This is a genomic window from Fluviicola chungangensis, assembly GCF_007558725.1.
Lineage (GTDB): Bacteria > Bacteroidota > Bacteroidia > Flavobacteriales_D > Crocinitomicaceae > Fluviicola > Fluviicola chungangensis.
The window spans coordinates 57672-173014 of the sequence record NZ_VLPL01000006.1; the positions used below are offsets into that span (position 1 = coordinate 57672).

Consider the following 115343-nt stretch of genomic DNA (forward strand, 5'->3'; position numbering starts at 1 on the left):
GACTGTAAATGCTGCAACAGGTGGTGCCGGCGGATATACTTACGACTGGACCCCGGGAACTCCAACAGGTGATGGAACTGTTTCAGTAACAGATCTTGCTGCAGGAACCTATACTGTAACAGTAACGGATGCGAACGCATGTACTGCTTCTCAATCATTCACTATTACCGAGCCAACTGCTATTTCGTTAACAGCTGCTTCTCAAACTAACGTTGCTTGTAACGGTGGTTCAACCGGTGCGGCAACTGTAAATGCTGCAACAGGCGGTGCCGGCGGATATACTTACGACTGGACTCCGGGAAATCCAACAGGTGACGGAACGACTGCTGTAACAGATCTTGCTGCGGGAACCTATACTGTAACAGTAACGGATGCAAATGCATGTACTGCTTCTCAGTCATTCACTATTACCGAGCCAACTGCTATTTCGTTAACAGCTGCTTCGCAAACTAACGTTGCTTGTAACGGTGGTTCAACCGGTGCGGCGACTGTAAATGCTGCAACAGGCGGTGCCGGCGGATATACTTACGACTGGACTCCGGGAAATCCAACAGGTGACGGAACGACTGCTGTAACAGATCTTGCTGCGGGAACCTATACTGTAACAGTAACGGATGCAAATGCATGTACTGCTTCTCAGTCATTCACTATTACCGAGCCAACCGCTATTTCCATAACAACAGATTCTCAAACAGACGTATCTTGTAATGGTTCTACTGATGGAGCAGCTTCCATCAACGCACCTGTAGGCGGTACTCCTGGTTACACATACGACTGGGCTCCGGGAACTCCAACCGGTGACGGAACGGCTTCTGTAACAGATCTTGCTGCAGGAACCTATACTGTGACTGTAACAGATGCAAACGGATGTACGGCTGACCAAACATTTACGATTACACAACCGGCAGCAATCACGAATTCGTTTAGTGCATCAGATTGTGACAGCTATACCTGGAACTCACAGACATATACCACAAGTGGTACTTATACACAAGTATTAACAAGTGCTTTGGGATGTGACAGTACGGTAACATTGAATTTGACTTTGAACTTTTCCACTTCAGAGACTCTTAATGTAACAGCGTGTGAAAGTTATACACTAAACAGTCAAACTTACACTACCAGCGGAACTTTCACGCAGACATTGAGTAATGCTTTGGGTTGCGACAGTACTATTACTCTTAATTTGATCATCAATACTGCTGATGCTGATACAACTGTTGTAACGGCATGTGATTCTCTGGTTTGGAATGGTCAAACATTCACTACCAGCGGTTTCTATACCATGTCATTCACGAACATGAATGGTTGTGACAGTATTGAAAACCTGGATCTGACAATTGTTCCGTCTCCAGTAGCAGGAATTACTTCATTAGATGTAATTACTTTACAGGCTTCGGGAACAGGAACGTATCAATGGATCACATGTGCCGGACAGGAACTGACAGGTGAAACAAACGCCACTTTTACAGCAACTTCCAATGGATCTTATGCTGTAGTAGTTTCAAACGGTTCATGCAGCGATACATCTGACTGTGTGGTGATCAGCCATGTCGGATTGAATGAATACAAGGGTTCATTTGGGGTTACTCTAACACCGAACCCAACACAGAACAATGTGAAAGTCACTTTTACAGGTTCGAATGAAGCATCCATTATCATCTACGATGCAAAAGGAAAAGTTGTGATGTCTGTTGACCATGCTCAAACAGGAGAAGTGCTTTCAGTTGAAGCCTTCGAAAGAGGAGTTTACCTAGTTCACATCGTAACTAATTCAGGTAGTCATACCGAACGATTAGTGAAACAATAATTCACAAAAAATACGGAAAGCGGCGGTTTATCTATTGAACCGCCGCTTTTATTTTACATTTTTTTCTACCTCGCACTCCTATTTTTAATTCAATACATAGGTACAGAGGACAAATAAACTTATTTTAGCCGGGCTATGACAAAAAAGAAATCTTCCCCCGTTAAACAATCCCCGAATAAAGTAACTCCCTTACCATCTGCCGACCTTTCCCGGTTGATGCAACGCAGACTTTTCTGGATGTTGTCCATTGCTGCATTTATCCTATTCGGATCTACCATTCAATATGGGTTTGTATTGGATGATTTAGCAGTGATTGAAAATAATCGCTTTGTGCAGGATGGTTTCGGTGGAATTCCCGATTTACTCTCAACTTTTTATTGGAAAGGATTTTGGAATGCCAATGCAGGATTGTACCGCCCATTATCCATGGTGATGTTTGCCATTGAATGGGCCATTTCCCCTAATAATCCTGCAATCCATCATTTTGTCAATGTGTTGCTTTATGCATTGACTATCGGATTACTTTTTAAACTCCTGCTGAAATTACTTCCCGGTTATTCTGTCTGGGTCTCATTTTCCATCGCCCTTATCTTTATGGTCCACCCGAGTCATACGGAAGTGGTTGCCAATATAAAAAGCCGGGATGAAATCCTTTGTTTCCTTTTTTTCCTACTTACTTTTCTGAGCTTGTTGAACATCCGGGATGGAAAACGAACGGACCTTATCAAACCGGCTGTTTTATTCCTTGCCTGTTTGCTATCCAAAGAAGCGGGGATCATGTACTTACCCGTTTTGGGACTTTATTTTTGGATGCTTCGAAAAGAATCAGTTGGTTCCACCTTCAAAAAACTGCTTCCTCTGCTCCTTATTTCGGGTGCCTGGTTGATTTTACACCAGCTGGTTATTCATTCCGACCCTACTCCACCGATTCAGTATTCTTATCATGACAACTCCCTTGTTGCCTGTGAGAATGGCTCACGTGTTGCTACCGGGATAGGAATTTTAGGCCGCTATTTATTGGAAAGCATCGCTCCATTCAAACTAAGCTATGATTACTCTTACAATCAGCTTCCATGTTTGAGCTTTACTTCACTTCCGGTTATTGGTACTTTGTTGGCAGTAATCTTCTGTGCGCTGGTAGTTATCAAAACCCACAGATCACGGCCTGAGATCGCTTTTGGAATTCTCTTTTTCTTTATTACCATTGCCCTGGTGACGAATATCTTTTCACTGATCGGAACTACGTACGCCAATCGGTTGATTTATACTCCTTCTTTGGGAATCATTATTTCGGTTGTTATTGGAGTATTTACCTTATTTAAATCCCAACAAACCGAAAAATGGCAGTCGACTGCCTTTCTTATTTCAACTTTGGCAGCAATTCTATTTAGCATCCAAACAATTCAGCGCAACAAAGCCTGGGAATCGAACAGCACGCTTTTCACTGCGGATCTTCAAAATAGTCCGAACAGTGCCCGGGTCCAATTCAATTACGGAGTTTTGAAAATGAATACGGAGCAATCAGACTCTTCAGCCATGCGGCAACAATGGCAACTTGCTGCTTCCAGTTTCAAAAAAGCCATTTCCCTTGATTCACTGGATGCGAATTCCTATACAAATTTAGGCGTTGTCTGCTACCGACTGAATGAATTGGATCAATCCGTGAGGTACACCCAAAAAGCAATTACTCTCAATCCGGATGACCCTTCGCTCTACGGCAACCTGGGCGATGCTTACTTCGCACTGAAAGAGTACGAAAAAGCGGCAAACACATTCAAACAGGTCATCGGTTGGAAAGATGCTACAATCGGTCATTACAAACGATACGGAATTTCCCTGTTTAGCCTGAAACGCTATCCTGAATCGGTTGCTGTATTCAAGAAAGGAATCCAAAAATTCCCCAATGACACTGAAATGGCTTCGAACCTGGGAAGTGCATACGGTGCCGCGGCCAATTACAATGAGGCCGGCCGGGTATTTGAAGGGATTTATAGCAGAGATTCTTTGAATGTGAATGCTTTGAGACTCCTGATCTTGTCTTATGAACAGGCAGGGAACAGGGAAAAAGTGGCTCAATACAGCGGCCTTCTAAAATGAGAGATTTTCTTTGTTGATCCTAAAGTTTGAACTTCAATTCATGTGAATACCCGTTAAAAAAGGGGACTCAGTTTAGAGCGCAAAGATTTACATCTTACCTGTGTTAAATACATAATTTTCCTCGGTTTAAGTCTCTTTTTTATTTGATTCGTTTCTATTATCTTCGAAGAAATCGGTCATTATGAATACCATTTCTTATTTTGAAATTCAATCTTCTGATCCAAACAGGGACAAAGCATTCTATGGATCATTATTCGGATGGAAATTTGTAAAGGAAGAATTCGTACCTATCGAATACTATCGCATAGAAACGAACAATATGTATGGCGGTCTATTGAAACGCCCGACCCAAATCCCGCCAGCGGAATATGGAACGAATGCTTTTACTTGTTCCATTGAAGTGAGCAGTTTTGACGAAACAGCAGCTTTGATCTTAAAATTGGGAGGTCGGGTGGCTTTACCCAAATTTGCAATTCCGGGAAGATGCTGGCAAGGATACTTTATTGATTTGGATAATAATACGTTTGGGATTTTTGAAGTGGATGAACAAGCAAAGTAAAAGAAGAGGAACTAACTAAATTCCCCTCCTCGCTTTGTTTATCTGCACTCAAAAAATGAATGGTGATTTAGCTGGCGATTAATTTCAACAATCGCAAATGCATCTGGATCAAAGTCAGATTTTGCAGTGCGATTTTTGTGGTGTTGGATGCCAGATCAATTGAACTGATTTCAAACACCAAATCTTTTTGCCCGGGATAAGCAGTTCTCAATCTTCCATTGATCTGTTCTGTCAGCTTACACACATCATCCCATTTATGCTGAATATTTGCATTCAAAATACGCGACATTGCTTCTTCTTTCGGTAATCTGGCAAAGGCTTCATCTTCCGGCATCGCATCGTATTCCTGCTTTGTCAATTTAGCAGAGCTTCGAATAATCATGGATTTCAGACTGATGATTTCCTCGTTTAGTTTCATGACCTGTCTCTGCAATGCTTTTACATCCTCCCGATTCACTGATATAACCTTTGATTGATCCATCTTTTGAACTTCTTCATTCAGCAAACGGTAAGCCTGTCTGGAAGATTCTTCCACCCTGGTAGAATATCCCAGATTATACATTGCGAATAACAATCCTCCACATCCCATCATTAAGACGGAGTTAACAGTGGCATTGAAACGCAGTTCCGGTCTTCTAACCCGTGTAAAGAAATACAAGGGAACATAAACAAAGGTAAATGAAACCAAACCCGAAAGCATGAGTATATTCGCCCCTGGCCAATGCATCATTTTAAATAGAAAACCCAATGAGGCAACGATTCCCACTAAAAATCCGAAACTTAAAACGAGTTTATCTGTTTTGGATCCCTCATCCCTGAATTTAAGGGCAATCATCAGCGGAAGAAAGATTAAGCTGAAAATAGCGATTCCCAATACAAAGCTAACTCCGGCACCAGGCCAGTGCATGACTTTAAAAACGGATCCCAAAAGGGTGAAAACGGCCGCTAAAAGGCCCGAAATATTTACTGTTTTTTTCATGGCGTAAAAATGTTTGAAGGTTAATAACAATTCTGTTTCCTCCTGAATTTCACGCAAGTTGTCGTTGAAAAATCGAGGCAAGAGCCTTTGAAAGAACTGGTCAAAGTTGTCTGTTTCAGACATTTCATTCTCGATAATACAGCACATGTGATCCAGTAGGTTCCATTGCAGATCTTCAATAGTAACCCCACGTGCTTCAATTTCACGAAGAATAAAATCAACTTGCTCGTCCGAAACTTTAACCATTTCCAGTTCTTGGCTCTAAATCCAACAGAAACTTCATGGTATTCATGAAATCCACCAACTCGTTTACTTTCTCTTTGGCTGTCGACTGTCCTTTTTCAGTGAGCGTATAGTATTTGCGTACCCTCTTACCGATGAAGACTTCTTCCGTTTGCAATTCGCCTTGTGACTCAAGCGCATGCAAGGTTGGATAAAGTGCTCCCTCGGTAATCTGAATTTTCTCACCGGTGAGATCTTTGACACGTTGGGTAATTTCATAACCGTACATTCTGCCGTTGTCCTTGAGCAGATTGAGAACGATTGTTTTAAGCGTACCTTTTAAAAGTTCTGATGAATACATAGGACAAATATACATAAGAATTTTATGTATACAAATTTTTACCTAAGAAAATTAGGTATTAATTCTGTTATTTATATTAATCCATTATAAATCAATTGATTAAAAATCAAACAGCAGATATAAAAACATGTGCTCCTCTATTGTATCAAATCAACTTTTTTCTTAAATTAAATAAGAAAGTATTATTTATGGGAGCAAAAAAGAAACACATCTTCACGTATGAGACGAACCGGAATGCAGAATTGGGATTGGTGATTTCAGCATCAGCACGCATAGAAATTTTGGAATATCTGGATAATCACCAGATCATGAATATCCCGATGCTGGAACAATTTATACGGTTGCACAAAAAGACCTTGAACCATCATGTAAATCTGATAGAGCGAAGCGGATTGATAAAAGGTTTTTATTTGGGGAATACTTATTTCTGGTCAAAAAATGAAGATCTGCTTGAAGAATGGGATAAAATTCGTTGGGCTTTTACCACCCGTGGATAAGTGCAAGATTATCCACCACTTACCTAGGTAATTATCTAAATAGGTTATTTTAATGCAAGGACTAGCGCATTTCCTGAATATTTTCCTTATCGAAACTAGAATCAACCGGCTCCCACAATTCGATGCGGTTACCTTCCGGATCTAAAATGTGGACAAATTTACCGTATTCATACGTTTCTATGTCGTCACAAATCACTGTTCCTATTGTTTGAAGATGCACCAGCAAACTTTCGATTCCTTCTACCCGGAAATTGATCATTGCACGTTGGCTTTCCATTCCGAAATAATCGGATGTTTCAGGAAATACTCCGAGTTGTAAATACGCTCTTGGATCTGAGTTTCCATTAAACGAAAACAACACCCCGTAGTCATTCGGATTGAGTCCCAACGCTTCCTTATACCAGGTTATCATGGCTTTTTCGTCTTTAAACTTAAAGAAAATACCTCCGATTCCGATTGCTCTTCCCATTTGATCAAAATTTAGTGTTAAAGATGAGAAATTAAACTTCAATTCCAAACAGGTATTTCGAAATAAGCTACTTTTAGCACATGTCTAAGGAAGCTATTGTTATTGGCTCGGGAATTGCAGGGATCGCCTCAGCAATCCGATTAACAAAAAAAGGATATGCTGTTTCTGTCTTTGAAGCAAATTCCTACGCGGGTGGAAAACTCACCAGTATTCAATTGGGAAACTACCGTTTTGATGCCGGGCCTTCCCTCTTTACGCTTCCGCATTTAGTGGATGAATTGTTCACGTTATGTGGCAAAAATCCAAGGGATTATTTCGCTTATCAGCAACTCGACATACTTTGTCATTATTTCTATGAGGACGGAACGATTCTGCACGCCTTTTCGGACCAATCCAAATTTTTAAATGAGATCGAATCCAAACTCAATGTTGATTCAATGCCTTTGAAAAAATACCTGGAGCACAGTGCGTATCTATTTGAACGGACACGTCATTCATTTCTTGAAAAATCGCTGCATCAGTTCAGCACCTATCTTTCTTTGGATATCCTGAAAACAGTTTCTTCCATCCGGAAGCTGAATTTATTCGACAGCATGCACGAGGTGAACAATAAACGTTTGAACCATCCGAAGCTTATCCAGTTGTTTGATCGTTTTGCAACCTATAACGGATCCAGCCCATACAAAGCTCCGGGAGTCCTGAGCAGTATCCCACATTTGGAATTCGGTGTCGGATCCTATTTTCCAATAGAAGGAATGCATCACATTTTAACTGCCTGCATGACACTGGCTGAAGAAATCGGGGTCCGGTTCCATTTCAACGAACGGGTTAAAAACATTCAAACTGTCAATCGAAAAATCAAAGGAATAGAAACTGGAAAAGGTTTTTATCCGGCCGACCTGATCATCAGTAATTGCGATGTAAAACAAAGTTATAACCAACTAATTCCTGAGCACAAGTCTCCAAAAAAAACAATGAATCAGGAACCGAGCAGTTCAGCTCTTATTTTTTATTGGGGAATAAACAGATCCTTTCCTGAGTTGGATGTCCATAACATTCTGTTCAGTAACGACTACAAAAAGGAATTCGAAGCCATCTTCGAAGAAAATACTGTCAGTGAAGATCCCACCGTTTACATTCATGTTTCTTCCAAGGTCGTTACCGGAGATGCTCCTGAAGGAAAAGAAAATTGGTTCGTCATGATCAATGTTCCGGCAAATCAGGGGCAAGATTGGGAAAAACTTCGGACGTGCGTACGTAAAACCATCATTAAAAAGATGAATCGTATCCTGAAAACAGATATAGAATCCTTGATAGAAGAAGAAGATTATTTGGACCCGGTTCGTATATCAGATCGCACCAACAGCTTTGCAGGTGCTCTTTACGGAGCAAGTTCAAACAACCGGATGGCCGCCTTTTTTCGTCATCCGAATTTTTCCAAAATAAACGGACTCTATTTCGCCGGAGGAAGTGTTCATCCCGGTGGAGGAATTCCGCTTTGCCTGCTTTCCGCTAAAATTGCAACAGACTTAATCCCTAGCCTTTAATTACAAACAACGGAGACACCTTCGAAATCATCTTATTATTTGCGGACGATGCCTTCATTAATCAATCATCGACAAAAAAAGTAACCGCAAAGACAGAAAATTAAGATACCTTATTGCATTTCTTGTCAAATAACTTACATTTTCCGTGATATTAATAATCATATCAATGGTTTGTAAAATTATAAGGCACTCGAAAAGAGTTTACAATCCCATATGCAAGTCTTGCTTGTTTGACTAATTCAATTACTTGTAGGGTAGTTTCAAAACTTTTAGGATTAACACACATTGCGAACTCTTCCCTTTTGCCATTGGTATTTGAGTTTCGATCAACCCAAGTCAAAAAACAATCTGGTATATCTCCATTCTTTACATCATTTAGAAACTTAGGTTTCATTCGTTCGACAAACCAATTATAATCAACTGAATGTAAAAGAAAAGCCAACAGTCAAGTTGAAAAAAGATAAAAAGTCTGTTCCCCTGAAAAACCACATTTAGTGAAGATCCTTTCAAATTCAAGTACATCTAAGAAATCTTGCTTTATGGAAAGTCTTGATAAACTATCATCAAGTGCTTCATTTTTTTTGATAAAAATGCTCTGTATTTTTGATTTTATCTGAGAATTCTTTGACCAAGTAAGCTGGAGAATCAAAACCTTTGCTTCTAAGTTTGAGATTGTTGTCATGGCCTTGTTGATTCAATCTTTTCTTTTTCGTTAAAGGATTCGCCCATTTTAGCCCAATTAAATCCATCAATTTTTTATTAAAAAATGTAGGAGCACAAATTCGATGTGACCATGCAACTTCCATTGCAATTGATGTATTGTTAAGTTTATGATAGCAAAATGCCCTTAAATTTAAACTACCGTATTTTTTTTCTACTTTTTAAATGCTGTCAATGCCGCTTTGTATTTGGAAGCATCTACCCCCCAATTGATAGACAACATTACAATCTTTCCTATAATCAATTGTTAATTATTTAACAGTTGAATTCTTTGTTTTTACTCCTTTAAAAAATTCCGGATCAGCAAATTCACCGTGTCAGGCTGATCAAAACTTAAAAAGTGTCCTGCATTTTCAATTGTTCCGGTTTGGACATTTGGGAGCCATTTCTTCGCTTTATCCAAACACCGCTGATTGTTTATGATATCCTTATCTCCAATCAATACCAATACAGGCATACTTAATGTTTCCACAGATTTTCTGGAATAAGGTGTCATCTGAAAAATGCAGGAAGAAATAGCATCTTTCTCCGTACCCAGGTAATATTGATCAAAGTATGTTTTATTTATTTTGACACTTCGAACGGATAATCCCGACAGGATTTGACCCAATTTATCTTTGTCAGGAGAAATCGAATACGTGATATTGCTTAGCAAGGCGGAACTCGGCGGGATCCATGTAAATGTTTGAGCCGGGCTGAGCAATACCAGTTTCTTTATTTTTTCGGGTTTATTTAAAGTAACTGCCACGGCAAGCCAGCCACCACGCGAGCATCCCACTAAATAAACGGACTTCAGTCCAAGTTTTGAAAATACCTCATCGTACCAGTCTGCAATCTGCTTTTTATTTAACCGTTTGGTATTGCAGGTAGATTTTCCGGGCTCCAGCAAAAAATCAATCGCATACACACAATAATTTTTGGCCAGGGTTTTCATATTCGGATACCACATGGTAGAACTGGCATTCATCCCATGCAGTAGCACCACCGGCGGATTTTCCGATTTCCCGCAGATCAATACGTGTGCATTCCCGAATTGGGTGGGGACATCTTTCTCCCTGACCGGCAATTCAAATAATGAAAGCGTTTTGTTGTAGGCATTGATGTATTCACTGAGCGAATCATCATAAATGAATTCATCATCCTGCTCTGAACCTGAGATTTCATTCGTTTCTTCAGCATTTTTCCGTTTTCCTTTTATCGCATCTTTTTCATTTTTTTCTGACTTTTCATTTACTTGCCGACTACCATCCGAACAAAAAAAGAGAAGCGGTGTCAATAAGAACAAGGTGATCACAAATCCTACTGTGCGCATCATAAAAGCAACTATTTTTGTCTAATTTACCCGAAAAAAATGTGAACGCAATGGATAACAACAATCAAAAAGCAGTTGATTTATTCAACAAAATGGCAGATTCCTATCAGAAGCGTTTCTTCTCCGTAGACTGTTACAGCGAATCACTGAATAGTTTTCTTGCTTATTTAAGTGACCATTCGTCTGTTCTGGATGTGGCTTGCGGTCCCGGAAATATTAGCCATTTTTTACTGAAACAAAAACCCGGTTTAAAATTGCTGGGAATCGATTTGGCCCCCAATATGATTAATCTGGCGCGAATAAATAATCCAACGGCACAATTCCGGGTTTATGATGCCATGGAGATCGATCGGCTTGACTCCTCTTTTGATGCTATCATTATCGGATTTCTGTTTCCCTATCTTTCCGCCGAACAGGTAGAACTGTTTTTAATTAAAACATACGAAAAACTCTCCGATAACGGTATCGTCTATCTCAGCACCATGGAAGATCTATACGAAAATTCCCGATTAAAGGCATCAAGTACCGGGGAAGAATTAATGATGCATTATTACGAGGAAACATTCCTGGTTCGGTTACTGGAACAAATCGGTTTTCAAATCCTGTCCAAACACACACAACCCTTTGTTATTTCTGAAACTGAAACAGATACGGATCTGATCATTATTGCTCAAAAGAAAGGATTCTTTAAAAAAGAAGAGCCGGTATCAATGATCCCGGCCCAACAAAGGTTTAGTTAACGAAAAGCGCAATGCTTTTATTTATTCGTATGTAGCGTAGGAAGCACTTTTTGACAAATCAATTTCATTTCGGATGACATCTTCAAGCGTTTCTCTTTTCCGGATCAACTGAGGAACCCCGTCCTTAATATAAACCTCCGCAGGTCTCAATCGTGAATTGTACTGGTTACTCATGCTGAAGCCATAAGCTCCGGCGTTGTAAATTCCCAGGACATCCCCAACTTTCGCTTCTGAGATCGGGCGATCATACCCAAAGGTATCTGTTTCACAAATGTAACCCACAACAGAATACAATTTTTTTTGTCCTTCCGGGTTGGAAATATTCTCAATGCGATGATACGCATTGTAGAACATGGGCCGGATCAGATGGTTTTGTCCGCTGTTCACTCCTAAAAAAACGGTTGATGTGGTTTGCTTTACCACGTTAACGGAAACCAGTAATACTCCACTCTCACTTACCAGGAATTTTCCGGGTTCGAACCACAATTCCAGTTCCCGGCCATATTCCTTGCAGAAATGTTGAAAGGACTCCCCTATTTTAGTCCCGATTTCTTCAATTGGCGTTACAAAGTCACCTTCCTGGTAAGCTACTTTGAATCCCGATCCGAAGTCCATAAACTGCAATTCCGGAAAATACCCCGCCGCATGGTATAATAAATCAGCGCCCTGCAAAAAGACATCTGCATCTACAATATCACTTCCCGTATGCATGTGCAAACCAATAATATGCAGTTTATAATGTTCAACGATCCGTTGAATGTGTCTTAGCTGGTGAATCGAAATCCCAAATTTGGAATCAATGTGTCCAACAGAAATATTTGCGTGACCACCTGCCAATATGTGCGGATTGATTCGGATACACACCGGAACACTTGCTCCGTAAACCATCCCGAAATGTTCCAGCACACTCAGGTTGTCAATATTGATCATCACACCTAAAGCTACGGCTTCTTCTATTTCGGAGAATGCAACACCATTGGGTGTATACATAATTTCATTTGCCTCAAACCCTGCTCTCAATCCTAACAAAACTTCTTCTATTGAAACAGCATCCAGTCCGGCACCCTGTTCCTTCAATGTTTTCAGCACATTGATATTGCTCAATGCCTTCATTGCATAATGCAGTTTTACTTCTTGCGGACCAAAGGCCTTTTTCAAACGATTATACTGTGAAATAATTTTTGTTTCATCATACACGTAAACCGGCGTTCCAAATTCACCGGCCACAGATTCCAAGAGTCTTGAGTTCATTTTATTATTACTTTTCAGAGGTCAAAAGTAGAAACAAATATTTATTTCACAAAATTTTTGTTTTAACACAATTTGTTTGAAATAAAACATTTTGCTTTTGAACGGATGAGCTATCCATGTGTATTACCCTAAAACCAATTCTATGAAAAAACACTTTTTAAACTTGTTACTGGTTCTTTTTCCACTTGCTATTTTTGCGCAAAGCATACAGGAGCAGGTGCTTAAAACCGATATTAAGAAAGTCAAATTATTTCTTACTGCCGGTGAGATGACACATGAAACCCAGGTGAAACTTATCAAAGGGAGAAACAAAATTATCTTTTCGGGAATTTCGGCATTTGCTGATCCAAGAACCATCCAATTTACCGGTTCCGGCTCGTTTCGTCTGGTTTCTATTTCAACAGAAATGGATTTTTTGGCAGCGGAACAATGGAATCCCAGAATCAGAGTCCTGGCAGATTCTCTTGAAGATTTAAAGGACAGGCATCAGATGAACGTGGATTTATTAAGTTCATACCAGGCTGAACTGGGGATATTGAATACCAATAAGGACTTAAAAGGTAAAAACACCTTAACGATCGATCAAATCAAGGCTGCTGGGGAATATTACCGTACACGTACTTTTGAGATCAATAAAACCATTACCAAAGTAAGGAAGGAACAAGAGGTACTATCTTCTAAAATAAACGATACCCGTTTTCAATTAACCGAATTGAACTATCTAGAAAATCAACGCAGTAACCAGGTAATCGTGCTGATTGATGTGGACAACAGCACCGATATTTCCGGCACATTGAAGTACCTGGTTTCCGATTGTGGTTGGGCAGCCACTTACGACCTTTCCGCCACAGATTTAAATCAGCCGATTAACCTGAAATACAAGGCCCAGGTTTACAACAATACCGGAAACGACTGGAAAAACGTACACTTAACTTTAAGTACTTCTGATCCGCTTTTGAGTGCTGCCTCACCGGTTCTGAATCCCTTTTATATCCGCTATGGTGAACAAGTTGAATACAGCAAAAAATCCTATGTTCAACCCATGCAACAAAAAACAGAATACCGTACCGAGATCATGAATGAGATTAACATGGCAAATCAGCGCGCCTATGACAATTATGTGTTAGATCAAAAGGTCAGTGAAAATGCGGACTATTTTTCTTCGAGCAGATCAGGTTCCAAAAATGAAGGAAAAAAGGTAAGTACCGTTGCGATGAAACAAATCGAGATTTCCGATTTGAATGCAGAATTCGTTATCGCACATCCGTTCTCCTGCCCCACAGATGCAAAACCTTATATCGTAGAGATTAAAGAGATCAACATGCCTGCAACGTTTACACATGTCTCCGTTCCGAAATTGGATCAGGGATCTTTCTTACTGGCAAATATTGTCGGATGGCAGGATCTGGATCTGATTCCCGGTCCTACGAACGTTTATTTTGCAGGAAACTACGTAGGAGTCAGCGAAATCAACACCAATAACGTTGATGATACTTTGAGCTTATCTTTTGGACGCGATTCCAAAATACAGGTATTGCGCAAACTTAAATCAGAAATGAGCACGAAGAAAATATCCGGAAGTACGAAAAAAGACACGTATTTCTACGATATCCAGGTCCGCAATAACAGAACCGTACCTGTAAAAATCAACGTATTCGATCAGATTCCGCTTTCCAGTTCCGGTGAAATTACGGTTACGGTAGAAACTATCGGCACCGGCAAAAAGAATGATCTTACCGGAGAAGTTACCTATATGATTATCCTTCAGCCGGGAGAAACAGCCAATCTGGAAATCGGTTATTCGGTCAAATACCCGAAAAACGCAAAAGTCACAACGAAGACTTTCCGGACCATTAGCTGTCCAAGCTTCTAAAGAAAAAGCTCTCGGTTTCGGCTGAGAGTTTTTTTTACCCCTAGACGAATTAATGAATCAAAGCTAAATTTTTAGTAAATAATTTGTTAAAAAATTAGGAATTCACTATATCGTTTTAGTATGTTTGCGCTAAACTATTGATTATGAAGCAAACTATCCTACTACTGATTTTTAGTGGATTGTCATTTATCCGTGCATTTGCATGTACCGGTGGAACTGCATCCGGTTCATTGACACCAACAGCAGCTTATCAGACTTTTGCGACACAAAACGGCCGATACTATACCGTAAATGTGGTCCAATGCAACCAATACGAATTTACTTTCTGTACCGGAGGAGGCGCTTCTGGAATAGACACACAACTCACACTGCTGGATGCCACGGGCGCAACTCAAATTGTTTATGCAGATGATATTTGCGGAACAAATGCATCCATCAACTGGACTGCTACCTTTACGGGAACAATCCGGATCCTGGTGTCTAAATACAACTGTGTACACGACTTAACTTCCAATGTAACTTTGGCTTACAAAATGGTAGCAAATACAGGAAACTATTGTTTGAACGGAAATGCAAGTTATCAGACCATCGGTGGACAAAGTTGTATTGAGTTAACCCCGGAAACATCCAATCAAACAGGATGTGCATGGAACAACACGGTGATTGACTTCAATCAACCTTTTAATCTTTCCCTGAATTATTACTTCGGGAATAATATCAATGGGGCGGATGGAACAACTTTCACCTTTCAGCCGAACCCAACAGCTTGCGGAACTGCAGGAGGACAATTGGGAGCCGGAAATATTCCCAATTCCCTGGTCGTGGAATTTGATACATACGACAACGACAATCCCGCGCACGTTTACGATATGCTGGCAGATCACATTGCCGTTGAGATTGACGGAAACCTGCAAGGTCCGGGAGCCCCGTATTGTGGACCAGTGCCAGCTTTTGCATCATTGGCAAACCTGGATGACGGTGCTGTTCATACCATTATGATTTCCTGGGACCCTGTTACTTTGAACCTTCAAATTTATGTGGACGGGAATTTGCGTTTAACCTGTAACGGGAATTTTGTGACTTCCGTGTTCGGAGGAGACAATACGGTATATTGGGGTGCTACAGCCGCAACAGGAGGTTTGAACAACCAACAATACTTCTGTCCTTCAACGGTAGTTCTTCCGGTAGAACTCAGTGCTTTTAAGACCAGTTGTGATAATGGGTACAACCGTATTTTCTGGAGAGCTGAAACGGAGAGCCGCCTGGATCATTATGTCATGGACTATACGTTCGACGGACAATTATTTTATCCGCTTGCAACGTTTCAGGCCAGCGGAAGTTCAGACGTTCCTTTGGAATATACTTATATAGACGAGCGCAAATGGGAAAAACAGATTTATTACCGTCTGACTTCTGTGGATATCGACGGAAAATTGGAATACAGTGACTTGATATCTGCTTTCAACTGTTCCGTTGATTCCAAAAAACTGATCACAAGTCTTTCCTCTGAAGAAGGAATTGTATCCATTCATTTCGCAGATAAATCCGTTTACTACCAGATTTTTGATTTAAACGGAAAAGCGATTACAGAAGTTTTAACGAACGAATCTAAGGCTGAAAACCAATTAATCACCTCTGTATCACAAGGGATTTACATCCTGAAATCTTGGAATAAACAGGAGACTATTTTTGAAAATCAACGTTTTTTTATCGATAAATAGAATTCGTTCATACTGTTATTCGCCGGCGTTCACCCCTTTTTTTTTTAACACTTGCCGAATAATTTAAATGAACTAGTAAATTAATTTGGAAGTAGTTAAGCCCTTAGATATATTTGTTAAAGAAGAAATTCTAACACATCTCTTACCGATATGAAGCCGCAGAGTTTGTCTGCGGTTTTTTTGTGTCCATAGAAAGTTTAAAAAAGTTTAACCGATAAAAAAGGCTCAAACAACTTTTGAACCTATCGAACTTCTTTAAACATTTAAACATGTTTAGTGTGACCCCCGTTCAATAAACGAACATTCCATCATCAAATGCTTCCGGTTTTCGGTAGATTCTTTCAATCGATCCATCAACCTTTCGACCGTCTCTTTCCCTATCCCGTTCACAGGTTGACTCAAAGCAGTAACCGGAGGAGCAAAGTAAGAGAAAGCTTCAGAGTCATCAAACGAAATAATACGCACTTTTTTCGGAATCTCTACTTTCAAAATATTCAGTGCATTGATTGCATGCAGAGCCACCTTATTGTTTAAAGCAACAAACGAATCCACTCCATCGTCGATCATTTGCTTGATTTTTTCTACACTTTCTTTTTGATTTTCACTCAAAGAAGCCAGCTCATACGGAATCGATTGTTTTTCACATGCCGATTTTGTTCCATCTATACGCAATTGGATGGTCATTACATCGGATCTTTTCGGATGCAGGATTCCGACTTTTTTAGGTTTTACCGAGAATTTTTTAACCAGCATTGCAGATTCCATGTAATTATCAACCCCTACAAAATCTGCAAATTCATCTCCGATCCGGTCAACCCAAACAACCGGAATCGGTGTTTCGTCCAAAACAGGTTTCAATGCGGGAATTCCATTGCAAGGAGCAATGATCAGGGCATCCACCGAACGCAAAATCAAATCGCGGATCAGTTTCAGTTCCATGGTGCTGTCGTCGTTTGTGGAAACTATAAACAAGCTATATCCTTTTTCGTATAAAGACTCCTGAATCGCTTTACTTAACTCCGAATAGAAGGGATTGGAAATATCGGCCAAGACCAAACCGATAGTTTGTGTTTTCCCTTCTCTCAATCCTTTAGCAAAATAGTTCGGAACATAGTTCAGTTCTTTTGCCTTATCCAAGATTAGCTTCTGCGTTGTCTCACTGATGTTGAATTGTTTTCCTTTGCCATTCAATACGAATGAGACAGTAGATTTTGAAACATTTAAACTTTCGGCAATATCCGCAAGTGATGTTCTTTTTGATTTCATTCCTAAAACGTTAGTTTCTTTGGTCTTTTCCCCACGACATTTTGTTGCGAATCGTATCCAAGAAATTAGTGTCCTCTAATTTAATTACATTAATCATATATTCGGCCTTTCTGATCAAAACTTCTTCGTTCTGTTTGATACTTTTAGCGTTACCGTCCAATGAAATCAAGTAATTGCGTTCCCGTCCCTCTATTCTTAATTTAATCGGCATGTTGTCGGGAACTACCACCGGCCGAACATTCAGGTTGTGCGGTGCAATTGGAGTAATAATATGGACTTGGCACCCCGGTGTAACGATGGGTCCGCCACAACTTAAATTATAGGCTGTGGAACCGGTCGGTGTAGCCACAATTAAACCGTCGGCCCAATAAGAATTCAAGTATTTGTCTTCCAGAAAAGTATCCACCGTTATCATCGATGAAGTATCTTTTTTTAAGAGCGTTACTTCATTCATTGCCACGTTATCCGAACCGTAAATTCCTCTTTCCGTATCTACCCGTAGCAAAGACCTTTTTTGAAAATCATATCTTTTTTGACGGACCAATTCCAAAGCGTCCTCAAAAAATTCGTCGCCGATATTGGCAAGGAATCCAAGTCTTCCGGTATTAATTCCAAGAATGGGAACGCCTGAATCGCGGATGTACGCAACAGTTCTCAAAAAAGTTCCATCTCCCCCAATACTAAAGGCCAGATCAATTCCCTGGTGAAAATCTTCGTGACTTGAAAACACTTCTGTTTCTTTAAAAATCCCGGTCTTTTTAACCAACTGATGCTTTAATTCTTTTTCAAGGATAAGCTTCCAGCCAAAGCGTTCGGTTACAGCTGCGAAACGCATAAAAATCGGAATCGTAGCTTTATTGACTTTCTTACTATAAACTGCAACCAGCATCTTAAATGTTTAAATAATTCATCAACGCATCGTACCTGAATTGCATATCATCCTGATCTGTTGAACGCTGAAAACTTGCTTTCACGATCATATCATGCCGTTCAAAAGAGCGAATGATACGGGATAAATCCACTTCCGATATCTTCAGTGTAACTTCTATCCTGGTAGTATCCCCTGAAGACATAATGAATGAAGAAAGGATTTTCGCATTTTCACTTTCTACAATTTGAGCGATCTGTGCGAGAGAATAATCAACCCGGTTCATTTCCAGGATAACTATTCCACCGACCTCTTTAATACTGGCAGTATTCGCGATCAGGGTCATCAATTGATGAACGCTGGTGCATCCCAGGTATTGCTCATTGACATCCAGGACCGGTAAAACGGAAATGCGGTGTTCCGCCATTTTGCCCAATACCTCATATATGTGAGCATTTTCAGAAACGTAAGGTCTCGGAAGGTGATCGAACAGCACATCCAGGGACAATTCCAGGTCTTTTTTATCTAAAATATCGTTTTCGGAAATCAGCCCTACAAAATTGCCATTTTTCAATACTGGAAGATGCGAAACTTTGAACTCTTCCATCCAAATCAATGCCTTCTCCCCTGAATCTGTATGAATTAACGGGGGAATCTCGTCTGTAATTACTTCTTTTGCTGTCATGTTATGCGCCAAAGTAGTAAAAAGGTAGCTATGAGCGAAACCTTTGCGGAAATTTAATCTGTATAAACCATCCTTTCAAACCTTTTACCCAGACATCACGGTTCTATGCGATTGCCGTATTTTTTTCTCAGATGCTTGGTTTTAAGGTCTTCTTCTTTCCAACGAATATGCTGTCCGAAAGTTCCCCTTAATCGCTGCCATTTGGACTGTCTGTTAACTATTGAAACAAAATTGGCACGCTTGGCAGAACTGGGATCGATGGTAGGTTCACTTAAATCCTGCTTCATCAACGTATCTTTAATAATGGGCAAAAGGTCCACCGGGAAGTCAAACTTCTTAATAAATTTTCGCATCCCGTTTAATTGAAAGGGATCCGTAGCCAAAGCAATCTTATGAAATCCCTGTTTTTTGGCAACCCGATAAGAATAATAAATATTTTCTGTTGTATGTTCGGCTCGTGGATCAGTAAAGATGTGTTGTTTCGGAATCCCCAGAGCTTCCCCGTAAAGCGCCATAACCTTCGCTTCTTCGTATTCCGTATACACTGCAGACCCGGAAAAAATAATGTTTTTGGTATATCCTTTCCGATACAGGTAAACTCCCCAATGCACCCGATTTCTCATCGTTTCGCTCCAATGCTTTCCATCGTACGGAACTCCCGGAACAATGATCGCATCATAAGGAGCCTTTTTCAAATACTTTTGATTGGTCTTTTCCGCTGACGGGGAAAAAAGAAAACAGCCGCTTAGCAGCATGGTCAGCGACAAATAAGTGATTATTGAAACTGCTTTCATAGGTCAATGATACGGTTTTTAGTGAAAAAATTTTCACAGAAAACGTTAAATCGGAAAACGAAACTTTCCATAACTTTAACATCCCTAAGAGTTAAATCCTATTTATCTTTGCCCATTCACAAAGGCAAAGAGCGTCGCCCCAAGCGTCGCCGTTCAAAGAAAGGAAAAGTTATGACAAAATTAAGCGTAAACATCAACAAAATTGCTACGATCCGTAATGCACGAGGTGGAAACACCCCAAATGTAGTCCAGGTAGCGATTGACTGTGAGCGCTTTGGAGCTGCAGGAATTACAGTACATCCCAGACCCGATGAAAGACACATCACGGGAAAAGATGTCGTGGATCTATCGAAAGTGGTAACCACCGAATTCAATATTGAAGGTTATCCGGATCAGCGGTTCATGGAAATGATCGAATCCATTCGTCCTGCACAGGCCACCCTGGTACCTGATCCACCGCATGTATTAACGAGCAATGCAGGCTGGGATACCAAAGAGCATTTGGAAGTCCTCCAGGATATTATTCGACGCATCAAATCCTGGGGAGTACGTACGTCTATTTTTGTCGACACTGACTTACAGAACATTGAGTATGCCATTAAAACAGGAACCGACCGTATTGAATTGTATACCGGTCCTTATGCAGAAGTTTTTCCTGAAAATCCGGAACAGGCAGTTGAACCGTTTGTTATTGCTGCGAACCGAGCTTTGGAATTGGGTCTGGAACTGAACGCCGGACACGATTTAAACCAGGAAAATCTGCGTTTTTTCAAACAGCATATTCCACAATTAGCCGAAGTATCCATTGGTCATGCATTGATTTCAGATTCAATCTATTTGGGATTGGAGAATGCAATTCAGCGATACAACTACTTGCTGAGAGATTAATCTAACAGCAACAATCAAGGAAGTGTGAAAAATAATTACCCGGGTAAGTGGTGGATAATCTTGCACTTATCCCCAAAGAGGAAAAAGGAAACTAAAATCGATCTTCCAGTATCTTCTGAATGTAGCCCATAATCTGCTTTTTTTGCTTCCTGGAACCCTCGTCGTTCATTTCGTTGTGGGTAATCTTTTTCAATTGAAAAATCCGAATGCCATAACGTTCACAATCTTCCTTCGAAGGAATCACCAGCGTGTCTGCTACTTTATCCGTCGACCTTAAACTTGAAAATTGTGGCTTTGAGACAACTGGTAACGGCATCCTCAAATGGTCCAGTGTAATGACTTTGCGAATTAGTTCCGGATGGTCTCTTGCGGCCAAAACGCTCATATCTCCCCCATTCGAATGACCAATTAGGTCTATTGAACTAATTTTTAGATTCGGATGTTTCTTCTTAAAATCCTGCAATACAAACAACATGTTTTCTTCTCCTCTGATCCAAAACGGCATGCGAACAATCTGCATGATCCCTTCCTTTGGAATTAACGGATCACCCAATAATTCATGCTGGATACTCAGTGTCCAAAAACCTGCCTTGGCAAGTCTTTTTGTCAAATAAGAATAATTCAAATAATTACGTGAATAATTAGAGCCGTATCCGTGGCTGAAAATCACCAGGCGAATAGAATCTTTTAAGGGCTGTTTCGACTCCAGGAAATACAGTGCGTAAGGAACCACGCGATTCCGCACACTATCCAGCACTTCATATTTTTCTATCCCGATTTTAGTTGAAACGACCTCATATTCGGATGACATGGAAGCAAAAGCAACTATAACAAGAGCAAAAATTCCTGCCAGTACAAAATAAAACCGATTCTTCTTCCGCTTCATGGCTTACTTTGAAACAAGTGAAAAATTCACTCCGTCAACAATAACGGTATGTACTTTTTCTTCGGAATCCGTAATGGTATAACTGACTTTTTTGCCTCCTGTATTCGGAACTTCTTTCATTTCAGACCAAAAATTACTCAGGCAACTTTCCACATCTTCCATGTGGTAATCCAATAAATTTCCTTTTGGATCAAAATTCAGGAGCAGATAGCCGATTTCCATTCCGGCTCCGCACATTCCATTCGGATTAGCGGTAGAATTCATCTCGTATTTCAGCAATACTTTAGAACCAACAGCATCAGTCCTGGACGCGAATATAGAATAACCGTAAGCATAAGGGCCGAATTGACTCAGGGCAATGTGTTTTTTTTCATTCTTCGGCAAGGGAAGTACCAAAAACTCCTCGCGCTTGTCCAGATCAATATTGCTTGTATTCAAACGGACACCCAGCGTTTTCTTATCGTTTTTCCAGGTTCCCGAATAACTGTATTCAGAATAAGCCAGTTCAAACTTTTCAGTATACCCGGAACGATTGATCAGTTCATCCGTTGTTTCCCATGGATTGGCAGCCGTCGAAGTCATGTGCTTGATGCTGTCGATACGCAATGGATCAGCAAATGAATACAGGGTAATTCCATCACCATAGTAAATTCCAACCAATGGAATTTTCTTTTGGACATGGTCGTAATAATACCAACCTGAAACAGAGAAACTCAACCAGTTTTCAGGAGAATATTCTTCGAATTTCAAATAAGCCGTAATGGAATACTTATCATCGATCTGACCATGTAAGACCTGATCTGAAATCGTAAATTCCTCCATATAAATCCCGGTTTGCTGTGCTTTTATGGAAAAGAATAGCGAGATCCATATAAAACTTGTGATGAGTTTTTTCATTTGATGCGCGTATTTTGAGTAGTGATAATTTGTTCGTGAAGAATACCCACGGAATCTGTATTTTGAATAGAAACAGCCGATTTTTCAGCGATTAAGCAGGTTGGCGTGGATCTGTTTTTTTGTGTCGTCGTAAAGCTGGACCTGGCAATATTGATCGGTAGAATCGGTTTTTCGTCCTGGGAAAAACTCATTGAGCTTCCCCAAACAGCAAAAAAACACAAAATAGCAGATGACTTACTCATTTAACCAGGCTTCAAGATCGAAATTAATATAAATCCGCAATATCCGAACCGGAAGTACAGGCCAAAAAAAATCCGGCATTGATAGTCTGCCGGATTTCCCATTGGTGTTAGTTAATTTAAATCACTCCATGAACGGTAGCTTCGTCTTCTCCTTCGAGGTTTATTTTCTTTCTTGTCAATTTCACTTGCAACCTGTCTACTACATAGTACATAATTGGTACTACAATAATAGTCAAGAACATTGAACTTGTCAACCCTCCGATCAAAATCCACGCCAATCCGTTTTTCCATTCTGCTCCTGAACCTGTTGCTGTTGCAATTGGAATCATCCCGATGACCATGGCGATCGTCGTCATCAATATCGGTCTCATTCGTTCGCGAACTGCTTCCAGCAGTGCACTATAAGTAGAACGGCCTTCCGACTTCAGGTGATTGGTAAAGTCGACGATCAGGATCGCATTCTTGGCCACGAGTCCGAGGAGCATCAACATACCGAGCATGGTAAAGATCCCCATGTTGGACTGTGTGAGGTTCAGCGCCAGGATTGCACCGATCAGTGAAACCAGGATCGAAAACAATACAACGAACGGATAAACAAAATTGTCATAAAGCGCAACCATGATCAGGTATACCAGGATCAACCCGATTCCCATTGCCATACCCAATGCTCCCATCGATTCTTTCTGACGCTTTACTTCACCACCCCAAAGGAAACGCACATTTTTGTCGAGCGGTTCTTTTTTCAGGTAAGCCGTAATGGAATCAGCAACCGTTCCGGCAGCAGTCCCGAGAACATAGGATCTCAAAGTGGTATTCGAAATGCGGTTTTTACGTTCCAATTGACCGTATCCGTTTTCAATGGAAACGTCTGCAAATTCACTTAAACGTACTTGTTTTCCATCATTGGTCATAAAAGTCATTTCATTGATGTTGTCCACATTGCTTCTGTCGTATTTATCCAGCATGATACGGATATCGTATTCTTCGCCTTTGACATCAAAACGGGCATCATCATTACCGGTCAAACCGTTTTGCAATTGCATTCCAACACTTGCAATCGGCAAGCCCAGCTGTCCCATTTTCTCTCGATCCAGTTCAATACGCACTTCCGGAGAGAACTCATCGGTAGAAATACTTGGGTCTTTCGCTCCGGGGATACTCAAAATCTTTGTTTTCAATCTGCGCGCTTCTTTCATTAGCAGATCCGGATCATCCGAAGAAAGGAAAATTTCAATCGGTGCTTCTTCCGAATCCACCATTCCCATATTCAGCGCTTTCACCTCAACACCCGGGTACTTGTTCTGAATTTTCTTCCGTATTTCATTCATGTAATTGATCGTCGGATATTTTTTCTGCATATCCTTTTTCATTTTTACAGTGATCTCGGACCTGTTTTCCTGTCCGAATGAAGCCGCACCCATTCCGGAGGAAGGTCCACCCACGTTCGCAAAAACAATATCCACCACATCCTTTTGTGCCAGGATCATCTGCTCAATTTCAAGCGTTGTCGCATTATTCTCTTCAAACGTCGTACTCTTATCGTATTTCAATTTGATCATGAATTTTCCCTGATCACCTTGAGCAACGAATTCCTGTCCGACAATTCCAAGTCCCATGGACGCCATACTGGCGAAGAAAATAACCAGTACACCAAGTCCCATAATAATTTTGTGTTTCAGGGACCAGGCAACCAATTTCACATACCCTTCCGTGAATGACTTGATCATGCTCTCAAACCAGATCAGGAAGAGCTGGAACGGATTCTTCGGATTCAGTTTCACTTCTTTCGCCAATCTTGAAGCCAGCCATGGAGTCAGCGTAAAACACACCAATAAGGACATCAACGTGGATACCACCACTACCACAGAGAACTGACGTAAAATGTCAGAAATTGTTCCTTCAATGAATACTACCGGTGAGAACACCACCACGTCCACCAGGGTAATTGCCAATGCAGTAAACCCGATTTCGTTCCGTCCGTCCAAAGCTGCTTTTCTTCTTCCTTTACCCATTTGCAAGTGGCGGTAAATGTTTTCCAGTACCACAATGGAGTCATCCACGAGAATACCGATTACCAAAGACATCGCCAGCAGGGTCATCAGGTTTAAGGTGTAACCCAACAGGTACATCGCAATAAATGTAGAAATCAAAGACGCCGGAATGGCAATCAATACGATCAAAGCGTTTCTAAAGCTGTGAAGGAAAAGCATCATTACTGCTGCCACTAATAATACAGCCAGTTCCAAATCATGCAATACCGCATCTACTGATTCAATGGTCGGAATCGATGTATCCGTTGCAACTGTAAATTTGATTCCTTCCTTTTTGTATTTCTCTTCTATTTCTTTGAATTTTTGCTTTGTCAGGTTTGCCATGTCAACTGCATTCGCATCACTTTGCTTCTTAATCCGAAGTCCGATACCATTCAAACCGTTCAAACGGCTGACAGTTACCACATCTTCCGATCCGTCAGTAACATCCGCAACATCTCCCAAACGAACGGAAGAGGTTCCGTCTGTATATATGATCAGGTTCTTTAAGTCATCCACTGTTTGGAATTTTCCTGCCAAACGCACGGTCATTTGTTCCGTTTCGTTTTTCAATTTACCTGTCGGGAACTCCACGTTCGCAGCGGCAACAATCTGGTTCACCTGTGCTAAAGACAAACCGTACATTTTCAGACGGTCTTTGTCTACATCCACGCGAAATGCACGTTTTTCCCCTCCGATCACCTGCACTTCAGCAACCCCTTTGGTTTGCTTAATTTGCGGAAGTAACTGCTTATCCATTAGCTCCATGAACTCGCGATCATCCATGTTTTTGGCAATCGCACTCACCTGGAGTACCGGTGATGCATTCGGTTCAATTTTAGCAATGGTAGGAGCTTTTGCTCCTTCCGGCAATTCATTCAGAATATTGTTGATTTTCCGTTGTGCATCTTCCAGGGCAACATCAATGTCTGCAGAAGGCTTGAATTCCAACATCACGATAGAAGCATTGTCCATCGAAAAAGTCGTTACTTCCGAAATATTCTCCAATCCGCTCAAAGCATCTTCCAGGGGTTTTGCAACCTGTGTTTCCACAGTTGCCGGAGAAGCTCCCGGGTAAAGTGTCGTTACCGTAAGGATTGGCGGAGAGAAATCCGGCAACAGCTCGTAACTTAGTTGATTATAACTTATCAGACCACCACCAATCAGAATTGTAAAAATTACAATAATGAAGGACGGTCTCTTAATGGATAGTTCCGTTAATGTCATGACCTTAGTTTATTTATTTGGTTTTGATCTTTGTCTTGTCCTGAAGGTTCACCTGTCCTTTTACTACGATGATGTCTCCTTTTTTGATTCCACTGATTACTTCGATGTAATCCCCGTCTGAAGTTCCTGCATTGAAGGTTGTCAAATAAGCTATGTTATTTCGAACAACATACACTTGTGGATTTTTGGATGATCCCACCAGGGCAACACGCGGCACAGATAGTCTCGTAACACTTTCATTGTTTTTCAAACGAACGGAACCGTACATTCCCGCCATTAATTCTCTTTTCGGATTTGGAACCGTAATTTGGACCTTAAAGTTGTGTGCCCGGTCTGCCACTACAGAAATATTGGTGATCTTTCCCGGAAAATCCCGGTCTCCGTAAATATCTGCTCTAACAGAAACAGCTTGTCCCAATTTGAATTTCAAAACATCTCTTTCCGGAACATTCACTGTTAGTTTCAAACTGGAAATATCGGTCAACTCAAACAAGGGAGTTCCCTGTCCGACAAACGATCCCAAATCGATCATTTTCCTGGTCACAACACCCGAATAAGGTGCCACGATTGAAGTGCTTTTAATCTGTTTCTGGATCTGCTTCTTTTGCAATTCACCGGAGCGAACACCCAATTTTGTCTTCTCTACCTGGACTCCTGAAACCGCGTTTTCCTTTTCAAGATTGGAATAACGTCTGTCATCGTTTTTTTGACCTTCCAGTCCCACCTCGGCATTTTGAAGCTGCAACTGCAACATTTCATCATCCACTTTTGCCAGTAATTGCCCTTGTTTTACCTGATCCCCTTCTTCGAATCTGATACTGACTAATTTCCCGTTTGCATCCGATCCGATCGTATTTTGGCGGGATGGCTCAAACGTTCCCAAAAAAGAAAGTGAACTTTCAAATGAATGGATCGTAGGGCTTGCTGTCTTTACCAACACCGCAGCATTTACGTCATTGATGAAAATCTTCGCCTTCACTTCTTTTTGGTTAGATTTTAATTTAAACACAATAAGTCCTACCAAAACTACTGCTACAACGACTATAGTGATAACTCTTTTCATTTCTATTTAAGTTAATCTGATTATTATTTAACGTTTCCTATGTTTTTTAAATACTCTAGTTCTGCCTGACGTAATTGAACGTATGCCAACACAACATTTGTCTGAGCTTGCTGTAAATCCGTACTCGCTTTGACAAGATCGTTGGAATCAACTGTTCCCTCGTTATATCGAAGTTCCGTTTGTTTGTAGACACTTTGTGAAAGTTTCAGTTGTTCCTGAGCAATCCCAAGTGAATTAACCTGAATTTCGATCTGACGTTTTGCATTTTCAGTCTGCATATGCAATTGCTGGTTCAATAATTCCTCCTGGTTTTCCAGTTTCATATGTGTCACCTTGGTCACCTTTTGCTTGTAATATTTTTCCATCCCGTCGAATAAAGTCCAATCCAGTCGGATTCCTAAAAATGCAGAAGGAATTCCCTGGCGCACTTTATCTTCCGGCTTCATGTTATAGGTATAATTGTAACCTGCATAGAAAGAAAGTGAAGGCAAATAAGCCATGTTGTTCCCTTTTTTCTCCGCTTCATTCATACGGATTTGAGCTCCTACCAACTCCAGTTCAGGATAGTTGATCGTATTTCCATCCACCAGGATCGATTTTTCCACCAAATCATCCGACGCCAATGTGATTTTTTGATCTTCCGGAATTCCAATCAGGATTTTCAATAACATTTCCAATTGGTCCTTATTCGCAAGAAGTGTCTGCTTGGCATTTACCGAATTCAAGCGGTTGATCCGCAACTTATCCACTTCTGTTTGAACAACCATTTTCTGCTTCTCCATCGCCTCCATATTACCGATCAGGCGCTCAATATTTACCAGGTTCGAATCCACAAAATCAATCTGCTTATTAACTGCCTGAAGGTTGAAGAAGGTACTGGCAACCTGCGTTTTGCTGTCGCGTTCAGTGATTCTTTGCTGAATCTCTACCAACTCTTGCTGAATTTTCAAAGCACTAATCCCGTAATTCACTTGCGGATTAAACAGGATCTGTTGCAATTGGACTGTGTTACTAAACACATACGGAACCCCAAACTTTACCGCTTGATACGTTCCCGGAGCTCCTCCGAAAATTTCTGCCGGTAACAACTGGCCCGGGATAATCGCATTATACTTATAATCACCTGTAGCAGTGATTTTCGGATAACGCGCAGTTAAATAGGAGGAAACCTGGCTTTTATTCACTGCTACGTCCAACCGGGAGTTAACAATGGATAAATTGGCCGTATCCGCCATTCTCAAACATGTTTCAAGGTCCAGTACCTGAGCCGAAGCACCGCTTCCAGCTCCTAAAACCACGAGTACACCTAAAAAAACTTTTCTCATATTAAATCGTTGTTTAAATGAAGTGTTTAACTATTTGTTTTTGGGATAAATAAATATCCTATTAGCATTTCCGTAACATATTGTTTTTGGAGCGTTAAACGCTCCTGATATTCCTCTTCCGATAAACTGTTGAGGTATTTCATCAACGGTTTTGCCATGAAGGGATAGTGACAATTGGACATGATCATTAACATCAGGTTCGTCAGGTCGATTTTACGAATAATTCCCTTTTCCTGTGCTTCCAGCAATTCTTCAAAAACTCCCGTACTGGCTATCTTATCAAGTATTCCGGCATGATCAAACTCGCATTTATCTCCTCTTGAAAGTTCGGACAAAATAAAACGCGGAATATCCGGATGCATCGTCAGGAATTCAAACTCCCGTTCGATGAATATCCGCATTTTAGATTCCAAACTCAGATCCTTTCTGAAAACCTCTACCGTTGAAAGCATAAAGTCTTCCATGGCAGTCTCGAAAATAAGTTTAAACAGTTGTTTTTTAGAACAGAAATAGTAGTTTACAAGCGCCACATTCATTCCCGCAGCTTTCGCAATTTCACGGGAGGTACAGCCGTCAAATCCTTTAGCGATAAAGACATGCTTTGCAGCTTCACGGATCTTCTCTTCTGTAGATAGTTCTTTGCTCATATTTTTAAAATCGCGACAAATTTAAACATCATTTTTAAACAACCGTTTAAATTCTTTTGATTTAATTGTCTGAATAATTTAAAACCTCAGTAAAATCAAGCGTTTTAAGTTAAATAAACTATTAAACAGGGCAAATTTCGGTACGGAACGTTTACCATCCCATCAAAAATCGGCGAATGGTAACTACAACACCGTGAATGGTGGAAACAGTTAAATAAGGTGAAAGAAAACGAGTATAGCTTATGTGTTCAAAAGCTTGAATTATTCAAAGATTGAACAGTATTTCCCCGAAATTCCTTGAACTTTTAAACGCTTTGGGCAAGATTACTCCGAAGGCTCATCCAGGAACACGTCGGAACGTTTATTATTGAAATAAAGTGAGATGGCAAAACCTACAAAGATTGATTGTGTAGGAGCTTTTAAATCCTTTTCAGTATATCCTCCCGAAGAAGTAGAACCGATCCTGCTGCCTGTAAATTGATAACCGGTAAAATTATACCCTACGATCCAGCGATAAGCCACTGCTTCATCTGAAGCCAATACAATTGAAAACACCGGTTCTACATAAGCAGCAACCACGTTTTGCTTTCCATAAGCTTTCGTTCCTGAAGTGGTAAACCAATGCTGAGCAATTCCGCCCCGAACACCCAATTCAAGGCCCAAACGCGGTCCCACCCAACTTGTCCAGCCCAATTCCACATCTCCGCCAAGAACATGCATTCCTCCGGTCATGGAATAGACTTTTTGATGATTTGAAACCGAATCATTGCTGACTCCCGGTTCAAAAGGAATCCGGAATTGGTTCACTTTGTAATACATATACTTGGGTCCGAAAGCTACATACCAATGTTTAAAGGGTTTGTATTGAATTTTTGGATGCGCATAAATTAACCCGTTCAGGTAATTCTTGAACATTTTATTTCCCATTCCGGCAGGCAACATCAACTCACCAGTTATATTCCACTTGTCATTTTCAATTTGAGCGTTGGAATAGTTCACTGAATTCAAAATGAACAACAATACCAGAATTTTTTTCATGAATTCCCCATTTTAAGCTTAAATCTACAAAAGTATTTCCACACTTAACACAGAAATTGATCAAACACTGCCGGAAATTGAACATACCTTATACTTTTGTGAAATGATCAAAGGGATTAGCTACATCATTCTTTCCGGAATGGCATTTTTCATTATTAACTTTTTTGTCAAGTTGCTCGGAAATCCGGATAATGAGATCATACCCCATCTTCAAAAATACCCGGCACACGAATTGGTGTTTTTCAGAAGCCTGGTGTCATTTGCAATCAGCGCGGCAATTATTAAATATCGCGGACTTCCGCTTTTGGGAAACAACAGGCGCTGGCTGCTTCTGAGAGGAACTGCAGGAATGCTGGCACTGACTATTTTCTTCTTTACCTTACACAAATTACCTTTAGCGATTGCTTCAACCCTGCAATACCTCTCTCCTATTTTCACCGTATTGATTGCTTCACGCCTGTTCCGGGAACGAGTGAGTAATATCCAGTATTTTAGCAGCCTGATCGCCTTTTCGGGTGTTGTATTCATTGGCTTCAACGGGATAACTGGTGGTTTCAACAGTCAAAAAACGGACCTGTTCTGGATGGGAATGGGAATTCTTTCCGCTGTTCTCTCCGGGGTTGCTTACAACGCCATCTCCAAGTTGAAAGAGACCGAAGAAACCATCAATATCGTGATTTACTTCCCTATGCTTGCTCTTCCTCTGACCGGAATTTGGTGCTTATTTGATTTTACGGTTCCAAGAGGCGTTGAATGGCTTATTTTACTCATCATTGGTGTCTTTACGCAAATAGCTCAAGTTTGTATGACAAGGGCATTCTTATCCGCCAACACAGCCATTATCGCACCTTTTCAATACATCGGTGCAATTTATGCATTAATCTCCGGTTGGTTCGTGTTCAATGAAAAACTGGAAACAGCTTCCATTATCGGCGTTTGCCTCGTCGTTTTCGGAGTGATTTTCGGAACGATCTTTCGCGCCGGAAAAAAACTACGAAAAGATCCGGAATTAGCTCTGGAGCCCGAAACGGAAGTTCTTTCTTAAAATTCGTGAAACTTCCGTAAAACAATCACTTTTATACGTATTTTCGAACCATGTTGTCTACCATACAAAAAGACCAGCTGGCTCAATTCGGCAATTTGGAATTGCTTGCAAAACAGGTCGTAGAGGGATTTATTACCGGAATGCACAAAAGTCCGTTCCATGGATTTTCTGTGGAATTTGCTGAACACCGTTTGTACAATCCCGGGGAATCTACCCGGCACATCGACTGGAAATTGTATGGTCGCTCGGAGAAAATGTTTACCAAGAAATACGAAGAAGAAACCAACCTGCGCTGCCAAATGGTGATCGATGTATCTTCTTCCATGTATTACAGCGGAAAAAACGAACTTTCCAAACTCGAATTTTCGGTTCTTGCCGCAGCATCCTTATCCGAACTGTTAAAAAGACAGCGAGATGCCGTGGGACTTTCCTTATTCCATAATCGCTTGTTTCTGCATACTCCGGCAAAATCTTCCGGCGCTCATCACCGTTTCTTATTACATGAAATGGAAAAACAACTGCACGAATATCAGACAATTGATTCCAAACTTACGGAAACCATTTCCTGCCTGCACGATGTCGCTGAATTATGCCACAAGAGAAGTTTGATCGTTATTTTCACCGATTTATTGGATGATCCTTCCCGGTTGGATGAATTCATGCAGAGCATTCAGCACATGAAACACAACAAACATGAAGTGGTTTTGTTCCACGTCATGGATAAAGCTACGGAAATCGATTTTGAACTTGGGCACAACCCGATCAACCTGATCGATATGGAAACGGGAGAAAAAATGAAATTGCAGCCGGCTGAGATCAAAGAAAAGTACACCACGGAAATCAACCGTTATTTCAACGAAGTAAATCTGAAATGCACCCAGTACAATGTCGACTTTTATGCCATTGACATCAAAGACCCGATACAGGACGTTCTCGTAAAGTATTTATTGAAACGGCAAAAGCTCTATTAATTGAAAATGCAAAAATGGATCATTAATAACCTAATGGACTACTAATTTGGGGTTAGACCCCGTCTCAAATCTTATCCATTTTTCAATTGTCAATTTTCAATTATTCACGGTTGATGCGCTTTATCCAGCAGATCCAGGATGGATTTCACCGGACTGAATGTCTGGCTTGGAATTTCCACAAAAACAGTATTCCACTTCGCCATTGAGCCATTCCAAAGCCCCGGCAATTCAACAAAATGAATCGATTGTCCGTTGTGTGATTTACTTACTTTGAAATAAGCATGTTCATCCTTGTATGCCTGTAGATCGATTTTTGAACCGTCACTGTTTTTTCCCTGGCAAACCATGATCACCGGATTAAAATGGGAAGACTGGATCATTACGCGTACCTGGTCGCTTTTGGGATTAATCTGTGCTTTTTCGACGATCTGTTTGGTGATTTCACCGTTATTCTCCACCCAAAACGGTCCTCCTCCGGGCTGTCCTTCATTTTGGACCATCCCGCAAATCCGAAGCGGACGTTTCAATAATTCCAGTTTTTCCGCTTGTGACAAACTGTTAGCCGATTCATGGAACAGTTGATATTCCTCGTTGAAATCATTCCAGGCTTTTTCCGAAAAATGAGCCTTTAACTTCTCTATTTTACCCTGAACTTCCAGGAATAAGCCCCCAAGCATGCGCTGTGTTTCAATTGCAATTTCGGAGTGGTTGTAATGTTGAATGTTGTCTATGTTCTTAATAAAGATCAAATCGGCATCTACCTGAGCGAAATTTTCCAGCAGGGCTCCGTGTCCCGCCGGCCTGGTCAGCAAATCACCCTCCGGATTAAGGATGGGCTGGTAATTGTCATCAAAAGCAACAGCATTTGTTTCGATATTCTGAACCGAGAAATCCACATCAAACTTTTTAGAAGTCATTCCTTCCAAAAATTCCAATTGACGCTGAATGTATTCCTGGAACTTAGACTGGATCGTAAAATGAAACGAACAGGCATTTTGATTCAATAATTGTCCCTGAACCACGTGTTCCTGGATCGGACACAGTAAAAAAGGCCCGTTTTTATGAAAAGGGATCAACCCTTTCGGAAGATGTGCCAGTCCATAACCTTTGTTATTTAAAATGAAGGATACAAACGCATCCAGGTCCATGCTCCTGTTTCTTAAAGCTCTCTGAATAGCGGTTGGAAATTGATAGAAAAATGCAAAATCTTCAATATGCGTTAAAAAACGCTCCACATACCCGCTGTTGCTTTCATTGGGATTATCCAAAAATTCAAACAAAAAGTGGAACATCCTGGAACCGGAACCCGATGCGGGAATAAACACAGCGATTTTCTTGTCCGACTGATAAAACGAATTGGCCAGACCGGCAATTTTCTCATCGCTCAATGCAATAATCCCTTCCCGAATTCTACAGGCAGAAACCAGGTTTAAAGCCGGTTGTGGAGCCCGCAAGCGTTCCAATTGCAATTCTATTGTAGTTTTTAGCATAAGCATGCTTCCTGTAGCGTTTTTTCGTTTCTTTGCGTCATGCAAAATTCCAAATCAATTTTCGGATTTTTACTCAAGTCCAAAGGACGACATGGCATTCATTCTCCCTTTGTATTCGACTTTGTTGACAATTGTTTAACGACAAAAGTGGATAAAAATTTTCTCACTGCACGAAAAAAGTGGTTACAAAAAGTCAAAAAAAGCACAGAACAATTTAAAATAACCGATTTGGGAGCGGGTTCCAAACAAATGGGAAAAACGCGCTCCGTAGCCGATTTGGCAAAAAATGCAAGCAGCAACGGATTGTATGGAGAAATTTTATGGAGAATCGCACATCACTACAAGCCTATGCTCATGCTGGAGCTGGGTACTTCCATCGGGACCGGATCCATTCATTTGAAAGCGGGAAACCCTTCCGGCCATGTAATTACCGTGGAAGGCTGCGACGCCATTTTATCCCGGGCCTCCCAACAGCTTGACGCCTGGAACCTTTCCGGGATCACCACTATTTGCAGCTCTTTTGACGATTTCGTAAAACTTCCCGGGATCGGCAAATATGATCTGATCTTCCTCGATGGCAATCATTCCGGAAAAGCAACTTTGAAATACATCGATGCCTTATTTGATCAGACACACAGCAATACCGCTTTTATCCTCGATGATATTCGCTGGAGTAAAGACATGTGGGATTCCTGGAAATACCTGGCTTCAGATCCGCGCTTTCATGTTTCCATTGACCTGGGAAGAATGGGCATTCTTTGGAGAAGGGAAGAACAGACAAAAGAGCAGTTTACCATCCGTCCGAAAATCTTCAAGACCAAATTATTTTAAAGCCCCTCAATACGGCTCATTTTCTTGGAAATGAAAACCCATCGTTCATTATATGCCCTGAATGGTATTTTATCTTGTGATCTAATTCAGAGAACGCTTTTTATTGATCCAAACAATTAATACCTTTAAGGGAACTACCAAACATGACAATATGGAAAACTATTCAAACGGAGACGCCTCCAAGTGTCCTTTTACAGGCGCAACAAATGGAAATGGCAAAGATGGAAAGATCATCAGGAACAACAACTGGTGGCCAAACCAATTAAGACTGAATGTACTGCGACAGCATGATTCCAAATCCAACCCACTGGGTACTTCTTTCAATTATACAAAAGCATTCAACAGCCTGGATTTACAAGCTGTAAAAGCGGATCTTCGTCACTTAATGACCGATTCCCAGGATTGGTGGCCTGCAGATTTCGGGCATTACGGACCATTGTTCATTCGCTTAGCATGGCACAGCGCAGGAACTTATCGTATCGGGGATGGACGAGGTGGTGCGGGTTCAGGACAACAACGTTTTGCTCCGCTGAATAGCTGGCCGGATAACGCCAACCTGGATAAAGCACGCAGGCTATTGTGGCCAATCAAACAAAAATATGGTCAGAAATTGTCCTGGGCTGACCTGTTGATTCTTTCCGGGAACGTTGCATTGGAATCCATGGGTTTTAAAACCTTTGGCTTTGCAGGCGGCCGTCCGGATGTTTGGGAACCGGACCAGGATGTTTACTGGGGTTCTGAAAAAACGTGGTTAAGCGATGACGGACGCTATTCCGGAGAACGAAACCTGGAAAATCCCCTGGCAGCAGTTCAAATGGGGTTAATTTACGTAAACCCGGAAGGACCCGGGGGAAATCCGGATCCGATTGCAGCTGCCAAAGATATTCGTGAAACCTTTGCACGTATGGCCATGAATGACGAAGAAACTGTTGCGCTGATTGCCGGAGGACACACTTTTGGAAAAGCACACGGAGCCGGAAGTCCTGATCTGGTAGGACCCGAACCGGAAGGCGCGGGAATCGAAGAACAGGGACTGGGCTGGACAAATAAGTTCGGCACCGGAATGGGAGGTGACACCACAACCGGAGGACCGGAAGTTACCTGGTCGCAAACACCAACAAGGTGGAGCAATCATTTCTTTGAAAATTTATTCGGAAACGAATGGGAATTGACCAAAAGCCCGGCCGGCGCTCATCAATGGGTTGCTAAAAATGCAGACAAAACCATTCCGGACGCTCATGATCCATCTAAAAAACACTTGCCAACGATGCTCACAACCGATCTTTCATTGCGGTTTGATCCTGTTTATGAGAAAATATCCAGACGCTTTTATGAGAACCCCGACCAATTCGCAGATGCTTTTGCCCGCGCCTGGTTCAAACTTACACACCGGGACATGGGGCCGATTGCCCGCTATTTGGGTCCGGAAGTCCCAAAAGAAGAATTGATTTGGCAGGATCCTATTCCAAAAGTCGACCATAAACTCGTTGACGAAAAAGAGGTGAAATCATTGAAAGAAACGATTCTACAATCAGGAATCCCGTTGACGCAATTCATTGCTGCAGCCTGGGCATCTGCTTCCACATTCCGTGGATCAGATAAACGTGGAGGTGCAAACGGTGCACGTATCCGGTTAGCACCTCAAAAATTCTGGGAGGTGAATAATCCGGCTCAACTAACATCAGTACTTGAGAAACTGGAAGAAATTCAACGGAATTTTAATCGCATTCAAACGGATGGTAAAAAGATCTCATTGGCGGACTTAATCGTATTGGCTGGTTGTGCGGGAATAGAAAAGGCAGCAGAAAAAGCCGGACATTCCATAACAGTTCCATTTACCCCGGGACGTATGGATGCTACCCAGGAGCAAACAGATGTAGACTCTTTTTCTGCAATGGAACCATTTGCGGATGGTTTCCGAAACTATCAGAAAGCAAAATCCGTCATTTCTACCGAGGAGCTTTTGGTAGATAAAGCCCAGTTGTTGAATTTAAGCGCCCCGGAAATGACTGTACTGCTTGGTGGAATGCGTGTGCTGGACACTAACTTCAACGGAACGAAACACGGCGTTTTCACCAAACGACCGGGAGCACTGACAAATGATTTCTTCCTGAATTTGCTGGATACAAATACAGCATGGAAAGCAACAGATGATCACCAGGAATTGTTTGCGGGGCGTGACCGCAAAACCGGGGAGTCGAAATGGACGGCCACCCGCGCAGATTTGATCTTTGGATCCAACTCAGAATTAAGGGCACTTGCGGAAGTTTATGGAAGTTCTGATGCCTCGGATAAATTTGTTACTGATTTCGTGGCGGCATGGACCAAAGTGATGAATGCGGATCGATTTGATTTATAAAAAACAGTAGGCGTGCGATTAATCGCACGCCTACTGTTTTAATTGTTTTAAGATTTTTCTACAGATCCCATCGTAATCACATAGCGAAGAATCTTTTCCTGTCCCGCTTCATCAATGTGATGCCCTTCCTTGCTGTTTACTTTTTTAACCATTCGGGGCACAATCTCTTTCCATTCTGATTCAGGCTCAGAAGCCGGCTTTTTCAACTTATGGCATAAATTGCAATTCGATTCAAATAATTGTTTTCCCTGGTACAACTCATCCAGGGTCATTCCCGGGAATTTGGACTGCATTCTGTCAACGTCTCCCTGAGTAGGCATGGCTTCTACTTTCGGCGATGAATTTTTTGCTGTTCCGCAGGCAACCAGGATCACAACCCCAACCATTGCCAATAGACTTTTTTTCTTCATATTATTTTGATAAATGTGTGTTCTTTTCAGGAGATCATTCCAGGCTGTTTTATACGCATCGCCTACCTCAAAAGGACCGAATTGTAAAAAACAAGACAAGTAACGTAATTAATCTCATGGTCTTTGTTTTCGTTCAACCAAATATAATTAAAATCTTCCGTGGTAAATAGCTTATGGATACGAATAAGTGAAATATCATTAACTTTAGATTATGAAAGTCTATACAAAAAAAGGAGATAGCGGAACAACCGGTTTAATTGGAGGAACACGGCTTCCCAAACACCATATTCGCATTGAAAGTTACGGAACTGTTGATGAGTTGAACAGTTACATCGGTTTGCTTCGCGACCTGATCAACGAAGAATCCAAATCAGCTGTTCTGATCGAAATTCAGGACCGCCTGTTCACAATCGGTTCTCATTTAGCAGCCGACCCGGTAAAATCCAAAATGACCCTACCGGAATTATTTGAAAGTGACGTGACCTTTCTGGAAAATCAGATTGACGAAATGGATGCCACCTTGCCTCCGATGAAGTTTTTTGTACTTCCCGGTGGAAATGCGGTTGTTTCCCAATGCCACATCGCCCGGTGTATTTGCAGAAGGGCCGAAAGATTAGTGGCACACCTGAGCGAATCAGAAACGGTAGAACCGATTATCAGTGCCTATATGAACCGATTGAGCGACTACCTGTTTGTCCTTTCCAGAAAACTGGCTCATGAACTAAATGCTAAGGAAACCCCATGGAAACCACGAACAAGCTGATTTTCAAAAAATTAAAAAACTAAAAAAAACTTTTTTTTTAATCCTGTGTAAAACACTTGCATTTTTTTAGAATAAGGTTATTTTTGCGCAAATAAACAACAATATTACTAAGACATGTACTGGACATTAGAACTAGCATCCTACTTAGAAGACGCTCCCTGGCCTGCAACAAAAGACGAGTTAATTGACTATGCAATTAGAGCAGGTGCACCTTTAGAAGTAGTTGAAAATCTGCAAGATTTGGAAGATGAGGGTGACGTATATGAAAGCATTGAAGAAATTTGGCCGGATTACCCGTCTAAAGATGACTTCCTGTTTAATGAAGATGAATACTGATTCATAATGAATTCTTATCCTTACGGATAATAGATAAGGTTCTCATTTCTGAGAACCTTTTTTTGTTTCTAAATTCAACTAAAAAAAACGCTGATTTTCCTTTAGTTATCCATATTAACCAATATTTAACACCGGAAAATTTGGCTATGTTTTAACTCTAAGTTAGTTTTACACCATGAAAAGTTTGCTTATTGGATTTTTTCAGCTCTTGTGTGTCCTCCAGGTTTTTGGTGTGAACCAGCTGAATGCTCATCCTTCAGAACCGGCAAACTCCGCTTTCAATTTTCATTATCATCATTCGGAGCACACTAAATTTATCGTTAAACACCATAAATCAAGTGCCACCATTGATTCCAATTCTTCTATTCCGGTAGAAGATACGGAATTGATTTTTGAAAACATCGAAGAAGAAGCGGAAGACTTTTCTTCCGAAAAACACCTGTATAATAATCTGTTCTTTGCTGGTATCCCGGTAGATCAATCGCTCGATTACCTCTACGGAAATGCCAAAAACAGCGCTATATTCTGTGAACAGTTGTCTTTTATTACAGCAAATAAAAGACATGTCGTTTTTCAAGTTTTCAGAATATAGAATCCGGCGGACAATGATTCATTGTCTCAGCACCCAATTTTCCTTACCGATTGATTTGATGCTAATTAAAACAATCTTATCTTAGGAAAACTATCGCTGGATCGAAACATCCAAAACACAATTTTTTACAACAAAAAAAACAATTCGTTTTAAAAACACGATTATTATGAAGAGAGTTCTCATTCTCATGAGCTTGATTGTTGCAGTATGCAGTACAAGTTGCGGTCCCAAAACCGAAGAAAAGGAAGTGCCAAACAAATTACTGGTGACAAGTCCTTTAATGAAAGACACGACAATCATACAAGATTATGTATGCCAGATACGCGCCATTCAGCATATTGAAATCAGAGCGCTGGAAAAAGGTTACCTGCAAAAGATCTACGTAGATGAAGGGCAATTAGTGAAAAAAGGGCAAATGATGTTCCAGATTATGCCGATGATGTATGAAGCAGAAATGCAAAAAGCACAGGCTGAAGCTGATTTCGCAAAAACAGAATACCTGAATGCCAAATTGTTGGCTGACAGCAATGTGATTTCCAAAAATCAATTAGCTCTTGTGAAAGCAAAATACGATAAAGCAAAAGCTGAATTATCTTTATCACGAGTGCGTTTAGGTTTTACGGAAATCAAAGCACCGTTTGACGGGATTATGGACCGTTTCCAGGTTCGATTGGGAAGTTTGGTTGACGAAGGCGATTTGCTGACAACACTTTCCGACAACAGCCGGTTATGGGTCTATTTTAACGTTCCGGAAGCTCAGTACCTGAACTTCAAAACTGTTTCCCAAAGTGACAACATGAAAAATGTGCGCCTGCTGATGGCAAACAACGAAATCTATGAATATCCGGGAGTTGTAGAAACAATCGAAGCGGATTTCAATAACGAGACCGGTAACATTGCCTTCCGTGCTACTTTCCCGAATCCAAAAAAACTATTGAGACACGGTGAAACAGGAAGTATCCAAATGGTTGTCCCTTTAAAGCACGCTTTGATCATTCCTCAAAAAGCAACGTTCGAAATCTTGGAGAAAAAATATGTTTTTGTTGTGGATAAAGACAACGTGGTGCATTCGAGAGAAATCGTTATTCGTTCTGAAATGCCGGACTTATATGTCTTGAAAAGCGGTGTGAAAACAGATGAACGCATTCTTCTTGAAGGAATCCGCAAAGTAAGAGAGGGAGATAAAATCACTTACAAATACCAGGAACCGAATTCAGTAATTTCCAACCTGAAAGTTTATACGGAGTAACACCCATTTTAATCCGATCAGATTATGTTTAACAAATTCATACATCGACCTGTTTTAGCTATCGTGCTATCATTGGTCATCATCTTCATGGGTGTACTTGCCATCAGTGGATTATCCACTTCACAGTTCCCTGAGATTGCACCACCCACAGTTATTGTACGAGCCTCTTATCCGGGAGCAAGTGCGAAAGTATTGACCGAATCCGTTCTGATTCCGTTGGAACAAGCCGTAAATGGTGTTCCCGGAATGAAATACATGACTTCCGATGCAACGAGTGCCGGGGAAGCGAATATTCAAATCGTGTTCAACTTAGGGACCGATCCCGATCAGGCTCTCGTTCAGGTAAACACCCGCATCGCACAGGTATTGAATCGTTTACCGGTTCTTGTTCAGCGGGAAGGGGTTATCGTAAACCGCATCATGCCAAGTATGTTGATGTACGTCAACTTATACAGTAAGGATCCAAACGCCGATATGAAATTTATTTTCAACGTTGCCGGGGTAAACATGATTCCTGAATTGCAGCGTATCAATGGAATTGGTCAGGCAAGTATCCTGGGAAGCCGCCAGTACGCCATGCGTGTTTGGTTGAAACCGGATCGTATGCGGGCTTACAATGTTTCTGCAGAAGAAGTCCTGGAAGCCTTGAGTTCTCAAAGTGTGATCGGTTCTCCCGGAAGGATCGGACGAAGTGACGGTAAACGTGCAGAAGCGCTGGAATATGTATTGACTTATAAAGGCCGGTTCAACGAAGCAGACGAATACAAAAATGTGATTATACGTTCCAATCCGGATGGAGAGATACTCCGACTGAAAGATGTTGCCAATGTAGAACTCGGTAGTGAGTACTACGATATCTACTCCAACAAGGACGAATATCCTTCTGCGGCGATTGTATTGAAACAAACTTACGGAAGTAATGCGACAGAAGTAATTGGGCGTGTAAAAGAGAAATTGGAAGAATTGAAAAAGACTTCCTTCCCTCCGGGAATGGAATACGAGATCAGTTATGACGTTTCGAACTTCCTGGATGCGTCCGTTGAAAAAGTAATCCACACGTTGGGGGAAGCATTCATCCTTGTGGCATTAGTGGTATTCTTATTTCTAGGCGACTTCCGTTCGACCCTTATTCCAACAATTGCCGTACCGGTCTCCCTGGTCGGGGCATTCATTTTCATGCAAATGTTCGGTTTGACGATCAACCTGATCACTTTATTCGCATTGGTATTGGCAATCGGTATTGTTGTGGATGACGCTATCGTCGTCGTCGAGGCCGTCCATGCCAAGATGGAAGAAGAACACCTCTCCCCTTATCAGGCGGTCAAAAAAGTATTGAAAGAAATCAGCGGAGCCGTAATCGCTATTACCTTATTGATGACCGCCGTATTCGTTCCGGTTGCCTTCATGACTGGTCCGGTAGGGATTTTCTATCGACAGTTCGCGATTACTATGGCAACTTCAATCGTTCTTTCGGGATTAGTAGCGTTGACTTTGACTCCTGTCCTTTGTGCCATGCTATTGAAAAACAATCACGGAAAACCAAGACGGAGAACACCTATCAATCGTTTCCTGGATTGGTTCAATCGCGGATTTGAAAAACTGACCGGAAGATATGTCGGGCTTTTAAATAAGATCGTAAACAGAAGACTCATTACTGCTGTTATCCTGATTGCATTTGGTATTGGAATCTTCGGATTGAGTGAAAAATTACCTTCCGGTTTCATCCCGAGTGAAGACCAGGGAATGATTTATGCAATTATTCAGACACCTCCGGGATCAACCCTGGAAAGAACCAACGATATTGCACGGAAACTTCAGGCAATTGCCGAGAAAGTAGAAGGAATCAAATCCGTTTCTGCTTTGGCCGGTTACGAGGTATTAACAGAAGGTCGGGGTTCCAATGCAGGGACCTGTTTGATCAACCTCGAACCATGGGAAGAACGAAAGCACAATGTACAGGAAATTATTTACGAACTGGAAGAGAAAGCTAAAGTCATTCCGGGTGCGACGATTGAGTTTTTCGACCCTCCGGCAGTTCCCGGTTATGGTGCTGCAGGTGGTTTCACCCTTCAATTGTTGGACAAGACCAACACGGGAGACTACAAGGAACTGGAGCGCGTAAACACGGAATTCATGAATACCTTACGCAAACGGAAAGAGATTACCGGTTTGTTTACCTTCTATAGTGCGAACTATCCGCAATACGAACTTCAGATCAATAACGATCTGGCCATGCAAAAAGGAGTTTCCATCGGAAATGCGATGAATACACTCTCCATTTTGATTGGTAGTACTTACGAGCTTGGTTTCATTAAGTATCAGCGCTTCTTTAAAGTATTCGTTCAGGCATCGCCGGAATACCGTAGATTACCTGAAGATATCATGAAGTTATATGTGAAGAATGACCGTGGCGAAATGGTTCCGTTCTCCTCCTTCATGAAGATCGTGAAATCTCAGGGAGCGAATGAGATCAACCGTTACAACATGTATACAACAGCATCCATTCGTGGTTCTGCGGCAAAAGGATACAGTTCGGGTGAAGCTATTAAAGCTGCACAGGAAGTTGCCAAATCGACCTTGCCGAGAGGTTACGACATCGACTGGGGAGGACTTTCCAAAGATGAAGTAATGCGTGGAAATGAAGCATTATATATTTTCATTGTCGTATTGATCTTCGTATACTTTGTATTGGCAGCTCAATATGAAAGTTTCATCATTCCACTGGCAGTAATTTTCTCACTCCCTGCCGGAGTATTCGGATCATTCTTCCTGTTGCAAATAATGGGACTGGAGAATAACATTTACGCACAGGTCGGATTAGTCATGCTTGTCGGGCTCCTTGGAAAGAATGCCGTTTTGATCGTGGAATTTGCCATGCAGAAACATCACGATGGTGCAACGGTACTGGCAGCGGCTATTGAAGGTGCAAAAGTACGTTTCCGTCCGATCCTGATGACTTCCTTTGCATTCATTGCCGGATTGCTGCCGCTTGTTGTGGCAACCGGTCCGGGAGCTATCGGAAACAGGACAATCGGCGCCTGTGCACTCGGAGGAATGCTTTTCGGAACTATTTTCGGAGTAATCATTATTCCGGGTCTGTACTATATTTTCGGTACGCTTGCAGAAGGTCGCAGACTGATCAAAAACGAAGACGACAGTTCTCTGACAGAAGACTTCGTTCATGCAATAGACAATTTCCCAACAACAGATGAAACTGAAGACAATGCGCACTAAAAATAACATCGGGATTTGGGTCATATCAGCCTCCATGGCATTGACCATTACAGCTTGCAAGAGCTTGAAAATGAATCCCAAGATAGAAAACAAATACACCCCGGAAGCTTATCAAAGTTCGAAGGATTCCACCAATTCGGCAGACATCAAATGGAAAACTTTTTTCCATGACCAATACCTGGTTGCACTGATTGATACGGCCCTGAAAAACAATCAGGAGTTGAACATCACCATCCAGGAGATCGCAGTTGCCCAATCAGAGGTCAGAGCAAGAAAAGGGGAATTTTTACCTTCTGCGGGAGTGAAAGTTGGGGCCGGGGTAGAAAAGGTCGGTGAATATACCCGTAACGGGGCAGTTGAAAAAAACTTGCCGATCCGGGACGGAAAAGCCTTCCCTGATCCGCTCGGTGACCTGCAATTAGGTCTGAATGCGTCCTGGGAAGTCGATATCTGGCGCAAATTGCGCAACGCAAGAGACGCTGCATCTTCCCGTTACCTGGGAACCATCGAAGGGAAAAATTTCATGGTGACCAACCTGGTGGCCGAGATTTCCGAATCCTACTATGAGTTGATGGCGCTCGACAACAAGCTGGAGATTTTAAAGCAAAACTTAGAAATCCAGAAAAATGCGCTTGAAATCGTGAAACTTCAGAAAATCGCGGGTGAAGTAACTGAATTAGCTGTGAAAAAGTTTGAGGCCGAAGTTTACAAAAACCAAAGTCATTTATTCTACCTGCAACAGCAAATTATCGAAGCAGAAAATCGCATCAACTACCTGGTTGGACGTTTCCCTCAGCCTGTATTACGCAATTCGGCTACATTCCAGCAAATGGTGCCGGATACCATTTACAATGGGATTCCTTCTCAATTGCTGCAGAACCGTCCGGATATTCGTCAGGCTGAATTGGACCTGGCTGCATCCAAACTGGATATCAAAGTGGCGAGAGCAAACTTCTACCCTTCCCTGCGCATTACTGCAGGAGTTGGTTACCAGGCATTCAATGTCAAGTATCTGATCACGTCACCACAATCCCTGCTGTATAATATCGCAGGCGACCTGGTAGCTCCGTTGATCAACAGGAATGCTCTAAAAGCAAAATACGCTTCGGCAAATGCAAAACAAATTCAAGCTGTATACAAGTATGAACAAACGATCCTGAATGCGTACATTGAAGTAACCAATCGGGTGACCAAGGTTCAAAACCTGAAAAACAGTTATGAACTGAAGCAGAAACAAGTCGATGCCATGAATCAGTCTATTACAATATCGACGAATCTCTTCAAATCTGCCAAAGCAGATTACATGGAAGTCTTAATGACACAACGCGATGCAATTGAAGCGAAATTCGACCTGATTGAGATCAAACAGGAACAGCTTTCAAACATGGTCAGTGTTTACCAGGCATTGGGAGGTGGTTGGAGGTAATCTGACAATGTGAAAAATAATTTACGAAAAAGCATCAGTTTGTGACTGGTGCTTTTTTTATTCCCCCTTCTTGTCGTATTAAGAGGATATAAAAAGGAATCCGCTTCTGGTAAAAGATTCGCTGACAACTTTGAATGCATTTTAGAACTATTTCGGATAAAAAACTCCTTTATTAATCAATTTCATTACCTTTGTATCACAACAATAAGAGCAATGTTTTCAAAAACCTGTGAATACGGAATAAAAGCAACGCTGCACATCGCGTATCAATCTCAGCTGAATAACCGGATCAGCTTAAAGGATATTGCAAAAGCAATAGATTCACCTGAAGCTTTCACAGCCAAAATTTTACAAATTCTTTCCAAAAACGGAATCCTGAAATCAACGAAGGGTCCGACAGGAGGATTTGAGATCGAAAAAGAAAACAGGGAAATGATCAAATTGAGCGATATCGTCTTCGCTATAGACGGAAATGAACTCTACAAAGGATGTGGTCTTGGTCTGAAAGAATGTAACAGCTTAAAACCATGTCCCCTGCACGATAAATTTATGAGCATCCGGGATGATTTGAAACAAATGCTCGAAACAACAAGCATTGAAGAACTTGCAAACGGATTAAACAGTGGTTTATCTTTTCTGAAACGTTGAAAAAAAATTAAATCAATAAAAGATAAAAAGGTCTTAATATCTTATAAATTATTAAAAACAACTGATATGAAAGCTTCTGAAACTTCAAAAACCAATTTGAATTGGTTTCAAAAACAAATTGCAAGTTTTGAAAGATCCCGGTTCGGGGCAATGGCAGCTTTATTGACTGCTCAAAGCTGTTTTGGTTCCGTTGCGGCTATGTACTCACTCAAAACCCAAAGCTATGTACTCCTGGCAATTTGTGCCAACATTACCATGGCTTCAAATGGTGCATTTATCGCCCAGGTTTCCGCTAAATGGTGCCTGATCCTCTTCTATTTAAGCGTAATCCTCAACCTGGGAATTCTAATCATCAACTTCTTTATCCGATGAAATCAGCACAAAAACACGACATCCTGGAACTCGAAGACATTCAATTGCTCGTTGATTCCTTCTATTCCAAAGTAAGGGAAAATAAACTCTTGAATCCCATTTTTCTTGACAAAATCAGTGACGAACAATGGCCTGCACACCTGGATAAGATGTACCGGTTCTGGCAAACGCTTTTACTCGGGGAAATTACTTATCAGGGCAATCCGCTCATGCATCATCTCCAATTAGCACTTACTGATGAACATTTCGAGGAATGGCTCCGGCTGTTCCGTGAAACCACGAATCAGCACTTCACAGGAGAAAAAGCAGCTGAAGCAACTAGGCGGGCTGAAAAGATCAGGTGGGTCTTCCAAACAAAGATTAAGCAGTTCGGATTAGGCAATTAATAATCACTCATTAAACAACGACTTATGGACCAAAAAACCATTCTTGAAAAATTAGAAGAAAAATATGTAGAGCAGGGAGAAAACCCGGAAACATACCTAAAAGGACTGTTTTACAGCAAACCTCTATCCTATTGGGACTATATAGAGGTAGAAACCCTTAATTCTCTTCAAAAACCGAGGACAAATTTCAAAGACGAAGAGATTTTCATCATGTATCACCAGGTTACCGAACTGTTTTTTAAAATGATGATCCATGAACTCAAGCAGATGATTCATGAAGATTTGCCCGAAAAAAACCTCCTGGATAAATTGAATCGGTTGATTAAGTATGCCGAGATCCTCATCAACTCATTTGATGTCATGAAACACGGAATGGATTACGATAATTACAACCAGTTCCGTAGTTCCTTAACTCCGGCAAGTGGTTTCCAATCTTTCCAGTTCAGAGCAATCGAGCTTTATTGCACACGCATCGGAAACCTGCTATCCGAAAAAAACGGGTCCATCGCTCCTGAAATCAATGAAGCAGTTTTTGAGCGGTTGTATTGGAAACAGGCTGGTAAAAAACCGGGAGCAAACAGGAAATCTCAAACTCTTTTGCTCTTTGAAGAAAAATACCAGGAAGACCTGATCTTGCTTGCCCGAAAAGTTCAGGGAAAAACCCTCGAAGAAAAATTACTTGCAATTCCTGATCCGTCCGATGCACTGGTTCATGCAGCAAAACAATTTGATTTTTTATACAATTTCAAATGGCCGAATGTGCATTTAGAGACCGCTGCACATTACCTGGACAGTAAAGGAGAAAACCAGGCCGCTACGGGAGGAAGCGAATGGAAAAAGTATCTAAACCCGATCTTTCAGCAGCGCCGTTTTTTTCCGTCTTTCTGGAAAAATGATTCGATGGAAAACTGGAAAACCAAGGAGCAGATCAACAGATGATTAAGGAGGAAAACTGGAACGCTCAATTGGCGCAATTAACATTGGAACATCAAAACAGCTTGCTGGTATGCTGGAAGATTCGTACCGGTATCCGAAAAGGGATTGAGCTTTCACGTATCAAAGCGTACCTGGATTGGTTTTTTGAAACTCAATTCCTGCCGCATCTCCAAAAAGAAGAGCAATTGATGATCCGTATCCTGGGAGAATCTGACCAGATGGTTACCAAATCACTCGCCCAGCACAGGCGATTGAAACGATTATTTTTAAAGGAAACGGAGTTAATAAAACAATTGAATTCGATTGAAGAAGAGCTGGAAACAAACATCCGGTTTGAAGAAAACAAGGTGTTTAAAGAATTGAAAAGAAATCCGGACCTTTTCTCCCCGGATTTGGTTTATTACGAGGATGAATGGGAGTCAATCCCCGAAGAATGGGAAGACAAGTTCTGGAAGTAGCCTGACCTTGAACTCATCGATGACACAAATGAATCAACTGTCAAAATGATTATTACCGGAAATATATCAATTAACGAAATACTGACTAAAAACGAAGAGCTAAATCAGGTTTTTCAAACGTTCGGGATTGATTGCAAGGCCGAAGGTTCTGAAACACTTTTTGAGGTGTGTGAAGTTCGGAGCATCGATTTTTCTGTATTAAAAGAATGTTTGGAGATCGTTGATCAGGCCCTTTATTAATCCTATTTCAAAAAAAAGACCCAATCCCGAATGAATTGAGTCTTTTACAGCTTTTAGTTTTTACACATTAAATCTGAAATGCATAATGTCTCCATCCTGCACAATGTATTCTTTTCCTTCCACTTTAAATTTCCCGGCTTCCTTTACCGCAGCTTCAGAACCTAAAGTAGTATAGTCGTCGTATTTCATAACCTCTGCCCGGATAAATCCTTTTTCAAAATCCGTATGAATAACTCCGGCAGCCTGAGGAGCTGTTGCACCGATAGGCACAGTCCATGCACGCACTTCCTTCACTCCTGCCGTGAAATAAGTTTGCAAATTCAACAAGGAATAAGCTGAACGGATCAACCGGTTTACTCCCGGTTCCTCCAACCCAAGTTCCTCCAAGAACATCTGACGTTCTTCGTAAGTTTCCAATTCGGAGATATCTGCTTCGATCTTTGCGCCAACAATCAGAATCTGCGCATTTTCATCCTTCACTGCCTCACGAACTGCTTCAACATGCGCATTTCCCGTTTTAACAGCAGATTCCTCCACGTTGCAGACATACATCACCGGCTTGGAAGTAATCAATTGGAATTTTTGAACGATTTCCGCTTCTCTTTCATCAAAATTCATGGATCGAACAGATTTCCCTTGCTCCAAAGTTGCTTTGATAGCAAGTGCCAGGTCATTTTCTTTCACCACTTCTTTATCTCCCGACTTTAATGAACGGGCCAAAGACTGGATGCGTTTCTCTATCGATTCCAGGTCCTTCAATTGCAATTCGATATCGATGATTTCTTTATCACTCACCGGGTCTACTCGTCCGTCAACATGGATAATATTCCCATCTTCAAAGCAACGCAACACGTGTAAAATAGCATCTGTTTCACGGATATTTGCCAGGAATTGATTACCCAAACCTTCTCCTTTGGAAGCTCCTTTCACTAAGCCCGCGATATCCACGATTTCCATAGTAGTTGGAACCACTCGCTCCGGATTTACCATGGATTCCAATTTCTCCAAACGCGGATCCGGAACAGAAATAGTTCCTACATTCGGTTCGATCGTACAGAAAGGAAAATTCGCAGATTGCGCTTTAGCGTTAGATAAACAATTAAACAAAGTTGACTTACCCACATTCGGCAAACCAACAATTCCGCATTTCAATGCCATAAAAAAAATTTTTGCAAAGATACTTTATAATTGCGAATTCAGAATTGAGAATTGAGAATTAAAGTTCCGGCCTATTTCCCCTTATCCCATAATTCGGCATTTGTAATTCGTAATTCGGCATTCATTTATTAATTTCGCAAAGCATCAAACAAAACACAGGCATGTTATTCCGTACCCTATTTTTTATTTCAATTCTGTTCAGCTTAAGCCCAGCTTTCAGCCAAAACGACTCTACCATGATCCGTAAGCTATTTGACGAAGCCCTGATTCGTGGAAAGTCTTACGATGATCTGCGTTCCTTGTGCAAGGGAATCGGTGCACGGCTTTCCGGTTCAACTCAGGCACAAATGGCCGTTGAATGGGGAAAACGAAAAATGGAAACCTATGGTTTTGATAAAATATACCTGCAACCTGTTATGGTCCCGCATTGGGAACGAGGGAACAAAGAAGTTGCCTGGATCCAAAGCAGTTCGGGAGAAGTGGTTCCGATAGACATTTTGGCTTTAGGTGGTTCGATCGGAACAAATGGGATGTTAAAAGCCGAAGTCGTTGAATTCAAATCATTGGATGACTTAAAGAAAGCTTCAAAAGCAAGTGTGCAAGGGAAAATCGTGTTTTTGAACCAAGCCATGAACCCTGCAGATATCGTGACATTTACAGCTTACGGTGGTTGTTACGGCATTCGCGGACACGGAGCAGTGGAAGGAGCAAAATTGGGAGCTGTCGGAGTGGTAATCCGTTCACTGGCTTTGCCGGAAGACCATTTCCCGCATACCGGTTCCATGTACTACGAAGAAGGAATTTCCAAAATTCCTGCCGGAGCACTTTCCACCATTTCTTCCAATGAATTGTCAAAAGCACTCGAAAAAGGAAAAGTGACCCTGATTATGGAAATGGATTGCCGCGATTTTCCCGATGAACCCTCTTTCAATGTGATGGGAGAATTGACCGGAAGCGAAAAACCCAACGAAATCATCACCATCGGTGGACATTTGGATTCCTGGGATGCCGGCGAAGGAGCACACGACGACGGTGCCGGGATCGTTCACTGCCTGGAAGCTTTACGTATTCTGAAAACAACAGGCATTAAACCGAAACATACGATCCGAGTTGTTTTCTTCATGAACGAAGAGAACGGGAACAAAGGCGGACACGCGTATGCAACCTGGGCAAAAAAAGAGAACCAAAAACAAATTGCGGCGGTGGAAAGTGATCGTGGTGGATTCAGCCCGGATGGTTTTGAATGCGACGGAAACCCATCATACGTCCAATTGATCAAAGGATTTGCATCCTTATTAAAACCATACGATCTCCACCATTTTGAAGCCGGTTACGGTGGTGTCGACATCAGCCCGTTAAAATCAGCTTATGAAGGAATTCCATTATTCGGTTTTGTTCCCGATTCACAGCGGTATTTCGATTTTCACCACGCAGCAAGCGATGTGTTCGAAAGGGTGAACAAACGCGAACTCGAATTGGGTTGTGCCAGCATGGCGGCTTTCGTATATTTACTGGATAAATCGTTAGAATGATGAGCGAACAGGACCCGTTTACCGGCAGACCGAATCCGGAATTTTCTCCGGCTTATGCCAAATATTATTTTGACCGCACCATCGGTCAGGATCATTTGATACATGCATTGGAAAAAGATTTGAATGAAACCGCCGCTTTTATCGCCGGGCTCCCCCCATCAAAAGCCGATTTTCAATATGCAGATGAAAAATGGACATTGAAAGGTGTCATCCTTCATTTTATTGAAACCGAACGCATTTTCCAGTATCGGGCACTGCGCTTTTCCCGAAAAGACAAAACTCCTTTGGATGGGTTTGATGAGGGCTGGTATGCACAGCACAACAATACCGATCAGCGTTCGCTCGAGGACCTGAGGTCGGAATTCATAGATGTTCGCAAGGCAAGTATCTCCCTGTTCAAAGGAATGACAACTGCTATGCTCGATTCAATCGGAACCGCAAACCACTCTCCGAATACTCCGCGAAATCTCGGCTGGATCATGGTAGGACATGTCATTCACCACTGTAACATCATCAAAGAGCGTTATCTGGTAGACACAGACGAAGCGTTTTAAACAATAAAACAGTAGGGGCGCGATTAATCGCGCCCCTACTGTTTTCAAATCCCCCTGTTCATTTCTTGGTTAATTAATTTCATCACAAATTGGTAATATGAGTCAGAATACTACTAAATTTGCACTCTCAACTGTTAATCACAGTATTTACGTGATTAATGGAAAATGAACAAGTATGGCAGATATTTTTGATAAAATTGAACGTAATCGTGGACCTATCGGACAGTATTCCAAAGGAGTTCATGGTTATTTCACCTTTCCGAAGTTAGAAGGTGAATTAGGCAACAAAATGATTTTCCGTGGAAAAGAGTGTTTGGTTTGGTCTCTAAACAACTACCTGGGATTGGCAAATCATCCGGAAGTTCGTGAAGCAGATGCGCAAGCGGCGGCACAATACGGACTTGCTTACCCGATGGGAGCACGTATGATGACCGGTCAGACAAGTGAGCACGAAAAGCTGGAAAATGAGTTAGCTGAATTCATGGGAAAAGAGGATTGTATTCTTTTGAACTTTGGATACCAGGGAATGGTTTCTGCAATCGACTGTTTGGTTGATCGCAGTGATATCATTGTTTATGACTCGGAAGCACATGCTTGTATCCTGGATGGGATGCGTTTACATACCGGTAAGCGTTTCGTTTTCCAGCACAACGATATGGAAAGCTTTGATAAGCAAATGAGAAATGCAAGCCGTTTGGCTGAACAAACAGGTGGCGGTATTTTGGTGATCACGGAAGGTGTTTTCGGAATGGCAGGTGACCAGGGGAAATTGAAAGAAATCATTGAATTCCGTAAATCCGGGAAATATGATTTCCGTTTGTTTGTTGATGACGCGCATGGATTCGGAACATTGGGTAAAACGGGACAAGGTGCCGGTGAAGCTCAAGGAGTTCAGGATGAAATCGACGTGTTGTTCGGAACATTTGCAAAATCCATGTCATCAATCGGCGGATTTATTTGTGCGAAGGAATCGATCATTGAATTCTTCCGTTACAACATGCGTTCCCAAATGTTTGCAAAAGCATTGCCTATCACTATCACGATCGGTGCACGCAAACGACTGGAATTATTGCGTACCCGCCCTGAATTGAAAGACAAATTGTGGGAAATTGCCGATGCACTTCAATCCGGATTTAAAAATGCAGGATTTGATATCGGTGATTCGAACTCCCCGGTTACCCCGGTTTTCATGAAAGGAAACCTCGCAGAAGCTACGAATTTGACATTCGACTTGCGTGAAAATTACAATATCTTCTGTTCGATCGTAATTTACCCGGTAGTTCCTAAAGATGTGATTATGTTGCGTATCATCCCGACTGCAGCACATACTTTGGAAGACGTCAATTACACGATTGAAACATTCAAGAAGTTAAAAGATAAGTTAGATGCCGGAGCTTACAAAGCGGATGAATTGGCAGCTGTTGAAGTAGACAGAAAAAAGTAAGAGAAAGCACTGCTTTCGAAGACTGAGTATAGCAATGACAAATTGCTATATTACGAAGGAACATATTCGTGCAAAATGTCTGCAGCAACTGACAACACTAAAATGAAACCCTGATAGTTAACTGTCAGGGTTTTTGTTTGCCTTTAGCCAATCTTCGATAAAGGAATTACTAAAAATTCGGCAGTGAATCGCGGAGGAGAATCAAAGAATCAGTATATTCACTCATCAAAAATTAAACTATGCTTAAGCTGCTCAACAGTGTTTTCTTTCCGAAATTCACCAATGAAAATAATTTCGAAGATGAGACCCGGTTCATACTGGCTTATCGGATGTCTTTGTTTTTGACTCTGGCGATCGGAATACTCAGCATTGTCCTGTTTATTTATTTCAGTACAACGGTTGCTTCTATTACATTGTTGGCCTTCTTCTCCGTTTTAGTTACAACAATTTACATCTTCAGAACCGGAAAATTCAAACTACCAACGATCATTTTCAATATAATCGGTGCTTTTTGCTGCACCGTAACCTTGTTCTTTGTTCACAACCAGCCGCATTTTTTGGATGGTTTTTGGATGACGATCAATATCCTGTTCGCTTTCATCGTATTGGGAGCGCGCTGGGGACTGGTATTCACTCTGTTTCATACAACCTGTCAATCGATTTACTTCTACTATTTCCTGGACCAGCAGATGGAAATTATGCGCAACCTGAGTCATGAACAACTCATTGCAACCGTCATTAACTGCATCTTGTGTTTTGCTATTCTCGGATATCTGGGTTGGGAAAACATCCGAACAAATGAGGTGGGAAGAAAAAAATTAAATGAAGCACAAGATGTTCTGCAAGTGCAATACAACATTATTTCCAAACAAAATGAAGAAAAAACGGTGATGCTGAAAGAGATCCATCACCGGGTGAAAAATAACCTCCAGATCATCACCAGTTTGTTGCGGCTTCAATCCCGAGAACTGGAAAACCCGGAAGCAATCGCCAAATTCAAGGATGCAACCCATCGTGTCATCGCCATGTCGATGATCCACGAAAAGATGTACCAGAGTGATCACCTTTCCACCCTTCATTTACGGGAATACTTACACGATCTTTCTTCCGACCTGGTTTCATCCTATCAATCCGGTTACCCGGTAAATCTAAAGATCGATTGCGACATCGATTCCATCGGCTTAAGGTCCATCGTTCCGATTGCCCTGATCCTGAATGAATTAATTTCCAACTCGCTGAAATATGCCTTCGACGATTACGACAATTGCCTGATCTCCATTTCTTTTATGCATCACCAGGGGAAAAAATGTAAATTGATCTACAAAGACAGCGGAACCTGGAAAGCTCCGTCGCGGCAGGGATCTTTCGGCTTAGACCTCATCGAATCCTTAACCGACCAATTGGAAGGAACCATGGAATTGAAAACCTATCCGGAAACCATTTTTGATATTACATTCAGTCCGCAGGAAGACCAATAAGTAGTTACACTTCTCCCCTTGAGGGGAGACAGAGAGGGGTGACCATCCCCCTTAATCCCCCTTCAAAGAGGGAAAATTGATTCAAATGCTTATTTTCGTAAAAACGCAAAAATGGAGAAAGAACAATTAATAGAATTGGCTTCCCAATTAAGTCATCCATCCGGAGAAAAAGGCAGTGAAATTGCTCAAATGATGAATGAAACCAATATCGGGATGACTAAAAATGCCATTGCGAACCTGAACCTGGCCTCCAATGATTCCGTTTTGGAACTGGGACATGGAAATGCCGGACATTTGGAGTTTCTTTTTTCTCAATGTCAAAGTATTGACTACACCGGTTTAGAGATCTCCACCTTAATGAACAGTGAGGCACAAGAAAAAAATCAATCTTTCATAAACGCCCAAAAGGCATCATTCGTGTTGTACGAAGGAGGAAAAATGCCATTCAAAAAAGATCAGTTCGACAAATGTTTTACTGTAAATACGCTCTACTTTTGGGAAAGTCCCCTGGAAGTGCTTTCAGAATTTTCCCGGATTTTAAAGCCAAAGGCATTGTTCTCATTGACTTTTGCCCACAGAAGCTTCATGGAAACCTTACCCTTTACCCCTTTTGGTTTTACACTTTACAACCCGGATGAAGTACTGAAACTGATTGAACAAAGTTCATTTATTTTGAATCAGGAAGACTCACAGGTAGAAACGGTAATGACCAAGACCGGGGATTCTGTGGAACGGCAATTCTCAACCTTCGTGCTGAACAACAATAAATAAATTAGGTACACACGATCTTTTTCAATGATCCATTTTCAATTTTTTCAATATGAAAGAACACACATACGAATCAACTGTCATCTGGACGGGAAACAAAGGCAACGGAACATCCGATTACGCAGCATACGGAAGAGAATTCACTCTGCAGATACCGGATAAAGTCGATTTGCTTTGTTCGGCTGATGTACCCTTTCGGGGTGACAAAACAAAACACAACCCGGAAGACTTCTTTTTGGCATCCCTTTCCAGCTGCCACATGCTTTGGTATCTTCACCTGTGCGCAGATGCAGGAATACAGGTAATCGAATACCGGGACGAACCCGTTGGTAAAATGGTCCAGGACCCAAATGGTGGAAGATTTACTTCGGTTACTCTCAGACCGAAAGTGGTCATCACCGATGCCTCCCAAATCGAATTGGCGAACAGCCTACATCACGAAGCAAACAAACAATGCTTTATAGCGAATTCCTGCAATTTCAAGGTTACTCACCTACCAACTTGTGTTACGAAAGACCTTTGATGATAAGCTGTAAATCTATTTTTGACGTAATAACACAATAGTACATCTGCCTATTGAAATACTGAAAATCCGGCATGCAAAAAAAGAAAAAAAGTCTTAATTCCATTCGAAAAGTCCGTTACGTTCTCTACAAGGAAACACTCGTCGATCTCAAAGAACACTTCTGGACCTTCATTGGTTCCTTTTTCGGTATCGGGTTAATTGCCTTTACTCAATCACTTTCCTTGGACAAAATATCCAACATCTTCCTCATCGGGTCTTTTGGGGCAAGCAGTGTTTTGATCTATGGAGCTATTCAAAGTCCGCTCGCTCAACCCAGGAATCTGGTAGGAGGACATGTTATTTCTGCTTTTGTCGGGGTTTGCATTTTCAAATTGATTCCTGATCCAATCTGGATTTCAGCTCCCCTGGCCGTCAGTTTTTCCATTATTGCCATGCAAATGACTAAAACGCTGCATCCTCCCGGAGGTGCTACCGCTTTAATTGCTGTTATCGGAACTGAAAAAGTTAAAGCCCTGGGATTTATATACGTTTTATCTCCGGTCTTATCAGGAGTCCTGATCCTGCTTTTGGTGGCACTCATTGCCAATAACCTGACAAAAAACCGAACGTATCCAACCAACAGCCGATTGACCAAATACATTAAACCCCGAAAAATTCGTTTAAGAGATGTCACTAACAGAAAGAATTTGTAAGAAAGGACATCACTATTTTAAAAGTTCGGATTGTCCTACCTGCCCGATTTGTGAGGCAGAACGAAAATCGGAAGTCGGCATTTTTGCCGCTCTTTCTGCTCCGGCAAGAAGAGCTTTGGAGAATAACAGGATCACTTCCCTGGAAGATTTGGCTCAATACAGTGAAAAAGAAATTCTATCATTCCATGGAATGGGAAAAGCCTCACTTCCGGTATTGAGAAAGTTATTATCCGATCATGGAGTTTCTTTCAAAGATTAATTGAGTTATATTTATCTGCGAACAGACAACAGGATGCAAGGTCCTCTAAACTTTAGGTCAATTCAAGTCTTAATATCCTAAAATCCTGTAGTCTTGATATCTTGATGTCCTAATATTCAAAATATGAAAACTTTCACTAGCGTGGATGAATACATTCGGGAGTTCGAAGAAGAAACGCAGGAGCGTCTTACCGAAATAAGAAAACTAATCCTGGACATTGCTCCCGAAGCAGCAGAATCCATTTCATACGGAATGCCTGCCTATAAACTCAATGGAAAACCCTTGGTTTATTTCGGAGGATACAAATCACATATCGGGTTTTATGCTACTCCCACAGGTCACAAAGCTTTTGAGAAAGAACTCTCGAAATACAAGCAGGGAAAAGGTTCGGTACAATTTCCATTAGATGAGCCACTTCCCAAAAAACTGATCCGGGAAATCATTCTGTTTCGTTTAATGGAGAATCGCGAGAAATATGGAAAGAAGAAATAGACAATCTATTCCCGTACGGAATTAGTAATTTCACAAAAAACAATTCATGAAACAACTTCTTTTCCTTTGTACCTTATTTGTTGTTACAAACTCATTCAGTCAGTTCACTCACGCCGATTCGTTGCGCGGTACTTACGGCCCGGGTCGTAATTGGTGGGATTTACGGCACTATGATCTGAGCGTCACATTCGATATCAGTAAGAAGGAAATTCACGGGAAGAATATCATTACTTTCTCAATGATTGGAAAAGGCCCGGATGAATTGGCTATTACAAGTACGCTGCAATTGGATTTACAAGAACCGATGATTATCGACAGTGTATTGATTAACAACAACTGGGTAGATCCTTCGAAAATCAAAAAGGATGGAGCGGCTTATTTTATTCCATTCATGTCACATGACGGATCTGAAAAAGAAGAAAACCAACTTGTTGTCTATTTCCATGGAAAACCGCGAGTAGCAAAACGCGCTCCTTGGGATGGAGGAATTGTGTGGACGAAGGATCACAATGGAAAACCCTGGGTTTCTGTAGCTTGTCAGGGGCAAGGGGCAAGTGTTTGGTTCCCGTGCAAAGATTCCCAATACGATGAACCGGACCAGGGAGTTACCATGCATTATACCTGCCCGTCTGATTTGGTTTGCGTCAGCAACGGAAGCTTTATCGGCAAAGAAATTAAAAACCTAGGTCAATCAATCTATTCATGGAAAGTCAGTAACCCGATCAACAATTACTGCATGATCCCTTACATTGGGGATTACGTGAACATACATGAACATTTTGCGGGGGAAAAAGGAAACCTGGAACTGGACTATTGGGTATTGAGAGGAAACGAAGAGAAAGCTAAAAAACAATTCCAGGATGCTCCCAGAACATTAAAAGCACTGGAATACTGGTTTGGTCCCTACCCTTTCTATGAAGATGGCTATAAATTAGTCGAAGCACCATATTTGGGAATGGAACACCAAAGTGCCGTTGCTTACGGAAATGAATTCAAAAACGGATATTTGGGTTCCGACCTGAGTAATACCGGAGTGGGATTAAAGTGGGACTTCATCATCGTGCACGAAAGCGGACACGAATGGTACGGAAACAACATCACTTCGAAAGACATTGCCGATATGTGGATCCACGAAGGATTTACCTGCTACAGTGAGACCTTGTTTACGGACTATTGGTTTGGAAAAAGCGATGCAGACAAGTACTGCCAGGGATTGCGAAAAAACATTCTGAACGACCAGCCTATTATCGGACCATACGGAGTAAATACCGAAGGAAGCGGTGATATGTATTACAAAGGGGCAAACATGTTACATACAATTCGTACCATCTATGGAAACGATTCGCTGTTCCGCATGATGTTGCGCAAAATGAATGCTACCTTTTACCATGAAACGGTTACAACTCAACAAATCGAACAGTTTATGTCGGCGGAACTGGGAATGGATTTGTCAAAAGTATTCGATCAATACCTGCGCGAGAAGAATCCTCCGACGCTGCAAGTGAAATACGGTAAAAAGAAGGTGAAATTCCGTTGGGTGAATTGCATTGAAGGTTTCGACATGCCGATCATAAACGGGAAACAAAAACTGGCTTGCACTTCCAAATGGGGATCGTATGCAATTGGGCATGATTATTCATTTGAGCTAAATCCCAATCTCTATATTTTGAAGAAAGAAAAGAAGTAATTCGGTAAAATGAGTAAATTCGTATTCCCATCTAAACAGTATGAAATACATTTATCACTTTATCATCGTCTTTTTTCCGACAATTTCTTTCAGCCAGTTAATTCTGGGAGGAAATGATCCCCAGGATTTAGTCACACATGCGCTTTCCGGATCCGGAGTTAGCATTTCCAATATTCAATACACCGGTTCTCCGGATGCCATAGCATATTTTTCATCGAGCAATATTACAGATATGCCTTACAGTTCTGGTTTTTTAATGACCACCGGATCAAAATACTACGCTCAGGGACCCAATAATTCAACTAATGCAGGTATTGACAATCAAACTCCCGGGTTCGCTCTTTTTAATAGTGTGTTCAATGCAACTTCCTATAACGCTTCCGTTATTGAATTTGATCTTGTTCCGAGTGGAAATACACTGCATATAAACTATATATTTGGTTCGGAGGAGTATAGTGGTCCCACTATTACCCCTGTCTACGCCTTCAACGATGCATTCGGGATATTCATTTCCGGTCCCGGAATAACCGGTACACAAAATATGGCCCGTTTACCGAATACCAGTCCTGTTTCAACCAGAACACTCAATCCTTCAGCAAACAGTCAATACTTTGTTTACAATGGAAGTGGATCTGAAGGACCTTACAACAGTTCTGACCAATACCTGCAATACAACGGGTTAAGTATTCCGTTAACGGCTTCCTCATCCAATCTCACCCCCGGTTCTTCCTACCACATAATCATGGTCGTTGCAGATGCCGGAAACGCCATGCATGATTCGGGTGTCTTCCTTGAGGAAGGAGGAGTTACAGCAAGCATCGACGAAACCACATTGGACCATTTTGTCAGTATTCTTTACAATTCATCCAAGCAGGAGGCAACCATTCAAATCTCAGAATACGAGGACCATTTGACTTATTCCATTGTCGATCTTTCCGGAAAAATCTGGGAGCAATCCAAAATCAGTGAAACTACGCTTATTGATCTGAGCGATTACTCATCAGGAATGTATTTGATCCGTGTGGAGGGAAATAACGGTCAAATCACCAAAAAAGTGATTCGCTGATTACTTTTGGTTTTCACCTTTAGCGTGTCATTTTGTTAATTAATTCTCGAAAGTTGCTTCCGAACACCTTCCTGATTTTGGTACTTTTGTAGAAATTTGCAAGCATGTTAACGCTCGATCCGAAAGAACTTCCCGTACCAAAACTCCATGGTTATCTCCTTGGAGCTATTGGACCACGTCCCATCGCATTTGCTTCAACAATCGATGAAAACGGGGTAAACAACTTGTCTCCATTTAGTTTTTTCAACGTGTTTTCTGCTGCTCCACCCATTTTGATTTTTTCTCCGGCAAGAAACGGGAGAACGAATACCACAAAAGATACCTACAACAATGTCAAAAAAATACCGGAAGTGGTTATTAACATTGTGAACATGGATATTCTTCACCAAATGAGTTTAAGCAGTTCTCCTTACGGACCGGAAGTGGATGAATTCGTGAAATCCGGATTAACTCCTGTGAAATCAGACACCGTCAGACCTATGCGTGTTTTGGAAGCTCCTGTTCAGTTTGAATGCAAAGTACTGGAAGTAAAGGAGCTCGGTGATCAGGGTGGTGCCGGTAACCTGGTAATCTGTGAAGTGACTAAAATTCACATACATGAAGAAATCCTTGCGGAAGATGGTACCATCGATCAAAAAAAGATCAACCTGGTAGCCCGAATGGGAGGAAACTGGTATTGCCATGCGAATGAAGCATCCATGTTTGAAGTTACCAAGCCCATCACGACTGTCGGGATCGGTTTTGACCAGATTCCGGAGGATATCCGGGTAAGTCCTGTCCTTTCAGGAAACGATTTGGCACAGCTTGCCGGCATTACTGAAATCCCCAATGAAACTGACGTAAACGAGTATAAATTATTGGAATTAAGTGATTTATTCCTAACTTTAGAAGACGAACCGGCGAAATTGGAACTCGCTTTACACGAACGTGCAAAAGAATTAATTAATAACAACGATATTGAAGGAGCCTGGATGACCTTGCTCTCTTTTAACGATTAAAATAGTAAATACCCGTAGAAATATGTTTAAAATATCCGGAATCTTAAAGGTTAAGAATGATACTGTTCAAGTATCGGAAAAATTTTCAAAAAGAGAATTTGTTTTAACTGATAATGCAAGTATGTATCCACAGGATATCTTGTTTCAACTGACACAAGATAAGTGTAGTTTAATTGATGGATTCAACACCCAGGAACAAATTGAAGTGTCTTTCAACTTAAGAGGCCGTGAGTGGACAAGTCCCCAGGGGGAAGTGAAATACTTCAATACTTTAGAAGCCTGGAGAATTGAAAAAGTTGGAAATCCTTCCATGGGTGGAGGAATCCCGGCAGGAGGACCTACAGCAATGAATTTAGATCCGATTGCAACTCCAAGTGCTTCTACAGCACCAAGTGACGATGACGATTTACCATTCTAAATAATCCCAAGCCCCGGTCATTAACACCGGGGCTTCTTATATCCTCAACTCATGAAACCTGAAACGCAGCGTAAATTAACCGGAAACCTGACACTCATACGAATTATTTTCGGGGCCTTCCTGTTTGGAATCGTCAGTTTTCTTACGGTTATGAGTATTATCGTCGTTCCGGGAAGCCAACAAGCAAACATCAACGAACTGTTGCAACTGATCGCACCTATTATCATGGTCATTGCTGTCTCAACCAGTATTTTTCTGCGTAAATCCATGCTCTCGAAGGTGCACAACGAAACAAATCCATTGAGCCTCATCAAAGCCTATACATCTTCCAAAATTATTCAAATAGGTTTGGTGGACGCGTCGATTATTTTTGCCATTGTTTGCTACGTACTCACAACAAACACTTTTTTCATTGCTTTAGCTGGTATCGGGATTCTTTATTTTATATCGTTATTTCCACTTCAGAAGAAAGTAATTCAACAACTTAAGTTAGATCAACCCATCGAATTCTGATTCAATTTGGGAAGCTTTTTTCCAAATTGGAAATTTCATCCTGATCCGAAGGAGGTATAATAACGCGTTGCTAGCCCTTTACTTCTCTTGCAACCGTCTGTTTTTCAATGATTTAAATTCTGTTTAACTTATTTTATAAAGTTCAAACCGGGCACTGGTATCATTTTTCCCAAACCGGTTCACAGAATTTTAAAAAAATAAGTACCATGAAAAAGTTCATCATCGCAGCGATCGCACTTACAACAACCGTGTTCGCAAATGCTCAGGCAGAAACAACAGTTGCCAAAGCTCAAACGGAAGTGGCAGATGCAAACAATCCGGATCGAGTAAAAATCAAACTGGAAGAATTACCGGCGGCCATAAGAAAAGCATTAACGGAAGACGCTTTCCAGGGATGGACTGCTAAATCAGCATATGTTGTAAAAGCGGAAAAACCTTATTACGAAGTCGAATTGACTAACACAAAAGCTGAATTAAATGTCGTGAAGTTTAATGAAGACGGAACAGTGATCAAAAAATAAGCTGTACTCATCATTAACAATGAACGGTCTTGTAGGTACCTGAAGTTTTATGTACCTACAAGATTTTTTCCCGTTTCATAGCCTACCTTCCCTTCCACTCGGGTTGAGAGACCATCAGATAAGCCACCAGGGCGACCAAATAAACAGGATAAAACAATTCGAACAAACCCAAACCGATCAAATCAAACGATGTCGGTTTCTTTTTATCCATTTTCACCAGCATAAAATCCATTCCGTATTTGAAAACGATGATTAAGCCGGTCAGCCAATAAACTCCTGCAAAAAAAGTAATGATCAGGAGAAGGAAATAATAAACATGCAGTCCGACAGCCCAAATTCCTAAGAAATTGTTTAGAGAATCCGCAACATGACTTGTTTTTCCCAGCCAGCGAACACGTTGCTCCATCACTTCCGAAATAGTCTCCGGAGTTTCCGTTTCTACCTTTAAGGCTTCATTTTCTACTATCTCTACCCGTTTCCCGAATGTACGAAAGGCACGTAAAGTATAAATATCATCTCCACTCAAAATGTGATCGTGATCATCAATATCGTCTACCTGGTCAAAACTGGAAACATGGATCAGCAAATTTGCGCCGCTGCAGTTTACGGGTCTTGCCCATCCTGCAATTCCTTTGTTCAAAAGCGTCGTAAAAAGATATTCCAGTGTGAAGAACGATTGCCACCATTTTTTTCCTGTCATTTCAACCGGTAAAATGATCAGTTCAGCCTCGGGAAGGAGCAGCATCGATTTCATGTAATCTTTTCCAAAAGATACATCCGCGTCCATTGTTAAGCAATATTCCGTTCGTACATGGTCCATTCCAAAGCGAATCGCACGCTTTTTGCCCCTTTGTTCTTCCGGTAAATGCAACAAACGGATTGGGAATGAATCCATTTCTTTAAACAGATCGATATAGGAATCTGAGGAATGGTCATTGACAAAAATCCATTGTGCCGGCTGATAACGCTGTGAATAAATACAATCCAGAAATACCTGGAGATTGTCTGCTTCATTTCGAAAAGGAACAACAACCGATATTTCATCAATTGCCATCATCTTTTTTGAATTTCGGCTAACGCGTAATCGATTCACGCCAAACAGGAGTGTTAATATCGAAAGAATGTAGAGAAGTACCCAGGAACCAATCAACCACATAACTTAATTTTTTCTTTTCGGTAACCAAATAAAACTACTCATAAATGCGGGTAAGGCGATATTTATCAGGTAAATAAAAATACTGCACACAATCACATCCGGAACAGAAACACTGGTTTTTGCAAAAACGAATAACGCGGCTGTTTCCCGGATCAGCACCTTCCCAGACCACAAAGACGGAACAAAGGACGTAAAAAGATAAATCAGCCAGATTTGTGTGATCAGGAACCAAAAATCCCCGTAACCGAACGTCACAAATAAAAGCGCATATTGCACACTAAAAACCAGGAAACGAATGGATGAATATGCCAAAAATGGCCATTTGAGGTTTTGATAGCGTCCCCGGATACTTTGCAGTCTGCGGACAAAAAGGTACCTGCTTCGGTTCTTCGGAAGCAGGTAATCGCCAAAAAAGTAAATCAGCAAAATTACCAGCGCTGCTCCGCTTGCAGAGATCCACAGGGAATTCGTTCGACCATATTTCAAAAACACTGCAAACAAACCGAAAAGCAATGTTGGAACGAGTTGACTTAAATTGGCAAGTGCTGTTGAAAAAACAATGTAGATTGTCTGTCTCTTTTGAAAGTAAATCAATCTTCCGAGAAAATTTCCCCAGCCGTTTGGCGACATGAAACCGGAAGCTACTCCTGCCCAAAATGCATTTTTTACCAGTTTCGTTTCCACATTCAACGGATCTGTAATGATCTTCCATTTCAGGAATTCCATCCATAAATTGGGAATAAGCAATGTGAAAGCCAGAATCAATGCCCACCAATGTGCGACTTCCAATCCCCTGGCATGCTCCCAATCCACGTTTTTCAACTGAAAATACAAGGTCCAGATTACTGCTGTAAACACCAATAATTTGAATAATGTCATTAAACCAGCCCGTTTTTTAGTAGCTTTAACTTTCTCTTTCATTTGCATGGCCGAAGATAAAATAATTTTAGGGATTGACCCCGGAACAACTGTACTTGGATACGGATTAATCCACATTCAAGGCACGAAAATTGACATGCTCAACTTCGGTATTATCCAGTTGAACAAACTCGATAATCAACCGGATAAATTAAAACGCATTTTTGATCGTATCGATGGACTTATGGAAGAATACAAACCGGATGAAATGGCTATCGAAGCTCCTTTCTTTGGCAAAAACGTTCAATCCATGTTAAAACTTGGCAGAGCACAAGGCGTAGCAATCGCAGCTTCGCTAAGACGGAATATTCCTTATGAAGAATACACTCCGAAACGGATCAAACAAGCCATTACCGGAAACGGAAACGCATCGAAAGAACAGGTTGCTGCCATGCTTCAAACCTTGCTCCGTTTTGATGAACTTCCCAAATACCTGGATGCGACAGATGGATTGGCTGCGGCAGTTTGTCATCATTTTTCCAAAGGAGTGGGTGAAAACAACAAGACCAAAGGAAGCAGCTGGAACAGTTTTTTGAGTAAAAATCCCGAACGAAAAATAAGATGAAAAACCTGGTTGTGATTGTTTTTTTCCTTGCTTCCTTTTCTCCTTTGAGTAAAGCGCAGGAAGTATTCGAATGGTATGAGGGAAGTTGCCTTTCAATAGCAGTAATCGACTCGTCAAAAGCAAATTATCAGCAAGTACAGAACGCCCATTATACCTTGGTCCAGTCATCCGAATTAAGTCAGCCGTTTCTTGCTTATCAGCCAAAAGACACAGCCTATTTAAAAATCAAAAGTATTCGGTTTGAATGCCACAATTTTGTAACGGAATTAGAGCAAATGGAATATCCGAAGGGCGATTATTGGGCCAATCTCAAAAAAATGAGACTGGAAAATATCCGGGAACAATGCCTGCTTCGTGAGAAAGCTGTTATTGCATTAAATCAACCGAAAGCATTAAAGGGAACTCCTTATTGCAAAGAGTGTTCGTATTACGTAAATGCTTTGGAAAAAGGTGGAAAAACCCTCCTAAACGCCTGGAAAGAACTTCACGAAAAGGAAGTTGCCGGGGCGCTTGATCCGGATCCGATTAACAAAGCCTTCGAGCAGCACTGGAACGCTCCGGACAAGGAACTGTGGGCTAGAATTGAAGTACTGAGATATGGCTGGTGGAATTGTATCCTGGAAAATCAAACAGCCTGGTTCAATGAGAACCAATATCACCGGGAATTCAAAAAATTGATGACCTCTATTCAATTAGAATGCCACTAAGTTTTCTTTTGCAGCTCGATCGATTCTTTCTGCAGGTTTTCCATTACCTTATCCAACATGAGTTTGTATTCTTCATGCATACTGGTATAATACATGAATGAATCCTCATATTGTTTCTCGGTAATGTGTTTCGATTTCAGGTAATCCCTTCCGGAAGCAGTCATTACTTTATAATACCGGTTTACGGTAGAATAAGTTGTTTGAATATGTCCTTCCAGGATCAGCATGTCCGTCATCAGGGTAATCATCTGATCCTTGGGAATTAAGTTCTCAGGCTTTTCCAAACCATGCAATTCACTATCACAGGACTGCAATAAAATAAAAAGACATATTCCAAGTATTTTTTTCATCGGTTAAACAACATGCGTTCGCCTCCTTTTTCTCCTGTCAGTTTCCCATTTTCGTAAACCAAAACACCGTTCACAAACGTTTTTTCCACAGAGGAAGAAAAAGTGGTTCCTTCAAATGGCGACCATCCGCATTGGTAAAGCAGCGAATCTTTTGTGACAGTCGATTTTTTGTTGAGATCTACTAAAACGAGGTCTGCAAAATAACCTTCCCGCAAAAAACCCCGGTCTTTTACCTGGAAACAAACAGCAACAGCATGTGCCATTTTTTCAACTACCCGTACCAACGGAATTTTTCCGTTTGCAGATGCATCCAGCATTGCCAGCAAAGCGTGCTGAACCAATGGTCCTCCCGAAGGTGCCTGCAAATATGGCTGTTGTTTTTCTTCGATCGTATGAGGTGCGTGATCTGTCGCAATCACATCAATGCGGTTATCCAATAACGCTTTCCAGATCTGGTCTCTGTCTGCTGCTGTTTTTACAGCCGGATTCCACTTGATCCAGGTTCCTTTGCTTTCGTAGTCTGCATCCGAGAACCATAAATGATGTATACAAGCCTCAGCGGTAATGCGTTTTTGTTCCAAAGGAATATCATTGCGAAATAATTCCGTTTCGATTCCAGTGGAGATATGCAGGATATGTAATCGTGTGTTGTTCTTTTTTGCCAGTTCAACCGCTTTGGAAGAGGATAGATAACAGGCTTCCGCACTTCGGATCAAAGGGTGAGCAGACATCGGAATAGCTTCCCCGTATTTCTCTTTGTATTCTTCCAGGTTCTTTCTGATCGTTGTTTCATCTTCGCAATGTGTAGCTATCAGCATGGGTACATTTGCGAACAGGTGTTCCAACGTATTGGTATTATCAACCAGCATGTTTCCTGTAGAAGATCCCATAAATATCTTGACACCGCAAACATCCTGAATGTTTGTTTTCATCACCTCATCATAGTTATCGTTCGAAGCTCCCATGAAAAAAGAGTAGTTCGCCGGAGAAACCTCTGCTGCACGCAGGTATTTTGCTTCAAGTAATTCTTGTGTCAGGGTATTCGGAACGGTATTCGGCATTTCCATGAAAGAAGTAATTCCTCCTGCAACTGCCGCCCTGGATTCAGACTGGATATTCGCTTTATGCGTTAGTCCCGGCTCCCGGAAATGTACTTGGTCATCAATACAACCCGGGAGTAAGTGCAATCCTTCACAATTGATCTCTTTCACTGATCCGTCAACCGAAATAGAGGGTGCAATTTTGGAAATCCGCTTTCCGTCAATTAACACATCTCCGATAAATTCCCGGCCCTCATTTACCAGTGTTGCACCTTTCAGTAAAATCTTTGTCATTACACCTTTAAATTTCTCATTTTCCAAACTCCAAAGAAAGCTTCTTTGAAAATACTTGAAGACATCTTTGATTCTCCGAATTGACGGTCAATAAACGTAATCGGAACTTCAATTATTTTAAATCCTTTTCTTTTCGCCGCATACTTCATCTCAATCTGAAAAGCGTATCCTTTGAAATGAATATTGTCCAAATCAATAGCTCTAAGTACCTTATTGGAATAACACATAAATCCGGCAGTCGTATCCGAGATCCCGATAAACAAGATCATCCGAACATAAACAGAAGCAAAATAGGACATCAATATGCGGCCCATCGGCCAATTTTGTACCTTTCCTCCTTTTGTATACCGCGAACCGATACTTACATCGGCTCCGTTTTTTGTACACGCTTCCAGCAACCGGGGTAAATCCAGCGGATTGTGTGAAAAATCGCAATCCATTTCAAAAATGTATTCGTAGTCCTGTTTGAGGGACCATTTAAACCCATGGATATACGCTGTTCCGAGTCCCAATTTCCCCTGTCTTTCTTCCAGAAAAATGCGCTGGGGAAATTGTTGCATCAAATCACGAATAATGGCGGCCGTACCATCGGGAGAATTGTCATCCACAAACAGAATATCGATTGCAACAGGCAAGCTCATGACTGCCTGGGCCATACGCTCAACATTCTCTTTTTCATTATACGTCGGGATAATTACAACTGCTCGCGTCACGTGGGTTCAATTTCAGGTGATAAAAATAGTCAAATTCCGCTTCCTTCAACGAATTTATAGAGTTTCTAACATATTTTAGAATTCCGGAAACCAAAATTTTTATGCCTGATTTAATCGGTTAAACTATTCCAGTCAGATGAATACATTCCATTGACACTTCAATTGATATTCATTACATTTAAAGGAATGTCCCACACTGACTCCCAATATTATTTATCTTTGATACAGATGAAATGGGGTTCCAAAATAACGTTTTTAGTATTTTCACTTTGCCTGAATCAGGGATTATTTGCTCAAACATTTCGGAACATCACCCTGCTAGATCAATGGCACCAGGACAGTTTGATCTCCAATTCTTCGAAAGTCCGCTATTCCGATTGCTTTGGTTTTGTGCAAAACGGAAACGAATATGCGGTCATAGGATCAACGGAAGGAACACATGTTTTCCTTGTCAATAACCAAAACAAACTTGTCCCGAAAGGTTTCATCAAGGGGCGTTATTCAAGTACTTTTGTACAGCACCGGGAATATGCTGTTTTTCAACATTACCTGTATGCTGTTTGTGATGAAGGTGTAAGCAGTTTGCAAATTATCGACTTGCAATACCTTCCCGACTCCGTTCACCTGGCAAAGGAAGACTCGCTCCAATTCGGTCGCGTTCACAATATTTTTATTGATCCTGTCCAGGAAAAATTCTATTCCTGCATTCACCGAAGTACGGTCAATACCCAATTGATTGATGCGCCGATGAAAATTTTTTCACTCGCCGATCCACTGAACCTCCAAGAACTGTGGAGCGGACCAAATGATGTCAATGAAGTACACGATATCTATGTCAGAAACGGAACAGCGATCCTGAATTGCGGTTATGACGGGCTGAAAGTTTACAATTTCACCAATACAGCTTTTCCGACATACCTGGATTCCAAATCCATTTATACCGACCAGGGATACAATCACCAGGGCTGGCTAACTCCCGATGGAACGCGCTACCTGTTTGCAGATGAAACCAATGGCAAACGTGTTAAAAATTGCGATTTCAACGGCTCTTTGATAAGCATTAAAAATTACTTCGGGACTAATTATGAAAACGGATCCGTTCCGCATAACATCAAAGCAACCAATGAGTTCGCCTTTGTGGCTTATTACAACGAAGGCCTCCGTATTTTTGACTTGCGTTACACCGTTCCGCTGGAAATTGCCCATTACGATACCTATCCGGATGATAATCCATATAAAATGAATGGCAATTGGGGAATTTTTGCTGATCTTCCCTCGCAGCGGTTGCTTGTTTCTGACAGGCAATACGGATTGTTTTTATTGAATTTTGACCGAAAAAAAATGCTCAAATCATTTCCTCTTACCAGCGAAATCGATTTATTCCCCAACCCGGTTTCCAGTTCGGAATCCATTTTTATGACCATCCCGATCGAAACGGTAAAGGCCGAATGGAAAATTTATGATCTGAGCGGGAAGCAAGTTTCGAATGGAATTAGTGCACATTTCAATTATGTGGAAATTCCTGTTCATTTTTCTGCAGGAACATATCAGATAAAAATCGATCTTTATAATGGCGCAGATGAATCGCAGGAGATTATCCGAAAAATAGTAGTTATTTAAATAAACAGAACATATGAACTTAAAACACGTAATTATCCCCGCAGTATCTATCGCGCTTTTCATTTTCGGCGCTTGTGGAGGACCGGCAAAAAAAGATTATTCGAAAGAAGTGGATGAAGGTACTTTTGACGGTAATAAGTATACCAGTCAGGCATTGGGTTGGACCATGGAATTCCCGGATAACTGGATCATCACCTCCAAATCGAGTTTGGAATCTTTGGACGAACGAAGCAAGGCTTCCGTTGACGATACGACTTCCGACATGTCCGGAATCAAACGTACACTTGCTTTTCAAAAGAATTTTGAGAATAATTTCCAGTCGAGCTGGGAGGATTTTTCAGGAGATGAAGCTTCTTACAAACGCATTGTTGCCAATAATCACCAAATGATCTACAACAATTACCTGGAACGCAGAATGTATACCGACACCGTAGCGGGCAAACTAACCATTAGCGGGGTTACATTTGATACCTTCGAAGTTTCTATCAATGATCGTGAAGCAAAAGTTTTCGCCACTCAGCTATTGATGAATGCATTGGTAAAGGGAAAATTCATGACCGTTACTATTTCTTACAACAACGAAGCCGACAAGAAGAAAATGCTGGATTTGTTTAAGAAGTCGACGTTTAAATAATTCAGAAAAGATATGTCCTGTACTGACGCGGCAGAAGTAGTGAGACATGGACACGCATTCAATCCTCTGTTTCTGATATAGCCTCAAAAATCAAATCGTTTTCAAAACCTTTTGATTGAACATACCGAAGGATTTTCGCCTTCTTTTTCCAGGGATCTTTCTCAGCAGAAAGGTCCCTTTGTTTTTTAGTGATTTCGTGTTTCAGTATCTTGTAATATTCATCCGGATCAATAGTTTCAAAAGCCAGCCGAATAATCCTTTCCGGGATTTGTTTCAGTTTCAACCCTTGGCGGATCTTAATTCTTCCCCAATGTTTGATACGCAGTTTCCCCGATACATAGGATTCGGCAAAACGGCCTTCATCCAGGAACTTATTCTCGATTAAATAAGCCAGTAACTGATCTGTTTGCTCTGAACTTAATCCCCAGGAAAATAATTTGTTTTTCACTTCGAAATGACTTCTGTCCTGGTAAGCACAATAAGATTCTATCTTGTGCTTCGCTTCCAGAAACGAAAAATTGCTCCCCATTTTTAGAGAGCAATTTCGTTATTATCTTTATCCAGGAAATTGTATTCCAGTAAGTGATATGCAGTTACCCCACGCACATCGACCCATTTTTTATATTTAAAGAACCACTTCCATTGTTTCGAAATGAATCCTTTTTTGAAGTAGGCTTCCAAATACGGATGAACCAAAAGCGAAACTTTTTTCTCCTTCTTATCTCCTAAAAGGAAATTTAAATTCATTTCAATTTCTTCCGCAAAGAGTATAGATGCTTGTACTTCCCCTGTTCCGTTACAAGTCGGACAGGTTTCAGAAGTATTGATATCTGTTTCCGGTCGCACACGCTGACGGGTAATTTCCACAACACCAAATTTGGAAGGAGGAAGAATATTGTGTTTCGCTCTGTCTGAGCGCATAAACTCTTTCAGTTTCTCAAATAAGTCCTTGTTGTTTTCCTTATCGTGCATATCAATGAAATCGATACAAACGATTCCACCCATATCGCGCAATTGCAGCAAACGGGCAATTTCTTCCGCAGCTTCAATATTGGTAGCCAATGCATTGGACTCTTGTCCGTCTGCACCTTTCCGGTTTCCGCTGTTTACATCGATTACGTGCATTGCTTCCGTATGTTCTATGATCAGGTAACCACCGGAAGGCAGCGGAACCTTTTTACCGAACATCGTTTTAATCTGCTTATTGACTCCGAAACGCTCAAAAATATTGAGTTTTCCGTCATATAATTTCAAGATTTTCTCACGACCAGGAGCAATTCCGCTGATGTATTCCTTTAGCTCCGACATCAGCTTTTCATCGCTCACATGAATATTCGAGAAATCAGCATTCAATAAATCACGAAGAATGGATGAAGTTTTGTCAATTTCACCTAAAACACGACGGGGCGGAGTTGCCTGCTTCAAATTGGCATGCATATTTTTCCACTTCTCCATCAGGTTTCGGAGATCCTGATCAATTGCTTCGACCTTTTTGTTTTCAGCAACAGTACGAATAATCACACCAAAATTCTTTGGTTTGATATCGTCCATTAAATGACGCAAACGATCGCGCTCTTCCTGACTTTTAATTTTTTGGGAGATCGAAATTTTTTCCGAAAACGGCACTAAAACCAAATACCGGCCCGCAAGTGTCAATTCTGCACTTAAACGCGGTCCTTTGCTTGATATCGGTTCTTTTGCAACCTGGACCAAAATTGGTGATGTAGTGGATACAATTTCGGTAATTTTTCCATCTTTTGGAATGTCTTTTTCCGGCTTAAAGTAAAGCAGGTCAGCGACATTCTGCTTCCCTTGCAGAGTATCTTTGGTAAATTTATTCAACGATTGAAATTGCGGTCCCAGATCGAGGTAATGCAAGAATGCATCCTTCTCATATCCGACATCCACAAAAGCCGCATTCAAGCTGGGAACTACTTTTCTGACTTTTCCGAGGTATATATCACCTACGGCAAAATCGGTACTTCCCTGCTCCTGATGCAGCTCAATCAATTTCCCATCGCGCAAGAGAGCAAGCCAAACACCACCATCACGGGTGTCAACAACTAGTTCTAAACTCACGAACGTATAATTAGAAAGTAACTAAAACAGAAAAACTTAGTAAGCAAAATAACTTACTAAGCTCTTCCAACTATCTTTAAGAAGATTCTTATTTCTTCTTTTTATGACGATTTTTTCTTAGTCTTTTCTTACGCTTGTGCGTCGCCATTTTATGTCTTTTTCTTTTCTTACCGCTTGGCATAGCAATATTATTTTATGGTTATTAATTCAATTATTTCAATTTCAACAGCTTTTAAAAAAAGCACTCCTGCGTCAAACAGGAGTGCAAAGATATTAAAATAAGTTTTGCTACAAACTAGTTGTAGTAAAAAAGATGGAATTATTTCACAATTACCTTGTTCTTCACCTCCTCAACAAACGTTTTAGCCGGTTTGAATGAAGGAATATTATGAGCCGGGATAATAATCGTTGTGTTTTTTGAAATATTGCGCCCTGTTTTCTCTGCTCTCTCTTTCACAATGAAGCTACCAAAACCTCTTAAATAAACGTTCTGACCTTTCGTCAAAGAAGTTTTAATAGAAGTCATAAAAGCTTCAACAGCTTTCTGTGCTTCATTTCTTTCCAATCCTGTTTCCTCTGCAATCTCAGCAACGATATCTGCCTTTGTCATCTTATTATAAATTAAAGTTTTTCAACAATGTGATTTTCAGGTGCAAAAGTAGTCAGCAAAAGCGTTTATTTTTGCTTTATTTTTAAAAATGTTCAATTTTTTCCCTAAATGGCTGATTTTGTTCTACTAATAAGCGATTGGTACAGACTAAATGCGCGTGAGCTCCCATGGAGAAACACAAAAAACCCCTATTTCATCTGGTTATCGGAGGTCATTTTGCAACAAACGAGGGTCGATCAGGGAATGAATTACTACCTAAAATTCATCGAAAATTATCCCATTTTGAACCAACTTGCAAACGCAGATGAAGCATCCGTTCTAAAACTTTGGCAAGGATTGGGATATTATTCCCGAGCACGGAATTTACACCAAACAGCTCGCCAGGTCCGGGATGAATTTGGCGGAGAATTCCCTCAGACCTATGCTGAGATTATCCGCTTGAAAGGAATCGGCCCGTATACCGCCGCTGCCATTTCTTCTTTTGCATTCGATTTACCCCATGCAGTGGTAGATGGAAATGTATACCGTATTTTGAGCCGTTATTACGGTATTGACGAACCAATCGATACCGGAAAAGGCAAAAAGATATTCCAGGAATTGGCAGATTCACTAATTCCGACAAGTGATCCGGCCTTGTTCAATCAGGCGATCATGGAATTCGGAGCCATCCAGTGCACACCCAATAATCCTGATTGCGAATCCTGTGTCCTAAACCAAAGTTGTGGAAGTGCATTCAACCCTGAACTGATCAAAAAGCTTCCGGTAAAGAAAGGGAAAACAAAAGTCCGCAAACGCTATTTCCATTATTTGCATATTGAAAAAGAGCTGGAGATCGCCCTGGACCAACGGACCGGTAAAGATGTGTGGGAAAAATTATACGAATTCCCACTCATTGAAAGTGACAATGATTCGGTTCCTTCCGAATTCAAAGACTCCGCAACGCTTTGCTATCAAACCAAGCACATCTTAAGTCATCAGCATATTTATGCTTATTTCTATAAAACCGAAAAATCGGAAATCGAAGGGCTGGACCTCACATTCGTTGATAAAAACCAACTTGCCGATTACCCGATTCACCGTTTAATGGAGAAATACCTTGAGTCTGATTCCTAAGTAAAAAGTGAGAATGGGAAAATTGAAAAATGAAAACTACTCAACTTTTAAATTTTACATTTTCAATTCATTTAAGAATTCGTAATTTTATATTTATAAAGTTTGAAATTATGTCTGGCAGTGTAAACAAGGTTATTTTGATCGGGAATCTGGGGAAAGATCCGGAAGTAAGACGCTTGGAAAACGGAACGGTGGTTGCAAGTTTCCCGATAGCAACATCTGAAACGTATGTAGACAGAACAACCGGAGAACGCAAGGACAATACCGATTGGCACAATATTGTTGCCTGGAGGGGATTGGCTGAAGTCGTTGAAAAGTACGTGCGCAAGGGCATCAAAGTATATATAGAAGGAAAACTAAAAACCCGTTCCTGGACCGATCAAAGCGGGACAACGCGTTACACAACAGAAGTGGTAGCGGATGAACTCACTATTCTCACTCCCAGGGGAGATCAGGAAAAACCGATGGGAACCGCAACTCCTCCGTATCCTGCAGAAGAACCGCAAAATCCAAGTCCGATGAATTTGGATATCAGTCCCAACGATGATTTACCATTTTAAACATGGATAGCATACCCGGATTAAGTTCAGATAGTATTCATGCCGGATTCAATGTATCTGACCATATTATTTCACTGATCGTTATTTTCATTCTAATTGCCTGCTCAGCATTAATCTCCGCATCCGAAGTTGCTTTTTTTGCATTGGGGCCTACAGAAAAGAAAAACCTGGGAGAAGAGCAATCGAGAAGTTCTCAGGCAATTTTAAAACTGCTTTCAAAACCAAAAGATTTACTGGCTGCTATCCTGATCACAAACAATTTTGTAAATGTTTGTATCGTTATCCTTTCAACGGAAGTCATTGACCAGTTTTTCCCGGATTCGAACAAGCCGAATACCATCCGGTTCTTAATCGAAGTTGTCGGGATTACTACTTTTTTGCTTTTGCTTGGTGAAGTTGCCCCTAAATTATACGCTTCCAGAAACCCATTGTCTACGGCTCGTTTCATGGCTAACCCGATTACAATCATCAATATCCTTCCTCCTTTCTCCTGGCTGCGCTGGCTTTTGGTTAACGGAACAAACATGATCAACCGCAGAGCAAAGAAACGAGGCATCAATTTATCTGCCGATGACCTGGAACACGCATTGGCCCTGACGAAGGAAGACACCGACAACGAAGACGAACACCGCATCCTGGAAGGAATCATCAAATTCGGGAACACAGAGGTGAAACAAATCATGAAATCCCGGCTGGATATTGTAACCATTTCCAACGAAGCGAGTTTTCAAGAAGTATTGGATGTTGTTCTGGATGCCGGTTATTCGCGCATTCCGATTCATGAAACGACCTTTGACAATGTAACCGGAATTTTATACATCAAGGATTTACTCCCTTTCATTAACACGGAGTCATTTGATTGGAAGTCACTCCTGAGGAAACCGTATTTCATACCCGAAAACAAAAAGATCGATGATTTGCTCAAGGAATTCCAGGATATGAAAATGCACATGGCCATCGTTGTAGATGAGTATGGCGGGGCAAACGGATTAGTAACATTGGAAGATGTACTGGAAGAAATTGTTGGAGATATTACCGATGAATTTGATGACGATGATCTGATTTATACCAAGATCGATGATTCAACTTACTTATTTGAGGGCAGAACCTCCCTGGTTGATTTCTACAAAGTTCTGGATATCGACGGGAGGGATTTCGAGCAAATAAAAGGAGAATCCGATACGATTGGCGGATTTATTATTGAACAAGCCGGCAGGATTCTAAGAAATAACGAATACATTCGCTGCGGAAGCATTAAACTGGTCGTTGAAAGTTCCGACAAACGAAGAATAAAAATGATTAAAACAATTCAGGAAAATGAATAAGATTATTGGTTTAGCTTGTTTACTTGTACTTCTGATAAGCAGTTGTGGTGATGATTTATTAATCCCAAAACCACCGACTTATCTAAGAACCGATTTCCCGAAACATGAATACGTAAAAATAAACGATGCCACTACTTATTCTTTCGAACTGTCAAAAGCCTATTTTGCCAAACCATTGACTTATAAAGGAGAGCTGACCAATCACAAAGAAATCAACCTCGGGCCTTTAAATGGAATTCTATACCTGAATTATTACCCGGTACCAAACAGGGATACGCTGGTTAGATACATCAATTTATCCAACGATAAAGTGGACGAGCATCAAATCAAAGCAACTAAGATCAAAGATCAAAATTTTGTTTTCCCAGACAAAAAAGTCTATGGAACGCTCTTTGAATTTGAAGGGAATGTAGCTACGAATTTCCAGTTTTACCTTACTGATTCTGCTTCACATTTCATCCGGGGTGAAGTTTTGATGAACTGCAGACCGAATTACGATTCGCTTCGCCCGTCATTGAATTACTTAAAAGTCGATTTGCTCCATTTGATCGAGACACTTGAATGGAAGAAAAAATAAGTAGGTGCGTGATTAATCGCATCTCCAGTTTATTTCAAACCAAATTCGGAATTCATCATCGGGAATTTGTAATTGATTAGTATAGAATCTATAAGAATCATTATTTTTATAGGAAACTATACTCTATTATGAAAACAACTCTCCTATTATTTTCATTCCTGATCTCGTATTGGGGATTCTCACAGGAATATTCCAGGGCGAAAATCCTGACAGATTCTGATGGCCTTCAAGTCCTTGCCGAACTTGGAATAGGTATCGACCATGGTGTTGTAAAACGCGGTACTTTTTTTATTTCCGATTTCTCCAAAGATGAAATAAAGCGCGTGCGCGAAGCAGGTTTTGAAGTCGAAATCCTTATCCCGGACGTCAAAGCATATTACGTGAGCCAAAACATCAACCTGGACAAGGATTCTCCTTCAACAGAAAAGAACACATCATGCTCACAAACATTTACACCGGCAGTTCCTTCCAATTTCAATTTGGGAACAATGGGTGGGTTTTATACTTACCAGGAATTCATTGATGAAATTGATGCCATGGCAGCCCAGTATCCAAACCTGATTTCCGTAAAAGACACCATCAGTAACTTTTTAAGCATTGAGAACAGGCCCATTTACTGGATCCGACTAAGTGATAATCCAAATTCGGATGAAGCAGAACCGGAGGTTCTTTACACTGCTGTTCATCATGCCCGAGAACCAAACTCGCTATCCGAAGTGATTTTCTACATGTGGTATTTACTTGAAAACTACGACACCAGTGACGAAATCAAATATTTAGTTGATAATACAGAAATGTATTTCGTTCCAATGCTCAATCCGGACGGATATATCTACAATGAAACAACGGATCCGAATGGTGGCGGCATGTGGCGAAAAAACCGCAGACACAATAGTGGCGGAAGTTATGGTGTGGATTTAAATCGCAATTACTCCTACGGCTGGGGAACAACCGGAACAACCACTACTCAAAGTAACGAAACATATTGCGGAACTGCTCCTTTTTCCGAACCGGAAACCCAGGCAATGAAATGGTTTTGCGAAAACAGGGATTTTCAATATGCCTTTAATGCACACACTTATGCAAATGATATTCTTCATCCGATCGGAACAACAACTGCAGAATTTGCAGTAGACCACAATTACTTCCAGGCATTTACACATCACATGGTCCAATACAATGGCTATGCGAATTTGAAGTCATCCGCTCTTTATCCTGCATCCGGGGATTCTGACGACTACATGTACAAAGTCGATACGGTTGTGAAACCTAAAATTTTCGCAATGACACCGGAAGTCAGTAATACCAGCGGAGGTTTTTGGCCGGCAGTCAATGAAATTACCGGTATTTGCCAGGATATGGTTTTCCCCAACCTCATCTTATCTCATTTAACGCACCGGTATTTGGAGGTAAAAGACTTGGATCCCGGAATGATTGGCGCTACAACCGGCAACTTTAGCCACAGTGCTTATCGCCTGGGACTTGAAAACGGACCGGTAACTGTCAGCATCACACCAATCACCGGAATTCAATCTGTCGGTTCTCCCAGTATTCACAACCTGGCGATCATGGGTAGCGAAAACAGTGGGATTTCTTATGTCTTGAATCCTTCTATCCAATTTGGAGATGAAATCAAATATGTCTTGAACACCGAATACGTCGGTTGGACGAAACACGACACCATCGTAAAAACCTTTGGCAGCATTACTTCTCAGTTTATCGACGAAGCCAACAGTGCTGCAAACTGGACAGGAAGTTGGGCTACAACGAGTTCAACTTACGTTTCTCCCAGCACTTCATTTACGGATTCTCCAAGTGGAAATTACTCAAACAATGTCACCCGAACGTACCAGTTTAACAATATCATTGACCTGACCCATGTAACAGCAGCAATGATCCGATTCTATGCAAAATGGGACATTGAGGCTGATTATGATTATTGTCAGTTCCAGGTTTCCAATGACAATGGAGCTACCTGGACAGGTCAATGCGGAAATTACACTGTTTCCGGTAACAGTGCAAACGGCTCAGTTCAGCCTAACAATCAACCCGTTTACGAAGGAACTGAGACAAACTGGGTATTGGAGGAAATCAATTTAAGTGATTATATTGGAGACAGTATCCGTGTTCGTTTTATCTTAAAATCGGATCCGGGAACTGTTGGAGACGGGTTTTACTTTGACGATTTCGAAGTTTTATATAACATTGATTATACAGGTCTTGCGGAAAATGAGAAAGCCTTATTCCACATGGTACCAAATCCGGCGAGTTCTTACACAAATATCATTTTCGACCAGGCAGTTCAAAACGGAACTATTGAAATTGTAAACATGAACGGGGAAACGGTCTCTACTCAGACAGTAGAGAGTCCAAAGGTTGAAATTCGTACGGATAAATTGTCAGTTGGGGTTTATTATGTGCGTTATAAGGGATCTGCTGAGCAAAAGTCCCCGATTAAATTGGTTGTGATTCATTAATTTGTCATGTCGGGTTTCCCTGCTTTTCCGGGAAGTATCGAGACAGAGAAATTTGGCTTCCTGCCCTTTTCGATAAACCGGCATAACCGGCACTCGAAGTGAAAGGAAAATTAAAGACACAAAAAAGGCTTTCCATCCAGGAAAGCCTTTTTTTCACATGTTATGCGAAGAATGATTTATTGATCAATCCATTTGTCATCTTTCATTTCACCAAGAATTACTACGTCTTTTGTACGTGAATAATCCTCAGCTGCAAGAAGCATTTGCTCTCTAGTATCTCTTCTAATTCGTATACCTTGTGATCCCGAATTTCTTACTTCAATGTAAAAACCATCTCGCAATCTTGCTGGTTTTGTTGGAGGTCTACCCATTTGTTTGTGTTTTTCTTCGTCTAATATAATAATACATTAAACGCTTCGATTAAAATTATATTTTTTTAGGAATCCAGTAAATCTGATTCCACTTTTTGTTTGTATAGGACCCCTTGTCTTTTAAACCTGTTCGACTGGATAATTCCTACAATGGAAAAAGCCATGATCACGGGTGTAAAAAAGAAAAAACCTATACCTACTTCGTCAAAACTCAAGCTCGACGGAGAGCTCAGCATGACTAAATCCCAGAGTAAAAATAGTGCCGATAAAGACAAGCCAATGATTGACAAAACCCTATTTGTAACTCGTTTAATTTTGATTAATCCGAGTAAAAATGCCACAATAAAAAATAAAAAGAAAAACAGACTGATTAAGCCAGCCTCTTCTGTTTCGCCCGATCCTGAGCCATAGTAGCCGCTATACCAATTCATATATCTGGCTGAAGCAACTGAATCAATGTAGTAGAGTACAATGATGCTGAATAGTACGCTAAGGACCAAACTTGAAATGTAAAAAGCTTTATTCATCCTCAAATTTGGCGCGAATATATAACTTTATTTCGAGATTCCTAAAAAAAGGAGCTGATTATCACTAAAATAGAACCGGATTAGTGATCCTGAATCTCATAAAAAGTTCCGTTTTCGTTCATTTGCATTGTTATGAGATCCCAACACAGGAACAAGACCATCAAACGATCGATATGTGACTTCTGTAAATTCGATAACCGGTAAATTTTGCTAAGGGTAATTCCGGGATTATGAGAAATAATCGACAGCAATTGAGTTTCTTCTTCTCCTATTTTCTCAGGCTTTTTTTGATGAAAACGCTCGTGTTTCCAAACGTTCAAAAGTATTTTGTTCGCTAACAAGGTATGATCTTTTCTTCTGACATAAGCCTTCCACTTTCCTTCTTCATCCAATGCCATAACCGGCTTGTTGACCGCTTTTTCAATGGAAATTTCAAGCACCAATTTCATATCCTCCTGCCAAACACGCGATTGGAATTCCAGTTTCGGTTTGGAATACATATCCACTGCAGCTTCGATCATATGAATTTCTTCCGTTGGATCAACTCCGGCAATTTTTCCGTTATCCTTTACCCCTATCAGAAGCCTTCCTCCTTCTGTATTTGCAAAAGCGACAAGTGTTCGGGCAATCTTTTTGGAATCATCAATCCGAAATTTGAAATCCTGTTGTTGGTGTTCCCCTTCTTTGATCAACTGTTTTACCGACTGCATGAACGTAAAAATAACAAGAAAAAAGCGATTCAGCTGATTGAGTGGTCTACTAAGAATTCCAAATTTCCCAAGCCTTATTTGCCTGTTCTTTCAGCATGGAAAATCCATTCAAAATTGTTGCATTGTGCAAACGGGACTCTTTCAAAAACCTGGTTTCCTCCGGGTTATAAATCAGATCAACACACAAATGCTTTTCCGTTAAATATTCAAATGGAAAAGGTACGCAATCATTCACATTCGGGAAAGTTCCTACAGGCGTGCAGTTCACAATGATTTTGCAGGCACGCAGCATGTGCTCGTTAATGTCTGTGTAGGCAAATTCCTTTTCTTCTTTTGGATTGCGGGAAACCCAAAGAACATCCAGTCCAATCCTTTTTAAAACGTATGCAACGGCTTTTGAAGCCCCGCCTGTTCCAAGAATCAGTGCGCGCTCATGTTCATTGGTGAGGAATGGTTTGATCATTTGATGAAAACCAAATGCATCGGTATTGTATCCTGTTTTCTCTCCTTCTCCGGATATCTGAACACAATTCACTGCACCAATCGCTTTTGCTTCTTCGCTCAACGAATCAAGGAATGGAATAATCTGCTCCTTATAAGGAATGGTTACCGACAATCCTTTTAGGTCAGGTATGCTAAAAACAAGATTAACTTCCTCTATTTCAGACAGCTCGAAGTTTTCAAAGGTGTGATTCAAACCTTCTTTTTGAAATTTCTCTTCGAAATACTGCTTCGAAAAAGAATGTCCCAAACTTTTCCCTACCAATCCGAATTTAGACATCTTTCTTTCCCATTTTGGAACGAATGAAGCTGATAATCATCGGAAGGACCGAGATAAATATAATTCCCAGGCACACTTTTTCAATGTTATCTTTGATCCACTCGATGCTTCCCAGGAAGTAACCCGCCAATGACAATCCAAAGATCCAAAGGAATCCACCGATGACATCGAACAGGAAGAATTTACGGTAATTCATTTTTCCAATTCCAGCTGCAAAAGGAGTGAATGTCCGGACAAAAGGAACAAAACGGGCCATAATGATTGCCTTTACGCCGTTCTTCTCGAAAAAAGCCTCCGTTTTCTCCAGGTAAACAGGTTTTACCAATTGTCTTCCTTTGATCTTCCAGTTAAACACATTGAGTCCGATGTTTCTGCCGATCCAGTAATTGACGTTGTCTCCAAGAACAGCTGCTATGACCAGCAGTCCTAACAGTAAAGTAATATTTAATTCTCCCGAGGCAGCAAAAAGTCCAGCTGTAAATAATAAAGAGTCTCCGGGTAAAAACGGCATAATCACCAACCCGGTTTCCACAAAGATCACGAGGAAAAGAATAATATAAATGTAGTTTTCGTAGGTTTTAACGAAGTCACCAAAATGCTCCAGATCAAATAACTGGTGGAAAAATTCTAACATAGATACAATTAATACATTTCATAAGTCGGTTCGAACGTTTCGAACCAGCCTGTTATTCCTCCTTCAAGAATAGCAACATGCTGAAAACCATGTGCGCATTCCAATAAGTTTGCAACAGATTCTGCTCTTCTTCCCGTTTTGCATAAGATGATATAATACTTCGACTTATCCATTGTATCTGCTACTTCTGGAATTTTATGCATCTGGATTGTTGTTCCTCCGATAGAGCAAATTTCAACTTCCCACGGTTCGCGGATATCAATCAGTTCTGCTTCATTATTTTGAAGCAGCTGTTTGCAAGCTTCGGAAGTAATGCGATTCATTCTTTTTTTTTCGGCAAAGATAGACTTATTTATAAATTGAAAATATAGAATGTCGAATTGAAAAGATTAGTTATATCCTTCAATGTTATCTTTTCAATGATCGGTTTACTTGATTTTCACAGAGATTTCCATCTCAAAAAGGGCCACTATTTCGCCACTCAAATCTTTCGCAGTGACTTTTACCCAATGATTCTGTCTTTCATTCGTTTGAATTGCCCTTAGAACTTGCTCCCGTATTACAGCTCCTTCATTACAGCTAAAGATCACATCTGTCTCTGCACGCTTTACAAACTCAGACTTCATTGCTTTAAATGCAAATGAAGGACGCACATTGAGCTCATCACAAAAATAAAAGGCATGCAATCCAGCCGTAACATCTGCTCCAACTGCCAAAACTCCAAAATACATGCTCTTGAGGTGATTTTTTGTACGCCTTCTCAGTTTGATTCTCACGATAACGTCGTTATCATTGATTTCGACCAATCTCGGACGAACATATCCGATCATCGGGATTTTGAAAATGCCCATCAAACGAAGCATCATCCCATATTTTTTCAAATTCGGACTACTCATGACTGGTTAGTGTTTCGATGATTTCCTTTACCGGACGGATAGACTTTACATGTTCGATACTTGGTCCTGCACACCAAACAGTTTTATATGTTGCACTAAATGCTGCTTTCTCCAAAGATTTCATCCCTCTGTAAAAGGTCATGGCTTTTACCCATTTTTTTAAGCGTTTGTTCCGGTTTAAGAGACGCTCCAACCAGGATTGTTCTGTCCCGATTTCCTTTACATACGGTGTATTGATCACAGTGCAGGGAGTTCCTGACAATTTGGAGGTCATAACAATGTCTTTTGCTCCGTAATCCACACACGCTTGCTTATACTCTTGTGAAACACCTGCTTCATTCGAGGCTATAAAAACAGATCCGATAGAAAATCCGTCTGCGCCCGCAGCTATGAGTTTGTCCATTTCCGCTTTCGTTCCAACTCCTCCGGCAGAAATAACAGGAATGGAAATAGCTTCTTTAATGCTCTTGATCAGGGTCGGTGCATCGATTCTTCCGGCATGACCACCAGCCTTATTATTTACTGCAATGACAGCATCCGCTCCCAATTCTGCGACTTTTTTTGCATACGCAACATCCGTTACATCACAAAAGACCTTGATGTTTTTGCCATGAGCTGCATCAATCACTTTTTTAGGAGAACCAAGAGAAGTAATCAAAAAATCCACTCCTTCCTCAATACAAATTTTTAATTGCTCCTCCATATATATATTGGAAGCATTCACGATCAAATTAATTCCGATCGGACCTTTCGCTCTTGCTTTCATTCGCTTTAACCCCTCTCTCAAAAGCTCGGGAGAGCGGTAATTCAGTGCCGGAATAGCCGCCGCAATTCCATTTTCAGTACCCGCAATGATCATTTCTTCATTCGAAACCAAAAACATGGGCGCCATGATAATTGGATGCTCAATATTCAATAAGTTGCTGAGAGCTAATTTTTCCATTTTCAATTGATTACATCCAAATATACAAATAATTATGCACGCATATATTAATTAAAGATTTATAATTGAGAATTGAAAAAGGAAAGAAAGTATTGCTTTCAATATAGTAAGCATGAGTCCTCCTATTATCTATACGTTTCAATTTTACACTCTCAATTTTCAATTAACAAAAAAAGCCTTCCCGATTAATCTCAGAAAGGCTATCCATTATTAAAGGCTTTTTTATTACATGCCAAATCCGAATTTCAACCCGGTAGCCGCATTGAAGCGAATTCCCGTATCGCTGAATGAACTCCATCTGGTTTGGGTGTATCCCTGGTCGTCTACATAACTATCTAGGGATTGTCCCTGAATATGAAAGGTACTTAAACCTACCCCAAAATACATGTCGATACTGAAATTCCCGTCTCCGGGCCAGAATTGGAATCCCATATTGAACCGGAAAATCATTTGGTCCAGGTGTGATTTTGCATCGTCCAGTATTCCATTAATATCTTCATTGATATAATTATACTTTCTATACTTAAAAACAGGGGACAAATACAGTCCCTTTAACTGGTTGTCTTCCGAAGTCGGGTAGAATTTGGGAGCAAGGGAGACATGAAAGCCGATAGCTGCCTCTGCATCCTCTCCTATTGACTGAAATTGCCAAACTCCCAGTCCATCATTTCCTTGCCACAATCGTTGATTCCCGAAGTTGACACCAAATTGTGAAATGGTTGGTCCAACTTCCAATTCCAAGCTAAGAATACGTGCAACACGCTGTTCATAACTGAAATTAAACTCTCCTGCAAATAATTGAGTAGGGCAAAATTTAAGAACAAAACGCTTTTCTCCCGAATCTTCCATTGTTTCCTGGGAATGAGCTCCGAGCGAAACCGCCGAAAGAAGAATGATTCCAAGTAGTTTTTTCATACTTTTAATTTGGTCTAACCAAATTAACCATTTTTTCGGATGAAACTAAAAGTTTACGTCTCAATTCGAACAAGGAAGGGATAAAATACCGAAATTTGACCATGGCAAATTCATCAGACTGGATCAGTGCGCTTCGATTAAGAACACTTCCATTATCCATATCAGGAATACTTGTTGGTTCTTTCTTTGCTGTTTTTCAAGGTTATGGAAACCCCCTTATTTTTTCTTTGGCTTTATCGACTACTCTTTTGTTTCAAATCTTATCCAACCTGGCAAATGATCTGGGAGACTCCTTGAAAGGTGCTGATAATGCAGAACGAGTTGGACCCATGCGAGCGGTTCAGTCCGGATCAATTTCTAAAAACGCGATGAAAAATGCCGTTATCCTGACTTCCCTGTTATCATTTATAAGTGCCGGATTGCTTATTTATTTCGGCACCAGGAACCTATCTGCAACAAGTATTTATATCTATATCGGGTTGGCAATTGCTTCTGTTTTTGCAGCCATTACGTATACGATCGGAAAAAAAGCATATGGTTACAATGGCCTGGGAGATCTGTTTGTCTTTATTTTTTTTGGCCTGGTAAGTGTAATCGGTGTTTACCCTTTGTTTTCCGATACGTTATCCTGGTTATTAATTTTTCCGGCGATCACAATTGGTTTTCTAAGTACTTCGGTCTTAAACCTGAACAATATGCGCGATCGTGAGAATGATGAAAAAGTCGGAAAACGCACGCTGGTTGTGAAACTGGGAGCTGCCAATGCTAAGAAATACCATTTCTTTTTAATCACCAGTGCCTTTATAAGCTGGATTGTCTTCTTGATCCTGACCAAAAACTGGCTTGGATTTATTTCCCTTCTTCCCGGAATCTTATTTGTCAAGCACCTGATTTTTGTTTCGAAAAATACGGTTCCCAAGGAATTGGACTCTCAATTAAAGCTTGTTGCTCTCGGAACTTTTTTTATCAGTGTTCTTTACGTAATCAGTGTTTCGATCAATCAATGGATTCTCTAAAACAAGCCAATGCTTCCTATGAAGCTTTTACCTTGGATTTTAAAAGGCCAAGCGGAACGAGTCGCGGGGTCTTAACCCAAAAGAAAGGCTGGAAACTGCTGTTGACTGATCCTGACGGAACAACCGGATTGGGAGAATGTTCGGTCATTCCGGGTTTGTCACCGGATTATGTTTCGGACGAACAATACGAACAAAAACTGGCGGAAGTTTGTCAAAACCCATTCCTGTTTACTCAGAATCCCGCCCTTCTGCGCGATTATCCTTCTATCCTGTTCGGATTGGAAAGCGCCTGGTTTGATTTGTTAAACGGAGGAAGGCAAATCTATTTTGATTCAGCCAAACGTCCGTCGGGATTTAATATTCCGATCAATGGATTGATCTGGATGGGTGATCCGGGCTACATGCAGGATCAGATCGAAGAGAAGCTGGACGCCGGATTTACCTGCATAAAACTGAAAGTCGGAGCCATTGATTTCAAACAGGAATTGAAATTACTGGAGGGAATCCGCTCCCGGTATGATGCTTCGAAAATGATACTTCGGGTGGATGCAAATGGCGCTTTTACGATGGAAGATGTATTTTGGAAACTCGAAGAATTAGCTCAATTAAACCTTCACAGCATCGAACAACCGATTAAAGCCGGCTCCTGGAACTACATGAAGGTACTTTGTAAGAAAACACCTTTACCCATCGCCCTGGATGAAGAATTGATCGGGATCAATGAAACTAACCGAAAGATCACCCTCCTGGAAACAATCAATCCTCAATACATCATTCTAAAGCCGAGTTTGCATGGCGGATTCAGCGGAACGAAAGAATGGATAGAGCTGGCAGATAAGCGAAAAATTCCCTGGTGGATCACTTCCGCCCTGGAAAGCAATATCGGTTTAAATGCGATCGCACAGTTCACAGCAAATTATAATCCTACATTACCTCAGGGATTGGGAACCGGCGGGTTGTATGAGACGAATTTTGATGCGCCTTTACGCATTGAACAAGGGAATCTCATTTACACCCGCTAATTTTCCCTTTTAAAATATTGCCCCTAAATCAAAAAGGGCCTTTGCAATGCAAAAACCCTTCTTTTGTTAATTTATATTTCTGATCCTGTTAACCTAACAATTATTCGTTACGATTTGGTCGGCACTAACGCTTCTCCGACCGATAACTTCGTTACTTCTTATCATTCACTTCTTCGAAATCAACATCTGTAACCTCATCATCTCCGGAATTTCCACCAGCGTTTCCTCCCTGAGCTCCCTGGTCTGCTGCACCACCGGCATTTGCCGCGTTATACATTTCCTGAGAAGCTGCCTGGAAAGCTGTATTTAAACGCTCCATTGCTGCATCAAGGTTTGCCATATTCTTGGCTTCAAACTCCGTTTTCAATGCTGCTAATGCATCTTCGATCGGTTGTTTTTTATCTGCCGGAATTTTATCTCCGTACTCTTTCAACTGACGCTCAGTTTGGAAGATCAGTGAATCTGCTTTATTTAACGTTTCTGCTTCCTGCATACGTTTTTTATCTGCTTCTGCATTTGCTTCTGCTTCTGCTTTCATGCGCTTGATCTCTTCTTCAGACAAACCGGAAGATGCTTCAATCTTAATGGATTGCTCTTTTCCTGTTCCTTTGTCTTTTGCAGAAATGTGCATGATTCCGTTCGCATCCACATCGAAGGTTACTTCAATTTGTGGTTCTCCACGACGAGCAGGCGGAATATCCGTCAATGAGAAGCGACCCAAAGTTTTGTTGTCACTTGCCATCGGACGTTCACCTTGCAATACATGAATATCTACTGCCGGTTGATTATCTGCTGCAGTTGAGAAGGTCTCAGACTTTTTAGTCGGAATAGTTGTATTTGCTTCGATCAATTTCGTGAATACACCACCCATTGTTTCGATTCCTAAAGACAATGGAATAACGTCCAAAAGTAAGACATCTTTTACTTCACCTGTCAATACACCTCCTTGAATGGCCGCACCAACTGCTACTACTTCATCCGGGTTTACTCCTTTTGACGGAGCTTTTCCGAAGAAACGTTGCACTGCATCCTGGATAACCGGAATACGAGTTGATCCACCTACCAAAATCACTTCATCGATATCACTTGTAGACAATCCAGCATTTTTAAGTGCCGAACGACAAGGAGCGATTGTTCTTTCAACGATTGAAGCGATCAATTGCTCGAATTTTGAACGTTGTAAAGTTCTTACCAAGTGTTTCGGAATCCCGTTAACCGGCATAATGTATGGCAAGTTGATCTCTGTTGAAGTCGTTGAAGACAATTCGATCTTTGCTTTCTCAGCAGCTTCTTTCAAACGTTGCAAAGCCATTGGGTCCTGACGTAAATCCAAACCTTCTTCTGCCTTGAATTCATCTGCCAACCAGGTAATGATTGCCTCATCCACGTCGTCACCACCCAAGTGTGTATCTCCGTCTGTTGCCAATACTTCAAACACTCCGTCTCCTAATTCCAATACAGAAACGTCATGTGTACCACCACCGAAGTCAAACACAACGATTTTTTGATCAACTCCTTTCTTATCCAAACCGTAAGCCAATGCCGCCGCCGTAGGTTCATTGATAATCCGTTTGATTGTCAAACCTGCGATCTCACCTGCTTCTTTTGTTGCCTGGCGCTGTGCGTCATTAAAGTACGCCGGAACAGTTACTACTGCTTCAGAAACTTCATGTCCTAAGTAATCTTCGGCAGTTTTCTTCATTTTTTGAAGAATCATTGCCGAAATTTCCTGCGGAGTGTACATACGACCATCAATATCCACACGAGGAGTATTATTATCGCCTTTTACAACTTTATAAGGTACACGCTCAGCTTCTTTTTTCACATCATCAAAAGACGATCCCATGAAACGCTTAATCGAGTAAATGGTTTTTGTTGGATTGGTAATCGCCTGACGTTTTGCAGGATCACCAACTTTTAGCTCACCACCGTCTACGAATGCTACAACAGATGGTGTTGTACGTTTACCTTCAGAATTTGCGATTACAACCGGCTCATTTCCTTCCATTACGGACACACACGAGTTTGTTGTTCCTAAATCGATTCCAATTATTTTTCCCATTTTATTGTTTTTTGTTTTTAATCAAAATTTCCCTCATTAAGTCAAAGGTTGTGCCATTGGAAAACATCCTTCATTTCCTGTCAGAATTGTCAGTTTTTGAGTTAAATGATGAAAAACAACTGACGAAACGGGTAAAATACATTAATCGGGCCATGTCATTTTGTCACATAATTCTATTCTTTAAACGGAACTTATATCTTTCTGGTTCTTCGCATCCAAATTTTCACACAAGTAACTATTCCACCGATAAACCCAATTATATAAGAGCTTACATGCGCCCAACCGACCGCCAGAAATGCATTGTGTTTGTGTGGAGAAATACTTTCCGCAAATTCTCCGACCAAATAAATAACGCCGGCTTTTGCAAGAATAAAACCAATTAATCCCGCTGCTAATGAGGTGATCATCATTATTAAAAGTAACCTGATTACATTTCGTCTAATAATCGAAAAAGGAACTTCTTTGTGCTTTCCAAGTCGATTGAAAAACACCATCAATAATCCTAAAATCAAACCAACCCACCAGGTAGCCAAAACTCCCCAAACAAGTGCCAGATAAACCGGATCCTCACTTCCAATGATTTTCGGATGAGCAATTGTAAAATATTCTACGCAGATATTTGCCGTAACCAAATCATGAACAATTCCGAAAGCAATTGCTCCAAACAAACAGAGTAAGATTGTTTTAAAATGAGTCATCAGCCAACTTCCTGTTTTTTCTCAAACACCAGGTAATAAATTGGAACCCCGGTCAATATCAACACAATGCTTCCGAATGTATCCCAAAACGTAAATACAGTCAAAGAAACACAGATTACTGCTGCAAAAACCAAATACATGAAAGGAATAACCGGATAACCAAATGCTTTATACGGACGATTGGCATCCGGCATTTTTCTTCTCAATCTGAATAACCCCAGGATTGTTACAATGTAAAACACCATGGATCCGAAAGTTGCGAACTTGATCAAAATCCCGTAAGAACCTGAAAAACACAAAATAATAGACCACAGAGCCTGGATCCACATGGCCCAGGCCGGAACGCCGAAACGGTTTAAGTTGCTCGCTTTTTTAAAGAACAGTCCATCTTTTGACATCGCATAGAACAAGCGGGAACCCGCCATAATCAACCCGTTGTTGCATCCGAAAGTGGAGATCATGATCAGGATTGCCATCAGCATATTCGCTACATTTCCAAACAACATATATGCAGCGGATGTACCTACTCTATCTGAGCTCGCAAACTGGATACCAGTTGACTGAACAGCCTCTCTCGTATACACAAAATCTCCTTCGAATGGTGTTCCATGAAGCGGCAGCAAACCCAAATAAGCAACGTTTGCGAGAATATAAAGAATTGTAACGATAAACGTTCCCAGGAACAAAGCGCGTGGCAGATTTCGTTCGGGATTACGAATATCCCCGGCAATGAAGGTTACATTATTCCAGGCATCCGAAGAGAACAAGGAATTGATAATAGTCGTCGAAAGTACGATCATTAAACCGACTGCTGTTAAATCGGTTGTTATCCAGCCCCCTGCTTCTTTTTTTGTGGAAGTGGCCTCCCACATATCGTGGAAATTTTCATCAAAAAAACCGGAATAAAATCCCACGATAATTCCTGCTATTATCAAAACGGCCAATGCAACCAGCTTCGAACTGGTAAAAATTGCCTGGATGATCTTCCCATAATTGATCCCGCGCACATTAATAATTGTCAGGATAAGAATTGTCCCTACTCCGACAAAATTGGCCCCGTTGATCTTGACTGTACCGTATTCGAACAATGTTTTGTCAACCAAGACTGGAAAAAAAACACCCGCAAACTTACCGAACGCAACAGCCACCGCAGCAATTACTCCCGTTTGTATCACGGAAAAAGTAGTCCATCCATACAAGAATGAGGGTAATTTTCCCCACGCTTCACGAATGTAAACAAATTGACCGCCCGCTTTGGGGAACATCGCCGCCAATTCCCCGTAGCTCAAGGCTCCAAACAAGGTGATGATCCCTGTCAATAACCAGGTAAAAAGCAACCATCCGGAACTTCCCAGGTCGCGCGCCATTTCCGATGAAACAATAAAGATTCCGGAACCGATCATGCTTCCTGCAACCAGGAAAGTAGCATCCAATAATCCGAGTGATTTTTTAGTCGTGTTTTCTTCCATTTGCAGTAATAAAAAAGTCTCGTCCCCTAATGGCAGACGAGACCCTGAATATATAAATACGTTACTAATTATTCCCGGCTATCCAATTGATCTTCCCGTTCCTGTTGTTCATCGATTTTACTGTTTCTTCTTCCATACGTAAAATAAATCAGGAAACCCATGACCATCCAGATACCAGCAACGGTTAATGTTGTCAGATCCAAAGCAATAATCATGAACATACACACTCCCATTCCTAAAATCGGAACCAATGGTACCAACGGTGTTTTGAACGGACGTTCCAAATGCGGGAATTTCTTACGCATTACAATGATCCCGGCGCATACAATGACGAATGCAAACAAGGTTCCGAATGAGGTCAAATCGCCCGCAACACTTCCCGGTACAAAAGCAGCAAATGCTCCGACCAGGACAAATAAGATCATATTTGATTTATAAGGTGTTTTGAATTTTGGATGCAAGTCGGAAAAAACTTTAGGGATCAATCCATCTTTTGACATCGAATAGAATACACGGGACTGTCCCATTAACATAACCAAAATTACGGAAGAGAATCCAGCAAGGATTGCAATTGTAATGCTGGTAGCCAGCCAACCGTATCCCGGCATATATGTATTCACCGCGTATGCAACCGATGCTTCTTTACCTGCTTTTTCGTACTCTTCCCATGGAGCCACGCCTGTCAAAACATGCGCAAACAAAATATACAAAATCGTACAGATAATTAATGATCCGAGAATACCGATGGGCATATCCCGTTTCGGATTTTTTGCTTCCTGTGCAGCTGTAGAAACAGCATCAAATCCAATAAAGGCAAAGAATACAATGGCAGCTCCGCCAACAACTCCTCCCCAACCGTGCTCGAAAATTCCTTCGTGATTTTCAACTCCTTCAGGAATTAAATACGGCGTGTGATTGGATGGATTGATAAATTGCCAACCGATGAAGATGAAAACGAGTACGATCGCAACTTTGAGGAACACCATGATCCCATTAATAAATGCCGATTCCTGTGTTCCCTTGATCAATAATAAAGTCACCAATAATAAAATCCCCAGTGCCGGTGCATTCAAATAACCGGATGTAGTCTGAACAATGCTCTTCACTTCCGGGGCCAATTTAGCCAATTCACTATCTGAAAGAATGACCACACCGTGTTTCGCAGTCATTGCCAATTCCTTCGATAACATCGTAATATTCTCAACTCCAATAACTTTATTGACGTGTTCGAACGGCGAATGGCACCATTCATAAGGTATGGCCCCACCGAGTAAATTATTGAGGTATTCACTCCAGGCTATCGAAACCGTTGCAGCTCCTAATGCATATTCCATCAAAAGTGCCCATCCGATAATCCAGGCTACGATTTCTCCCAGTGTTGCGTAAGAATAAGTATATGCACTTCCTGCAATCGGAATGGTTGAAGCAAATTCAGCATAACACAAACCAGCAAAAGCACAGCCAATCGCTGCCAAAGCAAAGGACAAGGTCACACCGGAACCTGCTGCTTCACCAGCTGCTGCTGCTGTTCTTACAAATAATCCGGCACCGATAATCGCACCGATTCCAAGCGCAATTAAGGACCAAACCCCCAGTGTTTTCTTCAAGCCACCTTCATTCGCTGCAGCTTCTTTTAACAATAATGAAATTGATTTCTTTTTGAAAATATTAGACATATCTTATACTAGTTAATTCTTCAGCTCAATACAATATCAGCTATATTTTAGTTTTCAAGTGGCTAAAGATAGAAAAAATGTGAATGAATGCTAAAATCTAAATATTTGTTCTGAATTTAACTTACCTTATTCTTGATACTAAACTTTCAATTACATTTGATCTAAATAACATTCCTGTATGTGGATTTTTCGCTTTAGTGCTAATCTTAAGAATTTTTTCAGATTATTGTCAATTATTCGGATTATCGCCGGACATTACATTGCGAACTGGCTGACAACAGGTCCCCTGCGCGTCATCTTTGATCCGAGAGGGAAAAATCGAAAAACGCGTTCCGAACGACTGCGCCTCATCATCGAAGATCTTGGGCCAACCTTTATCAAGTTCGGTCAAATCATTGCTGACAGACCGGATATCGCTTCGGAAGGGTTACGAATGGAATTGAAAAAGCTGCAATCTTCCGCAAGGCCCATGCCGGATGACATTGCCATGCAAATCATCGAAAATGAGATTGGAGCTTCCATCGAAACGGTTTTCAGTGAATTCAATGAAGATCACATTGCTTCGGCTTCAATTGCACAGGTTTACCAGGCAAGGTTACATACCGGAGAAAGAGTCGTACTGAAGGTTCAGCGGCCCAACATCCGGAACAAGATCCGTTTGGACATCAAGCTTCTTCAAATCTTTGCTCAAAAAATCCAGAACCAATACCCGGAAATCAGCAATTTCAACCTGATCAAGTTCATTGAAGATTTCGGCGACATCATGTTAAAAGAACTGGATTTCATGAATGAACTTTCAAACATGATGCGTTTTACCCACATGTTTAAGGAAGATGACCGGGTTTATGTTCCAAAAATCTATAGCAAGTATTCCACATCCAAGCTGTTGATCATGGAATATGTCGAAGGTGAGGCCCCGGATAACTTAGCGAATCTTGTTTCAAAGGGATTTGATCCGAAAATCATCGCAGAAAACGGGATCAATGTAATTCTCACCATGATCCTGAAACATGGGTTCTTCCATGCTGATCCGCACTCAGGAAATATGTTTATCCGAGGAAATAATCAACTGGTCCTTATCGACTTCGGAATGTGTGCGAGCTTAAAACCAAAACAAATTGACGGTTTAATTGATTTCCTGATCGGTTTTGCAGATAACAATCCGCATAAAATTGCCAAAGCACTATTGAAGCTGACCGAAGTGGAAAATTTCCGAGACATGGAAAGCCTGGAGTTTGAGATCAATGAATTGACACTGAAATATACTTACTATTCTTATGACGAAGTAGATATTTCAGGATTGTTTACGGATACGTTCAAGTTGCTCATGAAATACGGAATTACCATTCCGAGCAGCTTGTACATGTTGTTGAAAACATTGGTAACCATTCAGAAAGTAGCGGAATCACTCCATGTGAAACTGGATTTGATCGCTATGGTAAAACCGTATGCAAAAGATAAGATCAAGGAACGTTTCGGATGGAAAAACATCAAATCTAAAATCATTAATTCAGCCGAAGATTACCTTTACCTGGTAGAAACACTTCCGAAAGACATCAAAGCAATCATTACTAGCTTCAAACACGAAGGACTTCGCCATAATATTAAGTTGGGTGAAGAAGGCAATACCATTGGGAACACGGAAATCAGAAGACACATTTACCGTTTTGGTGCGATCGTTTTACTGGGTGTGTTACTGATCTGTGCGACACTTCTGAAAGTTTACAATGTGAAAACAGTAATCTACAATTCCAAGGGAGAACCGTTCATGGGCAAGATCTTTGGAAATTTTCCGGACGTCTTTTTTGTCACAACAGTCATTATATCTGTTTTCGTAGTATTGCGTTTAATGTTTCGAGCCAAATAAATTATGCATCCATTTCAATCTAAAATTAACCAAACCAAAATTCATTTCAACAACTCGGATGTTGACCTGGGTTTTCGCAACCTGGTAGATTGTGTCCTGGACACAGCAGATCAGGCATTTTACAAAAAAACGATCAACTTGGTTTCCTGGAAGGAACAGAACCCGGATGATCGTGAACACTTTACCCGGAAATCTTTGGATTTACTCCAGGAATTAGCATTATTGAAACCAGTTGGGCAGGACGAAAACAAACCTCTTGCGACAATTACTGATTTAAGCAAAAAATACAGGAGAAGTTCCTTTGAGATCGGACCGGTAAGCCTCCTGATTAATCCGGGAGAAATCTGGGGATTGGTCGGAGAAAACGGAAACGGAAAGACCTCATTACTTCGCGTTATTGCGAAAGATCTCAGCCCGGATAAGGGCACGATCACTTTCTCGGATGACCTGGAGCAGCTGAAACTTTACAATCAACGTTCACATCTGGCATATATTCCGCAACGAACTCCGAAATGGCATGGTTCACTCAAAAGCAACCTGAAATTTACTGCAAGCCAGTATGGTATTTTCGGTGAAGAAAATGAATTATTGGTCCTGATGTACATCATCCGTTTTGGTTTATGGTCTTTTCGAAACTATAAATGGAGTGAATTATCTTCCGGCTACAAAATGCGTTTTGAGCTGGCACGAACGTTCCTCCGGAAACCCAAATTACTTTTACTGGATGAACCACTGGCGAACCTGGATGTGCTTGCCCAACAATTGATCCTGGAAGATTTAAAACTCATGGCAGCCAGTTTATCCAATCCATTGGGAATCATCCTGAGCTCACAACAACTCTTTGAAGTAGAAAAAGTCGCTGACAAAGTCATTTTCCTGAAAAAAGGAAGCCCCATTTACATCGATCAGACCATTGAAGAAAAAAAATCGAATGGGGTTGAAAAAACGGTCCTGGAAATGGATGTTCAGCTTTCCAAAGAAGAACTTTCGGTGATCATTCAACCTTTTCCGGTGGAACAGATCCAATTCAACGGCGGTATTTTCATCGTTCATATTTCCCGCAGGTCATGTATGAACGAAATCCTTCAGAAACTGATTGATTCCAAGGTTCAGATCACCTACATCAGGGACATTTCCAAATCATCCAGACGCTTTTTTATTCAAACTACCTGACTATGCATTTTCTTAAAAAACTTGATATTTTTTTACTCGAAAAGTTTCCCTTACTATGGCATACCAAATTGCCTTACGCCGCCTGCTTTTCTATTATAATCAGTGCACTTTTTTATGTGTGGGGATACATTTTTACAACGGAATTCCTCATCAACCGCTTTCCTGAAAGCAGCTATTTCGAGCGCTCAAATGCTTTACTTTGTTTCCTGATTATCAACGCGATTTTTATAATCGTCTGGGCATTGGCTTTTTACCGCAAAAGTGCCGTAAAAAACCTTTATCCTCTGCAGCGTTTTTATTTCACACGTCTTCTTTGCTCCTTCCTGTTCATTTTCTGGAGTCTAACCTGGTCATTTACTACTTTTAATTGGGGGGTTAAATCCAAAATCCGGAACCTTGCCCCGCTTACTGAGTTGGAAGAACACATCCGGACAATCAACTTTGCAGACGCGTTTTTATTCAACAATTCGTTCACTTACGACACGTATATCCAAACCTTCCATCCGGATGTGAGTAAAATCCGTTTTGATTACAATGATTCTGTCTGGAAGGACGTGCCCACTATTTTGTGCAGAGATACCGTTCAATTCAATTCGACCGAATCAAAGTATGTCAAGAAAATGCATCCACTCGAAATCAAAGAAACAACCTATCATCCTTCCGAACACCCATGGAACAATGATACGGTTGAAAACAAACTTGTTCAATTCCTGCTTACACAATCAAGGGTAACCAAAATCGATTGCTACGGAACTAATGAAACGCTTTATTTGATCGGTGCTAAGAAATTAAACCAATTATGCCCCAATGGTTTGAACGATCTGCGTAATTTCTGCAAGGAAAAAATATCTCCAAGCTATTTCGAATACGAAAAATACGATAACATCTTCCTGGAATATGCGGCCAGAAGATTTCATTTCAGAGGCTGGTACTACCGCGATGATAACTTTTCTATTAAAATCAACAAAGACTTTAATGACTTTTTATCCCAAAGCAGTCAAGCGGATGTGCTCCAACTGTTGAACAAATATGAGCGATTATTAAACAGGCATCAAATCGGTTACTCGCTCAACACATCTGAAATTTTGGATTATGTCTGGAAGAGAAAACATAACATGAACTTTTCCCCCATTGTCGGACAGTCTTCCAATAATCCCAAACAGGTAGAACTGGATCGGGCAAGATTTGGTAACCTGGAAAATTATGAAGCCTACAAATCACAAACGGATGATGTTTACGAACAACCGTGGTATTTTGTTGAAACCGGACAATTGGAACAGCTATACTCGAACAGTCTTAGAGCGCACGATCCTGCCATCAATTGGATGGCATTCATCGTAAGTATTTTCTTTGCATTAGGTTGCGCTTTGGTGTTTTTCCTATTTGCAATCGGCAACCCGATCAACCTGATCATTGTAGCTTCTGCAGGAGGGGTATTTGTAATTCTCAACATCCTGTTCTTCGTCGTATTCCTGGAATATCACGGTTCGGATTATGGCACCTACAAAAACACAGAATTCAGATTATTCTCTCAATTAATGGTCTTTTCAGCAATTTTATACGCGTTATTCTATATCTTTTACCAAGGAAAAAACGTTTCAAAACGATTGCTTTTGATCACATTCAACCTGTGTTTTGCACTATCCGTTCTGTTTCCCGCATTTCTCTTCCTGTTCCTGGAATCCGTTTTAAAAACGGAATATCTGGACAGTTGTTCTGATTCGCACACTATACACAGTCTTTTTTACTATTGGGTCCAGGACCCGATTGTCATTTGGGTCTCAGCTTTCAGTGCCATTCTTCTGTTTACGCATTTCATCAAACCAGTTTTGGCAAAACCGGAATAAGCACGAGAAATACTTCAAATTTGTATGTGGAATATCCTTGTAAATTAACTATTTCAGCTACATTTGTGGCTCTCAAAATGAGAGTTTAAAGCATTCACAAGTTAACAGTAATGACAGTACACGAAATTCGCAAGCAGTTTTTTGATTTTTTTGCGTCGAAAGGACATCAAATCGTTCCTTCAGCACCAATGGTTGTAAAAAATGACCCGACCTTGATGTTTACAAACGCCGGAATGAACCAATTCAAAGATTTTTTTCTTGGAAATGCGGTTCCAAAAAACCGCCGTGTCGCCAATTCTCAAAAATGCTTACGCGTTTCAGGGAAACACAATGACCTGGAAGAAGTGGGTGTCGATACTTATCACCACACCATGTTCGAAATGCTTGGGAACTGGTCGTTCGGAGATTATTTCAAAGAAGATGCTATTGCATGGGCCTGGGAATTACTGACAGAAGTGTACAAAATCCCGAAAGACCGTTTGTATGTTACGGTTTTCGAAGGAGATGAAAAAGACGGAGTTCCAAGAGACCAGGAATCCTACGATATCTGGAAAAAATACATTGCGGAAGACCGCATCATTTTAGCGTCCAAGAAAGATAATTTCTGGGAAATGGGTGATACAGGACCGTGCGGGCCGTGTACGGAGATCCATGTAGACAACCGCCCGGAGGCCGAACGCGCAAAAAGTGATGGAAAACAATATGTAAATGAAGATCACCCGCAAGTGATCGAGATCTGGAACAATGTGTTCATGCAATTCAACCGAAAAGCGGACGGAAGTTTGGAATCCTTACCTGCAACGCACGTGGATACCGGAATGGGATTGGAACGTTTGGCCATGACCCTGCAGAACAAAACATCCAATTACGATATTGACTTGTTCCAGACTCTGATCCGCCACATGGAAAAGGTCTCCGGAAAGAAATACGGAACAGATGAAACTACAGACATTGCATTGCGTGTAATTGCAGACCACGTACGTGCAATCGCATTCTCTATTGCAGACGGACAATTGCCTTCCAATACAGGAGCCGGTTATGTTATACGGCGCATTTTGAGACGCGCTGTTCGTTACGGGTACCAAACGCTCGGACTGAAAGAACCTTTCCTTTCCGGTTTGTCAGTCGTGCTTTCGGAAGTGATGGGAGATCCGTTCACTGAACTGATCAAACAAAGCGAATTGGTTGAAAAAGTAATCCGGGAAGAGGAATTGTCTTTTTTCAGAACATTGGAACAAGGAATTAAACGCATAGAAGGTCTTATTGATTCGGCGAAGGTTTCTGGTTCCAAAGTACTGGACGGGTCGGCAGTTTTCGAATTGTATGACACCTATGGATTCCCGTTCGATTTAACGAGCCTGATTGCTCGAGAAAACAATCTCTCCGTGGATGAGGACGGTTTTAATGCGGAACTGACGAAACAGAAAGACCGCTCACGAGCTGCAACCGCTATCGAAACAGATGACTGGGTGCAATTAACCGATGATTCGGTAGAAGAATTTGTGGGTTACGACTACCTGGAAACGGCGGTTGAAATTGTAAAATACCGGAAGGTTTCACAAAAACAAAAGACATTTTACCAATTGGTGTTCTCCAAAACTCCTTTTTACCCGGAGGGTGGTGGACAAGTCGGAGATACCGGAAGAATTTATAATGACTCGGAATCAGTAGTGATCTTTGACACGAAAAAGGAAAACAACCTGATCGTTCATTTGTCAGAAACACTACCATCCAATCCGAACAGGCCTTTTACAGCGGAAGTAAATGAACAGAAACGCAAATTATCTGCCTACAATCACTCTGCTACTCACCTCTTGCATCATGCATTGAGAACGGTTTTGGGAACGCATGTGGAACAAAAAGGATCTTTGGTTAATCCGAATTATTTACGTTTTGACTTTTCCCACTTCTCAAAAGTAACGGATGAGGAATTGGCAAAAATTGAATCCCTGGTAAGCGAAGCCATTCGCGCAAGTATTGATTTGGATGAAAGACGCAATGTTCCGATTGAAGTAGCGACCGAAATGGGCGCAATGGCTTTGTTCGGTGAAAAATACGGCGATACGGTCCGCGTGATCAAATTCGGTGATTCTGTAGAATTATGCGGAGGAACACATGTAAAAAATACCGGACAGATCGGTTTATTCAAGATCCAATCCGAATCTGCAGTTGCAGCCGGGATCCGTCGCATTGAAGCCATTACCAACGTGGCAGTTGAAACCTATTACGCAGACCAGGAATCGAAATTGAAATCTGTCAATGAATTGCTGAAAAATCCGAAAGATGTTTCAAAAGCAGTGGAAGACCTGATTTCCAAAAATAACCAGTTGCAAAAACAAGTGGAGAACTTTAAGCGAGAGCAGGCAAAATTGGTTAAAGCAGACCTCAAGACGAAAATCGTTCCCAAAGGAGATTTCTCCTTCCTGGAATCCATTATTGAGTTGGACGCAGCTTCGGTAAAAGACATCCTTTTTCAGTTAAAGGGAGAAGTACCGAACTTATTTGCAGTAATCGGATCAAAAGAAGATGACAAATGTGCTATCAGCATTTTAGTGGATGAAAGCCTGGTTTCATCAAAAGGATGGAATGCAGGGAACCTGGTCAAATCAGTAGCTTCCTTCATTCAGGGCGGTGGCGGCGGACAAGCATTCTTTGCTACAGCCGGAGGAAAAAACGCAGCAGGATTGGAACCCGCAATGGGCCAATTGAAAGAAACCTTATTTTCCTGATCTTTTAAAGATCACGCCAAGTAACTTGTTGGTGTAATTGACAATTTCAGTATCTAATTTCAGGTAATAAACCGGGAATATAAATAATGCCAAAACAAGGATGGATTCACAGAAAAACAGGATCCATCCTTCTTGTATATAGTTTTGGATAAACGTTCCGGAAGTCAGTGTAAGCAATCCGGCAAAAATAACTGTAACCTGGTTCCATGTAAACGGGTGCATTTTCAGAATATTCCACACAAAAATAAGTCTTCCAAGATTAACCAGTGCCAATGCTATTGAGGTTGAGATCGCAGCACCATTCATTCCCCAAACCGGGATGAAAAGCAAATTCAAAAAATATACGATCAGGATCAGCGAAACAGTGAAATATACATCGTATTTGTACTTCTTGGAGGAAGTAAATATGGACGAGTTTATCCCGCAGTACATATCAAAAATGCGGCCCATCATAATGAAAAAGAACACCCAAATTCCCAGGGAAAACTCAGGTTTCAGGAAAGAAAACAGAAAGTCGATATTCAGCCAGGTGAATAAAAACAGTCCTAAACCGATTGTCAGGGAAACCGAGCTTATTTTTATATACAAAGATTTAATTTCCCCGAACTGCCGGTTTTTCCAATGTTCTGAAACCAATGGAGCACTAATCCGGATAATGGATTTATATGGTACCTGAAGTGCACTCGCTAAGAACAAAACCGTTGAATAGATTCCGGTTGACTCCAAACCGTCCATTTGGGCCAGCATGACGACATCCAGAGACGCAACAATTACCAGCCCCAGGGTATTGATATAGAAATAAGACGATGACTTAACGAGGATGCGCCGGAACCGTTTGGAAATCTGTATGCTGGAAAGTTTGATATTGAACTCTCCTATCCGTACCATGTAAATCAGCAGCATTAAAACCGGGATGAAATAAATCAAACTGTGAAGAATAACAAATGTGCTGAAACTGACCCATTTCATCCAATAAATTCCCAATATCATGGTTAAAGCCAGCCGTAAAACAATCTCATTGGCGAATACCGAGATAATATTCTTGTACAACCCCCTCAGGTAGACTTCAAAAACCAGGAAAAAGACAGTCGATATACCAATCGGGATAAACCAGACATAATAATCCACAAAGTCCGGAGATTTTTCCAGGTACAACTGCTCTATTTCATCTCTGAAAAAGAAGGTAGCAAGGGTACAGAGCACTATTCCGACAAGAACAAATAGAATCATCAAAGGCAGAAAACCGTGATGTTTCCTGGATTCGTTCCGAAAAACCGGAAAAAACCTCCAAGTCGTATAAATGGTCCCCATATTCGCAAACTGGGCAAACAAAACTCCTACCGAATAGATTAAATTAACCAAGCCGATCTGCGCTGTCGATAAAATAATAATGAATAAAAATCCCTTATTGAGATATCCAAGAACAATCCCGATATAGGAGATGATCATGGTCCTCAGAGCATCCTTTTGTACTAATCCCATTACAGGCAAAGATACTCTTTCATTCAGAAAAAAGTTATTACTAAATTCGCAAACATTTAGAATCGGAATGAAAAAAGTACTGGTAATAACATATCATTGGCCGCCTTCAGGAGGAATCGGGGTCTTAAGATGTTTGAAACTGGTTAAATATCTTCGCGAGTTTGGTTGGGAACCGGTGGTATTTACCGCTGAAAACCCCAAATATCAATTCCTGGACGAATCCAATAGCAACGACATTCCAGCCGGGATAGAGATCCACAAAGTTCCAATCTTTGAACCTATCAATCTGTTCAAAAGATTAACCGGGAGATCCATTCAAAAACCGCTTCAAAATGTCACAAACAATTCTGCCAAAAAGAAAACGTTCCTGGATACACTTTCAATCTGGGTGCGTGGGAACTTCTTTATTCCCGATGCACGTGCTGCATGGATCAAGCCATCGGTGAAATACCTCGAAAAATACCTCGAACACAATCAGATTGATGCCATTTTTACCGATGGACCTCCGCATACCAATACGGTAATTGGAATGCGTCTGTCCCAAAAATTTCAAATTCCCTGGCTCGCAGATTTCCAGGATCCCTGGACACAAGTTGATTATTACTCCCAAATGCATATTGGAAAACGAGCAGACCGCATCCACCGGAAATTGGAACAGGAAGTTTTTCAAAGTGCTGCAAAAATTACAATTGCCAGTCCGACTTGGAAAAAGGAACTGGAATCCATTGGTGCTAAGAACGTCGATGTGTTCTATTACGGGTATGATGAAGCAGATTTTCGCGATTATCATCCCCGCACGGATTCCGATAAATTCATTATTTTTCACGGTGGATTGTTAGGGAACGACAGGAATCCGCAGGCACTTTTTACAGCGCTCAAAGAACTAGTAGACTCCTCATCTGATTTTCGCAAAAAACTGGAAATCAGGCTGGCTGGAGAAGTAGACATCACTGTAATCAATTCCATCAATGAAAATCAACTATCGGATTATGTCCGTATTTTAGGAATGCTCCCGCGAAAAGAAATCATCAAACAGTATGAAAGCTGTTCCCTCCTGCTTTTACCAATCAATATTGCAGCAAATGCGGCAGGTAGAATCCCGGGGAAACTATTTGAGTTGTTAAGAGCACAAAAACCGATCCTTGTTCTTGGTCCTGACGATTCGGATGTGAAGCAAATAGTGGAAAAAACGAACGCCGGGAAACAATACAAATACAACGATAAAGAGGGTATTAAAAATTATGTGAGCACATTATTCGATTCCCCGGAATCAGGATCACAAATCAGGCCCTCAAAAATAGAACAGTTTAGTAATTATCAATTAACGGAGCAAATTGCTCAGCTTTTAAATGAAATCTCCCAATAAAAAAGCATATTGTTTCCTGGTTAGTAGTGAAGGTAGGGATTTTCACATTCTAATAGGTTTTATCTATTATTTAGAGCGATTTCTGAACTACGATGTCGAATTTCAGTTTGTGTGGGATGCACATAAAATAAAAACTTCCCCACCCGATCTGGTCATTCTTCCCAATGCACGTGGGAATGACCTTTATTTTGAGATCGCACAATATTGTAAAGAAAATGACATCCTGGTCTATGCAAACGAATCCGAAGGAAATTTTAACCCGGATACCGACTACAATTATTGGGGGTACAACACAACCAAAACACCTATTTGTCCTGTTTTATACTGCTGGAACTACCGCATACGTAATTACCTGATTGAATCTGTGGGTATTGATGAATCATTGATCAAAGTTGCAGGGGCACCTGGCATCGACAAATACCATTATACTTCTAAACTTGACCGGGGTCTTTTCCTGAAGAAACACCATAAATCGAAATACAAAAAAGTGGTCGGGTATGCCGGTTGGGCATTCGGAAAACTCGAAAACAAAGAAATCGATCATGTATTGACATACCTCGAAATGGAGGAAACGTCGGGAAAAAAATGGATTGCGGAGAAACGGGATTGGGCCGAGGAAGCACTGAGATCCTGCATTGAAAAATTTCCGGATGTTCTGTTTATTCTGAAAAAACATCCCAGGGAAAATTTTGAATCCGATTATCGGGACTCACGCAATGAAATGAATCGCCTGACTCATTATGACAATGTTCTCTATTTGTGTAACGAAGAAAGCATCGAATCTCTGATTCAGGTATCTGATATCTGGATGGCCTTTGAAAGTACTTCCATTATGGAAGCCTGGCTGATGAGAACTCCTACCGTCATTATCAATCCGATCCCGAACTTCAGTAAAGTAAAACTCTACGAAGGTTCTCTTCAGGTTCACGACATTCCTCACTTGCTTACTGTTATGACGGATGCACTTGAAAAGAATGTATTTGATCAGATGAATCAGCCTGAAATTCTTGTTCAGCGCCAAAAAACGCTCGAAAATGCATTTGGATTTACAGATGGGTATAATCACCTGCGCTGTATCTATTATTTCCTTCCATACCTGGAAAAGAATAAAAGAACGACTAAAAAAATTCCTCTAAACAAGCGGTTTTTCAGGCAATACTTGCTTATGCACATGGGAAAGTTCTTTTACAACAAATCCATTTTCGCGCGCTTACCCAAGTTCAAAAAAACCATTTGGATTTTCGAAAACCGCTGTCTTGATGGGGTCAAGGCTCAAAAATTGACTACTTTTAAAGATTTAGATGAATTTTACAAGAAAAACGGTTTGAATGAAAAATTACCTGATGTGGAGTTTTTAAAAAGCATTAGCAGGTAGGCGCTCATTTAAATCCAATCTTCTTAAGTACTTTTTTTATATTTGTGACAACAACTTTTTGGCTTTGAACGATAAATCTATTCTTATAACCGGCGGAACGGGATCGCTTGGTAAAGCATTAACAAAACATATCCTTTCCACTCATCCGGATATCAAGCGGCTGGTTATTTTTTCAAGAGACGAACAAAAACAGTTCGAAATGGAACAAGAGTTTCCTAACGCCAAATATCCTCAAATTCGTTACTTTATCGGTGATGTTCGTGATTTGGAGCGCCTGGAAAGAGCTTTTTCCAATATTGATTATGTCATCCACGCAGCTGCAATGAAACACGTTCATATTGCAGAGTACAACCCGGATGAATGTGTAAAGACTAATGTCGGAGGTGCAGACAACGTGATTAAAGCTGCATTGAAAACAAATGTAGAACATGTGGTCGCGCTTTCAACCGATAAAGCGTGTGCACCTATCAATTTATATGGGGCAACAAAATTGACATCGGATAAACTATTTGTTGCAGCCAATAATGTGAAAGGAAAACGGAATGTTAAATTCTCAGTTGTCCGTTACGGGAATGTTATGGGATCCAACGGATCAGTGATTCCATTCTTCCTGAAGAAAAAAAGAAACGAGGGTGTTTTACCGATTACCGTTGAAAGTATGACACGCTTCAACATTTCCCTTCAAGGTGGAGTTGATATGGTAATGCACGCGTTGGAAACGGCCTGGGGAGGAGAAATTTTCGTTCCTAAAATCCCTTCTTACCGCATTTTGGATGTTGCAGAAGCAATCGGACCGGAATGTGAGAAACCGGTGATCGGAATTCGCCCGGGAGAAAAAATCCACGAAGAAATGATTACTTCATCTGATTCTTTTTTTACGTATGACTTAGGAAAATACTACACAATCCTGCCTCAAAACCCGAATTGGAAACTCGATCAGTTTGTTGCGTATTTCAGTGCCGTTAAAGTGGAAGAAGGTTTTTCCTACTCTTCGGATAAAAACTCTGATTGGGAAACAGTTGAAAGTTTGAGAGCCCTGATCAAAGAACATGTTGATCCTACTTTCGAACCATGAACAACAAGATCATTCCGTACGGAAGACAAGAAATAACGCCCGAAGATATTCAAGCAGTTATTGACACCCTTCAATCCGATTTTTTAACACAAGGCCCGAAAATCGCCGAATTTGAAAACGCATTTGCTGCATATACCGGTTCCGGATACGCTGTTGCGGTAAGTAACGGTACAGCTGCGCTCCATTTGGCTGTAATGGCATTAGGCATCCGGGAAGATGAATATGTGATCTGCACACCCATCACATTTGCTGCTTCAATCAACTGTGTCAAATACTGTGGCGGACAGGTATTGTTTGCTGACATTGATCCGGAAACGTATTTAATGGACATTCAGTCCGTAGAAAAAATTATCCGGGACAATCCTGATAAAAAAATAAAAGGAATTATTCCCGTAGATTTTGCGGGTCGTGTCGCACAACTGGACGAATTCAAAAAGTTAGCCTCAAAATATGGCTTATGGATCATTGAAGATGCATGCCATTCTCCCGGAGGATTTTTTGTCGACGGACAGAACGAAAAACAGTTTGCCGGAAATGGAAAATTTGCCGATTTAAGTATTTTTTCTTTCCACCCGGTGAAACACATTGCAACCGGTGAAGGCGGAATGATTACGACCAATGATCCGGATTTGTACAACCGGTTATTAACCTTGCGTTCGCATGGAATAACACGCAATACGGAGCTTTTCGAAAACAGTGTAGAATTTGCAGTTGGAAACAGTCCCGCAACCGGTGAATATCCGCTTTGGTATATGGAAATGCAGGAACTGGGATATAATTACCGTTTAACGGATTTTCAGGCAGCATTGGGTATTTCCCAGCTAAAACGTGCTGACCAAAATCTAAAAAAAAGAAAATCCATTGCGAAATCCTATACAAACGCTTTCACGGGTACCCCGGGAATCATTCATTCTTCAGGATTTATCGAAGGGCATGCTTATCACCTCTTCGTACTGGAAGTGGAGGACCGAAAAGGATTGTATGATTTTCTGAGATCCCACGGTATTTTTGCACAAATTCATTACATCCCTGTACATTTAATGCCTTACTATCGCAAACAGGGCTGGAAAGAAGGGGATTTCCCAATGGCGGAACGCTATTATTCAAGATGTATCAGCATTCCGATGTTTCCATCCATGAACGAGGAAGCAATTAATTACGTTATAAGTACAACAAAATTATTTTATGAAAGATCATAACAAACATAAATATAAAGGCATAGTCAGAGGTTTTTTCCATCAATTGCTGACCATCGATTTCGTTCGGTATTGCATTGCAAGAATCCGTTTTTTTTACTTCGTAAGAATCTGCCGAAAACTGAAAACGTTTGATCTGTCTACTCAAAAAGCGATCGCATCCAATACGGTATTTCACAATCTAAAAGGTATAAAAGATCTTGCTGTGGTCAGGTCATTGGCACTCATTAAACCGGTAACAGCTATCGACAAGGTTGGAATTCATTCCAAAGTACTTACGATCGGCCCGAGAACTGAAGGGGAACTTTTAAGTCTGGTTGGTTATGGTTTTCTTAAAAAGAATGTCCGCGGGCTTGATCTGATCAGTTATTCCTCCTGGATTGACCTGGGAGACATGCATGCAATGTCCTATCCGGATAACTCTTTCGATGTGGTAATCATGGGCTGGGTCATTTCATATAGTGAAGATCCGGTAAAAGCCGCTCAGGAAGTGATCAGAGTGGCAAAAAACGGTGCCGTGATAGCTGTTGGTGTCGAATATGGAGGACTACCTGGAAAAGAAGAAACCAAGCATTTGGATTATATCCCGGGAGCCGGAAGATTGACAACTGAGGCATCCCAATTGACCGATTTTTTTGGAGAAGCAGTTGATCATGTTTATTTTAGCCACAGTATCGATGAAGACAGGAAAGATCTGAAAGGATCTGTAATTGCCGTTTTCTCTATCAAAAAATAGATGCCGGTTATGAAGAATGCCATCAAATTTATTACTTTCCCCTTTTTGTTTTCATTCGGATTTATGGTGTTTTTGTTCACCAAAAACACCATAAATCTGGGATATGCAGCATTTCGGTACTTGTTTGTTTTGACCAATGGGCGCATCAACAACCGTCTTTCCTATATCATAGGAATATTCAAAAAGGGAAAAGCAACACCCGCAAATGGTATTTTGGGGAATTTGTCAAAAGCAGAAATTGAACAAATCTCTGCAAAAATTGTTGCTGATGGATTTTACGAATTTGATGTCAAACTGGATAACGAACTCATCGAATCAATTACGCGATTTGCCTCTGAAACAGGAACTCGTTACGTAGATGTAGACAAAAAAAACATTTGTTATTCTACCGAAAAAGTCATTTTTGACCGGTCCAACCCCATTTCACCACGTTATCAGTTTGATGCTTCGGATATTATGCAAAATCAGGCCGTTCAATCCCTTGTTTTTGACCCGACTTTGAAATCTGTTGCTACTGCTTACTTAAATTGCAACCCGATCCTGGATGCTTTGGCTATGTGGTGGAGCGTACCGTTTGGTAATAAAGGTGCATCACAGGCAGCACAGATGTTTCACTTTGATATGGATCGCTTTAAATTCATTAAATTCTTTTTCTATATCACGGACGTACATTCCCACAATGGTCCACACTGCTACATTCAAAATTCACACAAGGGATTACCAAAAGCAATCCGGAAAGATGGACGTATGACAGACGAAGAATTGTCAAAAATCTATTCGAAAGACCGCTTCAAAGAATTTACTGGAAAGAAAGGAACAATCCTGGCGGTTGATACCCGCGGATTACACAAAGGAAAACCGCTCAAGGAGGACGTCCGTCTGCTTTTTCAAATTCAATTCTCCAATTCACTTTTCGGGGCTCCATTCGAAAAAATAAACCTATCCGGAATTTCCGAACTTTCCAAAAAGGTTATCCGTGAAAACAAACGAACTTACCAACTGTTTTCCGAAGCTCATCCAAGCAAATAACCGCTGAAAATATATTTTCGGGATGCCTCGTATTTAGTCGGTGAAAAGGGAGTTTTTACTATCTTCGCAAGAAGAATTTAAATCAACAGTTGTATATGTCTGCTATATATAAAACCGAACAGGAGGATTTCTGGGCCGGTGATTTTGGGACTGAGTATATTGATCGAAACAAAAGCGAACAGTACCTGGCATCCAACATTCATTTTTTCTCTAAGGCTTTAAAACAAGCTGCGCCTATTGATTCCCTGATCGAATTCGGAGCTAATGTGGGGATGAATCTGAAAGCTATCCGATCACTGTATCCGAATCTAAATATCCATGCAATAGAGATCAATGAAAATGCTGCAGGCATATTGAAAGGTGTAATCGGAGAAAATAAGGTTTACAATTGTTCAATCCTGGATTTTGAACCGAAAGAAAAATATAGTGTTTCCCTTATCAAAGGAGTGCTGATCCACATCAATCCGGAGATGCTGGAGCTGGTGTACCGGAAACTATACGACAGTTCAAATAAGTATATTTTAGTCGCAGAATATTACAATCCAACTCCGGTTGCGATTAACTACCGGGGACATTCAGATCGCTTGTTTAAACGTGATTTTGCAGGAGAAATGATGCAAAAATTCCCAGACCTGAAACTCATTGACTATGGATTCGTTTATAAAAACGATCCGTCTTTTCCTCAGGATGACGTGACCTGGTTTTTAATGGAAAAAAAATAACCATGCAGGGGACGAGTGGTTTATTGATTCATCCATTGCGACCCGGAACTGGAATCGTTCGTGGAGAGAAAAATCAGGTTAGATGACTGCTCTTTCTGAAAATCCACATATCAATGGCTGTATTTTGATTCCTACGAGAACGGTTCAGTTGGAACCGATCATATTTTTTAAAATGAACTTCCCTGTAAATACGCCTACAAATCGTTCAGGGACGGATAAAAAAATTAAACCTCTTTAGCATGATCGCAATCATTCCGGCAAGAGGCGGGAGTAAACGGATACCCCGCAAAAATATCAAAGACTTTTTGGGTAAACCGGTCATCGCTTACGCTATTGAAACAGCGTTAAAAAGCCGGCTTTTTGAAGAAGTTATGGTTTCTACCGATGATGAGGAAATTGCTGCTGTTGCAAAAAAATATGGCGCAACCGTTCCTTTTCTGAGAAGCTCGGAAAACAGCAATGATTTTGCGGGTACTTTTGAAGTCATTGAAGAAGTCATTGGGAAATATTCAAAACTCGGACGCACCTTCGATGAAATTTGCTGTATTTATCCCTGTACTCCCTTGCTTCAAACAGAATACCTGGTATCAGCATACAAACAACTAATTGAAAACGGCTATTATTCGGTGTATCCCGTAGTTGCGTATTCTACTCCTATTCAAAGAGCTTTAACCATTTTCAACGAAAAACTGACATACATTCACCCGGAGCATCGTTTTACACGTTCACAGGATTTAGAAAAGGCGTATTTCGATCCCGGACAGTTTTATTGGATGAAAGTAGCTCCTGTGCTTCAGCAAAAAGGTGTTTTCACGGATAATACGGGATGTATTGTTATCGACGAATTGTTTGTACAGGATATTGACAATGAAACTGATTGGAAACTGGCAGAATTAAAATACAAACTCCTTAAAGCTGAATAGCATGGATTCACCGGAAACAACTTCCTTCCTGAAGAATAAATATGGTTACCTCGAAATAGCGGAAAAACCAAGCCCGGAAGAATTGGCAAACTATTACGCTGAAATCTATTTTCAGACAAGCCAGGGTGCTTACGAAGCTGTGTATTCAGAACAGGAATTGACTTTCTTTGATAATTCCAATCACATCAAATCAGAAGTTATCACCCGTTTTTTTAAAGGAAACGTATCCGGCAGAAAATTGTTGGATGTAGGGTGTGGAGAAGGTTTTACGATGGACTATTTTTTCCGGAACGGTTGGTCTGTAACCGGCATCGATTATTCCATCGATGGCGTTCAGCGCCAAAATCCGGACATGGAATCGTTTGTATTACAAGGAGACATTTACCAGCGAATCGGGGAACTGATCCAAAAGAAAGAACAATACGATGTAATCTGTATCCTGAATGTACTGGAACACGTAATCGATCCGATCCTGATCCTAAAACAACTCCGGGAATTGGTTTCTCCGGGAGGACTGCTAATCATTCTGGTTCCGAATGATTTTTCCGTATTACAGGAAAAACTCCTTTCCGATAAAAAAATATCCCGACAATTCTGGGTAAAAATACCGGATCACTTAAACTATTTTTCGAAGGAATCATTGGTGGCACTTTGTGAAGACCACGGATTCAGTCTCCATAAATGCTTGTCTGATTTTCCCATAGATTATTTCCTTGCCAACCCGGACAGTAATTACATAGAAGACGGGACTAAGGGAAAAAACTGTCACAGGGCCCGTATGTGGCTGGACAATCTTCATTGTTCGGTTTCGATCCCAAAAACGATTGACTTGTATGAGGCATTTGCCAATTTGGGATCAGGAAGACAATTAACGGCCTATTTCACCAAATCATGAGTTACGCAAAATACCTGAACAAAACGGTTTATACACTCGGTAATTACGCAGTAACACCTCTGCGTGAATCCGATATTTTTTTGATCAAAGAATGGAGGAATGCACAAATGGATGTGCTAAGGCAAAATAAGCCGATAAGCGATGCGGAACAGGAAAATTATTACCAAACGGTTGTAAAGCCTGGCTTCGAAAAAGAAAATCCGGCGATCATGCTTTTTAGTCTTCTGCGAGATGATAAATGTATCGGATACGGAGGTCTTACAAATATTCATTGGCAGGACAAACGAATCGAACTTTCTTTTTTGGTTGCCCCTGAAAGAGCCAAAGACCCGATCATTTATGAGGAAGATTTCACTCATTTCATTGAGCTGATGAAACTGATTACTTTCCGTGTCCTTGGTTTCAACCGGATGTTTACGGAAACTTACGACATCAGGGATCATCACATCAGCATTTTGGAGTCTTGCGGTTTTGTTCCTGAAGGCAGAATGAGAGCTCACGTGTGTATTAATGGTATCTTTGTAGATTCTTTAATACATGGAATATTAAAAAAGGATTATGGATTTTAAAGGAAAACGGATTTTTATCAGTGGTGGTGCCGGTGTGATCGGAACAGAAATGGTACAACTGCTCCAGCAGCAGGGTGCACATATCATGGTGGGGGATTTAAAACCGATTCCGGCCGATTTTCCGTCAACTGTTATCTATCGCCAGGGAGATTTGAATTACATCACCCAAGTGGAGGTGGACCATTTTAACCCGGAATATTTCATTCACCTGGCAGCAACCTTCGAACGTTCTACAGAGACTTACGAACACTGGGAAGAAAATTTTCACCACAATATCCTGCTGAGTCATCATTTAATGACACTGATGAGAAATGTACCCGGGTTGAAAAGAGTAGTCAATGCTTCCAGTTATCTGATTTATGACAAAGCACATTATCAATTCAAAGAAGCACAGAATCAACCTGTAAAACTCACAGAATCACATAGCATCAATCCCCGAAACCTGACCGGTCTTGCGAAGCTTGCTCATGAGATCGAATTGGATTTCCTGGCCTTGTTCAAATCCGATCAATTTACCAGTATTTCGGCGCGGATTTACCGTGGATACGGTAAAAATTCCAGGGATATTATTTCCCGATGGGTCAGAGACCTCTTGAACAATGAAAAAATAACAGTATACAATCCGGAAGGTTTTTTCGATTACATCTATGCCCAGGATACCGCAAAAGGATTGCTGAAACTGGCACTTTGTAACCAAACCGGAATTGTGAACCTGGGTACAGGGAGATCGAGACAGGTTGGAGATGTTGTTCGAATCCTGCATGCGCATTTTCCACAAATGAACACCGAGTACATTCGAAAAACGGATGAATTAATTGAAGCTTCAGAAGCAGACACTACCTTATTGAAAAAATATATCGCATGGGCTCCCGAAAGAGACCTGGAAAATACCATTCCGGAGATTATTGCGTTTGAACAACAAAGACAAATTGCAAAAGATATTACTTATGGAAATATCCTGGTTTCCAGTGCCTCACGAAAAATTGGTTTAATTCAGTCCGTTAAAAAGGCTGCGAATAAAATCCATTCGGGTATTAAGGTAATTGCGGCCGATGCATCTGACACTTGTTTGGCAAAGCATTTCACAGATGATTTTTGGAAAATTCCATTGATTAGCGAAATCGATATTCACGCATTCATCAAAGAATGTCAAAACCGTTCCATTCAGTTGATTATTCCTTCGCGCGACGGGGAATTGGCATTTTTTGCAGAAAACAAAAGCCTCTTTGAACAAGCCGGAATTCACGTAATGGTTTCAAACAAGGAGTCCATTAGAAAATGTGTCGACAAACTGGCATTCTACCGGGAAAATGAAAACGTTCAGTCACGCATTATTCCAACTGCGGAACACATGGATTCGTGGAACAATACCCGTTTCGTCGTAAAAGAACGTTTTGGAGCTGGTTCGGACTCGATTGGTATCAATCTGGGCAAAGAAGAAGCATCTGTTCATGCCGATCAATTGAAATTCCCAATATTCCAGCCGTTTATTGATGGCCTGGAATTAAGTATTGATGCATACATCGATAAAACAGGAAAGGTAAAAGGAATTATTATGCGTAAGCGCGAGCTGGTGGTGAACGGTGAATCCCAGGTAACTTCTACCATTCACAACCCTGTAATGGAGAAAGAATTTCGTGCTATTATTGATTCTTTAAAGCTTTCCGGACACATTATCCTCCAAGCAATTATCGATTCCAAAGGAGAAATTCATGTCATTGAATGTAACCCTAGATTTGGTGGTGCTTCCACCCTTTCGGTCAAAGCCGGACTAGACAGTTTCTATTGGGCCTACCTGGAAAGTTGTTCCGTTTCGCTGGAAGCGTATCCTTTTATTCCGACAACAAAAACAATTACGCAGGTTCGATATCCTGCTGACCTATATTTATGATCATAGTAACGGACTTAGACGACACGCTTTATCCTGAAATCGAATTCGTTTACAGCGGGTTTCGGGAAGTCAGTGCTTATTTGAGTAAAACGTTCGGAATAGACGCGGAAGAGTCTTTTCAGATCATGCTGCGTGAATTAAAATCGAACGGAAGAGGAAAAGTTTTTGATTCGGTATTGGAAAAACACCACATCAATACCACCTCAAACCGGAAAAAATGCCTTTCTGTTTACCGTTCACACAAACCTGAATTAACCCTCTACCCAGAAGCTGAACGCTTTCTGAAACGTTTCTCCGGTCACACAAAATACCTTGTAACGGATGGAAATGTCCGGGTTCAGCGCAATAAGATCGAAGCATTGGGGTTACGGAGCCATTTCATTAAAACAATTCCTACCTACCAATATGGTATCGCATATTCCAAGCCATCCACTTTTTGTTTTGAGAAAATTCTAAGCTGGGAAGGTCAAAAATCTCCCGATGAATTGGTTTACATTGGCGACAATCCTAAAAAAGACTTTGTATCACTCAATAAAATGGGAGCAAAAACAATCCGTGTATTAACCGGAGAATTTGGTTCTATGAAAGCAAGTCCCGGGTTCGATGCACAATATACCGTGAATAATTTAGATGAAATTACCGAAGAATTTATAACACGAATTGCATTATGAAGATTGGAAATTTTGAAATCGGTCCTGGAAAACCTTCCTTTATCATTGCCGAATTATCTGCAAATCATAACGGGAGTTTAGAAACGGCCATTGAAACAATACGGGCTGCGAAGCGCGCAGGTGCGGACGCAATCAAATTTCAAACGTATACAGCGGACACCATTACCCTCAACAGCAGAAAAGAAGATTTTCTGATCCATGGTACCATTTGGGAAGGAAAATACCTGCACGACCTGTACCAGGAAGCATATACTCCGTGGGAATGGCACAAACAACTGTTTGACGTTGCGAAAGAAGAAGGCTTGATTTGCTTTTCATCACCTTTTGATCATTCAGCGGTTGATTTCCTGGAAGACCTGGATGTTCCCGCCTATAAAATTGCTTCTTTTGAAATTACCGATATCCCTTTGATCGAGTACACTGCTTCGAAAGGAAAGCCCATTATCATCTCAACAGGAATAGCCACATACGAAGACATTCAGCTGGCAATAGAAGCTTGTAAAAGGGCTGGAAATGACCAGATCATCCTGTTAAAATGTACATCTAGCTATCCTGCACCGATCGAAGAGGCAAATATGATCATGATTCCATATCTGGCAAAAGAATTTGGGGTTATTTCCGGCCTATCCGATCACACCATGGGATCCACGGTCCCGATCGTATCTGTTAGCCTGGGAGCAAAAGTCATCGAAAAGCATTTTATCATAGATCGTTCTATCGGAGGACCAGATGCTACTTTTTCCATGAACGAAGCCGAATTTTCTGAAATGGTGAAAGCTGTTCGTGATGCTGAAAAAGCATTGGGAACAGTGACTTTTGAATTGAGTGCGAAACAATTGGTGAGCAGAGCCCATAGCCGTTCTTTGTATATTTCAAAAGACCTTAGAAAGGGGGAAACAGTTACTTCCGAACATATCCGCTCTGTACGTCCGGGATTCAGCCTCCACCCAAAATACTATTCCGAAATTATCGGGAAACGGGCATTAAAAGATTTCACCCTGGGTGACCGCATAAAAAAAGAGGATTTTGAATAATCCTCTTTTTTTATGCTCTACGTAAACGACTGATTACTCTGCCGCTACCTGTGTGCGTTTTTTCTTCTTCCATCCCATATAGCATGCAAATCCAAACAAGGCAAGCAATATAACCGATCCGATTCTTGCCACCAGATTTACAGTAGCATATTTCGGTAATTCATAAATAAATTCGATCTTGCTATGTCCGTCCTTCAATTGAATTCCACGCAGAAGGTAATTTGTCTTCAAAACAGGAACTTCTTTTCCGTTAACATATGCTTTCCACCCGATCGGATAATAAATTTCAGAGAAAACCGCCAATTGAGGGCCTTTTACGTTTGCATCGTATGTTAATTTATTAGGAGCTGAACTTGTCAGTTTAATCTCCCCTTCTCCCGAGAATTTTCTGGTGCTTAATTTACTTGCAAATTCCGGAAGCATCAATGCTTCGTTAGCA

Annotated in this window: 111 protein-coding genes (2 of these 111 cut by a window edge); 68 read left to right on the plus strand and 43 right to left on the minus strand. The window is 41.0% G+C overall.

Translation table 11 applies throughout. The annotated features are described in order from the left end of the window. The 3 genes from FO442_RS12440 to FO442_RS12450 form a co-directional block, all read left to right on the plus strand. Nucleotides 1–1810: the 3' portion of a T9SS type A sorting domain-containing protein gene (locus tag FO442_RS12440; RefSeq protein ID WP_186280099.1), read on the plus strand. Its footprint begins 3386 nt before the window's first position; the window shows 1810 of its 5196 coding nt (coding positions 3387–5196); its start codon lies off the left edge, out of view; the stop codon is at nucleotides 1808–1810. 135 nt (nucleotides 1811–1945) lie between these two features. Continuing rightward, on the plus strand, nucleotides 1946–3907 hold the full coding sequence (locus FO442_RS12445) for a tetratricopeptide repeat protein (RefSeq protein WP_144333528.1): 1962 nt from the start codon (nucleotides 1946–1948) through the stop codon (nucleotides 3905–3907). A 181-nt stretch (nucleotides 3908–4088) separates the two neighbouring features. Beyond that, entirely contained in the window at nucleotides 4089–4466 is a 378-nt protein-coding gene (locus FO442_RS12450) for a VOC family protein (RefSeq protein WP_144333529.1), read from the plus strand. A 67-nt stretch (nucleotides 4467–4533) separates the two neighbouring features. Here the strand turns inward: FO442_RS12450 and FO442_RS12455 are convergent, their stop codons facing one another. Together FO442_RS12455 and FO442_RS12460 are read right to left on the minus strand one after the other, a co-directional pair. Further along, a complete protein-coding gene (locus FO442_RS12455; RefSeq protein ID WP_144333530.1) occupies nucleotides 4534–5691 on the minus strand; it encodes a hypothetical protein in 1158 nt (385 codons plus the stop codon). Beyond that, a complete protein-coding gene (locus FO442_RS12460) occupies nucleotides 5684–6028 on the minus strand; it encodes a PadR family transcriptional regulator (protein WP_222101995.1) in 345 nt (114 codons plus the stop codon). Before FO442_RS12460 ends, FO442_RS12455 begins: the two co-directional genes overlap by 8 nt. A gap of 188 nt (nucleotides 6029–6216) precedes the next feature. On the opposite strand from FO442_RS12460, the gene FO442_RS12465 reads away from it, so the two are divergent. After that, the gene (locus FO442_RS12465) at nucleotides 6217–6525 is read left to right on the plus strand and encodes a hypothetical protein (protein WP_144333532.1); all 309 of its coding nucleotides are present in this window, start codon (nucleotides 6217–6219) and stop codon (nucleotides 6523–6525) included. A 61-nt stretch (nucleotides 6526–6586) separates the two neighbouring features. Here FO442_RS12465 and FO442_RS12470 read toward each other — a convergent pair whose 3' ends face one another. Next, nucleotides 6587–6994, minus strand: a complete 408-nt coding sequence (locus FO442_RS12470) for a VOC family protein (RefSeq protein ID WP_144333533.1) — start codon at nucleotides 6992–6994, stop codon at nucleotides 6587–6589. 80 nt (nucleotides 6995–7074) lie between these two features. On the opposite strand from FO442_RS12470, the gene crtD reads away from it, so the two are divergent. Beyond that, nucleotides 7075–8541, plus strand: a complete 1467-nt coding sequence (crtD, locus tag FO442_RS12475) for a 1-hydroxycarotenoid 3,4-desaturase CrtD (protein ID WP_144333534.1) — start codon at nucleotides 7075–7077, stop codon at nucleotides 8539–8541. Nucleotides 8542–9113: 572 nt separating this feature from the next. Here the strand turns inward: crtD and FO442_RS12480 are convergent. Together FO442_RS12480 and FO442_RS12485 are read right to left on the minus strand one after the other, a co-directional pair. Next, nucleotides 9114–9347: a hypothetical protein gene (locus tag FO442_RS12480; protein ID WP_144333535.1), complete on the minus strand. Its 234-nt coding sequence runs from the start codon at nucleotides 9345–9347 to the stop codon at nucleotides 9114–9116. 191 nt (nucleotides 9348–9538) lie between these two features. After that, on the minus strand, nucleotides 9539–10576 hold the full coding sequence (locus FO442_RS12485; protein WP_144333536.1) for an alpha/beta fold hydrolase: 1038 nt from the start codon (nucleotides 10574–10576) through the stop codon (nucleotides 9539–9541). A gap of 47 nt (nucleotides 10577–10623) precedes the next feature. Between FO442_RS12485 and FO442_RS12490 the strand changes: the two genes are divergently transcribed. Then, nucleotides 10624–11313: a class I SAM-dependent DNA methyltransferase gene (locus FO442_RS12490; protein WP_144333537.1), complete on the plus strand. Its 690-nt coding sequence runs from the start codon at nucleotides 10624–10626 to the stop codon at nucleotides 11311–11313. A 21-nt stretch (nucleotides 11314–11334) separates the two neighbouring features. Here FO442_RS12490 and lysA read toward each other — a convergent pair whose 3' ends face one another. Next, on the minus strand, nucleotides 11335–12564 hold the full coding sequence (gene lysA, locus FO442_RS12495) for a diaminopimelate decarboxylase (protein WP_144333538.1): 1230 nt from the start codon (nucleotides 12562–12564) through the stop codon (nucleotides 11335–11337). A 142-nt stretch (nucleotides 12565–12706) separates the two neighbouring features. Here lysA and FO442_RS12500 point away from each other — a divergent pair, with 142 nt between their 5' ends. Together FO442_RS12500 and FO442_RS12505 are read left to right on the plus strand one after the other, a co-directional pair. Further along, nucleotides 12707–14437, plus strand: a complete 1731-nt coding sequence (locus FO442_RS12500; protein ID WP_144333539.1) for a DUF4139 domain-containing protein — start codon at nucleotides 12707–12709, stop codon at nucleotides 14435–14437. Between the two features lie 143 nt (nucleotides 14438–14580). Further along, nucleotides 14581–16158, plus strand: a complete 1578-nt coding sequence (locus tag FO442_RS12505; protein ID WP_144333540.1) for a lectin-like domain-containing protein — start codon at nucleotides 14581–14583, stop codon at nucleotides 16156–16158. Between the two features lie 273 nt (nucleotides 16159–16431). Here the strand turns inward: FO442_RS12505 and FO442_RS12510 are convergent, their stop codons facing one another. From FO442_RS12510 to FO442_RS12525, 4 genes are all read right to left on the minus strand, one after another. Beyond that, the gene (locus FO442_RS12510) at nucleotides 16432–17424 is read right to left on the minus strand and encodes a LacI family DNA-binding transcriptional regulator (protein ID WP_144333541.1); all 993 of its coding nucleotides are present in this window, start codon (nucleotides 17422–17424) and stop codon (nucleotides 16432–16434) included. Nucleotides 17425–17434: 10 nt separating this feature from the next. Further along, the gene (locus tag FO442_RS12515; protein ID WP_144333542.1) at nucleotides 17435–18313 is read right to left on the minus strand and encodes an NAD kinase; all 879 of its coding nucleotides are present in this window, start codon (nucleotides 18311–18313) and stop codon (nucleotides 17435–17437) included. Nucleotide 18314: 1 nt separating this feature from the next. Beyond that, nucleotides 18315–18977 (minus strand): CBS domain-containing protein, encoded by a 663-nt coding sequence (locus tag FO442_RS12520; RefSeq protein WP_144333543.1) that lies wholly within the window; start codon nucleotides 18975–18977, stop codon nucleotides 18315–18317. A 95-nt stretch (nucleotides 18978–19072) separates the two neighbouring features. Continuing rightward, the gene (locus FO442_RS12525) at nucleotides 19073–19771 is read right to left on the minus strand and encodes a YdcF family protein (RefSeq protein WP_144333544.1); all 699 of its coding nucleotides are present in this window, start codon (nucleotides 19769–19771) and stop codon (nucleotides 19073–19075) included. A 171-nt stretch (nucleotides 19772–19942) separates the two neighbouring features. Between FO442_RS12525 and FO442_RS12530 the strand changes: the two genes are divergently transcribed. After that, nucleotides 19943–20659 (plus strand): pyridoxine 5'-phosphate synthase, encoded by a 717-nt coding sequence (locus FO442_RS12530; RefSeq protein ID WP_144333545.1) that lies wholly within the window; start codon nucleotides 19943–19945, stop codon nucleotides 20657–20659. A gap of 91 nt (nucleotides 20660–20750) precedes the next feature. Here FO442_RS12530 and FO442_RS12535 read toward each other — a convergent pair whose 3' ends face one another. The 8 genes from FO442_RS12535 to FO442_RS12570 all read right to left on the minus strand — a co-directional run bounded on the left by FO442_RS12535 (nucleotide 20751) and on the right by FO442_RS12570 (nucleotide 30014). Continuing rightward, nucleotides 20751–21545 carry an alpha/beta hydrolase gene (locus tag FO442_RS12535; protein ID WP_144333546.1) on the minus strand — a complete coding sequence of 265 codons (795 nt, stop codon included), beginning with the start codon at nucleotides 21543–21545 and terminating at the stop codon, nucleotides 20751–20753. 3 nt (nucleotides 21546–21548) lie between these two features. Further along, a complete protein-coding gene (locus tag FO442_RS12540) occupies nucleotides 21549–22442 on the minus strand; it encodes a hypothetical protein (protein WP_144333547.1) in 894 nt (297 codons plus the stop codon). Next, complete coding sequence (locus FO442_RS12545) at nucleotides 22439–22684, minus strand: hypothetical protein (protein WP_144333548.1); 246 nt, start codon at nucleotides 22682–22684, stop codon at nucleotides 22439–22441. Before FO442_RS12545 ends, FO442_RS12540 begins: the two co-directional genes overlap by 4 nt. Before the next feature lie 116 nt (nucleotides 22685–22800). Next, a complete protein-coding gene (locus tag FO442_RS12550; protein ID WP_144333549.1) occupies nucleotides 22801–25941 on the minus strand; it encodes an efflux RND transporter permease subunit in 3141 nt (1046 codons plus the stop codon). 13 nt (nucleotides 25942–25954) lie between these two features. Beyond that, nucleotides 25955–27004, minus strand: coding sequence for an efflux RND transporter periplasmic adaptor subunit (locus FO442_RS12555; RefSeq protein ID WP_144333550.1), 1050 nt, complete (start codon nucleotides 27002–27004; stop codon nucleotides 25955–25957). Between the two features lie 23 nt (nucleotides 27005–27027). Beyond that, the gene (locus FO442_RS12560; protein WP_144333551.1) at nucleotides 27028–28329 is read right to left on the minus strand and encodes a TolC family protein; all 1302 of its coding nucleotides are present in this window, start codon (nucleotides 28327–28329) and stop codon (nucleotides 27028–27030) included. A gap of 26 nt (nucleotides 28330–28355) precedes the next feature. Further along, nucleotides 28356–28976: a TetR/AcrR family transcriptional regulator gene (locus FO442_RS12565; protein WP_144333552.1), complete on the minus strand. Its 621-nt coding sequence runs from the start codon at nucleotides 28974–28976 to the stop codon at nucleotides 28356–28358. A 324-nt stretch (nucleotides 28977–29300) separates the two neighbouring features. Continuing rightward, nucleotides 29301–30014 carry a hypothetical protein gene (locus FO442_RS12570; RefSeq protein ID WP_144333553.1) on the minus strand — a complete coding sequence of 238 codons (714 nt, stop codon included), beginning with the start codon at nucleotides 30012–30014 and terminating at the stop codon, nucleotides 29301–29303. A gap of 103 nt (nucleotides 30015–30117) precedes the next feature. Between FO442_RS12570 and FO442_RS12575 the strand changes: the two genes are divergently transcribed. After that, entirely contained in the window at nucleotides 30118–31059 is a 942-nt protein-coding gene (locus FO442_RS12575) for a DMT family transporter (RefSeq protein ID WP_144333554.1), read from the plus strand. Nucleotides 31060–31109: 50 nt separating this feature from the next. Continuing rightward, a complete protein-coding gene (locus tag FO442_RS12580; RefSeq protein WP_342777665.1) occupies nucleotides 31110–32030 on the plus strand; it encodes a DUF58 domain-containing protein in 921 nt (306 codons plus the stop codon). 104 nt (nucleotides 32031–32134) lie between these two features. Here FO442_RS12580 and FO442_RS12585 read toward each other — a convergent pair whose 3' ends face one another. Continuing rightward, the gene (locus FO442_RS12585; protein ID WP_144333555.1) at nucleotides 32135–33526 is read right to left on the minus strand and encodes a DUF4301 family protein; all 1392 of its coding nucleotides are present in this window, start codon (nucleotides 33524–33526) and stop codon (nucleotides 32135–32137) included. Nucleotides 33527–33667: 141 nt separating this feature from the next. Between FO442_RS12585 and FO442_RS12590 the strand changes: the two genes are divergently transcribed. Next, on the plus strand, nucleotides 33668–34351 hold the full coding sequence (locus FO442_RS12590; protein ID WP_186280101.1) for an O-methyltransferase: 684 nt from the start codon (nucleotides 33668–33670) through the stop codon (nucleotides 34349–34351). 151 nt (nucleotides 34352–34502) lie between these two features. Beyond that, on the plus strand, nucleotides 34503–36710 hold the full coding sequence (gene katG / locus FO442_RS12595) for a catalase/peroxidase HPI (protein WP_144333557.1): 2208 nt from the start codon (nucleotides 34503–34505) through the stop codon (nucleotides 36708–36710). Between the two features lie 47 nt (nucleotides 36711–36757). Here the strand turns inward: katG and FO442_RS12600 are convergent, their stop codons facing one another. Then, the gene (locus FO442_RS12600) at nucleotides 36758–37219 is read right to left on the minus strand and encodes a hypothetical protein (protein ID WP_144333558.1); all 462 of its coding nucleotides are present in this window, start codon (nucleotides 37217–37219) and stop codon (nucleotides 36758–36760) included. Nucleotides 37220–37331: 112 nt separating this feature from the next. On the opposite strand from FO442_RS12600, the gene FO442_RS12605 reads away from it, so the two are divergent. The 11 genes from FO442_RS12605 to FO442_RS12655 all read left to right on the plus strand — a co-directional run bounded on the left by FO442_RS12605 (nucleotide 37332) and on the right by FO442_RS12655 (nucleotide 47520). Continuing rightward, on the plus strand, nucleotides 37332–37883 hold the full coding sequence (locus tag FO442_RS12605; RefSeq protein ID WP_144333559.1) for a cob(I)yrinic acid a,c-diamide adenosyltransferase: 552 nt from the start codon (nucleotides 37332–37334) through the stop codon (nucleotides 37881–37883). A 114-nt stretch (nucleotides 37884–37997) separates the two neighbouring features. Further along, a complete protein-coding gene (locus FO442_RS12610) occupies nucleotides 37998–38219 on the plus strand; it encodes a DUF2795 domain-containing protein (protein WP_124745056.1) in 222 nt (73 codons plus the stop codon). 175 nt (nucleotides 38220–38394) lie between these two features. Then, nucleotides 38395–38811 carry a hypothetical protein gene (locus tag FO442_RS12615; protein WP_144333560.1) on the plus strand — a complete coding sequence of 139 codons (417 nt, stop codon included), beginning with the start codon at nucleotides 38395–38397 and terminating at the stop codon, nucleotides 38809–38811. 166 nt (nucleotides 38812–38977) lie between these two features. Then, nucleotides 38978–40060: an efflux RND transporter periplasmic adaptor subunit gene (locus tag FO442_RS12620; protein ID WP_144333561.1), complete on the plus strand. Its 1083-nt coding sequence runs from the start codon at nucleotides 38978–38980 to the stop codon at nucleotides 40058–40060. A 24-nt stretch (nucleotides 40061–40084) separates the two neighbouring features. Next, the gene (locus tag FO442_RS12625; protein WP_144333562.1) at nucleotides 40085–43294 is read left to right on the plus strand and encodes an efflux RND transporter permease subunit; all 3210 of its coding nucleotides are present in this window, start codon (nucleotides 40085–40087) and stop codon (nucleotides 43292–43294) included. Next, entirely contained in the window at nucleotides 43284–44720 is a 1437-nt protein-coding gene (locus FO442_RS12630; protein WP_144333563.1) for a TolC family protein, read from the plus strand. Before FO442_RS12625 ends, FO442_RS12630 begins: the two co-directional genes overlap by 11 nt. A 213-nt stretch (nucleotides 44721–44933) precedes the next feature. Continuing rightward, nucleotides 44934–45368, plus strand: a complete 435-nt coding sequence (locus tag FO442_RS12635) for an RrF2 family transcriptional regulator (RefSeq protein ID WP_144333564.1) — start codon at nucleotides 44934–44936, stop codon at nucleotides 45366–45368. Between the two features lie 66 nt (nucleotides 45369–45434). Next, nucleotides 45435–45740 (plus strand): hypothetical protein, encoded by a 306-nt coding sequence (locus FO442_RS12640; RefSeq protein WP_144333565.1) that lies wholly within the window; start codon nucleotides 45435–45437, stop codon nucleotides 45738–45740. Beyond that, on the plus strand, nucleotides 45737–46126 hold the full coding sequence (locus FO442_RS12645) for a group III truncated hemoglobin (RefSeq protein WP_144333566.1): 390 nt from the start codon (nucleotides 45737–45739) through the stop codon (nucleotides 46124–46126). The genes FO442_RS12640 and FO442_RS12645 overlap by 4 nt, the downstream gene beginning before the upstream one ends. 24 nt (nucleotides 46127–46150) lie before the next feature. Continuing rightward, a complete protein-coding gene (locus FO442_RS12650; RefSeq protein WP_144333567.1) occupies nucleotides 46151–47065 on the plus strand; it encodes a tryptophan 2,3-dioxygenase family protein in 915 nt (304 codons plus the stop codon). After that, nucleotides 47062–47520 carry a hemerythrin domain-containing protein gene (locus FO442_RS12655; RefSeq protein ID WP_144333568.1) on the plus strand — a complete coding sequence of 153 codons (459 nt, stop codon included), beginning with the start codon at nucleotides 47062–47064 and terminating at the stop codon, nucleotides 47518–47520. Before FO442_RS12650 ends, FO442_RS12655 begins: the two co-directional genes overlap by 4 nt. 300 nt (nucleotides 47521–47820) lie before the next feature. Here the strand turns inward: FO442_RS12655 and ychF are convergent, their stop codons facing one another. Beyond that, nucleotides 47821–48912, minus strand: a complete 1092-nt coding sequence (gene ychF / locus FO442_RS12660) for a redox-regulated ATPase YchF (RefSeq protein ID WP_144333737.1) — start codon at nucleotides 48910–48912, stop codon at nucleotides 47821–47823. Nucleotides 48913–49154: 242 nt separating this feature from the next. Here ychF and FO442_RS12665 point away from each other — a divergent pair, with 242 nt between their 5' ends. The 15 genes from FO442_RS12665 to FO442_RS12735 all read left to right on the plus strand — a co-directional run bounded on the left by FO442_RS12665 (nucleotide 49155) and on the right by FO442_RS12735 (nucleotide 61866). Further along, complete coding sequence (locus tag FO442_RS12665; protein WP_246073850.1) at nucleotides 49155–50450, plus strand: M20/M25/M40 family metallo-hydrolase; 1296 nt, start codon at nucleotides 49155–49157, stop codon at nucleotides 50448–50450. After that, a complete protein-coding gene (locus FO442_RS12670; RefSeq protein ID WP_186280103.1) occupies nucleotides 50450–51004 on the plus strand; it encodes a DinB family protein in 555 nt (184 codons plus the stop codon). Before FO442_RS12665 ends, FO442_RS12670 begins: the two co-directional genes overlap by 1 nt. A gap of 175 nt (nucleotides 51005–51179) precedes the next feature. Continuing rightward, entirely contained in the window at nucleotides 51180–52448 is a 1269-nt protein-coding gene (locus FO442_RS12675; protein WP_144333571.1) for an aminotransferase class I/II-fold pyridoxal phosphate-dependent enzyme, read from the plus strand. A 239-nt stretch (nucleotides 52449–52687) separates the two neighbouring features. Beyond that, nucleotides 52688–53926: a sensor histidine kinase gene (locus FO442_RS12680; RefSeq protein ID WP_144333572.1), complete on the plus strand. Its 1239-nt coding sequence runs from the start codon at nucleotides 52688–52690 to the stop codon at nucleotides 53924–53926. 111 nt (nucleotides 53927–54037) lie between these two features. Next, the gene (locus tag FO442_RS12685) at nucleotides 54038–54697 is read left to right on the plus strand and encodes a class I SAM-dependent methyltransferase (protein ID WP_144333573.1); all 660 of its coding nucleotides are present in this window, start codon (nucleotides 54038–54040) and stop codon (nucleotides 54695–54697) included. 49 nt (nucleotides 54698–54746) lie between these two features. Beyond that, nucleotides 54747–55217, plus strand: coding sequence for an OsmC family protein (locus FO442_RS12690; protein ID WP_144333574.1), 471 nt, complete (start codon nucleotides 54747–54749; stop codon nucleotides 55215–55217). A gap of 74 nt (nucleotides 55218–55291) precedes the next feature. Next, complete coding sequence (locus tag FO442_RS12695) at nucleotides 55292–55912, plus strand: HPP family protein (protein WP_144333575.1); 621 nt, start codon at nucleotides 55292–55294, stop codon at nucleotides 55910–55912. Next, nucleotides 55887–56171, plus strand: coding sequence for a DNA-directed RNA polymerase subunit alpha C-terminal domain-containing protein (locus tag FO442_RS12700; protein ID WP_144333576.1), 285 nt, complete (start codon nucleotides 55887–55889; stop codon nucleotides 56169–56171). The genes FO442_RS12695 and FO442_RS12700 overlap by 26 nt, the downstream gene beginning before the upstream one ends. Before the next feature lie 123 nt (nucleotides 56172–56294). After that, nucleotides 56295–56663, plus strand: coding sequence for an iron chaperone (locus FO442_RS12705; protein WP_144333577.1), 369 nt, complete (start codon nucleotides 56295–56297; stop codon nucleotides 56661–56663). Nucleotides 56664–56709: 46 nt separating this feature from the next. After that, on the plus strand, nucleotides 56710–58350 hold the full coding sequence (locus FO442_RS12710; RefSeq protein WP_144333578.1) for a M1 family metallopeptidase: 1641 nt from the start codon (nucleotides 56710–56712) through the stop codon (nucleotides 58348–58350). Between the two features lie 40 nt (nucleotides 58351–58390). After that, nucleotides 58391–59416 carry a choice-of-anchor L domain-containing protein gene (locus tag FO442_RS12715; protein ID WP_144333579.1) on the plus strand — a complete coding sequence of 342 codons (1026 nt, stop codon included), beginning with the start codon at nucleotides 58391–58393 and terminating at the stop codon, nucleotides 59414–59416. Between the two features lie 104 nt (nucleotides 59417–59520). Beyond that, nucleotides 59521–60414, plus strand: coding sequence for a flavin reductase family protein (locus FO442_RS12720; RefSeq protein ID WP_144333580.1), 894 nt, complete (start codon nucleotides 59521–59523; stop codon nucleotides 60412–60414). A 22-nt stretch (nucleotides 60415–60436) separates the two neighbouring features. Continuing rightward, on the plus strand, nucleotides 60437–60832 hold the full coding sequence (locus FO442_RS12725; protein ID WP_144333581.1) for a DUF3127 domain-containing protein: 396 nt from the start codon (nucleotides 60437–60439) through the stop codon (nucleotides 60830–60832). Nucleotides 60833–60883: 51 nt separating this feature from the next. Beyond that, nucleotides 60884–61345 (plus strand): hypothetical protein, encoded by a 462-nt coding sequence (locus FO442_RS12730; RefSeq protein WP_144333582.1) that lies wholly within the window; start codon nucleotides 60884–60886, stop codon nucleotides 61343–61345. Between the two features lie 206 nt (nucleotides 61346–61551). Beyond that, nucleotides 61552–61866 (plus strand): hypothetical protein, encoded by a 315-nt coding sequence (locus FO442_RS12735; protein WP_144333583.1) that lies wholly within the window; start codon nucleotides 61552–61554, stop codon nucleotides 61864–61866. Between the two features lie 82 nt (nucleotides 61867–61948). On the opposite strand, the gene FO442_RS12740 is transcribed toward FO442_RS12735, so the two are convergent. Beyond that, nucleotides 61949–62923: a glycosyltransferase gene (locus tag FO442_RS12740; protein ID WP_186280105.1), complete on the minus strand. Its 975-nt coding sequence runs from the start codon at nucleotides 62921–62923 to the stop codon at nucleotides 61949–61951. A 102-nt stretch (nucleotides 62924–63025) separates the two neighbouring features. After that, nucleotides 63026–63901 (minus strand): hypothetical protein, encoded by an 876-nt coding sequence (locus FO442_RS12745; protein ID WP_144333585.1) that lies wholly within the window; start codon nucleotides 63899–63901, stop codon nucleotides 63026–63028. 46 nt (nucleotides 63902–63947) lie between these two features. On the opposite strand from FO442_RS12745, the gene ruvC reads away from it, so the two are divergent. Both ruvC and FO442_RS12755 read left to right on the plus strand, forming a co-directional pair. Continuing rightward, a complete protein-coding gene (gene ruvC / locus FO442_RS12750) occupies nucleotides 63948–64505 on the plus strand; it encodes a crossover junction endodeoxyribonuclease RuvC (RefSeq protein WP_144333586.1) in 558 nt (185 codons plus the stop codon). Beyond that, nucleotides 64502–65212 carry a hypothetical protein gene (locus tag FO442_RS12755; protein WP_144333587.1) on the plus strand — a complete coding sequence of 237 codons (711 nt, stop codon included), beginning with the start codon at nucleotides 64502–64504 and terminating at the stop codon, nucleotides 65210–65212. Before ruvC ends, FO442_RS12755 begins: the two co-directional genes overlap by 4 nt. Here FO442_RS12755 and FO442_RS12760 read toward each other — a convergent pair. Genes FO442_RS12760 through FO442_RS12770 form a run of 3 tightly spaced genes read right to left on the minus strand, consistent with a single transcriptional unit; the run spans nucleotide 65209 to nucleotide 67609 of the window. Then, complete coding sequence (locus FO442_RS12760; RefSeq protein ID WP_144333588.1) at nucleotides 65209–65562, minus strand: DUF4296 domain-containing protein; 354 nt, start codon at nucleotides 65560–65562, stop codon at nucleotides 65209–65211. The two genes, FO442_RS12755 and FO442_RS12760, sit on opposite strands and share 4 nt — an antisense overlap. Beyond that, on the minus strand, nucleotides 65559–66896 hold the full coding sequence (locus FO442_RS12765; protein WP_144333589.1) for a dihydroorotase: 1338 nt from the start codon (nucleotides 66894–66896) through the stop codon (nucleotides 65559–65561). The genes FO442_RS12760 and FO442_RS12765 overlap by 4 nt, the downstream gene beginning before the upstream one ends. Then, entirely contained in the window at nucleotides 66896–67609 is a 714-nt protein-coding gene (locus FO442_RS12770; RefSeq protein WP_144333590.1) for a polyprenol monophosphomannose synthase, read from the minus strand. The genes FO442_RS12765 and FO442_RS12770 overlap by 1 nt, the downstream gene beginning before the upstream one ends. A 186-nt stretch (nucleotides 67610–67795) precedes the next feature. Here FO442_RS12770 and FO442_RS12775 point away from each other — a divergent pair, with 186 nt between their 5' ends. Both FO442_RS12775 and FO442_RS12780 read left to right on the plus strand, forming a co-directional pair. Beyond that, complete coding sequence (locus FO442_RS12775) at nucleotides 67796–69229, plus strand: choice-of-anchor B family protein (RefSeq protein WP_144333591.1); 1434 nt, start codon at nucleotides 67796–67798, stop codon at nucleotides 69227–69229. A 13-nt stretch (nucleotides 69230–69242) separates the two neighbouring features. Continuing rightward, nucleotides 69243–69863, plus strand: coding sequence for a hypothetical protein (locus FO442_RS12780; protein WP_144333592.1), 621 nt, complete (start codon nucleotides 69243–69245; stop codon nucleotides 69861–69863). A gap of 58 nt (nucleotides 69864–69921) precedes the next feature. Here the strand turns inward: FO442_RS12780 and FO442_RS12785 are convergent, their stop codons facing one another. From FO442_RS12785 to FO442_RS12795, 3 genes are all read right to left on the minus strand, one after another. Then, nucleotides 69922–70392 carry a regulatory protein RecX gene (locus FO442_RS12785; RefSeq protein WP_144333593.1) on the minus strand — a complete coding sequence of 157 codons (471 nt, stop codon included), beginning with the start codon at nucleotides 70390–70392 and terminating at the stop codon, nucleotides 69922–69924. 2 nt (nucleotides 70393–70394) lie between these two features. Continuing rightward, complete coding sequence (locus FO442_RS12790) at nucleotides 70395–71942, minus strand: Rne/Rng family ribonuclease (RefSeq protein WP_144333594.1); 1548 nt, start codon at nucleotides 71940–71942, stop codon at nucleotides 70395–70397. A 319-nt stretch (nucleotides 71943–72261) separates the two neighbouring features. After that, nucleotides 72262–72552 (minus strand): HU family DNA-binding protein, encoded by a 291-nt coding sequence (locus FO442_RS12795; protein WP_124745023.1) that lies wholly within the window; start codon nucleotides 72550–72552, stop codon nucleotides 72262–72264. A gap of 108 nt (nucleotides 72553–72660) precedes the next feature. On the opposite strand from FO442_RS12795, the gene mutY reads away from it, so the two are divergent. From mutY to FO442_RS12820, 5 genes are all read left to right on the plus strand, one after another. Then, complete coding sequence (gene mutY, locus FO442_RS12800) at nucleotides 72661–73665, plus strand: A/G-specific adenine glycosylase (protein ID WP_144333595.1); 1005 nt, start codon at nucleotides 72661–72663, stop codon at nucleotides 73663–73665. Between the two features lie 110 nt (nucleotides 73666–73775). Continuing rightward, entirely contained in the window at nucleotides 73776–74225 is a 450-nt protein-coding gene (locus tag FO442_RS12805) for a single-stranded DNA-binding protein (RefSeq protein ID WP_144333596.1), read from the plus strand. Between the two features lie 2 nt (nucleotides 74226–74227). Continuing rightward, nucleotides 74228–75550: a gliding motility-associated protein GldE gene (gldE, locus tag FO442_RS12810; RefSeq protein WP_144333597.1), complete on the plus strand. Its 1323-nt coding sequence runs from the start codon at nucleotides 74228–74230 to the stop codon at nucleotides 75548–75550. Next, nucleotides 75543–76127: a gliding motility lipoprotein GldD gene (gene gldD / locus FO442_RS12815; RefSeq protein ID WP_144333598.1), complete on the plus strand. Its 585-nt coding sequence runs from the start codon at nucleotides 75543–75545 to the stop codon at nucleotides 76125–76127. Before gldE ends, gldD begins: the two co-directional genes overlap by 8 nt. Nucleotides 76128–76255: 128 nt before the next feature. After that, nucleotides 76256–78604: a M14 family metallopeptidase gene (locus FO442_RS12820; RefSeq protein ID WP_144333599.1), complete on the plus strand. Its 2349-nt coding sequence runs from the start codon at nucleotides 76256–76258 to the stop codon at nucleotides 78602–78604. A gap of 176 nt (nucleotides 78605–78780) precedes the next feature. Here FO442_RS12820 and FO442_RS12825 read toward each other — a convergent pair whose 3' ends face one another. Then, complete coding sequence (locus FO442_RS12825) at nucleotides 78781–78975, minus strand: hypothetical protein (protein ID WP_124745017.1); 195 nt, start codon at nucleotides 78973–78975, stop codon at nucleotides 78781–78783. Nucleotides 78976–79125: 150 nt separating this feature from the next. Between FO442_RS12825 and FO442_RS12830 the strand changes: the two genes are divergently transcribed. Continuing rightward, nucleotides 79126–79386 (plus strand): hypothetical protein, encoded by a 261-nt coding sequence (locus FO442_RS12830; protein WP_144333600.1) that lies wholly within the window; start codon nucleotides 79126–79128, stop codon nucleotides 79384–79386. Between the two features lie 196 nt (nucleotides 79387–79582). On the opposite strand, the gene FO442_RS12835 is transcribed toward FO442_RS12830, so the two are convergent. From FO442_RS12835 to FO442_RS12865, 7 genes are all read right to left on the minus strand, one after another. Beyond that, nucleotides 79583–80212: an AlbA family DNA-binding domain-containing protein gene (locus tag FO442_RS12835; RefSeq protein ID WP_144333601.1), complete on the minus strand. Its 630-nt coding sequence runs from the start codon at nucleotides 80210–80212 to the stop codon at nucleotides 79583–79585. A gap of 49 nt (nucleotides 80213–80261) precedes the next feature. Then, on the minus strand, nucleotides 80262–80993 hold the full coding sequence (locus FO442_RS12840) for a shikimate dehydrogenase family protein (protein ID WP_144333602.1): 732 nt from the start codon (nucleotides 80991–80993) through the stop codon (nucleotides 80262–80264). Continuing rightward, complete coding sequence (locus FO442_RS12845) at nucleotides 80986–81627, minus strand: VTT domain-containing protein (RefSeq protein WP_144333603.1); 642 nt, start codon at nucleotides 81625–81627, stop codon at nucleotides 80986–80988. The genes FO442_RS12840 and FO442_RS12845 overlap by 8 nt, the downstream gene beginning before the upstream one ends. An 8-nt stretch (nucleotides 81628–81635) precedes the next feature. Beyond that, on the minus strand, nucleotides 81636–81950 hold the full coding sequence (locus tag FO442_RS12850) for a rhodanese-like domain-containing protein (RefSeq protein ID WP_144333604.1): 315 nt from the start codon (nucleotides 81948–81950) through the stop codon (nucleotides 81636–81638). Nucleotides 81951–82055: 105 nt separating this feature from the next. Next, nucleotides 82056–82523 carry a DUF4442 domain-containing protein gene (locus FO442_RS12855; RefSeq protein WP_222101996.1) on the minus strand — a complete coding sequence of 156 codons (468 nt, stop codon included), beginning with the start codon at nucleotides 82521–82523 and terminating at the stop codon, nucleotides 82056–82058. Next, nucleotides 82516–83466 carry an NAD(P)H-dependent flavin oxidoreductase gene (locus tag FO442_RS12860; protein WP_144333605.1) on the minus strand — a complete coding sequence of 317 codons (951 nt, stop codon included), beginning with the start codon at nucleotides 83464–83466 and terminating at the stop codon, nucleotides 82516–82518. The genes FO442_RS12855 and FO442_RS12860 overlap by 8 nt, the downstream gene beginning before the upstream one ends. 225 nt (nucleotides 83467–83691) lie before the next feature. Continuing rightward, nucleotides 83692–84381, minus strand: coding sequence for a hypothetical protein (locus FO442_RS12865; protein ID WP_144333606.1), 690 nt, complete (start codon nucleotides 84379–84381; stop codon nucleotides 83692–83694). Nucleotides 84382–84482: 101 nt separating this feature from the next. Here FO442_RS12865 and menA point away from each other — a divergent pair, with 101 nt between their 5' ends. Continuing rightward, the gene (gene menA, locus FO442_RS12870) at nucleotides 84483–85397 is read left to right on the plus strand and encodes a 1,4-dihydroxy-2-naphthoate octaprenyltransferase (protein WP_144333607.1); all 915 of its coding nucleotides are present in this window, start codon (nucleotides 84483–84485) and stop codon (nucleotides 85395–85397) included. Next, nucleotides 85385–86419 (plus strand): o-succinylbenzoate synthase, encoded by a 1035-nt coding sequence (locus FO442_RS12875; protein WP_144333608.1) that lies wholly within the window; start codon nucleotides 85385–85387, stop codon nucleotides 86417–86419. The genes menA and FO442_RS12875 overlap by 13 nt, the downstream gene beginning before the upstream one ends. Nucleotides 86420–86570: 151 nt before the next feature. On the opposite strand, the gene dnaK is transcribed toward FO442_RS12875, so the two are convergent. The 4 genes from dnaK to FO442_RS12895 all read right to left on the minus strand — a co-directional run bounded on the left by dnaK (nucleotide 86571) and on the right by FO442_RS12895 (nucleotide 92324). Then, nucleotides 86571–88481 (minus strand): molecular chaperone DnaK, encoded by a 1911-nt coding sequence (dnaK, locus tag FO442_RS12880; protein WP_144333609.1) that lies wholly within the window; start codon nucleotides 88479–88481, stop codon nucleotides 86571–86573. 191 nt (nucleotides 88482–88672) lie between these two features. Then, nucleotides 88673–89179, minus strand: a complete 507-nt coding sequence (locus FO442_RS12885) for a hypothetical protein (RefSeq protein ID WP_144333610.1) — start codon at nucleotides 89177–89179, stop codon at nucleotides 88673–88675. After that, nucleotides 89179–90648 carry an APC family permease gene (locus tag FO442_RS12890; RefSeq protein ID WP_144333611.1) on the minus strand — a complete coding sequence of 490 codons (1470 nt, stop codon included), beginning with the start codon at nucleotides 90646–90648 and terminating at the stop codon, nucleotides 89179–89181. Before FO442_RS12890 ends, FO442_RS12885 begins: the two co-directional genes overlap by 1 nt. A gap of 68 nt (nucleotides 90649–90716) precedes the next feature. Continuing rightward, a complete protein-coding gene (locus tag FO442_RS12895; RefSeq protein WP_144333612.1) occupies nucleotides 90717–92324 on the minus strand; it encodes an amino acid permease in 1608 nt (535 codons plus the stop codon). A gap of 226 nt (nucleotides 92325–92550) precedes the next feature. Between FO442_RS12895 and FO442_RS12900 the strand changes: the two genes are divergently transcribed. The 4 genes from FO442_RS12900 to alaS all read left to right on the plus strand — a co-directional run bounded on the left by FO442_RS12900 (nucleotide 92551) and on the right by alaS (nucleotide 99940). Then, nucleotides 92551–94191 (plus strand): ABC1 kinase family protein, encoded by a 1641-nt coding sequence (locus tag FO442_RS12900; RefSeq protein ID WP_186280107.1) that lies wholly within the window; start codon nucleotides 92551–92553, stop codon nucleotides 94189–94191. Between the two features lie 3 nt (nucleotides 94192–94194). After that, a complete protein-coding gene (locus FO442_RS12905) occupies nucleotides 94195–95364 on the plus strand; it encodes an ABC transporter ATP-binding protein (RefSeq protein WP_144333614.1) in 1170 nt (389 codons plus the stop codon). Between the two features lie 2 nt (nucleotides 95365–95366). Continuing rightward, the gene (locus tag FO442_RS12910; protein WP_144333615.1) at nucleotides 95367–97211 is read left to right on the plus strand and encodes a hypothetical protein; all 1845 of its coding nucleotides are present in this window, start codon (nucleotides 95367–95369) and stop codon (nucleotides 97209–97211) included. A 110-nt stretch (nucleotides 97212–97321) separates the two neighbouring features. Continuing rightward, entirely contained in the window at nucleotides 97322–99940 is a 2619-nt protein-coding gene (gene alaS, locus FO442_RS12915; protein ID WP_144333616.1) for an alanine--tRNA ligase, read from the plus strand. Here the strand turns inward: alaS and FO442_RS12920 are convergent. Beyond that, nucleotides 99929–101422 carry a lipopolysaccharide biosynthesis protein gene (locus FO442_RS12920; protein WP_144333617.1) on the minus strand — a complete coding sequence of 498 codons (1494 nt, stop codon included), beginning with the start codon at nucleotides 101420–101422 and terminating at the stop codon, nucleotides 99929–99931. The two genes, alaS and FO442_RS12920, sit on opposite strands and share 12 nt — an antisense overlap. A 67-nt stretch (nucleotides 101423–101489) precedes the next feature. On the opposite strand from FO442_RS12920, the gene FO442_RS12925 reads away from it, so the two are divergent. From FO442_RS12925 to pseI, 13 genes are all read left to right on the plus strand, one after another. Then, a complete protein-coding gene (locus tag FO442_RS12925; protein WP_144333618.1) occupies nucleotides 101490–102788 on the plus strand; it encodes a glycosyltransferase in 1299 nt (432 codons plus the stop codon). Next, the gene (locus FO442_RS12930; RefSeq protein WP_144333619.1) at nucleotides 102772–104163 is read left to right on the plus strand and encodes a BFO_1060 family glycosyltransferase; all 1392 of its coding nucleotides are present in this window, start codon (nucleotides 102772–102774) and stop codon (nucleotides 104161–104163) included. The genes FO442_RS12925 and FO442_RS12930 overlap by 17 nt, the downstream gene beginning before the upstream one ends. Nucleotides 104164–104227: 64 nt before the next feature. Next, entirely contained in the window at nucleotides 104228–105238 is a 1011-nt protein-coding gene (gene pseB, locus FO442_RS12935) for a UDP-N-acetylglucosamine 4,6-dehydratase (inverting) (RefSeq protein ID WP_144333620.1), read from the plus strand. Next, a complete protein-coding gene (gene pseC / locus FO442_RS12940) occupies nucleotides 105235–106437 on the plus strand; it encodes a UDP-4-amino-4,6-dideoxy-N-acetyl-beta-L-altrosamine transaminase (RefSeq protein WP_144333621.1) in 1203 nt (400 codons plus the stop codon). The genes pseB and pseC overlap by 4 nt, the downstream gene beginning before the upstream one ends. Then, on the plus strand, nucleotides 106424–107170 hold the full coding sequence (locus FO442_RS12945; RefSeq protein ID WP_144333622.1) for a class I SAM-dependent methyltransferase: 747 nt from the start codon (nucleotides 106424–106426) through the stop codon (nucleotides 107168–107170). The genes pseC and FO442_RS12945 overlap by 14 nt, the downstream gene beginning before the upstream one ends. A gap of 9 nt (nucleotides 107171–107179) precedes the next feature. Then, a complete protein-coding gene (locus tag FO442_RS12950) occupies nucleotides 107180–108199 on the plus strand; it encodes a phytanoyl-CoA dioxygenase family protein (protein ID WP_186280109.1) in 1020 nt (339 codons plus the stop codon). Between the two features lie 95 nt (nucleotides 108200–108294). Next, nucleotides 108295–108921 carry a pseudaminic acid biosynthesis-associated methylase gene (locus tag FO442_RS12955; protein WP_144333624.1) on the plus strand — a complete coding sequence of 209 codons (627 nt, stop codon included), beginning with the start codon at nucleotides 108295–108297 and terminating at the stop codon, nucleotides 108919–108921. A gap of 239 nt (nucleotides 108922–109160) precedes the next feature. Continuing rightward, a complete protein-coding gene (pseF, locus tag FO442_RS12960; protein WP_144333625.1) occupies nucleotides 109161–109844 on the plus strand; it encodes a pseudaminic acid cytidylyltransferase in 684 nt (227 codons plus the stop codon). A 1-nt stretch (nucleotide 109845) separates the two neighbouring features. After that, nucleotides 109846–110739 carry a class I SAM-dependent methyltransferase gene (locus tag FO442_RS12965; RefSeq protein WP_144333626.1) on the plus strand — a complete coding sequence of 298 codons (894 nt, stop codon included), beginning with the start codon at nucleotides 109846–109848 and terminating at the stop codon, nucleotides 110737–110739. Beyond that, nucleotides 110736–111308, plus strand: coding sequence for a GNAT family N-acetyltransferase (locus FO442_RS12970; RefSeq protein WP_144333627.1), 573 nt, complete (start codon nucleotides 110736–110738; stop codon nucleotides 111306–111308). The genes FO442_RS12965 and FO442_RS12970 overlap by 4 nt, the downstream gene beginning before the upstream one ends. Beyond that, on the plus strand, nucleotides 111298–113199 hold the full coding sequence (locus FO442_RS12975; protein ID WP_144333628.1) for an NAD-dependent epimerase/dehydratase family protein: 1902 nt from the start codon (nucleotides 111298–111300) through the stop codon (nucleotides 113197–113199). The genes FO442_RS12970 and FO442_RS12975 overlap by 11 nt, the downstream gene beginning before the upstream one ends. Continuing rightward, nucleotides 113196–113870: an HAD family hydrolase gene (locus FO442_RS12980; protein WP_144333629.1), complete on the plus strand. Its 675-nt coding sequence runs from the start codon at nucleotides 113196–113198 to the stop codon at nucleotides 113868–113870. The genes FO442_RS12975 and FO442_RS12980 overlap by 4 nt, the downstream gene beginning before the upstream one ends. Continuing rightward, on the plus strand, nucleotides 113867–114904 hold the full coding sequence (gene pseI / locus FO442_RS12985) for a pseudaminic acid synthase (protein ID WP_144333630.1): 1038 nt from the start codon (nucleotides 113867–113869) through the stop codon (nucleotides 114902–114904). The genes FO442_RS12980 and pseI overlap by 4 nt, the downstream gene beginning before the upstream one ends. 33 nt (nucleotides 114905–114937) lie before the next feature. Here pseI and FO442_RS12990 read toward each other — a convergent pair whose 3' ends face one another. Further along, nucleotides 114938–115343: the 3' portion of a YfhO family protein gene (locus tag FO442_RS12990; RefSeq protein ID WP_144333631.1), read on the minus strand. 2603 nt of this gene lie beyond the right edge of the window; the window shows 406 of its 3009 coding nt (coding positions 2604–3009); its start codon lies off the right edge, out of view; it ends in the stop codon at nucleotides 114938–114940.

What these genes read in the sequence shown, in the direction of transcription:
- FO442_RS12445 (WP_144333528.1), top strand. Translation starts at nt 1,946, where the DNA reads ATGACAAAAAAGAAATCTTCCCCCGTTAAACAATCCCCGAATAAAGTA.
- FO442_RS12450 (WP_144333529.1), top strand. Translation starts at nt 4,089, where the DNA reads ATGAATACCATTTCTTATTTTGAAATTCAATCTTCTGATCCAAACAGG.
- FO442_RS12455 (WP_144333530.1), bottom strand. Translation starts at nt 5,691, where the DNA reads ATGGTTAAAGTTTCGGACGAGCAAGTTGATTTTATTCTTCGTGAAATT.
- FO442_RS12460 (WP_222101995.1), bottom strand. Translation starts at nt 6,028, where the DNA reads ATGTATTCATCAGAACTTTTAAAAGGTACGCTTAAAACAATCGTTCTC.
- FO442_RS12465 (WP_144333532.1), top strand. Translation starts at nt 6,217, where the DNA reads ATGGGAGCAAAAAAGAAACACATCTTCACGTATGAGACGAACCGGAAT.
- FO442_RS12470 (WP_144333533.1), bottom strand. Translation starts at nt 6,994, where the DNA reads ATGGGAAGAGCAATCGGAATCGGAGGTATTTTCTTTAAGTTTAAAGAC.
- crtD (WP_144333534.1), top strand. Translation starts at nt 7,075, where the DNA reads ATGTCTAAGGAAGCTATTGTTATTGGCTCGGGAATTGCAGGGATCGCC.
- FO442_RS12480 (WP_144333535.1), bottom strand. Translation starts at nt 9,347, where the DNA reads ATGGAAGTTGCATGGTCACATCGAATTTGTGCTCCTACATTTTTTAAT.
- FO442_RS12485 (WP_144333536.1), bottom strand. Translation starts at nt 10,576, where the DNA reads ATGATGCGCACAGTAGGATTTGTGATCACCTTGTTCTTATTGACACCG.
- FO442_RS12490 (WP_144333537.1), top strand. Translation starts at nt 10,624, where the DNA reads ATGGATAACAACAATCAAAAAGCAGTTGATTTATTCAACAAAATGGCA.
- lysA (WP_144333538.1), bottom strand. Translation starts at nt 12,564, where the DNA reads ATGAACTCAAGACTCTTGGAATCTGTGGCCGGTGAATTTGGAACGCCG.
- FO442_RS12500 (WP_144333539.1), top strand. Translation starts at nt 12,707, where the DNA reads ATGAAAAAACACTTTTTAAACTTGTTACTGGTTCTTTTTCCACTTGCT.
- FO442_RS12505 (WP_144333540.1), top strand. Translation starts at nt 14,581, where the DNA reads ATGAAGCAAACTATCCTACTACTGATTTTTAGTGGATTGTCATTTATC.
- FO442_RS12510 (WP_144333541.1), bottom strand. Translation starts at nt 17,424, where the DNA reads ATGAAATCAAAAAGAACATCACTTGCGGATATTGCCGAAAGTTTAAAT.
- FO442_RS12515 (WP_144333542.1), bottom strand. Translation starts at nt 18,313, where the DNA reads ATGCTGGTTGCAGTTTATAGTAAGAAAGTCAATAAAGCTACGATTCCG.
- FO442_RS12520 (WP_144333543.1), bottom strand. Translation starts at nt 18,977, where the DNA reads ATGACAGCAAAAGAAGTAATTACAGACGAGATTCCCCCGTTAATTCAT.
- FO442_RS12525 (WP_144333544.1), bottom strand. Translation starts at nt 19,771, where the DNA reads ATGAAAGCAGTTTCAATAATCACTTATTTGTCGCTGACCATGCTGCTA.
- FO442_RS12530 (WP_144333545.1), top strand. Translation starts at nt 19,943, where the DNA reads ATGACAAAATTAAGCGTAAACATCAACAAAATTGCTACGATCCGTAAT.
- FO442_RS12535 (WP_144333546.1), bottom strand. Translation starts at nt 21,545, where the DNA reads ATGAAGCGGAAGAAGAATCGGTTTTATTTTGTACTGGCAGGAATTTTT.
- FO442_RS12540 (WP_144333547.1), bottom strand. Translation starts at nt 22,442, where the DNA reads ATGAAAAAACTCATCACAAGTTTTATATGGATCTCGCTATTCTTTTCC.
- FO442_RS12545 (WP_144333548.1), bottom strand. Translation starts at nt 22,684, where the DNA reads ATGAGTAAGTCATCTGCTATTTTGTGTTTTTTTGCTGTTTGGGGAAGC.
- FO442_RS12550 (WP_144333549.1), bottom strand. Translation starts at nt 25,941, where the DNA reads ATGACATTAACGGAACTATCCATTAAGAGACCGTCCTTCATTATTGTA.
- FO442_RS12555 (WP_144333550.1), bottom strand. Translation starts at nt 27,004, where the DNA reads ATGAAAAGAGTTATCACTATAGTCGTTGTAGCAGTAGTTTTGGTAGGA.
- FO442_RS12560 (WP_144333551.1), bottom strand. Translation starts at nt 28,329, where the DNA reads ATGAGAAAAGTTTTTTTAGGTGTACTCGTGGTTTTAGGAGCTGGAAGC.
- FO442_RS12565 (WP_144333552.1), bottom strand. Translation starts at nt 28,976, where the DNA reads ATGAGCAAAGAACTATCTACAGAAGAGAAGATCCGTGAAGCTGCAAAG.
- FO442_RS12570 (WP_144333553.1), bottom strand. Translation starts at nt 30,014, where the DNA reads ATGAAAAAAATTCTGGTATTGTTGTTCATTTTGAATTCAGTGAACTAT.
- FO442_RS12575 (WP_144333554.1), top strand. Translation starts at nt 30,118, where the DNA reads ATGATCAAAGGGATTAGCTACATCATTCTTTCCGGAATGGCATTTTTC.
- FO442_RS12580 (WP_342777665.1), top strand. Translation starts at nt 31,110, where the DNA reads ATGTTGTCTACCATACAAAAAGACCAGCTGGCTCAATTCGGCAATTTG.
- FO442_RS12585 (WP_144333555.1), bottom strand. Translation starts at nt 33,526, where the DNA reads ATGCTTATGCTAAAAACTACAATAGAATTGCAATTGGAACGCTTGCGG.
- katG (WP_144333557.1), top strand. Translation starts at nt 34,503, where the DNA reads ATGGAAAACTATTCAAACGGAGACGCCTCCAAGTGTCCTTTTACAGGC.
- FO442_RS12605 (WP_144333559.1), top strand. Translation starts at nt 37,332, where the DNA reads ATGAAAGTCTATACAAAAAAAGGAGATAGCGGAACAACCGGTTTAATT.
- FO442_RS12610 (WP_124745056.1), top strand. Translation starts at nt 37,998, where the DNA reads ATGTACTGGACATTAGAACTAGCATCCTACTTAGAAGACGCTCCCTGG.
- FO442_RS12615 (WP_144333560.1), top strand. Translation starts at nt 38,395, where the DNA reads ATGAAAAGTTTGCTTATTGGATTTTTTCAGCTCTTGTGTGTCCTCCAG.
- FO442_RS12620 (WP_144333561.1), top strand. Translation starts at nt 38,978, where the DNA reads ATGAAGAGAGTTCTCATTCTCATGAGCTTGATTGTTGCAGTATGCAGT.
- FO442_RS12625 (WP_144333562.1), top strand. Translation starts at nt 40,085, where the DNA reads ATGTTTAACAAATTCATACATCGACCTGTTTTAGCTATCGTGCTATCA.
- FO442_RS12630 (WP_144333563.1), top strand. Translation starts at nt 43,284, where the DNA reads ATGCGCACTAAAAATAACATCGGGATTTGGGTCATATCAGCCTCCATG.
- FO442_RS12635 (WP_144333564.1), top strand. Translation starts at nt 44,934, where the DNA reads ATGTTTTCAAAAACCTGTGAATACGGAATAAAAGCAACGCTGCACATC.
- FO442_RS12640 (WP_144333565.1), top strand. Translation starts at nt 45,435, where the DNA reads ATGAAAGCTTCTGAAACTTCAAAAACCAATTTGAATTGGTTTCAAAAA.
- FO442_RS12645 (WP_144333566.1), top strand. Translation starts at nt 45,737, where the DNA reads ATGAAATCAGCACAAAAACACGACATCCTGGAACTCGAAGACATTCAA.
- FO442_RS12650 (WP_144333567.1), top strand. Translation starts at nt 46,151, where the DNA reads ATGGACCAAAAAACCATTCTTGAAAAATTAGAAGAAAAATATGTAGAG.
- FO442_RS12655 (WP_144333568.1), top strand. Translation starts at nt 47,062, where the DNA reads ATGATTAAGGAGGAAAACTGGAACGCTCAATTGGCGCAATTAACATTG.
- FO442_RS12665 (WP_246073850.1), top strand. Translation starts at nt 49,155, where the DNA reads ATGATCCGTAAGCTATTTGACGAAGCCCTGATTCGTGGAAAGTCTTAC.
- FO442_RS12670 (WP_186280103.1), top strand. Translation starts at nt 50,450, where the DNA reads ATGAGCGAACAGGACCCGTTTACCGGCAGACCGAATCCGGAATTTTCT.
- FO442_RS12675 (WP_144333571.1), top strand. Translation starts at nt 51,180, where the DNA reads ATGGCAGATATTTTTGATAAAATTGAACGTAATCGTGGACCTATCGGA.
- FO442_RS12680 (WP_144333572.1), top strand. Translation starts at nt 52,688, where the DNA reads ATGCTTAAGCTGCTCAACAGTGTTTTCTTTCCGAAATTCACCAATGAA.
- FO442_RS12685 (WP_144333573.1), top strand. Translation starts at nt 54,038, where the DNA reads ATGGAGAAAGAACAATTAATAGAATTGGCTTCCCAATTAAGTCATCCA.
- FO442_RS12690 (WP_144333574.1), top strand. Translation starts at nt 54,747, where the DNA reads ATGAAAGAACACACATACGAATCAACTGTCATCTGGACGGGAAACAAA.
- FO442_RS12695 (WP_144333575.1), top strand. Translation starts at nt 55,292, where the DNA reads ATGCAAAAAAAGAAAAAAAGTCTTAATTCCATTCGAAAAGTCCGTTAC.
- FO442_RS12700 (WP_144333576.1), top strand. Translation starts at nt 55,887, where the DNA reads ATGTCACTAACAGAAAGAATTTGTAAGAAAGGACATCACTATTTTAAA.
- FO442_RS12705 (WP_144333577.1), top strand. Translation starts at nt 56,295, where the DNA reads ATGAAAACTTTCACTAGCGTGGATGAATACATTCGGGAGTTCGAAGAA.
- FO442_RS12710 (WP_144333578.1), top strand. Translation starts at nt 56,710, where the DNA reads ATGAAACAACTTCTTTTCCTTTGTACCTTATTTGTTGTTACAAACTCA.
- FO442_RS12715 (WP_144333579.1), top strand. Translation starts at nt 58,391, where the DNA reads ATGAAATACATTTATCACTTTATCATCGTCTTTTTTCCGACAATTTCT.
- FO442_RS12720 (WP_144333580.1), top strand. Translation starts at nt 59,521, where the DNA reads ATGTTAACGCTCGATCCGAAAGAACTTCCCGTACCAAAACTCCATGGT.
- FO442_RS12725 (WP_144333581.1), top strand. Translation starts at nt 60,437, where the DNA reads ATGTTTAAAATATCCGGAATCTTAAAGGTTAAGAATGATACTGTTCAA.
- FO442_RS12730 (WP_144333582.1), top strand. Translation starts at nt 60,884, where the DNA reads ATGAAACCTGAAACGCAGCGTAAATTAACCGGAAACCTGACACTCATA.
- FO442_RS12735 (WP_144333583.1), top strand. Translation starts at nt 61,552, where the DNA reads ATGAAAAAGTTCATCATCGCAGCGATCGCACTTACAACAACCGTGTTC.
- FO442_RS12740 (WP_186280105.1), bottom strand. Translation starts at nt 62,923, where the DNA reads ATGATGGCAATTGATGAAATATCGGTTGTTGTTCCTTTTCGAAATGAA.
- FO442_RS12745 (WP_144333585.1), bottom strand. Translation starts at nt 63,901, where the DNA reads ATGACATTATTCAAATTATTGGTGTTTACAGCAGTAATCTGGACCTTG.
- ruvC (WP_144333586.1), top strand. Translation starts at nt 63,948, where the DNA reads ATGGCCGAAGATAAAATAATTTTAGGGATTGACCCCGGAACAACTGTA.
- FO442_RS12755 (WP_144333587.1), top strand. Translation starts at nt 64,502, where the DNA reads ATGAAAAACCTGGTTGTGATTGTTTTTTTCCTTGCTTCCTTTTCTCCT.
- FO442_RS12760 (WP_144333588.1), bottom strand. Translation starts at nt 65,562, where the DNA reads ATGAAAAAAATACTTGGAATATGTCTTTTTATTTTATTGCAGTCCTGT.
- FO442_RS12765 (WP_144333589.1), bottom strand. Translation starts at nt 66,896, where the DNA reads ATGACAAAGATTTTACTGAAAGGTGCAACACTGGTAAATGAGGGCCGG.
- FO442_RS12775 (WP_144333591.1), top strand. Translation starts at nt 67,796, where the DNA reads ATGTCCCACACTGACTCCCAATATTATTTATCTTTGATACAGATGAAA.
- FO442_RS12780 (WP_144333592.1), top strand. Translation starts at nt 69,243, where the DNA reads ATGAACTTAAAACACGTAATTATCCCCGCAGTATCTATCGCGCTTTTC.
- FO442_RS12785 (WP_144333593.1), bottom strand. Translation starts at nt 70,392, where the DNA reads ATGGGGAGCAATTTTTCGTTTCTGGAAGCGAAGCACAAGATAGAATCT.
- FO442_RS12795 (WP_124745023.1), bottom strand. Translation starts at nt 72,552, where the DNA reads ATGACAAAGGCAGATATCGTTGCTGAGATTGCAGAGGAAACAGGATTG.
- mutY (WP_144333595.1), top strand. Translation starts at nt 72,661, where the DNA reads ATGGCTGATTTTGTTCTACTAATAAGCGATTGGTACAGACTAAATGCG.
- FO442_RS12805 (WP_144333596.1), top strand. Translation starts at nt 73,776, where the DNA reads ATGTCTGGCAGTGTAAACAAGGTTATTTTGATCGGGAATCTGGGGAAA.
- gldE (WP_144333597.1), top strand. Translation starts at nt 74,228, where the DNA reads ATGGATAGCATACCCGGATTAAGTTCAGATAGTATTCATGCCGGATTC.
- gldD (WP_144333598.1), top strand. Translation starts at nt 75,543, where the DNA reads ATGAATAAGATTATTGGTTTAGCTTGTTTACTTGTACTTCTGATAAGC.
- FO442_RS12820 (WP_144333599.1), top strand. Translation starts at nt 76,256, where the DNA reads ATGAAAACAACTCTCCTATTATTTTCATTCCTGATCTCGTATTGGGGA.
- FO442_RS12825 (WP_124745017.1), bottom strand. Translation starts at nt 78,975, where the DNA reads ATGGGTAGACCTCCAACAAAACCAGCAAGATTGCGAGATGGTTTTTAC.
- FO442_RS12830 (WP_144333600.1), top strand. Translation starts at nt 79,126, where the DNA reads ATGGAAAAAGCCATGATCACGGGTGTAAAAAAGAAAAAACCTATACCT.
- FO442_RS12835 (WP_144333601.1), bottom strand. Translation starts at nt 80,212, where the DNA reads ATGCAGTCGGTAAAACAGTTGATCAAAGAAGGGGAACACCAACAACAG.
- FO442_RS12840 (WP_144333602.1), bottom strand. Translation starts at nt 80,993, where the DNA reads ATGTCTAAATTCGGATTGGTAGGGAAAAGTTTGGGACATTCTTTTTCG.
- FO442_RS12845 (WP_144333603.1), bottom strand. Translation starts at nt 81,627, where the DNA reads ATGTTAGAATTTTTCCACCAGTTATTTGATCTGGAGCATTTTGGTGAC.
- FO442_RS12850 (WP_144333604.1), bottom strand. Translation starts at nt 81,950, where the DNA reads ATGAATCGCATTACTTCCGAAGCTTGCAAACAGCTGCTTCAAAATAAT.
- FO442_RS12855 (WP_222101996.1), bottom strand. Translation starts at nt 82,523, where the DNA reads ATGAGTAGTCCGAATTTGAAAAAATATGGGATGATGCTTCGTTTGATG.
- FO442_RS12860 (WP_144333605.1), bottom strand. Translation starts at nt 83,466, where the DNA reads ATGGAAAAATTAGCTCTCAGCAACTTATTGAATATTGAGCATCCAATT.
- FO442_RS12865 (WP_144333606.1), bottom strand. Translation starts at nt 84,381, where the DNA reads ATGAAAAAACTACTTGGAATCATTCTTCTTTCGGCGGTTTCGCTCGGA.
- menA (WP_144333607.1), top strand. Translation starts at nt 84,483, where the DNA reads ATGGCAAATTCATCAGACTGGATCAGTGCGCTTCGATTAAGAACACTT.
- FO442_RS12875 (WP_144333608.1), top strand. Translation starts at nt 85,385, where the DNA reads ATGGATTCTCTAAAACAAGCCAATGCTTCCTATGAAGCTTTTACCTTG.
- dnaK (WP_144333609.1), bottom strand. Translation starts at nt 88,481, where the DNA reads ATGGGAAAAATAATTGGAATCGATTTAGGAACAACAAACTCGTGTGTG.
- FO442_RS12885 (WP_144333610.1), bottom strand. Translation starts at nt 89,179, where the DNA reads ATGACTCATTTTAAAACAATCTTACTCTGTTTGTTTGGAGCAATTGCT.
- FO442_RS12890 (WP_144333611.1), bottom strand. Translation starts at nt 90,648, where the DNA reads ATGGAAGAAAACACGACTAAAAAATCACTCGGATTATTGGATGCTACT.
- FO442_RS12895 (WP_144333612.1), bottom strand. Translation starts at nt 92,324, where the DNA reads ATGTCTAATATTTTCAAAAAGAAATCAATTTCATTATTGTTAAAAGAA.
- FO442_RS12905 (WP_144333614.1), top strand. Translation starts at nt 94,195, where the DNA reads ATGCATCCATTTCAATCTAAAATTAACCAAACCAAAATTCATTTCAAC.
- FO442_RS12910 (WP_144333615.1), top strand. Translation starts at nt 95,367, where the DNA reads ATGCATTTTCTTAAAAAACTTGATATTTTTTTACTCGAAAAGTTTCCC.
- alaS (WP_144333616.1), top strand. Translation starts at nt 97,322, where the DNA reads ATGACAGTACACGAAATTCGCAAGCAGTTTTTTGATTTTTTTGCGTCG.
- FO442_RS12920 (WP_144333617.1), bottom strand. Translation starts at nt 101,422, where the DNA reads ATGGGATTAGTACAAAAGGATGCTCTGAGGACCATGATCATCTCCTAT.
- FO442_RS12925 (WP_144333618.1), top strand. Translation starts at nt 101,490, where the DNA reads ATGAAAAAAGTACTGGTAATAACATATCATTGGCCGCCTTCAGGAGGA.
- FO442_RS12930 (WP_144333619.1), top strand. Translation starts at nt 102,772, where the DNA reads ATGAAATCTCCCAATAAAAAAGCATATTGTTTCCTGGTTAGTAGTGAA.
- pseC (WP_144333621.1), top strand. Translation starts at nt 105,235, where the DNA reads ATGAACAACAAGATCATTCCGTACGGAAGACAAGAAATAACGCCCGAA.
- FO442_RS12945 (WP_144333622.1), top strand. Translation starts at nt 106,424, where the DNA reads ATGAAAGATCATAACAAACATAAATATAAAGGCATAGTCAGAGGTTTT.
- FO442_RS12950 (WP_186280109.1), top strand. Translation starts at nt 107,180, where the DNA reads ATGAAGAATGCCATCAAATTTATTACTTTCCCCTTTTTGTTTTCATTC.
- FO442_RS12955 (WP_144333624.1), top strand. Translation starts at nt 108,295, where the DNA reads ATGTCTGCTATATATAAAACCGAACAGGAGGATTTCTGGGCCGGTGAT.
- pseF (WP_144333625.1), top strand. Translation starts at nt 109,161, where the DNA reads ATGATCGCAATCATTCCGGCAAGAGGCGGGAGTAAACGGATACCCCGC.
- FO442_RS12965 (WP_144333626.1), top strand. Translation starts at nt 109,846, where the DNA reads ATGGATTCACCGGAAACAACTTCCTTCCTGAAGAATAAATATGGTTAC.
- FO442_RS12970 (WP_144333627.1), top strand. Translation starts at nt 110,736, where the DNA reads ATGAGTTACGCAAAATACCTGAACAAAACGGTTTATACACTCGGTAAT.
- FO442_RS12975 (WP_144333628.1), top strand. Translation starts at nt 111,298, where the DNA reads ATGGATTTTAAAGGAAAACGGATTTTTATCAGTGGTGGTGCCGGTGTG.
- FO442_RS12980 (WP_144333629.1), top strand. Translation starts at nt 113,196, where the DNA reads ATGATCATAGTAACGGACTTAGACGACACGCTTTATCCTGAAATCGAA.
- pseI (WP_144333630.1), top strand. Translation starts at nt 113,867, where the DNA reads ATGAAGATTGGAAATTTTGAAATCGGTCCTGGAAAACCTTCCTTTATC.